Source organism: Rathayibacter sp. VKM Ac-2835 (assembly GCF_013266705.1).
Classification (GTDB): domain Bacteria; phylum Actinomycetota; class Actinomycetes; order Actinomycetales; family Microbacteriaceae; genus Rathayibacter.
In genome coordinates this window covers 1-113,230 of the sequence record NZ_JABSNQ010000001.1, presented here as the reverse complement: position 1 = coordinate 113,230, position 113,230 = coordinate 1, and the positions used below count along the sequence as shown (strand labels likewise).

Below are 113,230 nucleotides of genomic sequence, written 5' to 3'. Positions count from 1 at the left end.
CTCCGCTCGGAGTACCGAACCCCTGAGCGCACGGCCGCACTACTCAGGCGTGCAATAATTGTCAATAGGACCCGTTCGGGTCGAGGAGCACGGCGCCCACGTCGGGCGTGCGATCCCCTCGACTTGACATGGGTCCTCGTAATGCCCACCGACGGACGACGCCTCCCGGCCTCGCCCGCAGCCGGGACGCAACGGATGGAGAGGTGCCGCCATGGCCACCAGAGCTACCAAGACCGCAACGCTCGACGCCGTCGACGACGACGTGACGACGACCAAGAAGCCCGCCGCGCGCAAGCCGGCGGCCAAGACCACGCGCGCCCGCGCCACCACCAAGGCCGCGGCCCCCGCCGCGACCGAGGAGGAGCCCACCGAGCCCGAGGACGTCGACGGCGACGCCGACGCCGAGGAGGAGACCGTGGTCGTGGTCGAGGAGACCGAGACCGAGGTCAAGGACGACGCCGAGACGCCCGTCGTCGCGGCCGCCGCTCCGGCCGAGCCGCTGCCCAGCGGCGCGCTCGTCCTCTCCTTCGGCGGAGACGACGACGAGGTCCCCGTCTACTCGACGGCGATCACCGGCGCCACCGCCGACCCCGTGAAGGACTACCTCAAGCAGATCGGCAAGGTCGCGCTCCTGAACGCAGCCGAGGAGGTCGAGCTCGCGATGCGCATCGAGGCGGGCCTCTTCGCCGAGGACAAGCTCGCGAACTCGAGCGACCTCAGCCCCGAGCTCGTCCGCGAGCTGCGCTGGGTCGCGAAGGACGGGCAGCGGGCCAAGAGCCACCTGCTCGGCGCGAACCTCCGCCTCGTGGTCAGCCTCGCCAAGCGCTACACCGGCCGCGGCATGCAGTTCCTGGACCTGATCCAGGAGGGCAACCTCGGTCTGATCCGCGCGGTCGAGAAGTTCGACTACACCAAGGGCTTCAAGTTCTCGACGTACGCGACGTGGTGGATCCGCCAGGCGATCACCCGCGCGATGGCCGACCAGGCCCGCACCATCCGCATCCCGGTGCACATGGTCGAGGTCATCAACAAGCTCGCCCGCGTCCAGCGCCAGATGCTGCAGGACCTGGGCCGCGAGCCCACGCCCGAGGAGCTCTCCCGCGAGCTCGACATGACCCCCGAGAAGGTCATCGAGGTGCAGAAGTACGGACGCGAGCCGATCTCGCTGCACACCCCCCTGGGCGAGGACGGCGACAGCGAGTTCGGCGACCTCATCGAGGACACCGAGGCGGTCGTGCCGGCCGACGCGGTGGGCTTCACGATGCTGCAGAAGCAGCTCGAGTCGCTCCTCGACTCCCTGTCGGAGCGCGAGGCCGGCGTGATCCGCATGCGCTTCGGCCTGGGCGACGGCATGCCCAAGACGCTCGACCAGATCGGCGACACGTTCGGTGTCACGCGCGAGCGCATCCGCCAGATCGAGTCCAAGACGATGGCCAAGCTCCGCCACCCGTCCCGCTCGCAGTCGCTCCGCGACTACCTCGAGTAGACCGGTGATCCGCTACGCACCGGCGGTCCTCCTCGGGAGGGCCGCCCGGTTCGCAGCGCGCGTCCGCAAGCCCGGCGGAGGCTCCGCCGTGCCCGGACTCGTCGTGAACCGCCTCGCGCCGGGCTTCCTCCCGGCCGTGCTCGACGGCTTCACCGACGGCCTCGTCGTCGTCACCGGCTCGGCCGGGAAGTCGACGACGACCAAGATGCTGGTCGCCGTCCTGCGCGCCCACGGGCTGCGCGTCTTCACCAACCCCTCGACCGCGAACATCGCGCAGGGGCTCACCTCGGCGCTGCTCGAGCGCGCCGACCTCCGCGGGCGGATCGACGCGGACATCGCCGTCCTCGAGATGGACGAGGGCCACGGAGCTCGCCTGGCGCCCCGGATGAGCCCGCGCGTCGTACTGCTCACCAACGTCGTCGTCGACCAGATCGACCGCTTCTTCGACCCGGCCATGGTCGCGCGGATGCTGGCCACCATCGCGAGCCGCGCCACGGGCCCGGTGGTCCTCAACGCCGACGACCGCCACGTCGCCGACGTCGCCGTGTCCCTCCCGGTGGACCGGGTCCGCTGGTACGGCGTCTCCCCGTCCGTGCGCGAGGCCGCCGTCGGCGGACTCGGCTACGCGGCCGACGCCGAGGGCCCGGACGGGCGCGCCACCACCGTCGTCGAGACGACCAGCGGAGCCGCTGCGACGATCAGCAGCGACGGCGACGTCCTCGACGTCCGCCTCCCCGCGCGCGGCGTGCACTACGCGGTCGACGCCGCCTCGGCGGTCTCCGCCGCCCGCGCCGTGCTCGGCACCCGCTTCGACGCGCACACGACCGCCTCCGCGCTCTCCTCGATCGACCCTGTCTTCGGGCGCGGCGAGATCGTGACGGTCCGCGGCCAGGAGGTCGAGTTCGTCCTGGTGCAGAACCCGGCGAGCTACCGCCTGAACATCGCGGAGATCCCCGAGGGCACGGAGCAGATCATGCTCGCCATCGGCTCGGACGTCCGCGATCCGTCCTACTTCTGGCCGGTCGACACCGCCCGCCTCGGGCGGGTCCGCGTCGTCTCCGGCTTGAAGGCGCACGAGGCCGCGCTGCAGCTGCGCTACGACGGAGTCGCGATCGACGCCGTCGACGACGACCTCGGCCGGGCGCTCGACACCTTCCTCGCGCTGCCGGCTCCGAGCCACGGGCGGAAGACGATCGTCTTCTCCGCCGACTCGATGCGGCGCACCCGCGCCCACCTCCAGCTCGCCTCCAACCGCGAGGAGACCGCGTGACCACCCTGCTGATCGGCGTGCTCGCCCCCGACGTCCTGGACAGCAACGGCGACGCGGCCAACGCGCGCGTCCTCGCCGCGCGCGCCGGGTGGGCGGGCCTGGACGTCCGTGTGGTCCCGCTCATCGGGCAGGACGACTTCTCCGACCGCCCGGACGTGCTGGTGGCCGGCACGGGAGCGGACGAGGATCTGCCCGCCGTGCTCGAGCTCCTGCGCTCCGTGCGCGAGACGATCCACCGCTGGGTGGCGGAGGGTACCGAGGTCGTCGCGGTCGGAGCGGGGTGGGAGCTGCTCGCCGAGTCGTTCGCGACGCCGAGCGCCGTCGTCGAGGGCATCGGGGTCTTCCCGGGCCGCGCGGTGGCGACCGAGCGCACCACGGACGATCTGGTCGTCGAGTCGAGCGCAGGTGTCCTCGTCGGCTTCGAGAACCATGCGCGGCGCTTCGAGGGCATCGATCGCTCGCGCGTCCTCGGGCTCGTGCTGCACGGGTCGGGCGACGGCGGGGGAGCGGAGGGCTACTCGCACGGCTCTCTGCTCGGCACACACCTGCACGGTCCGGTACTGGCGAAGAACCCCGCCCTCGCGGACGCGATCCTGAGTCGGGTGGCCGGGCGGCACGGCCTGGTCTATTCGACGCGGGACGAGCGGATCCGACTGGCGGACGAGACAGCTCGAGCCGCCCGCGAAGTGATCGCGAAGCGGCTCGGAGTCGGCCGGTAGGGAGTCCCGCTCCCCACCGACGAGGTGGGCGGGCTGACTAGGGGCGCTGCTCCTCGAAGAGGCGCGCCGACTCGTCGTGCCAGCTCTGGGCGATGCTGGAGAGCTTCTCCTGGTACTTCTTGCCGTGGTGCGCGCAGAACAGAAGCTCTCCGCTGTTCACGACGACACGGATGTAGGCCTGGGCTCCGCAGCTGTCGCAGCGGTCTGCCGCGGAGAGCTGCTGCGATCCAGCGAGCTCGTCCACGCCGTTCTGGGTTGCTGTGGTCGACATGACGTGGCCTCCTGCGCTCGGGTCTTCGACTTCGGTGGACTCGGCCTCTCGGCTCCGTCCTTCCCTTGGTCCAACCATCAAAGCACGCGGATGTTTCCCGGCAGAGTCGATCCCGTGGCATTTCGCTCTGCGCGTAGGTCCTCGGGATCACTTCCCAGGCGGATCCGGGTGCGGCAGCGGTCCGGGGCGCCTCGGCGGGGGTGTCGGCCCTCGAAAGTAGACTGAACGGATGGCCTCCACCGACTACTCCGCACGGCACCTCTCCGTCCTCGAGGGCCTCGAGGCGGTGCGCAAGCGCCCCGGCATGTACATCGGCTCCACGGACTCCCGCGGCCTGATGCACTGCCTCTGGGAGGTCATCGACAACTCGGTCGACGAGGCCCTCGCCGGGCACGGCACCGAGATCAGCGTGGTGCTGCACAAGGACGACAGCGTGGAGGTCCGCGACCGCGCCCGCGGCATCCCGGTCGACATCGAGCCCAAGACGGGGCTCACCGGCGTCGAGGTCGTCTTCACCAAGCTGCACGCCGGCGGCAAGTTCGGCTCCGGCTCGTACGCCGCCTCCGGTGGACTGCACGGCGTGGGCGCGTCCGTGGTGAACGCGCTGTCCGAGCGGCTCGACGTCGAGGTCGACCGCGACGGCCGCACCTACCGGATGTCCTTCCACCGCGGCGAGCCCGGCCGCTTCGCGGACTCGGGCGAGCCGACCCCGGACGCCCCGTTCTCGCCGTTCGAGAACGGCTCCGAGCTGGAGATCGTCGGCAAGGTGAAGAAGGGCGTCACCGGGACGCGGGTCCGCTACTGGGCCGACCGGCAGATCTTCACGAAGGGCGCCGCCTTCCAGACCGACGACCTCGTCACCCGCGCCCGGCAGACCGCCTTCCTGGTGCCGGGGCTCACGATCGACATCGTCGACGACCGCGAGGAGGAGCGCCGCGCCGAGATGTTCCGCTACGACGGCGGCATCTCGGAGTTCGTCGAGTTCCTCGCTCCGGACGCGGCGGTCACCGACGTGCTGCGGCTCTCCGGCAGCGGCACCTTCACCGAGACCGTGCCGGTGCTCACCCCCGGCGGCGCGATGGTGCCGACCGAGGTCGAGCGGACCTGCGAGGTCGACATCGCGCTGCGCTGGGGCACCGGCTACGAGACCGTGCTGCGCAGCTTCGTCAACATCATCTCGACACCCAAGGGCGGCACGCACCAGACCGGCTTCGAGCAGGGCCTCCTGAAGCTCCTCCGCGCCCAGGTCGAGGCGAACGCCCGGAAGCTCAAGGCGGGCTCCGACAAGCTGGAGAAGGACGACGCTCTCGCGGGGCTCACCGCGGTGCTGACCGTGCGCCTGCCCGAGCCGCAGTTCGAGGGACAGACGAAGGAGATCCTCGGCACGCCGGCCGTCCGCGCGATCGTCGCGCAGACGATCACCTCGACCCTCGGCGCCGTGTTCGCCTCGACGAAGCGCGAGGACAAGGCGCAGATGTCGCAGCTGCTCGAGAAGCTCGTCGCCGAGATGAAGTCCCGGATCTCGGCCCGCGCGCACAAGGAGACGCAGCGGCGGAAGAACGCGCTCGAGTCCTCGTCCCTGCCGGCCAAGCTCGTCGACTGCCGCAGCAACGACGTCGAGAACAGCGAGCTGTTCATCGTCGAGGGCGACTCGGCGCTGGGCACCGCGAAGCTGGCCCGCAACAGCGAGTACCAGGCGCTGCTGCCGATCCGCGGCAAGATCCTCAACGTGCAGAAGGCGAGCATCGCCGACATGCTCTCGAACACCGAGTGCGCCTCGATGATCCAGGTGATCGGGGCGGGGTCGGGCCGCTCCTTCGAGCTGCCCGCCGCGCGCTACGGGAAGATCATCCTGATGAGCGACGCCGACGTCGACGGCGCGCACATCCGCACGCTGCTGCTCACCCTGTTCTTCCGCTACATGCGGCCGCTGGTCGAGGCCGGCCGGGTGTTCGCCGCAGTCCCGCCGCTGCACCGGGTCGTGGTGATGAACTCGGGCAGGAAGCCGAACGAGACGATCTACACCTACTCCGAGAAGGAGCTGCAGGGCGTCCTCGCCGGGCTGTCGAAGGCGAACCGGCGCTACCAGGACCCGATCCAGCGCTACAAGGGCCTCGGCGAGATGGACGCCGACCAGCTCGCGCTGACCACGATGGACCGCTCGCGGCGGACGCTGCGCCGGGTGAAGGTCTCGGACGCCGAGAACGCGGGCCGGGTCTTCGAGCTGCTGATGGGCAACGAGGTGGCGCCGCGCAAGGAGTTCATCGTCCGCGGCTCCGAGACGCTCTCGCGCGACCGCATCGACGTCTGAGGGTCGTCCCGCGCCGCGGTGGCGCGGGACGACGGCCTAGAACTGCTCGGGAGCCGCGCCGATGCTCGCGACCGGAGCGGCGAGGGCGACGCCGGAGCCGTCGCGCTTCATCCCGGAGTCGGGGAGCGCCGCGACGCTGCCGTCGGCCTCGAGCGCGTGCGCCGGGCCGGGGCCGACCCAGGCGACGCCGAGGGCGGTCTCGCCCTTGAGGAAGCGCTGCGCGCGGACGCCGCCGGTCGCGCGGCCCTTGGGCGGGAACTCCGAGAACGCCGACACCTTGGCGCTGCCGGTGTCGGTCCCGGTGAGGGCCCAGCTGTCGACGGCGACGGTCGCGACGACCGTCTCGTCGCGCTCGGACTCGGGCACGACCGCGAACGAGACGACCTCGTCGGTCTCGCTGATCTTGACGCCGGCCATGCCCGCCGCGGTCCGGCCCTGCGGTCGGACGGCCGACGCGGAGAAGCGCAGCAGCTGGGCCTCGCCGGTGACGAAGACGAGCTCGTCCTCGTCGGCCGACGGCGCGGCGCCGACGACCGCGTCCTTCGGCCGCAGCGCGATCAGCTCGATGTCCGGCCGGTTCGGCAGGTCGCCGGGGGCGACGCGCTTGACCGTGCCCTGCAGGGTGCCCAGGGCGATCGGGCGGGGGTCGTCGAGGGCGACCAGGGCGAGGACGCGCTCGTCCTTCGCGAGGTGGCTGAGGTAGTCGCTCATCCGGACACCCGCGCCGAGCTGCACGGAGGAGGACGGGACGGCGGGCACGTCGACGGGGGAGAAGCGCAGCAGGCGGCCGGCGGTCGTCACCGCGCCGATCTCGGCGCGCGTGGTGGTGTCGATGGTGCTGAGGACCGCGTCGTGCTTGCTGCGCCGGGTCGCGCGCTCGGGGTGCGGCGCCGCGTCCGGGTCGCGGTCGATGCGGACCATCCGACCGGTGGTGCTCAGCAGCACCCGGCAGGGCAGGTCGGCGATCTCGAGCACGGCGGCGGCCTTCCGGCCGGTCGTGGCGACGGAGGGGCGCGCCTCGGTGAGCAGGGTGCGCCGTGGCGTGCCGAGGCGCTGCGCGACCTCGTCGAGCTCGTCGGAGACCAGCGCCTCCAGGCGGCTGCGACTGGCCAGCAGCTCCTCGAGCTCGGCGATCTCGGCGAGCAGCGTGTCGCGCTCGGTCTCGAGCTCGATGCGGGAGAACCTCGTCAGGCGGCGCAGCTGCAGCTCGAGGATGTACTCGGCCTGGATCGTGCTGAGGTCGAAGACCTCGATCAGCCGGGCCCGGGCGGCCGCAGTGTCGTCGCTCGCGCGGATCAGCTGGATGACCTCGTCGATGTCGAGGATCGCGATCAGCAGGCCCTCGACCAGGTGCAGCCGCTCCTGGCGCTTCCGGAGGCGGTAGCGGGAGCGGCGGGTCACCACGGTCAGGCGGTGGCCGACGTAGACCTGCAGCAGCTCCTTGAGGCCGAGCGTGCGGGGCTGGCCGTCGACGAGCGCGACGTTGTTGATCGAGAAGGCGTCCTCGAGCGGCGTGTAGCGGTACAGCTGCTCGAGCACCGCCTCGGGGCTGAAGCCGGTCTTGATCCCGATCACGAGGCGCAGGCCGTTGTCGCGGTCGGTGAGATCGGTGACGTCGGCGATCCCGCTGAGCTTCTTGTTCTGGACGCCGTCCTTGATCTTGTCGATGACCTTCTCGGCGCCGACGAGATAGGGCAGCTCGGTGACGACGAGGCCGGACTTGCGAGCGGTGATGCTCTCGACCGACACGCGCGCGCGGGTCTTGAAGCTGCCGCGGCCGGTCGCGTAGGCGTCGCGGACGCCGGCGAGCCCGACGATCGTGCCGCCGCTCGGGAAGTCGGGGCCGGGGACGAAGGACATCAGGTCGTCCAGGGAGGCGTCGGGGTGCGCGATCAGGTGCCGCGCCGCTCCGATGACCTCGATCAGGTTGTGCGGGGCCATGTTGGTGGCCATGCCGACCGCGATGCCGCTCGCGCCGTTGACGAGGAGGTTCGGGAACGCCGCCGGGAGCACCTCGGGCTGGTCGTGCGAGTTGTCGTAGTTGGGGACGAAGTCGACGACGTCCTCGTCGAGGTGCTCCGTCATCGCCGTCGCGGCGGCGGCGAGGCGGGCCTCGGTGTAGCGGGCGGCGGCGGGGCCGTCGTCGAGCGAGCCGAAGTTGCCGTGGCCGTCGACGAGCGGGACCCGCAGCGTGAACGGCTGCGCGAGGCGCACGAGGGAGTCGTAGATGGAGGCGTCGCCGTGCGGGTGCAGCTTGCCCATCACCTCGCCGACGACGCGGGCCGACTTCACGTGGCCGCGGTCCGGGCGCAGGCCCATCTCGCTCATCATGTAGAGGATGCGGCGCTGCACGGGCTTCAGGCCGTCGCGGGCGTCGGGCAGGGCGCGGGAGTAGATGACCGAGTAGGCGTACTCGAGGAACGACCCCTCCATCTCGGCCGAGACGTCGACGTCCTCGATGCGCTCGGTCAGGGAGGATCCGGAGGGAGGGGGTGCAGCGTTCATGTCTCACTTCGGTAGCGGGCGCAGGCACGGCGGGGCACGCTCCGCGGAAGGGCGCAGCGTGCGAAACTGGGCGCGATGACCCCCATGCTACCGGCCGTCCCCGCCGGGCGGCGGAGCCTCGCCGACGTCCTCCCCGGCGCTCTCGACGCCCTCCTCGGCCGCCCGGGAACGTTCGGCTCGACGCGCGTCGAGCGGATCGTCGTCGTCCTGGTCGACGGCCTCGGAGCGGCCAACCTGCGCCAGCGCGCCGGGCACGCCCGCACGCTCGCACCCGCCCTCACGAAGGCCACGACCCTCGTCTCCGGCTTCCCGACGACGACCGCGGCGGCCCTCGCGAGCCTCACCACCGGCCGGCGGCCCGGGGAGCACGGGATGGTCGGCTACCGCGTGCTCGACCGCGAGCACGACCGCCTGGTGAACCAGCTGTCCGGCTGGGACGAGCGGATGGTCCCGGAGCAGTGGCAGCCGCACCCCACCGTCTTCGAGCGCGCCGTCGAGGCGGGCGTCGCGGCGAGCGTCATCGGCGCCGCCCGGTACGCGCACTCGGGGCTCACCCGGGCGATCCTGCGCGGCGCCGAGTACCGGGTCGCCGGGGGAGTCGCCGAGCGCTTCGCCGCGGCGCGCGGCCTGCTCGACCGGGGCGGCCGGCAGCTGGTCTACCTCTACGTCCCCGAGCTCGACATGACGGCGCACGCGCGCGGCTGGGAGTCGCCGGAGTGGACGTCGGCGCTGGAGTCGCTCGACGGCGAGGTCGCGGCTTTCGTCCGAGGGCTCTCCGGACGCGAGGGCGTGCTCGTCACCGCCGACCACGGCGTGCTCGACGTCCCCGCTTCGTCGCACGTCCTGGTGCGCGACCCCGCTCTGCTCGAGGGCGTGCGCCACCTGGCCGGCGAGCCGCGATGCCTGCAGCTGCACCTCGAGCCCGGCGTCGAGCCCGCGGCGGTCGCGGCGCGCTGGGCCGAGGCGGAGGGATCCCGGGCCTGGATCGCGACGCGCGACGAGGTCGCCGCGAGCGGCTGGTTCGGCGAGATCGGCGCCCCGGCGGCCGAGCGGATGGGCGACGTGTTCGTCGCCGCGCGCAAGGCGATCGCCTACTACTCGGCCGAGGACGCCTCCGGCCGGTCGATGATCGGCCAGCACGGGTCGCTCACGCCCGAGGAGACCCAGGTGCCGCTGCTCGGCTTCGGCGCGCTCTCCGGGATCTGACGCCGGGGAGCGCCGGCCGGAGGTCAGTCGTCGCTGCGGGCTCCGAAGACGATCTCGTCCCAGCTGGGGATGGCCGCGCGGCCGCGGCGGATCGAGGTCCGTCCGCCTGCCGCGGGGTGCTCGGCGGCCGGTGCCGCGGGGCGCTCGGGCTCGGGAGCCTTCGGGGCGACGACCGCGGGCGCCTCCGGCTGCGGCTCCTCGCGGACCCGCGCCGAGGAGGCGTGGTCGCGCTCGCCGCGGCGGCGGCGGAGTGCGTCGAGCAGGTCGGCCGTGTCGTTGAGGTTGCGCTCGCGCTGCTCGGTCGTGCTGGTCACCGGGCGGGGGAGCGTGGAGACCGGGCGCGGGGTGTCGGAGAGCGCCGGCTGGGGCTCGGTGTCGGACGGGCGTGAGGCGGCGGGTCGCGAGTGGGGGAGGCGCGAGGGCCCCTGGCGCTCGGAGCCGGAACGCTCGGAGCCGGAGCGGTCGGAGCCCTGGCGCTCCGCGCGCGACGGCTCCTCCGCGGGCTTCGCGAACGCGTCGGTGTCGAAGCGGGTGGCGAGCTCGTCGACGGCGGCGGGGATGACGGCGCGCAGGCGCGGGATCAGCGTCGGCCGGATCTCGCCCTGCTGCGAGAGCGTGGTCGCCTCGGCGGTGAGGGGGGAGAGGAGCGCCTTCTTGGGGTCGAAGCGCCAGCGGGCGTCGTGGTCGATCTCGTCGGAGCGGAAGAGCAGCTTGACGACCCAGCCCTCCTCCTCCTTCCAGCTCGACCACTGCTCGCCCTCGGCGCCGAGGGCGCCCAGGCGCTCGCGGATGACGTCGCCGAAGGGCGTGCCCTCCTCGAGCGGGTCGGGATCGGCGCTCGTGTAGACGCGGACGGCGAGGGCGGAGGCGACGATGTGCTCGCGCTCGGCCGTGACCGGGCCCTCGAAGCGGGCGACGTAGTCGAGGTCGGCACCCGTGAGCTCGGCGACCTCCTCGGCGGAGAGGCCGGCACGGATGTGCGCCTGGATCTCGCGGGGCGACACGCGCTTCTCCCGCGGCGGCAGCGAGTGCACGCGCGGGCGCAGCTGGCTCTGCAGCGTCTCGTCGATGCGGACGGAGAACCGCTCCCCGCCGTCCGAGACGAGGACGAGCGATCCGCTCTCGACGCCGATCACCTTCAGTTCCATCATCGTGCTGGACCTCCTTCTGGCCGCGGACGAGCCCGTGCCTGCCGCGAACCGGCTCAGGATCGCACGCGAACGGGCCGTTCCCCGGGAATACCGCGGGCGGGTCGAAAGTTGGTGCGGAAGAGGGCGCGGCAGCGGCTGTCAAGACGCGTTCGAAGCGGTTTGCGCATCGATACTTCTTGATGCACACTGTCCCCGCCGATTTGTTGAACGACTGAATTTAAGAAGTGGATGGGAATGGCTACGGACTACGACGCCCCCCGCAAGACCGATGACGACTCCGAGTCGATCGAGGCCCTGAAGGAGCGAGTCCCCGACAAGATGTCCGGTGTCGTCGACGTCGATGACGCCGACAACCCGGGCGGATTCGAACTGCCCGGTGCCGATCTGTCCGACCTCGATCTGGACGTCGTGGTCCTTCCGCCGCAGGCGGACGAGTTCACGTGCGTCAGCTGCTTCCTGGTGAAGCACCGCTCGCAGATCGACCACGAGGAGAAGCTCGGCCCGATCTGCCTGGAGTGCGCCGCCTAGGCCTCTTCCGGCTCCGAAAGACCAGCGCCCCGTCGCCGTGATCCCTCCTGGATCGCGGCGACGACGTCGTTGGGGCGCCTGCTCGACAGCAGCCAGTACGGCGTCGGGTCGGCGGGGTCCTCGATCGGGACCCGGACGACGTCGCGCACCCAGCCGCGGATGACGAGGAACGCCCTGGCGTCCAGTCGCGGTCCGCGCTGAGCGAACGCCCGCTCGCCGGTGTAGGCGACCGGATCGCCCACCAGCTCGAGCGGGATGTGCGCCCGGCCCGCCCACAGCTCGCCGTCGACGACCTCGAGGGTCGGCGACGTCGCCAGCAGCGTCGCCACGGTGCCGCCGTAGAGCACCAGCGCGACGACCACGCCTGCGAACAGGTCGATCGGCGCGAAGACCAGGATGCTGGCGGGGATCACGAGGGCGGTGGAGACGAAGAGCCAGGGCGCGGGCCACAGCCTCTCTCGGTAGGACGGCATGTCCCTATTGCATCAGACGATTGGTCTACCCTCGTCACGTGAACGAAACCGTCGACGTCCCGATCCGCGCGGACGAGGTCCCGTTCTACGCCCACCCCGGCGACGCCGGAGCCGATCTGCGCTCCACGGAGGAGCTCGTGCTCGCTCCCGGCGAGCGGGCCAGCGTCGGCACCGGGGTCTCGATCGCCCTGCCGGACGGCCACGTCGGCTTCGTCGTGCCGCGCAGCGGACTCGCCTTCAAGCACGGCCTCACCATCGTGAACGCCCCCGGCACCATCGACGCCGGCTACCGCGGCGAGATCCGCGTGGCGCTCCTGAACACCGACGCCCGCGAGCCGTATCGCATCGTCGCCGGCGACCGGATCGCGCAGCTCGTGATCCTGCCCGTCGTCCGGGCCCGCTTCACCGCCGTCGAGGAGCTCTCGGAGTCCGTCCGCGGCACCGGCGGCTTCGGCTCGACCGGCTACGCCACCGCAGCATCGGCACCGGACGCGTCCGGCGCAGCAGACGTCCGCACCAACGAGGAGAACGCATGAGCGACATCCAGCCCGCCGGCACCGACGACGCGGCCGTCGAGACCGCCGCGCAGGACTTCGAGAAGTCCGCGCCCGCGGACCGCGCGGAGGCCGGCCCGCTCGACGAGCGCGAGGCCAACCCGGTCCGCCCCTACATCGATCTCGGCGGGGTGAAGGTGCTGCCCCGCGAGGGCATGCACATCCGCCTCGAGGTCGAGGAGGCGACGAAGCGCGTCATCGCCGTGGGCCTCGACTTCGCCGGCTCGACTCTGCAGGTGCAGCCGTTCGCCGCGCCGCGCTCCTCGGGCCTGTGGCACGAGATACGCGGGCAGATCGCCGAGCAGATCGGCCGCCAAGGCGGCAGCACCGAGGAGCGCGAGGGCGTCTTCGGCCCCGAGATCGTGGCGCAGCTCCCGCTCGCCGGCGGCGGCGTGCGCGTCGCCCGCTTCGTCGGCGTCGACGGACCGCGCTGGTTCCTCCGCGGCGTCATCGCCGGTGCGGGCGCGACCGACGAGCAGGCCGCGGCCGCCGTCGAAGACCTCTTCCGCAGTGTCGTCGTGGTCCGCGGCTCCGGCCCGATGCCCCCGCGCGACCTGATCCCGCTCAAGATGCCGGACAGCGGCCAGACCCAGCAGAGCGCGAGCTGAGCGGGATGAGTCCCGAGGGCGACCCGCAGGCGGAGCGCGCCGATCAGCCCGAGCGCGCTGTCCAGCCGGAGGTCGGCGAGGCGATCGCGAAGGCCGCCCGCCGCTCCGGACTCGGCGTGGTCGCCGACGGCGAGCCCTTCGACGGCCGCGCGCTGCTCGGCTCGATGGGCGGCGTCCGCGGGATCCTCGAGGCCGTCGTGCCCGGCGTCGCCTTCGTCCTCCTCTTCACGATCACCGGCGAGCTCGTGCTCTCGCTCGTCGCCTCCGTCGGGATGGCCGTGCTGTTCACGGTCGCGCGGATCCTCGGGCGCACCCCCGTCATCCAGGCGGTGGGCGGTCTGCTCGGCGTCGTGGTCTCGGCCGCCCTCGCGCTGATCACCGGCCGCGCGGTCGACAACTTCGTGCCCGGCCTGATCACCAACCTCGCCTACGGGCTCGTCTTCCTCGTCTCGGTGCTCGCGCGCTGGCCCCTGATCGGCGTCGCGGCCGGCTACCTGATGGGCGACGGCACGGCCTGGCGGGACGACCGGCGCAAGCGCCGGCTCTTCTCCCTGCTCACCCTCGCCTGGGCTGCCCTCTTCTTCCTGCGGCTCGCGGTGCAGTACCCGCTCTTCCTCGCGGGAGACGCGACGGCGCTGGGCACCTGGAAGCTCGTGCTCGGCCTGCCGCTCTACGCACCGCTGCTGGTGCTCACCGTCCTGGCCGTGCGCGCCGAGTACCGGGGTGCGGCGGAGCGGGACGAGGCGGCTCCGCCCGCCGAACGCGCGTAGAGTTGTCTCGACGTCAAGATAAATAGTTAGGTCCTCCTTGGTGGCGGGGCGCTGTGCGCGGTCGCCAAGATGGACACGGATATGTGGGTGCGCCCGTCGGCGGAGCCCACGTCAGCGAAGGAGAGGGCGACGTGTCCGCGGTAGACAGCTTTGGATCGAAAGACAACCTGAAGGTCGGCTCGACCGACTACGAGGTGTTCCGCATCGACCGGGTCCCCGGTCACGAGAAGCTCCCGTTCAGCCTCAAGGTGCTGCTCGAGAACCTGCTCCGCACGGAGGACGGCGCCAACATCACGGCCGACCACATCCGCGCCCTGGGCGAGTGGGTGCCGGAGTCGGAGCCCGACACCGAGATCCAGTTCACGCCCGCGCGCGTCGTGATGCAGGACTTCACCGGTGTGCCCTGCATCGTCGACCTCGCCACCATGCGCGAGGCCGTCGCGGCCCTCGGCGGCGACGCGAACAAGATCAACCCGCTCGCGCCGGCCGAGATGGTGATCGACCACTCGGTCATCGCGGACCTCTTCGGCACCGCGGACGCCCTCGAGCGCAACGTCGAGCTCGAGTACGAGCGCAACGGCGAGCGCTACCAGTTCCTGCGCTGGGGCCAGACCGCGTTCGACGACTTCAAGGTCGTCCCGCCCGGAACCGGCATCGTCCACCAGGTCAACATCGAGTACCTGGCCCGCGTCACCATGACCCGCGAGGTCGGCGGCGTGCTCCGCGCGTACCCCGACACCTGCGTCGGCACCGACTCGCACACCACCATGGTGAACGGGCTCGGCGTGCTCGGCTGGGGCGTCGGCGGCATCGAGGCCGAGGCGGCCATGCTCGGCCAGCCCGTGTCGATGCTCATCCCCAAGGTCGTCGGCTTCAAGCTGTCCGGCGCCATCCCGGCCGGCGTGACCGCGACCGACGTCGTCCTCACGATCACCGAGATGCTGCGCAAGCACGGCGTCGTCGGCAAGTTCGTCGAGTTCTACGGCGCCGGCGTCGCCCAGGTGCCGCTCGCGAACCGCGCGACCATCGGCAACATGAGCCCCGAGTTCGGCTCGACCGCCGCGATGTTCCCCATCGACGACGTGACCCTCGACTACCTGCGCCTCACCGGCCGCAGCGACGAGCAGATCGCCCTGGTCGAGCAGTACTCCAAGCTGCAGAAGCTCTGGCACGACCCCGCGGTCGAGCCGGTCTTCAGCGAGTACCTCGAGCTGGACCTCAGCACGGTCGTCCCCTCGATCGCCGGGCCGAAGCGCCCGCAGGACCGCATCGAGCTCACCTCGGCGAAGACGCAGTTCGAGTCGGACCTCAACAACTACGCCGACGTGACGCACGACATCGTCGACCTCACGCTGACCGAGTCGTTCCCCGCGTCCGACCCGGGCGAGCTCCAGCCGCAGGACGAGTACAGCGAGCACTCGCACACGCACCGCTCGCACGCTCCGAGCACCGTCTCCAAGCCGACCACGGTCGAGCTCGGCGAGGGCCACGAAAGCTTCACGATCGACCACGGCGCCGTCGCGATCGCGGCGATCACCTCGTGCACCAACACGTCGAACCCCTCGGTGATGCTCGCGGCCGGCCTGCTGGCCCGCAACGCGGCCCAGAAGGGCCTCAAGGCCAAGCCGTGGGTCAAGACCACGCTGGCTCCGGGCTCGAAGGTCGTCACCGACTACTACGAGAAGGCGGGGCTGACCGAGTCGCTCGAGGCCCTCGGCTTCTTCACCGTCGGCTACGGCTGCACGACCTGCATCGGCAACTCCGGCCCGCTGCTCGAGGAGATCTCGACCGCGGTGCAGGAGAACGACCTCGCCGTCACGGCCGTCCTCTCGGGCAACCGCAACTTCGAGGGCCGGATCAACCCGGACGTGAAGATGAACTACCTGGCGAGCCCGCCGCTCGTCATCGCCTACGCCCTCGCCGGCTCGATGAACTTCGACTTCGAGGTCGATGCCCTGGGCACCGACACCGAGGGCAACGACGTCTTCCTCAAGGACATCTGGCCCGACGCGGCCGAGGTCCAGGCGACGATCGACTCCTCGATCGACAAGTCGATGTTCGACACGCAGTACGCCGGCGTGTTCGACGGCGACGAGCGCTGGCGCTCGCTGCAGACCCCCGAGGGCTCGATCTTCGAGTGGGACGAGGACTCCACCTACGTCCGGAAGCCCCCCTACTTCGACGGCATGACGATGGAGACGACCCCGGTCACCGACATCGCCGACGCCCGCGTGCTCGCGAAGCTGGGCGACTCGGTCACCACCGACCACATCAGCCCCGCCGGCTCGATCAAGGCCGACAGCCCGGCCGGGCAGTACCTCGCCGAGCACCGCGTGGACCGCAAGGACTACAACTCCTACGGCTCCCGCCGCGGCAACCACGAGGTGATGATCCGCGGCACGTTCGCGAACATCCGCCTGCGCAACCAGCTGCTCGACAACGTCGAGGGCGGGTACACCCGCGACTTCACGCAGGAGGGCGGCCCGCAGTCGTTCATCTACGACGCGTCGCAGAACTACCAGGCGCAGGGCACCCCGCTGGTGATCCTCGGCGGCAAGGAGTACGGCTCGGGCTCGTCGCGCGACTGGGCGGCCAAGGGCACCAGCCTGCTGGGCGTCAAGGCCGTCATCGTCGAGAGCTTCGAGCGGATCCACCGCTCGAACCTGATCGGCATGGGCGTCGTCCCGCTGCAGTTCCCGCAGGGTGAGACCTGGGCCTCGCTCGGGCTCGACGGCACCGAGTCGATCAGCATCTCGGGCATCGAGGCGCTGAACGAAGGCGTGACGCCCAAGACGGTGCACGTCGTCGCGACGCCGACCTCCGACTCGCCCGAGGGCAAGCAGCCGATCGAGTTCGACGCGGTCGTCCGCATCGACACCCCCGGTGAGGCGGACTACTACCGCAACGGCGGGATCCTGCAGTACGTGCTGCGCTCGCTGGTCTGATCCCGAGCACGTGTGCGCGCCTCCCCGCAAGCAGGGGAGGCGCGCACCTGTTCCACCGGACCCCGTGCGTAGACTCGGGAGACGTCCACACCCCCCCAGACATCCCCCGGAAGGCGGCGCGCATGGCTGTTCTCGAGACCATCGCCGGACCGCGCGACCTCGATCGCCTGACCCGGACGGAGCTCGAGACGCTCGCCGTCGAGATCCGCGACTTCCTGGTGCGCGAGGTGTCCAAGACCGGCGGCCACCTCGGCCCGAACCTCGGCGTCGTCGAGACGACCATCGCGATCCACCGCGTCTTCGACTCGCCGCACGACGCGATCATCTTCGACACCGGGCACCAGTCCTACGTCCACAAGCTGCTCACAGGCCGCCAGGACTTCTCCGGCCTGCGGCAGCGCGGCGGTCTCGCCGGCTACCCGCAGCGCTCCGAGTCGCCGCACGACATCGTCGAGAGCTCGCACGCGTCGAGCTCGCTGTCCTGGGCGGACGGCATCTCGCGCGCGTTCACGATGACCGGGCAGACGGACCGCCATGTGGTCGCGGTCGTCGGCGACGGCGCGCTCACCGGCGGGATGACCTGGGAGGCGCTGAACAACATCAGCGACGACAACTCCCGTGGGCTCGTCATCGTCGTCAACGACAACGGCCGCTCCTACGCCCCGACCATCGGCGGCATGGCGCGCTTCCTCAACGGCGTGCGCACCCGGCGCACCTACCGCACGCTGCACCGCGGCTCGCGCGCCGTCTCCGAGCGCCTGGGCGGCCCCGCGGCCGCGGTCTACCGCGGAGTGCGCGGCGGCCTGCACGGCTTCCTCAGCCGCTTCATCAACAACGAGGCGCTGTACTCCAACCTCGACATCAAGTACCTCGGCCCGATCGACGGACACGACCTCACCGCGATGGAGGAGGCGCTCCAGCAGGCCAAGGACTACGGCACGCCGGTGATCGTGCACGCGATCACCCAGAAGGGCAAGGGCTTCGAGCCCGCCGTCCAGGACCTCGCGGACCAGTTCCACGCGGTCGGCCAGATCGACCCGGAGACCGGCGAGCCGCTCAGCGCGAGCGGCGCCCGCTCCTGGACCTCGGTCTTCGCGGAGGAGATCGTCACCCTCGCCGACGAGGACCCGACGATCGTCGGCATCACCGCCGCGATGCTCCGTCCGGTGGGCCTCGACCGCCTGGCCGAGAAGTACCCGGACCGCGTCTTCGATGTCGGCATCGCGGAGCAGCACGCCGTGACCTCGGCCGCCGGTCTCGCCTTCGGCGGTCTGCACCCCGTCGTCGCGCTCTACGCGACCTTCGTCAACCGCGCCTTCGACCAGGTGCTGATGGATGTGGCGCTGCACCGCGCCGGCGTCACCTTCGTGCTCGACCGCGCCGGAGTCACGGGCCCCGACGGGCCGAGCCACCACGGCATGTGGGACCTGGCGATCCTCCAGGTCGTCCCGAACATCCGCCTCGCCGCGCCGCGCGACTCCGTGCGCCTGCGCGAGGAGCTGCGTGAAGCCGTCGGCGTGACCGACGCGCCGACCGTCGTGCGCTTCTCCAAGGGCAACGTAGGCGACGAGATCGACGCGCTCGAGCGCCTCGACGACGGCGTGGACGTGCTGCTGCGCTCGGAGCGCCGGGACGTGCTGATCGTCACCGTCGGACCGATGGCCGCGATGGGCCTCGACGTCGCCCGTCGCCTCGCCGCGCAGGGCATCGGCGCCACGGTCATCGACCCGCGCTGGGTCGTGCCGGTGCCGCGCAGCGTCATCGACCTCGCGGCCGAGCACCGCCTCGTGATCTCGATCGAGGACGGCGTCCGCGTCGGCGGCATCGGCACCCGGATCCGCCAGGACCTCCGCGAGGCCGGCGTCGACACGGCCGTCACCGAGCTGGGGCTGCCGGATCAGTTCCTCGACCACGCCAAGCGCGAGGAGATCCTCGAGGACGTCGGACTGACCCCGCAGCACATCGCCCGCGACGTCGTCGCCCAGGTGCTCGGCAGCAAGATCCCGGTCGCGCGCCCGCTGCCCGAAGAGGTCGCGGCGCACGACGACGCCCGCAAGGACTGAGCGCGCTCCACGTACGAGAGAGGGCGCCCACCGGATCGGTGGGCGCCCTCCTGCGTTCTCGCCGTTCCTGCGGCTACTGGACCCCGCGGACGGCCGGCTCGTGGAACGTGCCGCCGAAGGCGCGCTCGCTCGCGCCGACGCGGTCGAGGTAGGGCGTCAGGCCGCCCATCTGGAACGGGTAGCCGGCGCCGAGGATGAGGCAGAGGTCGATGTCCTCCGCAGCGTGGACCACGTCGTCGTCGAGCATCCGCTTCACCTCGTCGGCGAGGCCGGTCTCGACGCGCAGGCGCAGCTCCTCCGGCGTCATCGGATCGGAGCCGCCCTTGACGATCGCGACGGCGCGCTTGTCCACGCCCTTCACCCGGCCCTTGGCGTCGCGCTCGAACACGTGGCCCAGCTCGGCCAGGCGGTGCAGGTTGGCACTGTCGTAGAAGCGGTCCGGGAACGCCGCGTGATGCGTGTCGAGGACGTGCGCGCCGACCTTGAGGCCGACCAGCTCGAGCAGCTCGAACGGCGTCATCGGCAGTCCGAACGGCTCGAGCGACGCCTCGACGACCTCGAAGGGCGTTCCGGTGTCGACGGCGTGCATCGCCTCGCCGAGGACCTTCGCCAGGACGCGGTTGACCACGAAGCCCGGGGTGTCGCGGGTGATGACGGCGTTCTTCTTCAGCTTCGCCGCCGTCACCATGGCCGTCGAGAGCGTCTCGTCGTCGGTCTGCGGCGTGTTCACGACCTCGATCAGCGGCATCACGGCCACCGGGTTGAAGAAGTGGAAGCCGACCAGGCGCTCCGGGTGCTCGAGCCGCTCGCCGATCCGCTCGACCGAGAGCGACGAGGTGTTCGTCGCGAGGACGGCGGTCGGGGAGACGTAGCGCTCGATGTCGGCGAAGACCTCCTGCTTGACGGAGAGCTCCTCGAAGACGGCCTCGATCACCCAGTCGGCGTCCGCGAAGTCGGCGCGATCGGTCGTTCCGGTGACGAGACCGCGCAGGCGGTTGGCGTCGTCGGGGGAGAGGCGGCCCTTGGCGAGCAGGGTGTCGATCTCGCCGACGATGCTCGCGACGCCGCGGTCGACGCGCTCCTGGTCGAGGTCGGTGATGACCACCGGCACCTGGAGGCGGCGGACGAAGAGCAGCGCGAACTGGGTGGCCATCAGACCCGCGCCGATGACACCCACCTTCGTGACCGGCTTGGCGAGGCTCTTGTCCGGGGCGCCCGCGGGGCGCTTCGCCCGTTTCTGCACGAGATCGAAGGCGTAGATGCTCGCGCGGAACTGGTCGCCGGACACGAGATCGGCCAGGGCCTCGTCCTCGGCGGCGAAGCCCTCCTCGCGGGTGCTACTCCTGGCGGCCTTGAGCAGGTCGAGCGCGCGGTACGGCGAGGCGGCGACGGTGCCGATCTTCGACTCGAGCTGCTTGCGCGCGATGGCGATCGCGGCGTCCCACTTGACCAGCCGCTCGATCTTCCCGGGCACGTTCGGCCGCTTCACCTCGACGCTCCCGTCGAGGACGCCGTCGGCCCAGACCAGCGAGTTCTCGAGGAAGCTCGCGGAGGGGAAGATCGCGTCGGCGATGCCGAGGTCGAAGACGTCCTGGCCCTTGAGGGTCCGGTTGTTCTTCAGCGGGTTCTCGACGATCACCTTGAGGGCGTTCTCGATGCCGATCAGGTTCGGCAGCAGCCAGGCGCCGCCCCAGCCGGGGATGATGCCGAGGAAGACCTCGGGCAGCCCGAGCGCGGGGATCGAGGCGTCCACGGTGCGGTAGTCGGCGTTCAGGGCGATCTCGGTGCCGCCGCCGAGCGCGAGCCCGTTGATGAAGACGAACGAGGGGACGCCGAGCTCGGACAGCATGCCGAGCGTCGTGTGGCCCAGGCGCGCCAGCTGGCGGCCGATCTCGTGGCTCGGGATGCTGCCGACCTTGCTGAGGTCGGCGCCGGCGGCGAGGATGAACGGCTTGCCCGTCACTCCCACCGCCTGGATCTCGCCGGCCTTCGCGCGCGCCTGCTGGGCGAGCAGCACGTCGGCCAGCTCGAACAGTCCGGCGGGGCCGAAGGTGCTCGGCCGCGTGTGGTCGCGGTCGTTGTCGAGCGTGATCAGCGCCAGGACGCGGCCGCTGGGCAGCGGCACGTCGCGGACGTAGGAGTGGGTGACGACCTCGCCCTCGGCGAGATCGACCAGGTCCTCGAATCCTTCGAGCATGGGTCAGCGTCCCTTCCGTCGTGCGCGCTTGCCGTCGAAGTGCGGGTTCTCCCAGATGACCGAGCCGCCCTGGCCGAGACCGACGCACATCGCGGTCAGGCCGTAGCGGACCTCGGGGTGCGCCTCGAACTGCCGGGCCAGCTGGATCATCAGCCGGACGCCGGACGAGGCGAGCGGGTGGCCGATCGCGATCGCTCCGCCGTACTCGTTGACCCGCGGGTCGTCGTCGTCGATGCCGAAGTGGTCGAGGAAGGAGAGCACCTGCACGGCGAACGCCTCGTTGAGCTCGAAGAGGCCGATGTCCTCGATGCCGAGCCCGGCCTTCTTCAGCGCCTTCTCGGTCGAGGGGACCGGGCCGATGCCCATGATCTCGGGCTCGACGCCGGCGAAGGCGAAGCTGACCAGGCGCATCTTCTCGGGGAGGCCGAGCTCCTTCGCGGCGTCGGCGCTGGCGAGCAGCGAGATGGCGGCGCCGTCGTTGAGCCCGGAGGAGTTGCCCGCGGTGACGCGTCCGTGCGGGCGGAACGGGGTGCGCAGGGTGGCGAGGCCCTCGAGCGTGGTCTCGGGGCGCGGCGCCTCGTCGGCGGTGGCGAGGCCCCAGCCGGCGGCGCTGCGGGTGGCGACGGGGATGAGATCCGGCTGGACGTTCCCGTTGCGGTAGGCCTCGGCGAGCTTCTGCTGGCTGCGCAGGGCGTAGTGGTCGGAGCGGCTCTTGGTGAGCTGCGGGAAGCGGTCGTGGATCTTCTCCGCCGTCTTGCCCATGTTGAGGGCCTCCTCGCCGACCAGGCGCTCGGAGAGGAAGCGCGGGTTGGGATCGGCGTTGAAGCCCATCGGGTGGCGGCCCATGTGCTCGACACCGCCGGCGATCACGACGTCGTAGGCGCCGAAGGCGATGCCGCCGGCGGTCGTGGTGACCGAGGTCATCGCGCCCGCGCACATCCGGTCGATCGCGTAGCCGGGGACGGAGCGCGGCAGGCCCGCGAGGAGCGCGGCGGTGCGGCCGAGGGTCAGGCCCTGGTCGCCCTGCTGGGTGGTCGCGGCGATGGCGACCTCGTCCACGCGCTCCTTTGGCAGGGCGGTGTTGCGCTCGAGCAGACCGATCATGGCCTTGACGACGAGGTCGTCGGCCCGGGTCTGCCAGTACATGCCCTTCTCACCGGCCCGTCCGAACGGAGTACGGACTCCGTCGACGAACACGACTTCGGATCTCTCGGCCACAGTGCCTCCTGAAAACGGGACGCCCTCTCGGAAACCGGACGTCCTTCCGATCGTAGGAAGGCGGCGTCGGGCACCGGAATCCTTTGCTTCTTCCTACGAAGCGGGTTCCGTGCCCTCGACCGGTGCTTGCCCGGCTTCCACAAAGGCGGTGGCGAGCGAGCCGGCGGTCGCGTCGATCTGCCAGGAGCGGGCTCCCGCGCGCTCCAGCTCGGCGGCGACGGAGTCCTTGTCGATCGGTTCCGGCGGGTTCCAGGCGAGGCGGCGGACCAGCTCGGGCGTGAGCAGATTCTCCACCGGCAGCGAGAGCAGCTCGGCGATCTCGCCGACGACGGCGCGGGCCGCCTTCAGGCGGGCGTCGGCGGCCGGGTTGCGGTCGCCCCACGCCCGCGGCGGCGGAAGGGTGTCGGCCGCGGGGCGCACCGGGCCGGGCAGGTCCTCGGTGCTCTGGCCGCGCTCGATCGCGGCCCACCAGCGCTCGACCTCGCCGCGGCTGGCGCGACCGGTGAAGTCGCGGCGGCCGGAGAGCTGGCCGAGGCTCGTCGGGACGTTGCGCGACACGGCGATGATCGAGGAGTCGGGGATCAGCCGGCCGGGTGCGATGTCGCGCTCGCGGGCGAAGGCGTCGCGGGCCAGCCAGAGCTCGCGGGCGATGGCGAGGGCGCGCGGGCCGCGCAGAGCGTGCATGCCGGAGAGGCGGCGCCACGGCTCGGCCGGGACCGGCTTGGGCTGCCGGGCCAGGGTCGCCTCGAACTCCTCGCGGGCGATCCGGGTCTTGCGGGCCTCGACCAGCATCTCGGCCATCCGGTCGCGCAGGTCGGGCAGCAGCTCGACGTCCTTCGCGGCGTAGACGAGCCAGCTCTGCGGCAGGGGGCGGGTCGACCAGTCGGCGGCCGAGTGCTCCTTGGCGAGGTGGATGCCGAGCAGGTCCTCGACGACGGCGCCGAGGCCGACCTTGGGCAGGCCGAGCAGGCGGGCGGCGAGCTCGGTGTCGAAGATGCGCACGGGATCGAGGCCGACCTCGCGCAGGCAGGCCAGGTCCTGGCTGGCGGCGTGCAGGATCCACTCCTCCTCGCCGATCACGGCCTGGAGGGCGTCCATCCGGCCGATCGCGGGCGGGTCGAAGAGGAACGCGCCGGCTCCGCGCCGGTAGACCTGGATCAGGTACGCGCGCTGCGAGTAGGTGAAGCCGGAGGCGCGCTCGGCGTCGACGGCGACGGGACCCTCGCCGGCGGCGAGGGCGTCGACCGCGGCGAGGAACTCGTCGGGGGTGGAGAGGACACGGTAATCAGTCACGGTTGTTCCGTCGGAAGGCGAGCGAGGTCACACCGTCGCCCGATACGGGCGGGAGGCCCGCGAGCATGCACAACAGCTCGCCCCAGCCTTCCACGTGGGGAGCGAGCTGCGCATCCTCGGGGCTCCAGGAGGCCCGGATCTCGATCTGCGCGCCGTCGCCCTGGGCGGCGAGCTCGCCGAAACCGGTCGAGAGGACCTTGGTCGCGGTGCCCGAGGCGGCGGTGTAGAACGCCCCGCGGACCTCGAGCGCGTCCATCAGCCAGGACCAGGCGACCTCGGCGAGGAAGGGGTCGGTGCCGATCTCGATCTCGAGCGGGGCCTGGGCGAAGCAGACGACGCGGAACGGCCCGCCCCACTGCTCGGGCTCCTCGGGGTCGTAGAGCAGGATGAAGCGGCCCGTGCCCAGCTCCGAGTCGCGGCCGTGGGCCCGCGGCGAGACGTCGCCGGAGAGGGCGACGGCGTACGGCGCGAGGCCGGCCGGCGAGGCGATCTCGGAGACGGTGAGCTCGGAGCGGGTCGTCGCCCGGCGCAGGGACTCGACCGCAGCGCGGAACTCCTCCGGGAGCTGGGACGGCGCTGGGAATTCGGGCACGCTCGCAGACTAGAGTTCCCGCATGCTCGAAGCCCGCAGGCACGCCGCGGAGAGCGCGCACACCGGTGTCGTCCTCGCCGCGGTCCTCGCGGCCCCCGCCCTCGCGGCGCTGACGGCCCTCGGCGCCGCCGCACTGGGGACGGCCTTCCTCCGCGGGGTGGTCACTCCGCCCTCGCGTCGCGCGCAGGACGTCCGGGTGCTCGCCGTGCGGCCGGAGGTGCACGAGATCGAGCTGGCGGCCTCCGTGGACACCGCGGTCCGGGGCGGCTTCAGCCTCTGGTTCGACCAGGGGCGCGGGCACGCGCGGATCGGGCGGCTGCTCGCGACCGGGCGAGGACGGGTCGTCCGGGAGCTCGGGCAGGTCGACCGCGGAACGCTGCGTCCCGGCGCGCGGGGGCGGCTCAACGGCTGGCTGCTGCTCTCGCCGCGGGAGACCGGCCTGCCGTTCACGGCGGAGGAGGTGCCGACGCAGTTCGGCGCCGCTCCGGCCTGGTTCTTCCCGGCCGGGGGCGAGGGCGACGTCTGGGCGATCCACGTGCACGGCCGTGCGACGACGCGCGAGGAGACGCTGCGCGGGATGGCGGCGTTCCACAGCGCCGGGCTCACCTCGCTGGTCGTCTCCTACCGCAACGACGGCGATGCTCCGTCGAGCCCCGACCGTCGCTACGCGCTGGGGGAGACGGAGTGGCGCGACATCGATGCCGCGATCCGCTTCGCCGAGCGGCGCGGCGCCCGGCGGATCGTGCTCGTCGGCTGGTCGATGGGCGGGGCGATCGTGCTGCAGACCGCGCTCCGCTCGAGCCGCCGCGGCCTGATCGCGGGGCTCGTGCTCGACTCCCCGGTGATCGACTGGCGGGTGACCCTGCGGAAGCAGGCCCGGCTGAACCGGATCCCGGCGCCGATCGCCGCGCTCGCCCTCACGGCGATGCAGCGGCCGTGGTCGGCGGCCCTGACCGGGCAGAGCAGCCACGTCCCGCTGGCGGCGATGGACCTGGTCGAGCGCGCCGGCGAGCTGACCGTCCCGGTCCTGCTCCTGCACAGCGTCGACGACGACTTCGTGCCGAGCGGTCCGTCCGAGGCCCTCGCCGCGGCGCGACCGGACCTGGTCGAGCTCGTGCTCTTCCACGGGGCCGGGCACACCCGGCTCTGGAACGACGACCCCGCGCTCTGGGAGTCGTCGGTCGAGCGCTGGCTCGCCGAGCGGGCGCTCAGCCGGTCCGGGTCCAGCGCGCGTAGGTGAAGCCGGCGTCGTCGGCGGCGAGCGACGTCAGGGCGTAGGAGTCGTCGATGCGGGCGCCGGTCGACGCCACGGGGAGACCTGGGAGCACGACGCGGGGCGCGGTGGTCAGGCAGATCTCGTCGACGCGGCCGGAGGACAGGAGCTGGCCCGACAGGGAGGCGCCGCCCTCGCAGACGACCCGCTCGAGGCCGAGGGCGCCGAGGGCCGCGAGGATCGCGTCGACCCTCATCCGCTCGCCGGTCGCGGGCACGGGGACGACCTCGACGCCGCGCGGGAGACCGCCCGGCGCCTCGCGCCCCTCCGGCAGGAGCAGCAGCACACGGGCGCCTTCCTGCACCTCGAGACGGTGGCCGGCCAGGTCGCCGGAGGCCGAGACGACGGCGAGCGGCGCGCGCTTCGGCACGCGGTAGCCCTCCGCGCGGACGCTGGCGGCGCCGACGAGGACGACGTCGGCCTGGGCGCGGATCACGCCGAGGATCGTCCGGTCGACGCGGTTGGTCAGCGTCTCGCTCGTGCCGTCCGAGCCGATGCTCGAGCCGTTGACGCTCGCGATCATGTTCAGCCGCACACGGACGCCGGCGCCAGGGAGGTAGGCCGCCTCGATCGCCGCCCGCGCGCCGTCGTCACCGAGGCGGATCGCCGCACCGGCGGGGACGAGCGGCTGCAGGATCACGGTGCCGGGCTGAAGCGCGGGGCTCAGGCCGCGAGGTGGGCGCGGATCTGGCGCTTGGTGCGGCCGAGCAGCGCGCTCATCCCGCGCAGCCGCAGCGGTGAGACCGCCTCGGACAGGCCGATGGTCTGCGGGAAGTCGTCGGGCACGGCGAGCACCTGCTCGGGCGTCAGGCCGTCGAGGCCCTGGGCGAGGATCGAGGCGAAGCCGCGGGTGGTTGGCGCCTCGCGCGGCGCGGTCGCGTGCAGGTGGATCACGTCGCCGTCGAACTCGACGACGATGAAGACGGGCGACTGGCACTCCTCGACCCGCTCGAACAGGTCGGGGTGGTCGCGGTAGCGCTCGGGCAGCTCGGGGAGATCGTTCGAGAACTCGAGGAGGAGCTGGAGGCGCTCCGGCTTCTCGAGGGCGAGGAACTCGTCGCGGATGTCGCGGAGCGCGGGGGAGAGCAGTTCGGTGGTCATCGGATCGATTCTCTCATCCGCTCGGACGGCGGGTCGCAGGGGAGAGGGCCCCGGCACGGATGTGCACGGGGCCCTCGGAGGTCGGTCGGCGCCGCACGGTCAGCGGGGCGCGGGGGCCTCGCCGGGCTCGGCGCCCTGGACGATGGGGACGCGGACGGCGCTGCCCCACTCGGTCCAGGAGCCGTCGTAGTTCTTGACGCCCTCGAAGCCGAGCAGGTGGGTGAGCACGAACCAGGTGTGCGAGGAGCGCTCGCCGATCCGGCAGTAGGCGATCACGGTGTCGCCGTCGGCGAGGCCCGCGCCGTCGCGGTAGATGCCGTTCAGCTCGTCGAGCGGGCGGAAGGTCCCGTCCTCGGCCGCGGCCTTGCCCCACGGCACGTTCTGCGCGCTGGGGATGTGGCCGGCGCGCAGGGCGCCCTCCTCCGGGTAGGCCGGCGCGGTGGTGCGGGCGCCGGAGAACTCCTCGGGGGAGCGGACGTCGATCAGCGGGTTGCCGAAGTGGGCGAGCACGTCCTCCTTGAAGGCGCGGATGTCGCCGTCGCGGCGCTCGACCGCCGGGTACTCGACCGCGGCGGGGCTCGAGGCGTCGGTGGTGATCGGCCGGCCGTCGGCGATCCACTTGTCGCGGCCGCCGTCGAGCAGTCGGACGTCCTCGTGGCCGAAGAGGGTGAAGACCCAGAGGGCGTAGGCGGCCCACCAGTTGTTCTTGTCGCCGTAGATGACGACGGTGCTGTCGCGGGCGATGCCCTTCGCGCCGACGAGGGCCGCGAACGCGTCGCCCTCGATGTAGTCGCGCTGCACCGGGTCGTTGAGGTCGGTGTGCCAGTCGATCTTGACCGAGCCGGGAATGTGGCCGGTCTCGTAGAGCAGGACGTCCTCGTCGGACTCGACGACCACGAGGCCCGGGGTGCCGAGACGCTGCTCGAGCCACTCGCCGCTCACGAGTCGTTCGGGGTGCGCGTAGGTGGCGAACTTCGGCGACGGATCGAGTTCAACGGGCAAGAGGGACCTCCAGGGTGGTGCGCGGGGCGCAGGCGTGGTTCTCGGATGGGCGGCGGTGCGGGCGGGCTACGCTGGGAGCCGCCCTTCAGCGACAGTACGCGCCCTCGTGCGCGGGTGCACGGACGGCCCCGTAAGAGTTCGACACAGTGCTGCCGGTGTTCCCCGCAGTGCTCGTCCGACACAGTGCTTCGATGCAGGATGCGAGACCGCGTGACCCCCGACGACGTCCGTTCGACGAGCAGCCTGACGGCGCGCTCCCCGCAGATCAGCGGCCACGAGATCGCCTCCACCCTGGTGCCGCCGCGGCAGTTCGAGGGCGCCACCTTCGAGAGCTACCGGCCCGACCCGGAGTACCCCTCCCAGGCGGAGGCCGTCGAGGCGCTGCGCGCGTTCGCGGCCGGCGGCGGCTCCAAGGGCGGGGGAGGCGGGTTCCTCGGCTTCGGCCGGAAGAAGGGGCCGGTCGTGAAGCCGGGCGTCTACCTCGACGGCGGCTTCGGCGTCGGCAAGACCCACCTGCTCGCGGCGATCTGGCACGCGGTGCCCGGCCGCACCTACTTCGGCACGTTCATCGAGTACACCGCGCTGGTCGGCGCCCTCGGCTACGCGGCGACGGTCTCGCTGCTCAAGGGCTCGGCGCTGCTCTGCATCGACGAGTTCGAGCTGGACGACCCGGGGGACACGATGCTGATGACCCGGCTGCTGGGCGAGCTGGTCGCCTCCGGCACCCGGATCGCGGCGACCTCGAACACGCCGCCGAACGCGCTGGGCGAGGGGCGCTTCGCCGCCGCGGACTTCCTCCGGGAGATCCACGCGATGGCCGAGCACTTCCGGACGATGCGGATCGACGGCACCGACTACCGCCGCCGCGACATCGAGGGCCACGCGGTCACCCGGTCGGACGCCGAGATCGACGAGCTCGTCTCGACGGCTCCGAGCGGCGCGGTCGTGACCGACGACTCCTTCCGGGCCGCGGTGGACCACCTGGGCTCGGTGCACCCGTCGCGCTACATCAAGGTGATCGACGGGGTCGACGCGATCGTGCTCCGCGACGTCGCCACCCTCACCGACCAGACGGACGCGCTGCGTCTCGTCGCCTTCATCGACCGCGTGTACGACGCGCAGATCCCGGTGCTCGCCTCCGGCGTCGCGCTCGACGAGGTCTTCGGCGGCGACATGCTCAGCGGCGGCTACCGCAAGAAGTACCTCCGCTCGATGTCGCGCCTGATCGCGCTGACGTCGATGCGCGCGTTCGCCTGACGCCGCGTCCGCGCGCGGCGTCCTCCCTCCGCGGCATCTCCTCGGCCGGCACGCGGGAGATCGTCGGCGCGCCGTAACGCACTGTTCACACGGGGGCACCGCTCGTAACATCCGCGAAACCTCGTGCCGCACGGGCCGTAACGTCGCGCCGCCAGACTGTCGGCTACCCGAGGTGACCCGACACCCCCGCGTCTTCCGAGACGCCGTGTCTTCGGGGTCGTGCAGCGACTGCCGGCCCGCATCGGGCTCCGCACTGCCCCTCCACTCACGACTCCTGCACGACTCTGCTTACTCACGAGAGGTTCAACAATGGATCAAGGCAATACCGCGTTCCTGCTCCTGGCGGCGGCGCTGGTCCTGCTCATGACCCCCGGGCTCGCGTTCTTCTACGGCGGCCTGGTCCGAGCGAAGAGCGTCATCAGCATGATGATGCTGAGCTTCGGCGCGATGGGCCTGATCGGCGTGCTGTGGGTGCTCTACGGCTACGCGATCACCTTCTCCAACGCCGGTGTGGGCGATTTCGTCGGCATCGACGGCGTCCTCGGCATCGACCTCAGCCAGCTCGGCCTCGCCGGTGCGTACGCCGAGGCCCAGGGCGACATCGAGACGGCGTTCCCGACCCTCGCCTTCGCCGCCTTCCAGGCGACCTTCGCCATCATCACCGTCGCCCTGATCTCGGGTGCGATCGCCGACCGCGCCAAGTTCGGCGCATGGATGGTCTTCGCCGGAGTCTGGGCGACCATCGTCTACTTCCCGGTCGCCTCCTGGGTCTTCAACTTCACCCTCGGTGACGAGGGCGTGGTCGACGGCGGCTGGATCGCCTACAACGTCGGCGCCATCGACTTCGCCGGTGGCACCGCGGTGCACATCAACGCGGGAGCCGCGGCCCTCGCCCTGGCGCTCGTCCTGGGCAAGCGCGTGAACTTCACCAAGGGCGCGCACCAGCCGCACAACCCGCCCTTCGTCCTCCTCGGCGCCGGCCTCCTCTGGTTCGGCTGGTTCGGCTTCAACGCCGGCTCCGAGCTCGCGGCCGACGGCTTCGCGGCGATCGCCTTCCTCAACACCATCGCGGCCCCGGCCGCGGCGATCCTGGGCTGGCTCGTCGTCGAGAAGATCAAGGACGGCAAGCCCACCTCGATCGGCGCCGCGTCGGGTGCCGTCGCCGGTCTCGTCGCGATCACCCCGGCCTGCGCGAGCCTCTCGCCGTTCTGGGCGATCGTGCTCGGCATCATCACCGGTGCCGTCTGCGCCCTGGCGATCGACCTCAAGTACAAGCTCGGCTACGACGACTCGCTCGACGTGGTCGGCGTGCACCTCGTCGGCGGTCTGATCGGAACGCTCTACATCGGCTTCTTCGGCACCGATGTCGGCCTCTTCCTCACCGGCGACGCCAGCCAGCTCGGCAAGCAGGCCCTCGCGGCCTTCACCGTCCTGATCTACTCCTTCGTCCTCACCTACGCGATCGGCTGGGTCATCCAGAAGACGATCGGGTTCCGCGTGAAGAACGAGGACGAGGTCGCGGGCATCGACACCGCCATCCACGGCGAGGCGGGCTACGTCCTCGCGGACTAGTTCCGACCCCTCGTCGCGCCCGTCGCGACACCCCGGTGGAGCCGGCTCTCAGGAGCCGGCTCCTTCCGTTTTCCGGGCTAGGGTCGTCGCGTGCCCTCCTCACGCTCGGTCGTGTCCCTGCTCCTCCGACTGCTCGGCCGCGCCAGTGCTCCGCGCGCCGACGCCGGCGCTCCCGCGCAGCGGCCGTACCTGAGCACCACGGCGCCGACACCGGGAGCGAACGGCATCGGCAAGACCGCCGAGGTCGATCCGACCCGGCTGCGCGGCGTTCACCTCGGCTACGCGCCGACCCCGGACGGCGATCCCGACCCGGGCGAGGTCGTCTGGACCTGGGTGCCCTACGAGGAGGACGACGGCCGCGGCAAGGACCGGCCCGTGCTCGTCCTCGCGGTCGAGAAGGCCGGCACGGCGCTGGCGATCCGCCTGAGCTCCAAGGAGCACGACGGCTACCTCGCGGTCGGCGCGGGGCCGTGGGATCCGGAGGGGCGACCGAGCTTCGCGGACCCGGAGCGGGTCTTCCGCGTGCACCCCGCGGGGATGCGGCGCGAGGGCGCGGCGCTCGAGCGCGCGCGGTTCGACGCCGTCGCCCGGGTGGTCTCCGCGCGGTACGGCTGGCGCTGAGTCAGCGGTTCCCGCCGACGCGTCCCGCCTAGGCGGTCGGCGCGATCCGCAGGAGGTCCGGGTGCTTGGCCGTGCGACCGTCGCCGGAGGACGTGCCCGTGAGGCGCCGGCGCAGCCACGGCGCGACGTGGGTGCGGTAGTACTGCGCCGAGCCGCCGCTCGAGGTGGCGGGCCGTTCGGGTGCCTCCTCGGCGGCGGGCGGGACCGGGAGGCCCAGAGCGCCGAGCACGCGGGCGCTGACCCGGTGGTGGCCGCGCGGGCCGAGGTGCAGGCGGTCCTCCGCCCAGAGCGTCGGGTCGGCGAAGGCCGGATCGGTCCAGTTGTCGGCCACGATGATGTCCCCGCGCTCACGGGTGCGGTGCAGCACGGCCGAGGTGAGGGCGTCGCCGCGGCGCTTGATCAGCCGGCCGAGCGGGAGGCGCGCGGACGGGTCCGGGGCGGAGAGGGCGATCAGGGTCACGCCCTCCGCGTCGCAGCGGGCGAGGACCTCGAGGTAGCGGTCCGCGATGCGCTCGATGTCGGCGCGCGGACGCAGCATGTCGTTGCCGCCGCCGTTGAAGGACAGGTGGGTCGGGCGCAGGGCGAGGGCGGGCTCGAGCTGCTCGTCGACGATCGGGTCGATGAGGCGGCCGCGGATCGCGAGGTTGGCGTACTCGATCGGCTCGCCGAGCGCGTCGGCCCAGCCCTGCGCGGTGAGGTCGGCCCAGCCGCGGGCGGTACCGCCGGGGAGCTCGTCGCCCACGCCCTCCGTGAAGGAGTCGCCGATCGAGACGAAGCGGACGGCGGTCATCGGCGCGGCGATCGGCGCGGGGATCGGGTGCGGGGCATCGTCGCACTGTAGCCCGGGAAAGCGTGTACCGTCGGCGGCATGGACCAGGACTCGCCGACCTCCGTCGAACTGCCGGACGGGGTCGGGCGCCTCGTGCTGACCGATCCGGACACGCCGCCGCGGGACTCGCCGCGGCCGTATCTGCATCCGCTGCGGACGCCCGCGGGTCGCGTCGTCAGCGACGTGCGGCCCGCGGACCACGACTGGCACCTCGGGCTGTCGCTCGCCGTGTCGAACATCACGATCGGCGACGACGAGCTCGACACCAATCTCTGGGGCGGGCCGACCTGGCTGACCGGGACGGGCTACCGGCAGGTGGACAACAACGGCTCGCAGCGGCCGGAGGGCGCGGATCCGGGCGACCTCGCGCTGGGGTGGTTCGACGCGCGAGGGAGGCGGTTCCTCGACGAGCGGCGGCGACTGAGCGTCCGCCGGCTCGGGGACGTGACGGTGCTGCGGATCGGGAGCCGCTGGCGCGCGCTCGGGGAGCGGCTCGTCTTCGGCTCGCCGACCACGGCCGGGCGACCGGACGCGGGGTACGGCGGGCTGTTCCTGCGGCTGGATCCGTCGTTCGACGGGAGTGCCGTGAGCGGGCCGGACGGCGCCGTCGGGGAGCCGATGGGGGTCGCGTCGCGCTGGCTGGCGCTGGCGGACGGGAGTGCGACGGTCGCGCTGCGGGCGGACGAGGGCGATCCGGTGGATCCGTCGACGTGGTTCGTCCGGACGAGCGGGACGCCGATGCTGTGCGCGGCGCCGTTCTTCGGCGCGACGTGGACGCTGGAGGCCGGCGCCGAGGCGAGCTGGAGCTGGCAGCTGCTGCTCGCGGACCGGGTGCTGACGGTCGAGGAGATCGAGGCGAGCTGGGGGCGGGGCGCTTGAGGGCTGGTAGCGGGGGTCTCGATACGCCGCTTCGCGGCTGCTCGACCAGCATGAGGGGCCGCTGGGCGGCTGCTCGACCAGCATGAGCTGAGGGGACGGTGCCCCGGGAGGCGAGGAGAGGAACATGGAGCGGACCGGGAGGCTGGTGCTGCACGGCGCGCGGAAGGTGGACGCGGAGGGGACGGTCGCGGACTTCTGGCTGCTCGCGGTCGACGGCGTCGTCGCCGAGGTCGGCACCGGGCGCGGCTGGGGGCGGGTGGCCGAGGGAGCGCGGGTGCAGGACGCGGACGGGCTGACCGCGACTCCCGGGTTCGTCGATCTGCACGTGCACGGCGGGGGCGGGCGCAGCTTCGACGAGGGGTCGGACGGGATGCGGGCGGGGCTCGCACTGCACCGGGCGCTCGGGACGACGCGCTCGCTGGTGAGCCTGGTCTCGGCGCCGCTGGCCGCGCTGGAGGCGTCGCTGGACGCAGTCGCGTCGCTGGCGGCGGAGGATCCGCTCGTCCTCGGCGCGCACCTGGAGGGGCCGTTCCTCGCGCCGTCGCGCTGCGGGGCGCACGACCCGGAGGCGCTGATCGCGCCGACACCGGACGCGGTCGAGCGGCTGCTCGATGCCGCGCGCGGGGGACTCCGGCAGATCACGATCGCGCCCGAGCTGCCGGGAGCCCTCGCCGCGATCGAGCGGCTGAGCGAGGCGGGGGTCGTCGTCGCCGTCGGGCACACCGAGGCGGACGCGGCGACGACGCGCGCGGCCATCGAGCGCGGCGCACGGCTGGTCACCCACGCCTTCAACGCGATGCCGGGCATCGGGCACCGGGCGCCGGGACCGATCCCGGTGGCGCTGGCCGACGAGCGGGTGGTGCTGGAGCTGATCCTGGACGGCGAGCACGTGGACGCGGACGTTGCGCGGCTCGCGTTCGCGTCGGCGCCCGGACGGATCGCGCTCGTCACCGATGCGATGGCGGCGGCGGGAGCGGGCGACGGCGCGCACCGGATCGGCCGGCTGCGGGTGGACGTGCGGGGCGGGGTCGCGCGCCTCGAGGGCACCGCGACGCTCGCCGGCTCGACGCTCACGCTCGACGCCGCGCTCCGCCGTGCCGTCGAGGCGGTCGGCCTGGGGCTCGAGGCCGCGGTCGGCGCCGTCACCGCGACTCCCGCGCGCGTGCTGGGCGCCGGGGACCGGCTGGGGTCGCTGGCGGTCGGCCGGGCGGCCGACGTGGTGCTGCTGGACGACGCGCTGCAGGTGCGGGCCGTGTGGGCCGCGGGCGAGCCGGTCCCGACGGCCTAGACCCTCCGGAGCACGAGCCGCAGCGGCGTGCCGCTCCGCAGATCCACCGAGAGCGTCCGCGGGTCGACCCGGAGCACTCCGGCCGTCGCCTCCTCCGGCTCGACGTCGACCGGCAGCCGCACGAGCACGCGCTCGCCCAGCCGGGCCGCCGCGGCCTCGGCGGGACTGCGGAGCACGCAGTCCACGGTGTCGGGCGTCCAGGCGAGCGACTCCACCCGGAGCGCGCCGCGCAGGTGCAGACCGGCGATCCGCCCCGCCGCCCAGCGCGCGGGAAGGGCGGGCAGCAGGTGCAGCGTCGTCCCGTCCGAGTGCGCGAGCATCTGCGCCACGAGGGCGGGCAGCCCGCCTGCGGCGTCGACGTTGACGATCGCGTCGGCGTCGTGGGTCGGCATCATGTTCGGGCGCCAGTGCAGGCGGGCGAGCCAGTCGACGCACTGCAGCGCCGCGTCCGCGTCGCCGAGGGTCGCGGCGGCGACCCCGGCCTGCACGAGACCGAACGCCATCTCCATCCGGCCGGGCGGGGCGGTCGGCTCCTCGGCGCGCCAGCGCAGCCGGGCGCGGACCGCCTCGAGCGCCGCGGCGCCGACAGCGGGATCGGCGGCGGCGGGGTCGCCCTCGTACCACCACGGGTAGAGGTGCGAGGCGTGCCGGTGCTCCGGTCGGTCGGAGAGCACCGGATCCTGCCATTCGGCGAGCTGCCCGTCGGGGCCGGCGCGGTAGCCGGGCAGCCGCGAGGCGAACGACTCCCACTCGTCGGCGGTGGTGGAACCGCCGGGCGCGACCCGCCGCTCGATGCGCGCGGCGAGCAGCAGGGCGTCGCGGATCATCGCGACCTCCGAGGTGGCGTCGCGCGTGATCGGCGTCTCCTGGTCGCCGGGGTGGTTCTCGGGGGAGTAGCCGGGCGAGACGTGCGCCGTCCCGTCCTCGTCGAGCACCAGGGCGTGCCGGTAGCAGGCGACGACCTCGCGGGCGAAGGGGCGGGCCCACTCGCGGAGGAACTCCTCGTCGCCGGTGCTGGACCAGTGGTCCCAGGCGAGGCGGAGGATCCAGCCGCCGCCGCCGAGCCAGTACTGCAGCGGGTACTCGGCCGTGAAGTGGTTGGCGCGGCCGTGCCCGGAGATCCGGGTGGGCAGCAGGAAGCCGGGCGCGCCGAGGATCCGCTCGGCGTTGAGGCGGTAGTCGTCCTCGAACTCCGCGACGGCGGTGAAGAAGGAGCGCAGCAGCTCGGGGGTGCCGGTCGTGCCGAGCGAGGCGACGCCGCCGTTCTGCACATTGCCGTTGAGCGTGTAGTCGGAGGACCAGGCCGGCGCCCAGGAGCCCGCCCAGACGCCCTGCAGGCTGGCGGGCAGCTCGCCGGTCGCGGCGACGATCGCGTGCCGGCCGGCGGCGAAGGCGCGCTCGACGAGCTCGTCCGCGGCGGCGGGATCGGCGCGCACCTCCTCGATGCTGCGCGGGGTCGCGGCGGCGAGCGAGAACGAGCAGGCGCCGACGAGCCGCTCGTGCGAGGTGCTCGCGGCGGCGTAGCGGGCGAGCACCGGCGGGGCGACGGGGGCGGGCGCGGTCGAGGTGACCGAGACGCGCAGCTCCAGCGCGAGCTCGTGCGCGCCGGAGACGCGCCAGGCGGGCCAGGGCGCATCGCGCTCCCGCTCGACGGACTCCTGGCCCCGCAGCAGGCGCGCGACGACGAGGGCGGAGCGGAAGCCGGTGGGGCGCGGGTGGCGCGGCACGGTCTCGAGAGCGAGGGTCTCGCCGCCGTCGACGGCGCGGACCAGGGCGTGCTCGCGGTGGTCGCGCGGGGCGTCGGGGCCGAGGTCGGGCGTGGTCGGCTCGTCGGCGGGGGCGAGCTGGAGGAGGCCGGAGAAGGGCGAGTCGGCGCGCACCGTGACGAGGAGCCGGTCGGCGCCGCGGTCCGCTCGGACGCTGACGGAGAGGCCGGTCGGGAGCGTCAGAGCCGCGGTGCCTGTCGTGTAGTCGACGGAGCGCCCGCGGGCGCCGCCCGAGGACCCGGTGGTCAGCTCGAGTCGCAGCACCCCCGCGGGCACCAGCGGGTCGGCGTCGAGCAGCGAGCCGTCGTGCCCCTCCTCGGCCCAGGCGCAGGTGTGCCACTCCTCGATCCGGGCCGCATCGGCGGCGTTCACCGGGGCCTGCGCGAGCAGCGCCCGGATCGCGGGCAGCAGCGGCGCGAGCAGCGGCGGCCCGACCAGCGGGTCGACCGGCAGCCGCAGCCGCTCGTGCGAGAGCGAGACGACCGCGCCGCCGTCGCCGTCGAGGCCCTCATAGAGCGCCGCGCCGGTCGTCCCGGTGCCGACCATCAGCCCGGTCTCCCAGCCGGTGGCGGCGGTGCTGCCGTGGAAGCCTCCGGAGCCGTCGACGGTACTCATCGGGGTGCTCATCGGCGAGCTCATCGGGGCGCGATCGCGAGCCGCAGGCGGCGCGGCTGGGTCGTGGAGCCGCCGAGGAGGATCCGGGTGCCGGCCACGCGGTCGGCGCCGCCGACGTACGTGAACATCTCGCCGTCGTCGAAGACCGGCGGGACGCCGTCGCCCGGCTCGGTCTCGATCGAGAGCACGGCGGAGTCGGTGGCGACGGTCGCGGTGGCTCCGTCGAGCCACCAGCCGTCCTCGAGCGCCGCCGCGCCCTCCACGAGCGCGTCGCCGTCGACGACGAGCTCCAGCGCGTAGCGCGTCTCGAGCCCGGTGAAGGAGACCCGCACGTCGAGCCCCGTCTCGTCGACCTCGACCGCCACCTCCGTCCGCAGCTCCACCTCGAAGCGCTCGCGGCGGGTGAAGTCCATCACCGAGAAGAAGCGGCCCTCGCTGTCCGGGACGGCGGTGACGGCGGGCGCGTCGGCGCCGAGCGTGTCGTAGTAGCCCGAGACGCGCCGCTCGACGAGCACCCCGCCGCGCTCGGTCTGCTCCAGCGTCTGCGGGCGCGCGCCGCCGAGCGAGAAGAACGCGGGCGAGACGCGCAGCGAGCGCAGGACCAGCCCGTGCGCGCGGGCGCGGACCAGGGTGGCGGAGTTGGCGAGACCGGAGCCGATCCGGCCGGTGCTCGCGAAGTCGCTGCCGGCCGAGACGGACGCCGAGAGAGCGCCCTCCCGGCGGCGGAGCAGCCGGCTGACCGGGTAGGAGCGCGTCACCGAGCCGGGCATCGGCGCGGGCGCGGGCAGCAGTCCGCCGATCTCCGGGCGGCGCAGCAGCTCGGCGAGGTGCCGCTCCGGCTCGCGCAGTGCGCGGCCGAGGATCTGGCCGACGATCCGGGCCGCGTCCGCGTCGCCGTCCTCGATCGCGAGCAGGCGGTAGGGCGAGAGCAGGTTCTCCACGTCGTACGGGATGGTCTGGTCCTGTCGGCGGGAGTGCACGCACTCGATCTCGCCGTCGTCCTCGACCAGGCCGGCGATCGCGCGGAGGTTCCGCCGCACCGGCTCGAGCAGTGCCGGCCGGTCGAGGTCGTGCGCCAGCGTCAGCAGGCTCGGGTTCGTGACCTCGGTGGCGTAGACGGCGCTGCGCTCGCTGTACTGCCCGTCGGCGTCGATGTCGACGCCCTCGGCCAGCCAGGCGTCGGCGCGGTCGAGCAGCGCCGCGGCGAGTGCACCGGAGGCGCCTCCCGCCGAGCGCCCGCCGTGCACGTGCACGGCGAGGGCGGCCAGCGCGCTGGCGAGCTCCCAGCGGTGGTTCGGCGTGTGCACGCCGCCGGCCAGCATCGCGGGCGAGGCGGCGACGGCGATGGCGGCGAGACCGTCCCGGACCGCGTCGAAGCCGGCCGGTCGGTAGCGGTCGAGCAGCTCGAGGCAGCCGCAGAGGTCGTTGATCGTGAACGCCGTGTCGGGCGGCGAGGCGAGATTGCCGCTGCTCGAGAACAGGCCGCTGCCGAGCTGCTGGGCTTCGAGGTGCTGCAGGTACGCCGCGGCGGCGACGCGCGACTCCGGGCCGTCGTCGCCCTCCGCGACGGCGAGAGCGACCAGGGAGGTGATGGCGCGCATGGTCGGGCGCGGGCCGAGCCCGGTGAGCGGCCGCCGGGAGCGCGCGACGAACTCGTCGCCGCGCACGCGGGCGTCCGCGACCAGCCGGGCGGCGTAGGGGGCGTCGTCGACGGTGATCACGGGGTCTCCTCGGGGGAAGGGGCGGACGCGGGGGAGAGGCGGAGGCTCACGACCTCGAAGGGCCGCAGCTCGAGCGCGATCCTGCCGGCGGTGACGTCGAGCAGCGCCGTTCCCTCGGCGTCGCGGTCGAGCAGATCGACCTCGCGGACGGCGGCCAGCGGGTGCGCGACGACGAGCGCCGTGCGCACTCGCCCGCCGAGCGCCTCGTGCAGCCGCACGATCACGTCGCCGCTGCGGTCGGACGCGAGGGTGACGGTGTCGACGACCACGGCCGGGTCCTCGACGGCGACGAGCGCCTCCGGGATCGACCCGCCGAGGACGACGCGCGGCGCGGTGCTCGCGGCGAAGCCCGCGCGGACGGCATCGGCGATGCCGGGCGCGACCGTGAGCGTGCTGAGGAACTCGTGCTCGCCCTGGTCCGCCTCCGGATCGGGGAAGGTCGGCGCGCGCAGCAGCGACTGGCGGACGACGGTGCTCACGCGGCCGTCGTCGATCGTGCGCTGCACGTCGTAGCCGTAGACCGCGTCGGAGGCCACGGCGACGCCGAAGCCCGGCTCGCCGACGTGCAGCCAGCGGTGCGCGCAGATCTCGTACTTCGCCGCCTCCCAGCTGGTGTTGGTGTGCACGGGGCGGCGGACGTGGCCGAACTGCGTCTCGGCGGAGGAGTGCTCGGCGTGCACGTCGAGCGGGAAGGCGAGCTTCAGCAGCTTCCGCCGCTCGTGCCAGTCGACGACCGTGCGGATCCGGACCGCGGGCTCGCGCGGATCGAGGGCGATCGTCTGGGTCGCCGTGCTGCCGGTGCGACCGAAGCCCCGGCGGACGACGACGCTCGCGCCGTCCTCGCCGAGCTCGACCGTGCCGTCGACGAGGTCGACGACGGTGCCGCGGTAGGCGGCGTCGAGGTCCCAGGCGTCCCACTGGTTGGGCTCGTCGCGGTGCAGCTGCAGCAGGTTGCCGACCCGGCCCGCGGGCAGCAGCTCGCGGCCGGAGGCGCGGTCGACGATGCTCGAGAGCTGCCCGGTGGCCGTGACCACGACGACGAGGCGCGGCGACTCGAGGACGAAGCCCCCGCCGTCCCCGCGGACGGAGAGCCCGTCGACGGCCGCCGCGACTGCCCCGCCCCGCGCCGGCACCCCGCCGACGACGACCGGTGCCGCGTTCACCGCGATCCGCCGCTCGCCCGGCCCGACGACGAGCGCGAGCCGCTCGGCGATCATCCGCTCGAGCGCCTCCGTCACCTCGGCGTGCGTGCGCTCGGCCTCGCGGTGCACCCAGGCGATCGCGGTGCCGGGGAGGATGTCGTGGAACTGCAGCAGCAGCACCTGCCGCCAGAGCGCGTCGAGCTCGTCGAACGGGAACGGGACGCCGTGGCGCAGGACCGCGACGCTCGCCCAGTACTCGGCCTCGGCCAGCAGCCGCTCGTTGCGCCGATTGCCCTGCTTGGTGCGGGCCTGCGAGGTGAGGATGCCGCGGTGGAACTCGAGATACATCTCGCCGGACCACACCGGCGGGTCGGCGTACTCGGCCTCCGCGGCCTCGAAGAAGTCGCGGGCGGAGGAGAACTCGAGTCGCGGCGAGCCCTCGAGATCGGACTGCAGCCGCGCGAGCGCCATCATCTCGCGGGTGGGCCCGCCGCCGCCGTCGCCGTAGCCGAACGGCATCAGCGAGCGCGTCGCCCGCCCGTGCTCCTGGAAGTTCCGGACGATGCGCGCCAGCTCGGTCGGCCGGAGGTCGCCGCTGTAGGTGTTCGACGGCGGGAAGTGCGTGAAGATCCGCGAGCCGTCGAGCCCCTCCCAGACGAAGGAGTGGTGCGGCATCGCGTTGGTCTCGTTCCAGCACATCTTCTGGGTGAAGAACCAGCGCAGCCCCGCCTTCCGCAGCAGCTGCGGCAGCGCGGCCGGGTAGCCGAACGAGTCGGGGAGCCAGCCGACCTCGCTGATCGCGCCGAACTCCTCCTGGAAGAAGCGCGCACCCTGCTGCAGCTGGCGCACCAGCGACTCGCCGGAGGGCATCGTCACGTCGGACTCGACCCACATGTTGCCGACCGGCACGAAGCGGCCCTCGCGGACCCGCTCGAGAATGCGGGCGAAGATCCCGGGGTGGTGCTCCTTCATCCAGGCGAACTGCTGGGCGGAGGAGCAGGTGAAGACGGCGTCCGGGTCGCGGTCCATCAGGTCGAGCACGTTGGAGAAGGTGCGGGCGCACTTGCGGACGGTCTCGCGGGTCGGCCAGAGCCAGGCGGAGTCGATGTGCGCGTGGCCGGTCGCCGAGATGCGGTGCGCGGAGTGCGCGGCCGGCGCGGCGAGCAGGGGAGCGATCAGCGCGCGCGCCTCGGCGACGGTGCCGGCGAGGTCGTCCGGGTCGAGGGCGTTCAGGGCCCGGGTCAGCCCGGCGAGGATCTCGTGCCGGCGCGGTTCCGTCGGCGACAGCTCGTCGTGCAGTCCGCGGAGGACGCTCAGCTCGAGGCCGAGGCGCTCGGCGACGGTGTCGACCAGCACGAGGGAGAAGCGGCCGAGCCGGTAGAGCGGATCGGCCGGCGCGGTGGCGCGGTCGCCGAAGGGGGTGGGGGCGAAGGCGCCCGGGCCGGCGAAGTCGTTCCCGCCGGTGAGGTCCGGGTTCGACGCACCCTCGACCCAGATCAGGAACGACTCCCCGGGGGCGGCGTCGAGCGGAACGTGGTGGTTGCGCGGTTCCAAGCCCTTGAGCACCCGGCCGTCCGCGGCGCGGGCGAGGCCCTCGCACTGGAAGCCGGGCTTGGCGCGGTCGAAGCCCAGGTCGAGCGAGAGCTCGATCCGGAACCGATCGCCCCCGTCGCCCCGGCCCGTGTCGCCCCAGGCCGCGGGCACCGTCCCGGTCACCCGGAACCAGGTGGTGTCCCAGGCGGCGCCCCACGGCGCTCCCGGCTCGATCGTCTCGTAGTGGTTCCGCGGGTCGCTCGCGCTCTCGAAGCCGACCGGCTCGCCGAGCGCCGTCCACGCGGCGACGGCGAGCGGGATCCGCTCGGCCGTCGCCGCGAGGGGCAGGCGCTCGGCGAGGAAGCGGTCGACGCGGGCGGCGGCCTTCAGGTCGTCGTGGTGCATGACTAGTCGCGCAGCCCCGCATTGACGTCGGACCCGGTGATGTACTTCTGGAACACCAGGTAGATCGCCACCAGCGGCAGCATCGAGAGCACCGAGGCGGAGAGCAGGATCGCCCAGTCGATGTTCTGCGCGCCGATCAGCTGGCGCAGCGCGATCTGCAGAGTGAAGTTCTTCGGGTCGCTGAGGATGATCAGCGGGAAGATGTAGTCGTTCCAGCGCCACTGGAACGAGATGATCGACAGCGTCAGGATGATCGGCTTCGACAGCGGCAGCATGATCCGGAAGAAGATCGAGAGCTCGCGCGCCCCGTCGATCCGAGCGGCGTCGAGCAGCTCGTCCGGCACCGTGATGAAGAACTGCCGGAACATGAAGACGCCGGTGGGCGTGAGGATCGACGGCATGATGATGCCCATCAGCGTGTTGTACATGCCCAGGTCGCGGACCACGGTGAAGACCGGGTTGAGGATGACCTCGCCGGGCAGCATCGTCGTCGCCAGGATGCAGAGCGCGAGCACGCTCAGCCACGGCGACTTGTACTTGGCCAGCGCGTAGCCGGTCGTCGCGCTGAAGAAGACGGTGAGCAGCGTGGTCAGCGACGCGACCACGAAGGTGTTCGAGAAGTAGCGGATGAAGTCGACCCGCTCCAGCGCGCGCTGGTAGCCGTCGAGGGTCCACTCGCGCGGCAGCAGCGAGAGCGGGTAGGTGAAGAGGTCGCCGCCGCCCTTGAACGAGCTGAGCAGGAACCAGAGCAGCGGGAAGAGCGTGAGGATCGCGATCGCCCAGAGCATGGCGGTCGGGCCGATCGAGCGGCGGAACTCGCCGGTCTTCTTCCGGGTCATCGGCGCGGGCGCGGCGGGCGTGCGCCGGGAGCGCGTCGTGCGGGCGGGGGCGGGGGTCGTGGTCACCATGCCTGGCTCCTCTTGCTGATGGCGAGCTGGACGGCGGCGATGATCAGCAGGATCACCAGCAGCACCATCGAGGCGGCGCTGGCGTAGCCGACGTTCGACTGCGCGAATCCGGTCTGGAAGATGTACTGGACGATGAGCTGGTTCTCGGTGCCCGGGCCGCCGTTGTTGAGGGCCTGGATCATCGCGAACTCCTTCATGTGCCCGAGCGTCGAGAGCAGGACCACGAGCAGCGTGGTCGGCGCGATGCCGGGGAGGGTGATCGAGACGAAGCGCTGCCAGGGGTTCGCGCCGTCGAGCTCGGCCGCCTCGTAGTGCGAGGTCGGCACGTTGTTCAGCGCCGCGATGAACAGCAGCATGTTGAACGCCGCGCCGCCCCAGGCGGAGGCGAGGATGACGACGAAGAGCGAGAGGTCGGCGTTCGAGGACCACGGCACGGCGCCGCCGCCGAGCGAGGTGATGGCGAAGTTGACGAAGCCGAAGCTCTCGCCGAACATCCAGCGCCAGATGACGCCCGCGACGATGGGGGAGACCAGCCAGGGCAGGAAGAAGATGATGCGGGCGCCGATCTTGCCCTTGGCCCGCGCGTTGTTCAGCGCGACGGCCATCAGCAGCGAGAGGCCGCAGGCGAACGGGACCGAGAACAGCGCGTAGACGAGCGTGCGGCCGACCGCGGCGTAGAAGACCGGGTCCTGCGCGAGCGCCGTGTAGTTGTCGAGGCCGACGAACTCGATGTCGCCGAAGCCCCGGTACGAGGTGAAGGAGTACATCACGCCGAGCGCGCCGGGCCAGACGAAGAAGAGGGCGAAGAGGATCGCGACGCCGACCGTCAGCAGGACGGTGCTGACGACGTAGCGGGGGCGGCGCACGGGGCGCTTGCGCGAGCCCTTCGATCCGCGACCCGCGCCGGGGACCGTGAGGACCGCCTCCGGTGGCGAGGACGGCGTGACGAGCGGCTGGACGGTCATGGTGCTCTCCTGATCGGGTGGTCCTGCGAGGGGGAGGGCGGTGCGGGGAGGACCCCGCACCGCCCGGTGGGGGACCTACTCGCCGAGGGCGGCCTGGGTCGTCGACAGGATGTTGTCGATGGTCTCGTCGACGCTCTGCTGGTCGTTGAGGTACTTGATCGTCTCGTCCTTGAGCGGCTCCGACTGGAGGAACTTGCCCTCGTAGCCGCCGATCAGCTGGTCGACGGTCTGCAGCGAGGAGACCGCGGGCGAGGCGGCGATCTCGGCGTTGTAGAGCGCGAACGCGTCCTGGTTGGCCGGGTAGTTCATCTCGAGGCCGGTGACGGCGGGCAGGCAGCCGGCGATCTCGCAGTACGCGGAGTACTGCTCGGGCTGGTAGAGCCAGTCGATGAACTTCTGGGCCTCCTCCTCCTGGCCGGTGCCGTCGAAGGCGACGATCCACGAGGCGGCGCCGTAGTTGGTCGCCTTGACGGGCTGCTGCGGGGTCGGCACCGAGGCCCACTCGAACTCGGTGATGTTGGACTGGAAGTCCGCGATCTGCCAGACGCCGGAGTAGTAGGAGACGACCTGGCCGCTCTTGAAGGTCGCGCTGGCGTCCTCGCCCGCGGTCCAGACCGACTTGGGCATGAAGCCGTCGTCGTTGAGCTTCTTGAAGTACTCGAGCGCCGTCTTGGTCTCGTCGTTGGCGGTGAAGGTGCCGTTGTCGTCGACGATGCCCTCGCTGCCGAACTCGTAGAGGAAGGAGCGCAGGCGGTGCGCGGAGTTGTCCATCACCATGCCGTACTGCGCGCCGGTGGCCGCCTGGACCTCCTCGGACTTGGCGACGAACTCGTCCCAGGTCCAGCTCTGCGTCGCGTCGGTGGGGTAGGAGACGCCCGCCTCGTCGAAGAGCGACTTGTTGATGAACATGCCGACGGAGGTGAGGCTGGTGGGCAGCGCCTTGACCTTGCCGTCCTCGGGGTCGGGCACGGCGAGCAGCGGCAGGATGTCCTGGTCGGTCGCGATCTGCGACAGGTCCAGGATCTGGTCCTTCCACAGCGGGTCGACGTTGGCCGCCGCGGCGAGGGCCGGCAGGTCGTTCGCCTGCGCGCTGTTGCGCAGTCGCGTCGTCAGGTCGTCGCCCGGGACGTCGACGATCTCGACCTCGACACCGGTCTGCTCCTGGTAGAGATCGGCCATCTTCTGGTAGCCGCCGCCCTGGGTTCCGTCGCCGGAGAGGACGAACTGGAGCGGGTCGGAGGCGCCGGCTCCGGAGGAGCCGTTCGCGCACCCGGCGAGAGAAGCGATCAGCACTCCCGTGCCGAGGAGCGCCAGGGTGGCGCGTGCTGTCTTCTTCAACGGAACACCTTTCATGTGTCTGTCAGTCGACGAGGCGCGGGCGCTTCGTCGTCGAGGCGGTAGTGCTTTCTTATCAATACGACCCATATAGGTCAACAAGAATCTTGACGGGGCCGGAAGTCGTGATCGGGCCGTAACTCGCGGAAACAGCGCCGTAACGCGGAGGTGTGCGAGGGGCGTTGTATCGCGCCGGCTGCCTTGTCCTGCTGGCCGAGAGATGCTTTCATGCCACTGTGACGCAAAATCCTCCGCACGCCGCAGCCCGTCTCGTCGGTGTCGACGTGGGCGGGACCAAGACCCACGTCCGCCTCCTCGACACGGACGGAGCGGAGGCGGATCTGGTCCTGCCCTCGAGCGCCTGGCGCTCGGGCGAGCTCTTCGCCGACCCCGAGAACCTGCCGCGGCTGGCCGAGGTGCTGCTGCGCCTCCGCCCGCTCGCCGAGGACGCCGTGGTGGTCCTCGGTGTGCACGGCTGCGACACCCCCGGGCAGATGCGCGAGGCGACGACGACGCTCTCCCTCCGCCTCGGCCGGCCCGTCACGGTCGTCAACGACGCCGAGCTGCTGGGCTTCGCGGAGCAGGAGGGGCACTGCATCCAGATGATCGTCGGCACCGGCGCCGTGATCTGCGGGACGACGGCGGAGGGCGTCCGGATCACCGTCGACGGCCACGGCTGGCCGCTCGGCGATCGCGGCAGCGCGCACGACCTCGTCTCGACGGCGCTGCGGGAGACCCTCGTCGCGTGCGATCGCGGGGAGATCGACGACCCGCTGATCGGCGCCGTCCTCGCCGCGTTCGGCGCGAGCGACGCCGCGACCCTAGCCGCGGAGGCGACGCGCCTCGCCGGCGGGGCGTCCTGGGGCGCCTACGCTCCGCTCGTCTTCGAGAGGGCGGCCGGCGGCTCGGCCCTCGCCGCGCGGATCGTCGAGGACGCCGCGCAGGCGCTCGCGGCCGGTGTCGCCTCGCTCGTGCGCCGCGGCGCGATGGGCTCGCTCGTGGTGGCGGGCGGCGGCGTGATCGTCAACCAGCCCTCCTACGAGCAGCGGATCCGCGAGCGGCTGGCCGAGGAGGCCCCGCAGCTGGAGTTCGTCGTCGTGCGGCGCCCGCCGGTGGTCGGCGCGCTGGCGCACGCCCGCGCGCTCGCCGCGGCCGACCGCACCCTCTCGGAGGTGGCCTCGTGAGCCTCACCGGCACCTCCGGCGCCACCGCCTTCGCGCCCGGCACCACGGTCCGCGTCTTCGACTCCTTCGCCGAGGCCTCGCGCGCCGCCGCCGACCTCGTCGCCGAGCGCGTCCTCCGCGACCCGGCCGCGGTGCTCGGCGTCGCCACCGGCTCGACGCCCTCGCTGCTCTACCGCGAGCTCGCCGGCCGCGTCGCCGCGGGCCGGATCGACTTCTCCGGAGTGAGCGCCTTCGCGCTCGACGAGTACGTCGGCATCGCCCCGGGCCACCCCGAGAGCTACCGCGCCGTCCTCGATCGCGAGGTCCGGCTCCCGCTGCGGATGGGCTCCGTGCACGTCCCCGACGGCACTCGCGCGGACGGCGAGCAGGCGGGGCGCGACTACGACGCCGCGATCCGGGCGGCCGGCGGTGTCGCGCTGCAGATCCTCGGCATCGGCGGCAACGGGCACATCGGCTTCAACGAGCCCGGCACCCCGCACGACGTCGGCACGCACGTCGTCCGGCTCGAGCGGAGCACCCGGGAGGCGAACGCCCGCTTCTTCGACGGACGCCTCGAGCAGGTGCCGGAGTCGGCGATCACGCAGGGGATCGCGACGATCCTCGCCGCGCGCTCGCTGGTGCTGCTCGCCTCGGGCGCGGCCAAGGCGGACGCCGTCGCGCGTGCGCTGCTCGGCCCGGTCGACGTCGACTGCCCGGCCTCGGCGCTGCAGGGGCACCCGGACGTCACGGTGCTGCTCGACCGCGAGGCGGCCGCGCTGCTGGGACGCGACCTGGGCTGAACCGGGCCCTCAGCTGAGGTAGGTCGCCGTGCGCGAGCGGGCGATGATCAGCTGCGCGACGCCGACGAGCGCCGCGTCGGCGCCCAGCTCGGCGGTCGCGACCCGCGGCGGGATGGTGATCCGGCCGACGAGGCGGCGCGTCACCTCCTGGATCGCGTAGTCGGGCTGGCGTGAGAGGTGGCCGGCCAGCACGATCAGCTCGGGGTCGAGCACGGTGCAGAGCGCGATGCAGGACAGGCCGATGTAGTCGAAGACCTCGGCCGCCGGCGCCCGGGCGGCCTCCTCGCCGGCCGCCGCCGCGTCGAGCAGGGCGCCGAGCGCGTTCGCCGCGTCGGCCGCGTGCTCGCGGGCGTAGCTGCGGCTGATCCCCGCGATCCGCGACTCCAGGTCGCCCTGGGTCGTGTACGGGCGCTCCAGGTGCGAGCGCTCGGTGACCAGGTAGCCGATCTCGCCCGCGGCCGAGCGCGAGCCGCGCAGCAGCGCGCCGTCGTGAACGATGCCGGCGCCGACTCCGACGCCGAGGACGTAGGTGGCGAGGCTCTGCGCGCCGCGGCCGGCGCCGCGCGACCACTCGCCGAAGCCGATGGCGTTGGCGTCGTTCTCGACCAGCACGGGCACGCCGACGCGGGCCTTGAGGATGCTGCCGAGCATCACGTCGCTCCAGCCGAGCTCGATCGTGTTCGTGACCCGGCCCTCCGGACCGTGCACGATGCCGGGGATGGTGACCCCGATGCCCGCGCAGGGCTTGCGGATCCGCTGGGAGGCGGCCATCAGCCGGTCCACGATCTCGATGGTGCCCGCGAGGCGGCGGTCCGCGTCGGAGCCGTCGCCGGCGAGGTCGAAGGCGAGGACCTCGTCGCGCACGGTCTTGCCGTCGAAGTCGACGAGGCGGCCGTGCGCCTGCGCCTCGGACACCTCGATCGCGGCGACCACGCGGGCGTCGCCGGCGTAGCGGTAGAGCGAGGACGGCCGGCCGCCGGAGGAGCGCTCGCGGCCGTCGAGCACGATGACGCCCTCGCCGAGCAGGGCCGAGCAGAGCCGCTCGACCGTGGCGGGGCTGAGGCCGGTGTGCCGGGCGATGGCGCTGCGGGAGGAGGGGCCGTGCAGGCGGAGGGCGTCGACGATCGCCGTCCGGTTGATCTCGGTGACGACGCGGGTCGTCGCGGTGCGCGGAACCTTCATCCGACCCTCCCTCGCGGAGTTTCCCAGCATAGTGATGCGGATCGGTGTGCTCGTGCGCGAAGCGGTCAGCGCCGGCGCCACCACCGGCGGCGGGGCCGCGCGGGCTCTTGCGGCTCGGGCGCCGCGAACCGGGCGTTCCGGCGCTCGGTCCAGGCGGAGACCTCCGCGTCGATGTCGCGCAGCGGCGTGACCACCGGCGGGCCGCCGAGCAGCTGGCGGCGCGCCTCGACGACGCGCTTGTTGAAGTCGGCGAGCACGGCCCGCACCTCGGACTCGCGCATCAGCCGGTCCAGCTGCTCGTCCAGCCGCCGGTCCTCGGCGCGGAGCAGGAACGCGGCCGGGCCGATACCGGTGAGGTTCTCGCGCTCGATCTTGCGGCGGATCCACCAGTCAGGGTCGTGGTGCTCGCCGAGGCCCTCCAGCGGCTTCCCGGCGCCGGGGAGGCCGTCGAACTCGCCGCGGCGGATCGCCTGCTGGATCGACGTCTCGATGAACGCGGCGCGGTCCTCCGCGTTCTCGGGCAATGCGCCGGTGCTCTCGTCGCCGGTCTCCGGACGGCCGCCGGCCGCGCGCTCCGCGGCGTAGCGGGCGGCGCGATCCCTGGCTTCGGACATGTCGACCTCCTCTCCTACCAGGCTAGAAGACCGATCCCGCGGAGGGGTGCGCGGCGGTCAGGTGTAGGACCGCACCGACACGTTCTGGCCGAGGGCCGTCCAGTCGAGACCGGGGGAGTCCTCCGGCTCGACGCCGTCGGGATGCACCTGCACCACGACCGAGGTGCGCTGCGACACCTCCAGGTCGCCCGATCCGCTGCAGCCGCTGAAGGGACCGTCGTCGCCGTCGATGATCACGCAGTGGTCGTCTCCGCGAGTCGACGAACCGAGGTAGACATCGACGCCCTCGGCCGTGCCGACGAAGCGCACCGAGTCGGGGTCGATCTGCTCGCTCACGTCGCCGAGATCCGGCAGGACGTCCCGCTCGTCCCGAGTCCGATCGAAGTCCGAGTAGGGCGTCGGCCCAGCGCACCCCGCGAGAAGCGGCAGGGCGAGCAGCGCGATCGCGGTAATCGTGGCTCCTCTGCGGGAGTGGTTCCGTGGCATCGCGTCCCCCTCGTGCTCCGGTCCGCTCACCTTAGGTGCGCCGCACCGTGAAGAACCAGCCGGACAGCTCCTCGTCGCCCTCGCTCCGCCGCGCGAAGCCCATCGCGTAGGCGTGCCCATCGGCGTCGCGCTCCGAGTGCGGCTGCCAGTCGATCTCCGGGACCGGCCTGCGCGTGTCCGCAGTGGAGCGCAGCGGCTCGAGGACCGCGGAGCCGGGCCGGACCGTCCACACGCCGTCGTCGCGCCGGGTCATGCGGGTCCGGATCGCCGCGACGGACTCGACGACGCCCTCGATCCACACCGTGCCGGTCGCCCCGGTGGCATCGCCGTAGCGGTCGAGCATCCACGGAGTCTCGTCGAGGTCGCCGCCGAAGTAGCCGCCGCGGTGGGGGACGGCGAGCCGCCGGATCCGGTCTCCGACGGCGACGACCTCGCCGTCCTCGTCCAGTTCGGAGGTCGTGCAGAGCGCCTGGAGCAGCGCGTCGTCCGCGTCCAGGCTCACGGCAGGCGGGAAGAAGTCCATTCGGCCACCGGACCATATCGGGGCTGCAGCGCGCAAGGGCGGTCGACTCAGCCCTCGACGAGGGGGTCGCAGTCGCCGGTGCCGAGCAGGTCGGCCGGGTCGTCGCAGGCGTGGCCGGTCCAGCTCTCGCCCTCGCCGGGGCTGAGCGGCTCCTCGAGGCCGCTGTGCCGGTCGAAGGCGCGCGTCGTGTAGACGAGCAGCCGGGTCGCGGTGCCGCCGACGAAGGCGAAGGAGACGATGGGGTCGCCCTCGGAGGTCGGCGTGCTCCAGGCCAGTTCGGCAGCCTCCCCGCGGGCGGACGCGTCCACGAGGCAGGCGCCGGCCTCGGCGGGGAGCTCCTCGCCCTGCTCGAGGACGTACTCGCCGCAGGTGCCGGTCGCGTCGCCGATGCTCACGATGCCGCCCGCGTCGGGGAGTGCTCGCGCCGCGGCGATCGGATCGCCCTCGGGGGCCCGCGACTCGGGGGCGGGCGCGGACGCGCATCCGCTCAGCAGGAGCGCGACGCCGAGGGCCGTGGCGAGGAGCGGAGGCCGCGGGCTCACGGGCCGCCGAGCCAGTGGTCGATGCGGTGGTGGTCGGGGGTGAAGCCGTGCTCGACGCCCCAGAGGACGGCCTGGGTGCGGCTGGAGGCGCCGATCTTGCCGTAGACGCTGCGGATGTAGGACTTCACCGTGTTGGGGCTGAGGTAGGTGAGGGCGGCGACGTCGGCGTTGCTCTTGCCCTGGGTGATCAGGGCCAGGATCTCGGACTCGCGGTCGGTGATGCCCTCGTGGCGGCCGGGCCAGTCGAGGCCGGGGGCGGTGCCCGCGCGGCGGGGCGGCTCACTGACGACGAGGTCGCCGTTCCGCACGGCCTCGAGGGCGGCGACGAGCTCGCGGGCGGGGAGGGTCTTGGAGAGGTAGCCGCGCACGCCCTGCTCCAGCGCGTCGTGGACGAGGTCCGGGTGGAAGTTCCAGGTGTAGACGACGACGTGCTCGGCTCGCGGGTTGCGGACGAGGTCGGCGAGCTCCTGCAGGTCCGACTCCGGCTGGGCGAACGAGTCGTAGAGGACGATGTCGATGCGGTCGGAGAGCGCGGCGTTCGCGTCGATCTCGGCGACGACGACGCGGTCGCGGTAGTGGTCGAACATGTGCGCGAGGCCCTTGAGCACCACGTCGTAGTCGTCGACGAGGGCGACGGTCAGGGGCGTGGGCGGGGACGTGGGCATGGACGGACCGTACCGCGTCGCCGGGCACCGTGACCACACCCCCAGGGGTGTACCGGCCACCCCTCCGCCCCTGCTTGGGTAGGCCATCGGCTCAGCGACCGCAGAGCCCCACCGCACGGCCCGCCGTGCTCGACCGGAAGGTGACACCCGTGCTCGGACTCATCATCAGCCTCATCGTCGTCGGCCTCATCGCCGGGGCTCTCGCCCGCCTCATCGTGCCGGGACGGCAGAACATCAGCATCCTGATGACCATCGTGCTGGGGATCGTCGGATCCTTCGTCGGCGGCTTCCTCGGCTTCCTGATCTTCCAGCACGACCCGATGGAGGGCTTCCTCCAGCCGGCCGGCATCATCGGCTCCATCATCGGCGCGATCATCGTGCTGTTCCTCTACACCCGCTTCGGCGGACGCGCCCGCAGCCGCGCCTGATCGGATGCGGAACGACACGACGCCGGCCCGGGTTCCCCCGGGCCGGCGTCGTCGTGCGCGCTGAGCGCGAACCGTGCCGCTACTCGAGCAGCTTGCCCGCGGTCGCGACCTCGCGGATCAGCGCCTGGATCTCCTCCGGGACCGCGGGGATCTCCTCGCGGGTGATGCCGGTGGACGGCGACCAGACCAGGTTCACCTGCAGCGCCGGGTCGATCTCCGGGTAGTCGCTGCGGTTGTGGCAGCCGCGGCTCTCGCGGCGCTCCAGCGCGGCCTCGAGGGTCGCCCGCGCGGCCATCGCGGCGGACTTCAGGTCGAAGGCGTGCGCCAGGTCCTGGAAGCCGGCGATGTCCGGGTGGATGCCGATGTCGGCGATGCGCGCCTCGATCGCGTCCAGCTCGGCGAGACCGGCGAGCAGGCCCGTCTCGTCGCGCACGACGCCGGCGTGCTCGGTCATGGTGTTGCGGATCGCGCGCTGCAGGGCCCGCACGTTCTCCTCGCCGTCGGCGGCGAGCAGGTCCGCGATCTCGTCGCGGGCGACCTGCACCGACGCTGCGGAGCGGGTCTGCGCGGTCAGCGACGCGGAGTACTCCGCCGCCGCCCGGCCGACGATCCGGCCGAAGACGAGCAGCTCGATCAGCGAGTTGCCGCCCAGGCGGTTCGCGCCGTGCAGACCGCTGGAGGCTTCGCCGATGGCGTAGAGGCCGGGGACGTCGGTGCTGTGGTCGTCCGAGCGGACCCAGACGCCGCCCATCGAGTAGTGCGCCGTCGGCGCGATCTCGATCGGGTCCTTCGTGATGTCGAGCATCTGCAGCTCGAGCATCGTCTGGTAGACGCGGGGGAGCCGGGTCATGATCGTCTCGCGCGGGAGGTGCGAGACATCGAGCCAGACACCGCCGTTCGGCGTGCCGCGGCCCTCCTTGATCTCGGTGTAGCAGGCGAGTGCGACGCGGTCGCGGGTCGAGAGCTCGAGGCGCTCCGGGTCGTACTTGTGCATGAAGCGCTCGCCGAGGCCGTTGCGGAGGATGCCGCCCTCGCCGCGCGCCGCCTCGGAGATCAGCGTGCCGGCCGCGTTCTCGGGCTCGATGATGCCCGACGGGTGGAACTGCACCAGCTCGGGGTCGCGCAGGCGGCCGCCGGCCTCGACGGCCAGGCGGAACGAGTCACCCGTGTTCTCGTCGCGGCGCGAGGAGGTGCGGCGCCAGATCCGGTTGTGCCCGCCGGCGGCCAGGATCACCGCGTCGGCGTGGATGAGGTAGCGGGTGCCGTCGACGAGGTCGAAGCCGTACGCGCCGAAGACGGCGCCGTCCTCGTTGACGAGGATCCGGGTGACGTAGACGGTGTCCAGGATCGGGATCTCGAGCTGCGCCGCCCGGTTGACCAGCGTGCGCTGGATCTCGAGGCCGGTGTAGTCGCCGGCGAAGGCGGTGCGGCGGTAGGTGTGCGCGCCGAAGAAGCGCTGCGAGATGCGGCCGTCGTCCTCGCGGGCGAACGGCATGCCGTAGCGCTCGAGGTCCTGGATGCCGCGGGCGGCGTTGGACGTGACGATCTCGACGGTGCGCGGGTTGGCGAGCAGGTAGGACTCGGTGATGGTGTCGGCCGCGTGCTGCTGCCAGCTGTCGTCGGGGTCCATCGTCGCGAGGGCCGCGTTGATGCCGCCGGCGGCGAGCGAGGTGTGGGCGTCCGACTTCGAGCGCTTGCCCAGCGCGAGGACGTCGACGCCGGCCTCGGCCAGCTCGATCGCGGCGCGGAGGCCCGAGCCGCCGGTGCCGATGACGAGGACGGAGGTGGAGATCCGGCGCTCCGCCGTGGCAGTGGGTGCTGAAGTGGTCATGACTCCACGCTAGGCACGGCGCTTCTATTACTCCAATGCATAAAGCTGGGGCTCGGCATGCGCTTACGCTATGGGCATGAACTTCGAGCAGCTGTCCGGCTTCGTCGAGGTCGCGCGCCTCGGCAGCTTCACCCGCGCCGCGGAGGAGCTGCATCTCGCGCAGCCCTCGCTGAGCCGCCAGATCTCCGCGCTGGAGCAGGATCTCGGCTCCGAGCTGTTCCACCGCGCGCGCTCCGGCAGCACCCTCACCTCGGCCGGCGAGCTGCTGCTGCCGCTCGCGCGCCGCATGCTCGCCGACGCCGAGTCGGTGCGCCGCGAGCTGGCCGAGCTCGCCGGTCTCGAGCGCGGCCGGGTGCGCTTCGGCGCGACGCCCACCCTCTGCATCAGCCTCGTCGCGGAGGTGCTGCACGCCTTCCACGCAGCGCACCCGGCCATCGAGCTGCACCTGGCCGAGGACGGCTCGCGCAGCCTCTTCGACCGGCTCGCGCGCGGCGAGCTCGACCTCGCGCTGGTCACGACCTCGACGGCGGCGGCCGTGGGCGCCTTCTCCGTGACGCCGCTGCTCGTCGAGGAGCTGGTGGTGGTCTCCTCCGCGGCCGAGCCCGCGCTGAGGGACGGCGACGCGATCGATCTGCCGGCCGTCGCCCGCCTCCCGCAGATCGTCTTCAACTCCAGCTACGACCTGCGCCGCACGACCGACGCCGCGTTCTCCGCCGCAGGGCTCGTGCCCGACGTCGTGCTGGAGGGCGCCGAGATGGACGCGGTGCTGCGCTTCGCCGAGCGCGGTCTGGGGGTCGCGATCGTCCCGGCGATGGTGCTGCAGGGCCGCCCCGGACTGCGCTCGATCCGGCTGGAGGAGCCGACTCTCAGCAGGACGATCAGCCTCGCCCGCCCGGCCGACCTCGCGCCGACGGCGGCGGTGCGGGTCATGCGGCGCACGATCGCGGCGACGGCACGGGCGTTCGCCGCCCGGGCGGGCGGGACGATGCGGCTGGCGGAGGGTCAGTCGGAGACGACCGGCTCCTCCGCCGCGATCTCGTTCAGGTAGTTGTAGATCGTGAACCGGGTCACCGCGAGCGACTCGGAGATCATGTCGACCGCGTCGCGGAGCATGAAGAAGCCGCGGTGCTTCAGCTCGAGCACGACACCGACCTTGTGCTTCTTCTTCATCGCGGAGACCGGCACCCCGGCGGCCGCGATCGCCTGGCTGACCAGCAGCGCGGCCAGCTCGTCCACGTCCTTCACGAAGGTCTCGCCGCGGTCGGGCACCGCGGCGGGCGCTCCTGATCCGGCCACCATCTGCGTCACGAGCGACTGGATGGACAGCCAGGCCGAGATGTCGGTGTGCACGCACAGCGCGGCGACCGGGTGGCCGGCGATGTCGCGGATGATCAGCGTCGAGGAGCGCATGCGGTTGCCGTTGGGCAGCGTCGACTCGTAGTTGAGGTTGTAGTCGTCGAAGCCGCGGGCGGCCTGCTCGAGCAGCACGTCGGTCGGCGGATCGCCGATACGGCGGCCGGTGACGTCGCCGTGGATGGCGACGATCGAGTTCGGCACCAGGCTGAGATCGTGCAGCACCACCTCGGTCGAGGTCGGCAGCGCCCGCGCGAGCGGCTCGACGAGCGAGGTGAAGAGCGCGACCAGGCGCTCGCCGTCGACCGTCCTCGGCACGGAGAATCCTGCCCCCGGTGCCGGAGGCTCCGTGCCCGCGGCCCGCTCGACCGCGGTCATGGTGCTGCTGCTCTCATAGCGGTGTCCTTCGTCGACGTCGTCGTCCTCGCCGGGCGGCCGGAGGCGGGTGCCCGGGCGGAGATCAGAGTAACCGTGCCGCCTAGGAGAGCTCGGCGCGGACGACCACCGCGATGTCGCTGTCGCCGTCGCCCTCGCGCTGCACCCGGGTCAGCGTCTCCAGCATCGCGGTCACCGCGGGCAGCGGGTCCGGCGACGAGTGCAGCATCAGCCGTGAGTCCTTGGCGAGCAGGTCCGCCGAGAACTGGGTGTCGGCGAATCCGTCGGCGAGGATCATCGGCCCCTTCATCCCGGCCATGAAGCCGAGACCGGTCTTGTCCAGCATGGCGAGCACCTCCTCGGCGTCGACCCCGTTCGCACGCCCGAGCCGGAACGACTCGACGAGCCCCTGCAGGCTGACGGCGATGGCGAGGTTGGCGATCAGCTTGCCGACCGCCGCCTTGGCCGCCGAGCCGGTCACGCGGATCCGCTCGGGATCGCTCCAGAGCCGCACCAGCGGCAGGACGTGCTCGACGTCCGCCTCCGCGCCGCCGACCAGCACGCCGAGGGTGCCCGCGCGGGCGGGGGCGAGGGTGCCGACGACCGGGCTGTGCACGTAGCGGGTGCCGCGGGCGTCCGCCCAGGCCTGGAACTCGTCGGCGTCGGCCGGGGCGACGGTCGTGACGTCGAGCCACGCCGCCTCGGCGGGGATCGGCAGATCCGCGGCGGTCACGACCTCGCGCACGGTGTCAGGACCGAAGAGCACGGTCATCACGACGTCGGCGCCCTCGACGGCGGATCGGGGGTCGTCGGCCCGCGCGGCGCCGGCGGCGACGATGCGGTCGGCGCCGGCGGGGGTGCGGTTCCAGACGGTGAGCTCGTGGCCGTCGGCCAGCAGGTGGACGGCGAGCTCGTGGCCCATGCGGCCGGTTCCGAGCAGGGAGATCTTCATGACGGGGTCCTCAGGATCGAGATGGAACGGACGTTTCGGCGGCTCACTGCTGGCCGGGCAGGCGGGGCACCGGGGCCGCGAAGCGCGCGGCCGGATCGAGCAGCCGGGCCGGCCGGAAGGTGCGGAGCGCCTCCTGCTCCTCGCCGTCGATCTCCCGCGCCACCCAGTCTCCCAGCGCGAGCGAGAGCGTCACTCCGCTGTGGGTGGCGACGACGTAGAGCGGCGAATCGGGTGCGAGGCGGCCGACCGCGGGCCAGCCGTCCGCCGGCATCGCCCGCTGGCCGACCACGAAGGACTCGATCTCGGCGCCGCCGGCGTGCCGGAACAGCGCGCGGAAGCGGTCGCGCAGGGTCGTCGCCACCTCGGAGTCGAGCCCGTAGCGGCGGGCGGAGTCGGCGTCGGCGTCGAGCACGGTCGACTGCAGCAGGAAGCGGCCACCGCCGGCCGGCCGGACGTTGAGGCCGGTGTGGCTGAGCAGCGGGGCGAAGTCGACGGGGACGGGGGTGGTGACGGCCAGGTAGCCGACCCCCGCGCCACCCACCTCCGCGGTCGAGACCATCGGCACGGGGCTGCCGAGCATCCCGGTGAGCTGCTCGGTCCAGCGGCCGACGCAGCTGACGACGGTGTCGACCTCGAGGCTCGCGCCGTCGGTCGTCCGCACGATCGCGCCCTCGCCCTGCGGCTCGATGGCGGCGACCGGCGTCCGCTCGCGCACCTCGACACCGGCGCGCCCGCAGCGGCGGAACAGCTCGACCAGCAGCAGGGCCGGATGCACGTACCCCTCGCTCGGGAAGAAGGCGACCCGCTGGTCGTCGGGCATCCGCAGTACGGGCGCGCGGCGGCGGGCCTCGGCGGAGTCGAGCCACTCGACCGGGTAGCCGTAGCTCTCCAGGCGCGCCACGCGCGTCTCGAGGTCGCGGGCGTGCGCCGCGTCGACGGGCCACTCCAGGTGCCCGGAGCCGACGAACCAGTCGGAGCCGCCGCCCTGCTCGTGCATCAGCGCGAGACCGCGCAGATTGAGGTCGTAGTACTCGCGCGGCGACTTGCCGTTCGAGTTGATCCAGGCGTAGGACGTGCTCGACGTCCCCGAGCCGACGGTGCCCGCCTCGAGCACGACGACCTCGTGCCCGCGGCGGCCGAGCTCGGCGGCGACCGACAGGCCGACCACTCCGGCTCCGATGACGGCGATCCTGCTGCGGGTGCGGCTCATGCGCGTGCTCCTTCGTCGATCTCGTTCTCCTCCAGCAGGACGCCGCGCAGGAAGGCCCGGGTGCGGGGCTGCTGCGGGCGGACCAGGACCTGCTCGGGCGGGCCCTGCTCGACGACGACGCCGCCGTCCATGAAGACGACGTGGTCGGCGACCTCGCGGGCGAAGGCGATCTCGTGGGTGACCACGATCATCGTCATGCCGCTGTCGGCCAGGTCGCGCATCACCTCGAGCACCTCCCCGACGAGCTCGGGGTCGAGCGCCGAGGTGGGCTCGTCGAAGAGCATCACCTTCGGCTGCATGGCCAGGGCCCGGGCGATGGCCACCCGCTGCTTCTGGCCACCCGAGAGCTGGTTCGGGTAGGCCGTCGCCTTCTCGCGCAGACCCACCCGCTCCAGCAGCGCGTGCGCCTCGCTCCGGGCCTGGGCGGGAGCGACACGCTGGATGCCGACGCGGCCCTCCATGATGTTCTGCTCCACGGTCAGGTGCGGGAAGAGGTTGAAGCCCTGGAAGACCATGCCGATCTCCTGGCGCTGCCGCGTGACCAGGCGCTCCTTCATCTCGTAGAAGCGGCCGTCGCGCTCGATGTAGCCGATCAGCCGGTCGTCGACGAAGACGCGCCCGCTGTCGATGCGCTCGATGTGGTTGATGCAGCGCAGCAGCGTGGACTTGCCCGAGCCCGACGGGCCGAGCAGGCAGGTGACCTTCTCGCGCTCCATCGTCAGATCGATGCCCTTGAGCACCTCGAGCGAGCCGAACGACTTGTGCACGCCCTCGAGGCGCACCATCGGAAGGGTCTCGGTGATCACGGCTGTCCTCCTGTGGTCGTGGGTCCTGCGGCGGCGGGGGTGGAGGCTCCGGAACTCCGCCGCTGCAGGCGCACCGCGGCCTTCCAGAAGCCGGTCCGGCCGGCGCTCGTGGGCCCGTGCCCCTGGCCGAAGTGCCGCTCGAGCAGGTGCTGACCGGCGGTGAGCACCGTGGTGACGAGCAGGTACCAGATCGAGGCGACGATCAGCAGCGGCACGGTCAGGTAGTTGACGGCGTAGATCAGCTGCGCGGAGTAGAGCAGCTCGGGGAAGGCGACGACGCTCACGATCGAGGTGGTCTTCAGCATCGAGATGACGTTGTTCCCCGTCGGCGGCAGGATCACCCGCATCGCCTGCGGCAGGATGATCCGGCGCAGGATCCGCGCCCGGGTCATCCCCATCGCCTGGCCGGCCTCGCGCTGGCCCTGGTCGATGGAGGCGAGTCCGCCGCGCACGATCTCGGCCATGTAGGCGCCCTCGTTCAGGCTGAGTCCGAGCACCGCCGCGAGCCACGGCGTCATCAGCTCGCGCATCTCGGCTTCGACGAGCGGGCCGTCGGCGAACGGCAGCCCGATCGACACGGTCGGGTAGAGCGCTGCGATGTAGCCCCAGAAGAGCAGCTGCACGAAGAGCGGAGTCCCGCGGAAGAACCAGATGTAGAGCCAGGCGATCTTCGAGAAGACCGGATTGGTCGACTCCCGCATGATCGCGACGAGCACGCCCAGCGCGATGCCGACGATCATCGAGATCGCGGTGAGCTCGAGGGTGTGCCAGAGCCCGGTCAGGATGCGGGACGAGAAGAGGTACTGCCCGACGACGTCCCAGTGGTAGTTCTCGTTCGTGACCACCGTCGAGGCGAAGCCGGCCAGCAGCAGCAGGAGGATCCCCGCGACGATCCGGCGGCCCCAGTGGCGCACGGGCACCACGGTCATCGCGGGCGGCGCGGTCCGCTCCTGGGTGCGGGGGAGCAGGTCCGTCATCAGCTGTTCGCTCCGTTGACGACCGACTCCTCGATGGCGATGTCCTCGAGGCCGTACTTCGCGATCAGCTCGTCGTAGGTGCCGTTCGCCATCAGCTCCGTCATCGCGGCGTGCACGGCCTCGGTGAAGGCGCCGCCCTTGGGCAGCGCGACGCCGCCGGGGTTCGGGTTCTTCGTCGCGGGGCCGGCGATCTCGAAGGCGTCGTTCGCCTGCTGCGCGAGCACGAGCGGCGGCACGTCCGCGAGGACGGCGTCGACCTGGCCGGCGGTGAGGGCGAGCAGGGCCTCCGGGGTGCCGGCGAAGACCGCCTCGGTCGGAGCCTCCTCGCCCTCCGCGGCGCAGGTCTCGGCCTGCGGCGGGAGCATCGTCGACTGCTGGAGCGAGCCGCGGTTCACCGCGACGGTGGCACCGCAGAGCGCGGTCGCGGTGAGGTCCATCGGGTTCCCCGCCTCCACGAGCGCGACGGTGCCGTTGTGGTAGTAGGTGACGAAGTCGACGACCTCCTCGCGCTCCTTGGTGTCGCCGATCGAGTTCATCGCCATGTCGTTCGTGCCGGACTGCAGCGAGGGGATGAGACCGTCGAAGGAGGTGATCGAGAACTCGACCTCGAGGCCCATCAGCGCGGCCATCTCCCGGGCGAGATCGGCGTCGAGCCCGACGAGGGTCTCGCCGTCCTCCTCGGAGATCGAGCCGAACGGCGGGTAGGCGCCGTCCAGGCCCATGCGGATGACGCCGGCCTCGGCGATGTCGTCGGGGACGAGCGCCTGCACGTCCGGGTCCACCTCCGACGCGACGCCGGCGGAGGAGCCGGAGCCGGCGGAGGACGCGTCGTCACCCGCGCTGCACGCCGTCAGCGTCAGCAGGAGGGCGGCCGTTCCGGCGGCGGCGGACAGGCGGAGCAGGGAGCGAGAGGACATGATGACCTTCCAGGGCGCACGGGGGGAGGAATTACTGCTTCTGTTGAGAGTGCAGCAATTCTTACCCGAGCCGTTGAAGTGAAGCGCGCACGAAGCGGTTCCAGGGCCGCTCTTTTACACAGCAGTAACAAAAAGAGCCTCCACGAAACATGAAGGCCGGTCCGGAGGCTCGGGAGGCGACGCCCCGTTCGTCCCTACACTCGGACGATGCGACACGGCATCGTCATCCTCCCGCAGGAGCCCTGGTCCACCGCCCGCCGCAAGTGGCAGTCCGCGGAGGGGCTCGGCTTCGATCACGCCTGGACCTACGACCACCTCTCCTGGCGCTCGCTCGCCGACCAGGTCTGGCACGCGACGATTCCGACGCTGACGGCCGCCGCTGTCGTCACCGAGACGCTGCGGCTGGGCACCTTCGTCGCCTCGCCGAACTTCCGCCACCCGGTGCCGTTCGCGAAGGAGATCGCGACGGTCGACGAGATCTCGGGCGGCCGCTTCGTCCTCGGGGTCGGCTCGGGCGGGACGGGCTTCGACGCGACGGTGCTGGGGCAGGAGCTGCACTCGCCGCGGGAGCGGCACGAGCGCTACGTCGAGTTCGTCTCGGCGCTCGACGTGCTGCTCCGGCACGAGGCTCCGGGCTCGGGCGGCATCGATCTCGACGGCGCGTGGTTCACCGCGCGCGGCGCCCGGATGGTGGGGGAGCCGGCGCAGTCGCCGCGCGTGCCGTTCGTGCTCGCTGCGAACGGGCCGAAGGGCCTCGCGCTCGTGGCCGAGCGGGCGCAGGGCTGGGTGACGACGGGTCCGGAGGGCCGCAGCACCGAGGAGTGGTGGGCGGCGGTCGCCGAGCTCTCGCAGCGCCTCGACGACGCGCTCGAGGCCGCCGGGCGCGACCCGCGCTCGATCGAGCGGCACCTCTCGCTCGACTCCGGGCCGGACTACTCCCTCGAGAGCGTCGACCGCTACGCCGACTCGTCGGGCCGCGCCGAGGCGCTGGGCTTCACCGACGTGATCGCGCACTGGCCGCGTGCCGAAGGGCTGTACGCGGGGGACGAGGACGTGCTCTACGAGGTCGCCGCGCGGTTCTGACCCGCCCGCTGGAGGCGCAGTCCACGGGTCGCGAGCGCGACGCAGGCGAGGATCGCGAGCGCGGTCGCCGCGAGCAGCAGCGGCATCGGCAGGGCGACGGCCAGCGCCGCCAGGATCGCCGGCACGAGGAAGCCGGCGTAGGTGACGGAGTAGTAGACGGCGGTGACGCTCGCCAGCTCGCGGGTCTCGACGAGGGCCTGCGACGCGGTGAGGCCGGAGACCATCGCGAGACCGTAGCCGCAGCCGAAGACCGGCGCGGCGACGAGGACGGGCCAGAGCTCCTGCCCGACTGCGGCGGGGATCAGCAGCAGGGCGCCGAGGGCGGTGAGCGCACCGCCGACGAGGGCGCCGCGACCGCGCAGCAGCACCAGCAGCGGACCGGAGAAGAGCTGGGTGACCCAGCCGCAGCCGAGCGTGATCACGGTGACGAGGGTCGCGAAGCCGACGGTGAGGCCCGGCAGCCGGCCGGCGACCAGGCTCGGCCCGACCGCGAAGGACAGGGCGGGCGCCGCGAAGACCCAGGGTGCGAGCGGCAGGACGACGGCGGCGAAGCGGGCGCGGGCGGGGCGCGGGATGCTGAGCTCGCCGGTCAGGCGGCCGGCGGACGGATCGTAGGCCCGCGTCTCCGGCGCGCGGAGGAGGACCGCGACGGCCGCGACGCAGGCCGCCGACTGCACGACGTAGGGCAGCACGGTCGGCCAGGGGCCGAACTGCGCGAGCGCCCCGCCGACGCCCGCGCCGCCGCCGAAGCCGATGGTGAGCATCGCGGAGGCGCGGCGGGCGCCGGCCGAGGACGCTCCGGTCGCGATCGAGAGCTCCTTGATCCAGGCCGTGCCGACGACCATCCCCGCCGCGACGCTGAGCCCGCTGACGAAGCGGCCGACACCGAGTCCGAGCACCGAGGCGGGGGAGCAGGCGAGCACGACGCTGCCGAGGATCCCCAGCACGAGGCCGGCGAGCAGCACCGGCCGGCGGCCGAAGCGGTCGGACCAGCCGCCGGCCAGGGCGAAGCCGGGCACGATGCCGAGGACGTAGGCGGCGAGCAGGATCGTGACCTGCGTCTGCGTGTAGCCCTCGAGCTGGCGGTAGAGCTGCATGAGCGGCAGGAACTGGTTGCCGCCCCAGCCGAGGACGACGAGCGACGGCGCGACGAGCAGCCAGGAGCGGGCGGAGGGCCCGGGGGAGGGGAGCGGCACGGTTCATAGTGGCGCACCGCGGGGGCTCGCGGTCAGAGCAGCACGACGAGCTTCCGCGCCGACACCCCCGCGTGCAGCCGGTCGAGCGCGCCCTGCACGGCGCCGAGCCCCGTGCCGACGACCTCGGGCTCGGGCGCGCAGCGGTGCCGGCCGTCGGCGAGGGCGCTCGGCAGGTGGTCGCGCCAGAGCATCGGCCCGACCTCGTTGCTCATCAGGGTGGCGCCCCAGACGTAGCGGGCACGGATGCCGCGGCGGCGCGCGGAGAGCTGGAGCGCGAGGTTCCCCCGGACCAGGCGCGACATCGTCCGCGCGAAGGACAGGGAGAGCCCCGCGCGGCGCGGCAGCGAGCCGAAGGAGACGGAGGGGCTGGCCAGGGCGACGCGGCGGGCGCCGGTGGCGGCCGCGACGGCGACGCAGGGCTCGGCGGAGCCGGTGCCGACCGCGAGGATCCCCGCCACCTCCGCGCCGCCGACCGCGGCGACGACGTCGGCGACCGCGCTCGGGCTGCGGTAGTCGAGCACGGCGTCGGCGCCGAGCTCGCGCAGGCGGGCGTGGTTGGCGGGCGAGGCGGTGGCGACGACGCGGTGCCCGGAGGCGACGGCGAGCTGGATCGCGTTGCTGCCGACGCTGGTGGCGCCGCCCCAGACGACGACCGTCCGCCCGGTGGCCACGGGAGCGGCCGACGGGTGGGGCAGCGCCAGGTGGTCCCTCTGGAAGAGCGCGGTCGCGGCGGTGGAGACCGCGAGCGGCAGTACCACGGCCTGCTCGTAGGCCAGCTGCGCCGGGATCGGCGCGGCGAGGTCCGCGCGGACGACCGTGTACTCCTGGAAGCCGCCCTCGGCGTCGTGCCGGCGCCCGCGCTCCATCCCGACCGCATAGGCGACGACGCGGTCGCCGACGGCGAAGCGGTCGACCCCCGGACCGACGGCGGCGACCTCGCCGGCGACGTCCTCGCCGAGGACCGAGGGGTAGGGGAGCCAGCGGTACATCAGGTCGCCGGTCCACTGCTTGACCTCGTCGAGCGGATTCACGGCGACGGCGCGGTTGCGCACGAGCAGCTCGCCCGGCCCGGGCTCGTGCAGCGCGGCGGGACCGACGACGAGGTCGGCACGGGGCGAGGGGAGGCGCGCGGCGGTGTTCGGGGCGGCGGCGTTCGAGGGCACGTGATCTCCAGAGCTCGATGACAGGACGTGTCGTCACCGTACACCCGATGACACGTCGTGTCATCGGCTAGCCTGATCCCATGTCACGCTGGCCCCCCGACGCCGCACTGCGCCTGGAGCGCGCCGCCATGGAGCTGTTCGCCGAGCACGGCTACTCCGCGACGACGGTGCCCTCGATCGCCGAGCGCGCCGGGCTCACGACCCGCACCTTCTTCCGGCACTTCGCCGACAAGCGCGACGTGCTGTTCCTGCGCGAGCGCGAGTTCCCGGAGGTGGTGGCGCGGCTGCTCGCCGGCGCGCCCGCGGGACTCGATCCGCTCGGGCTGCTGATGCACGGGCTCGAGACGGTCGCGGCGGGCGATCTGGAGGGCTGGCGTGGCGAGATCGCGGCGCGCCGGGCCGTCGTGCTGTCCGAGCCGGCGCTGCGCGAGCGCGAGCTGCTGAAGTCGGCGCTGCTCACCGACGCGATGCGCGACGCGCTGGTGCGCGCGGGCGTCCCGGCTGCCGAGGCAGCGCTCGCCGCGCGCACGGCGGCGGCGCTGTTCGACACCGCGCTGGAGCAGTGGCTCCTCGCGTCGGCCGGGACCGCGCTGGTCGTGGTGCTCCGCGCGCAGCGCGCGCGGCTCCGGCGCCTCGCTGGCTAACCTGGACGGATGGCCAGAACCGTCTCCACCACCACCGCCGTCGACCGCGACGGCATGCTCGACTTCGTGCGACCGCGGCACCGGATGCTCGTCGCCACCACCCGCGCGGACGGCCGGCCGCAGATGTCGCCGGTGTCCGGCGGCGTCGACGCCGAGGGCCGCCTGGTGGTCTCGACCTACCCCGGCCGGGCGAAGACGCGCAATGCCGAGCGCCGCTCCGCGACGTCGGTCCTCGTGCTCTCCGACGACTGGAACGACGCGTGGATCCAGGTCGACGGCGAAGCCGAGGTGCTGCACATGCCGGAGGCGGAGGACGCGCTCGTCGACTACTACCGCAGCATCTCGGGCGAGCACCCGGACTGGGACGAGTACCGCGCGGCGATGCGGCTGCAGGACAAGTCGCTGCTGCGCATCACGCCGACGCGCTGGAGCCCGATCGCGACCGGCGGCTTCCCGGCCGACGTCGCGGCGCGGCTCGACGCCCCTCGCCCCGACGACCGGGCGTGACCGGCCCTCGCCTCACCCGGGCCGGCCGGGCCTGGCGCGACGCGGTCGCCGGCCCGCGGCTGCTCCTCGCGCTGAAGACCGCCGTGGCGGTGGGCATCGCCTGGGCCGTCGCGCCGCACGTGCCGGGAGTCGCGGAGCAGTACCCGTACTACGCGCCGCTCGGCGCCCTGGTCAGCATGTACCCGACGCTGATGGGCTCGGCGAAGACCGGGCTGCAGACGCTGCTCGGCCTCGCGGCGGGGATCGGGCTGGCCGTGCTCGTGGTGGTGACGGTCGGGCCGACCTGGTGGACCATCCCGCTGATCGTCGGCATCGGCGTCGTGCTCTCGGGCACCGGCTGGTTCGGCGCGGGTCGCGAGTACGTGCCGATGGCGGCGCTCTTCGTCCTGATCATCGGAGGAGCGCGCGCGGAGGACTACTCGCTCGGCTATCTCGTGCAGATGGCGGTCGGGGTCGTCGTCGGGCTGCTGGTCAACGTCGTCGTCGTCCCGGGGCTCACCTCCGAGGCTGCAACGGCGCGGGTCGACGAGTTCGAGCGCCAGCTCTCGAGTCACCTGCACGACATGGGCACCGCCCTCGAGGAGGCCTGGCCGCCCGAGCACGAGGCCTGGTCGACCAATGGCGAGCAGCTGGCGGCGACCGCGGCCGAGGTGCGCCGAGCGCTGGTCGACGGCGACGAGAGCCGGAAGGGCAATCCGCGCGCGCTGCTGCACCGGCACAGCTCGCGGACCGATCACCTCAGGCTGGCGACCCTCGACGGGACGCTCTTCCACGTCCGCGACATGACGGCCGCGCTGGCGGACACCATCTGGGACCGCCCGGGCGCGCTGCCGTTCGACGCGGAGCTGGCCGCGCCGCTGAGCGCCGCCTGCCACGCGGTCGGCGGCGCGGTCGTGACGGGCGACTCCCCGGAGGACCGCTCCCTCGAGCCTGCGGAGAGCGCCGTCGAGGAGCTCGTGCGCGCGGTCGATGCGCGTGCCGCGGCGACCGGGACGAGCATGGGCCCGGGCGTCCTGGTCGCGATCCATCTCCGCCGCATCCTCGTGGAGCTGCGCAGGGACGACCCCGTGCGAGCTCGAGGATCGCGTGCGGAAGGATGAGGGGATGACTCCGGAGCTCCTCGACAGGTTCGCGCACTGGTTCGACGAGGGGGCGCCGGTCGCGCCGTCGCTGAGCTGGGCGCTGTTCGACCGCGACGGGCTGATCGCTCAGCACGGTCGTGGGGAGCACCGCCTCGACGGCGCGGTGCCCGCACCCGGCACCGTGCACCGCATCGCCTCGATGTCGAAGAGCTTCGAGGCGGCGGCGGTGCTGATCCTCCGCGACCGCGGACTGCTCGACCTCGACGACCGGGTGAGCGCGCACGTGCCGGAGTTCGCGGACCCGATCGACGCCGCAGGCCGGGAACTGCCGGTGACGATTCGGATGCTGCTCAGCAACTGCTCGGGGCTGCCCGAGGACAACGGCTGGGCCGACCACGTGATGGCGATGCCGCGCGCCGAGTTCCTCGAGCTGATCGCGCGCGGGCTGACCTTCACGGAGCGGCCCGGCGAGGTCTACCAGTACTCGAACATCGGCTTCTGGCTGCTCGGGGTGATCGTCGAGAACGTCTCCGGCGAGGACTTCGTCGCCTTCGCGACCCGGACCGTCCTGGAGCCGCTCGGTCTCGCGAGCACGCGCTACGACGTGGGCGCCTACCCCGCGGGCGCCGATCTCGCGCGGGGCTTCAGCAGCTTCGACGAGGGCGCGACCTGGACCGCCCGCCCGTCCACCGGCACCGGCGTGGGCGCCTGCGCGGCGAGCATGTACAGCACGGTCGGCGACATCGCGCGCTGGAGCGGGTGGCTGTCGGCGGCGTTCACGGGCGACGACGCCGCGGAGAACGGCGACGAGGCGGTGCTCAGCCGCGCCTCGCGCCGCGAGATGCAGCGCGGCTGGACGCCGGTGCCCGCCCTCAGTCCCCGCGTCGGCGAGAGCACCCTCGACGGCTCCGCCTACGGCCTCGGCCTCGTGATCGAGCAGGACGTCCGCTTCGGCGCGATCGCACACCACTCCGGCGGGCTGCCCGGCTGGTCCTCCAACATGCGCTGGCACCTGGAGTCGGGTCTGGGAGTCGTGGTCTTCGCGACCACCAACGGCGCGAAGCTCGCCGCCGCGGCCACGGGCCTGCTCCGCGCAGCGCTCGAGGACGCGGACCCGCCGGCCCGGACCATCGCGCTGCACCCGTCGACGCTGGCGGCAGCGGAGGCGATCGAGGCCGCGATCGCCGGTCCCGGCGACCTTCTGCGGGCGGAGGAGCTCTCCGGCGGCGTCCTGTTCAGCCCCAACCTCCTCAGCGACGTGCCGGCCGAGGTGCGCGCCCGCCGCCTCGCCGCCGTGCTGGCGGAGGTCGGCGGACTCAGGGAGCGGCCGACCGTGCTCCCCCTGCGCGAGCGGCTGGTCTGGAGCGCCTCCGCGGCCCAGGTCGCCTTCTCCCTGCCCGGCCGGGACGGCGAACTCGAGGTCCGACTCGAGATGACGCCGACGATCCCCGCGCTGCTGCAGCGCCTCGATATCGTGAAGCGGGAGGCGCTCGAGTCGCCCCCGGTGGTCCGCTCGTACCGCCCGACCCTGGACTGAGCGCACATCGGAACAGGGCAGGCTGGTCGGATGACTGCGCGCACTCCCGACGACCACCGCCTCGACCGGGTCCGCGTCCGCGGCGCCCGCGAGAACAACCTCCGCGACGTGGACGTCGACATCCCGCGCGACGCCCTGGTCGCCTTCACCGGCGTCTCCGGCTCGGGCAAGAGCTCGCTCGCGTTCGGCACGCTCTACGCGGAGGCGCAGCGCCGCTACTTCGAGTCGGTGGCGCCGTACGCGCGGCGGCTGATCGACCAGGTCGGGGTGCCGGACGTCGACGCGATCGACGGACTCCCGCCGGCCGTCGCGCTGCCGCAGCGCCGCTCCGGCGGCTCGGCCCGCTCGACGCTCGGCAGCGCCACGACTCTCTCGTCCGTGGTGCGGATGGTGTTCTCCCGGGTCGGCAGCTACCCCGAGGGCGCGCCGATGCTCCTCGCGGAGGACTTCTCCGCGAACACCGTCCAGGGGGCCTGCCCCGCCTGCCACGGGATCGGCCGCGTCTACGACGTGCCCGAGGAGCTGATGGTGCCGGACGGCTCGCTCTCGATCCGCGACGGCGCGCTCGCGGCCTGGCCGACCGCCTGGCACGGCAAGCAGCTGCGCGACAGCCTGATCTCGCTCGGCTACGACATCGACGTGCCATGGGCGACGCTGCCGGCGGAGGAGCGCGAGTGGATCCTGTACACGCAGGAGTCGCCGCAGGTGCCGGTCTGGACGGATCGCGGGCCGGCCGAGGTGCGGGCGGCCGTGGCGGCAGGGGCCGAGCCGCGGTACATGAGCACGTTCCTCGGGGTGAAGCGCTACGTGATGGACACCTTCGCCGGCTCCAAGAGCGCCCGGATGCGCGAGCGCGCGGCGACCTTCCTGGTCAGCGTCGCCTGCCCGGACTGCCACGGCAAGCGGGTCAAGCCGGAGGCCCTGGCGGTGAGCTTCGAGGGGCTGGACATCACCGAGCTGTCGGCGCTGCCGCTGGAGGAGCTCGCGGCACTGCTGACCAGCGTGCTCGAGCCGGACTGGGTGCCGGTGGGCGGAGCGCCCCTTGCTCCGGAGACGCGGCTCGCCGCCCAGCGCCTGGTCTCGGATCTGCTCAGCCGGATGGCGCCGATCGTCGACCTCGGCCTCGGCTACCTGTCGCTGGACCGCTCGACGCCGACGCTGTCCTCGGGCGAGCTGCAGCGGATGCGCCTCGCGACGCAGGTGCTCTCGCGCCTGTTCGGCGTGGTCTTCGTCCTGGACGAGCCGTCGACCGGGCTGCACCCGGCCGACACCGAGGCGCTGCTCGGCATCCTGCGCGCGCTGAAGGACAGCGGCAACACGGTCTTCTTCGTCGAGCACTCGCTCGACGTGATCCGCGAGGCCGACTGGATCGTCGACATCGGCCCGGCGGCCGGCTCGGGCGGCGGCACCGTCGTCTACTCGGGCGAGCTCGACGGGCTGCGCGAGGTGGACCACTCGATCACCCGGCGCTACCTCTTCCCCGAGACCGCGGAGCCGACGCCGCCGCTGCCCGAGCGGCGGACGCCCGACGCGCGGGTCCGGCTGGTCGACGTGGCGCGGAACAACCTGCGCGGGCTCGACGTCGCGTTCCCGCTCGGGGCGCTGACCGCGGTGACGGGAGTCTCCGGATCGGGCAAGTCGACGCTGGTCAATCAGGCGCTGCCGGAGCTGCTGCGTGCGAGCCTGCAGGCCGATCTGGCGGGGGAGAGCCCCGAGCCGGACGAGTCGTCCTCCGACGACCCGCTGCTCGACGCCGACTCCGGCGTCACGACCGGCAGCGCGACCGGACCTGCGGAGCGGCTGCGCCGGGTGGTGCAGGTCGGCCAGACGCCGATCGGTCGCACCTCGCGCTCCAACGTCGCCACCTATACCGGCCTGTTCGACCGCGTCCGCGCGCTCTTCGCGGCGACTCCCGAGGCGAAGTGCCGTCGCTACGGGGCCGGCCGCTTCTCCTTCAACATGCCCAGCGGCCGCTGCCCGGTCTGCAAGGGCGAGGGGACGATGGAGGTCGAGCTGCTCTTCCTGCCGACGGTGCAGGCGCCGTGCACGGCGTGCGGCGGCACGCGCTACAACGCCGAGACGCTCGAGGTGACCTGGGGCGGACGGTCGATCGCCGAGGTGCTCGCGCTGAGCGTGGCGGAGGCCCGCGAGGTCTTCGCCGAGGAGACGGAGATCGGCCGGCACCTCGACGCGCTGCTCGACGTGGGTCTCGGCTACGTGGCGCTGGGGCAGCCGGCACCGGAGCTCTCCGGCGGTGAGGCGCAGCGGGTGAAGCTGGCCTCGGAGCTGCGGCGGGCGCAGCGCGGCGACACGCTCTACCTGCTCGACGAGCCGACGTCGGGTCTGCACCCGGCCGACGCGGACCGGCTGCTCGGCCACCTGCAGCACCTCGTCGACGCGGGCAACACGGTGATCGTCGTCGAGCACGACATGCGGATCGTCGCCGACGCGGACTGGGTGATCGACCTCGGCCCGGGGGCGGGCGACGCGGGCGGCTCGATCGTCGCCACGGGCACGCCCGAGCAGGTCGCGCGGGCGGAGGGCAGCCGGACGGCGCCGTACCTGCGGGCCGCGCTGGAGCGGCGCTCGTAGGGCTTGCCCGGCGCTGAGGGGAGTACCCGGCGACCGGCGGAGGGGCTAGCGTGTGCCGCATGCCCGCCCCCGCTCGCCGTGTCGTCCCGGCGCTCCTCGCCACCGCCCTCGTCGCCGGGGCTCTCGCGCTCCCGGCTCCCGCTCTCGCCGACACGGCCGTGAAGGCCGGGACGAGCGGCGGCACCAGCTCCGGCGACCCGTACTTCCCCGGCCTCGGCAGCTCGGGCTTCGACGCCCTGAGCTACAGCCTCTTCCTCACCTACGACCCCGCTCCGCGGGCGCTCACCGGCCGGGCCGTCGTGACCCTCGCGCCGACGCAGGAGCTGAGCTCGTTCTCCTTCGATCTGCGCGGGCTGACGGTCTCGAAGGTCTCGGTGAACACGCGCGGCGCCGCCTTCAGCCAGGTCGGCGACGAGCTGACGATCACGCCGTCCCGCTCGTTGAAGAAGGGCGCGCCGACCCTGGTCGACATCCGCTACGCCGGCACGACCGGCAACCCGGTCGACGGCACCGGCGCCCCCTACGGCTGGTGGTCGACGGACGACGGCGCCCTGGTCGCGAGCGAGCCCGACGGAGCGTCGACCTGGTACCCGGTCAACGACTCGCCGGCCGACAAGGCCCGCTACTCCTTCACCCTCACCGTGCCGGAGGGGCGCACCGCCGTCGCGAACGGCGTCCCGGTGGGCTCGCCCGTCACCCGCAACGGCTGGACCACCTCCAGCTGGGTCGAGACGAGCCCGATGGCCAGCTACCTGGCGATGGTGAACATCGGCGACTACGACCTCGTGCGCTCGCGCGCGGGCGGAGTGGTCAGCATCGACGCCGTCGACCGCGACATCACCGGCGACGCGCGCGCGAGCACCGACGCCGCGCTCGCGCGCCAGGGCGACATCATCGACTACTTCACGCGGGTCTTCGGCCCGTACCCGTTCCGCTCGGGCGGAGCCGTGGTCGACGACGACGAGATCGGCTACGCCCTCGAGACGCAGGGACGGTCGTTCTACTCGGGCGGCGCCGACACCTCGACCGTCGCGCACGAGATCTCGCACCAGTGGTTCGGCGACAGCGTCACACCGCGGGTGTGGGCGGACATCTGGCTGAACGAGGGCTTCGCCACCTACGCCGAGTGGCTGTGGGCGGAGCACGACGGCGGCCCGACCGTCGCGGAGTCGGCTGCCGAGGTCGCGGCGATCCCCGCCGACGATCCCTTCTGGGCGACGGAGGTCGCCGATCCGGGAGCGCTCGGCCTCTTCGACAGCCCGATCTACGCGCGCGGCGGACTCACGCTGGTCGAGCTGCGCTCCACGATCGGCGAGGCGGCCTTCGGCACGCTGCTGCAGCGCTGGGCGGCCGAGAACCGCTACGGGAACGTGACCACGGCCGACCTGCAGGACCTCGCCGAGTCCGTCTCGGGCCAGGACCTGACCGCCTTCTTCGACACCTGGCTCCGCACGCCGTCGAAGCCCGCGGGCCTGTAACGGGCGGGCGCCGCCTCGCGGAGCGGTGGATCTCGATACGCCCTCTGCGAGGGCTCCTCGATCAGCAGGATGGAGCGCGGCGGCACGCCTGCAGGAGGAAGCGCGCCGGCGCGCGTGCATGCTGGTCGAGTAGCGCGCAGCGCGTATCGAGACCCGCGTCCGTCAGAACGGCGGCGGTGCGTCCTCGAAGCGGGGGCCCGGCGGGGCGCCGGCGAGGGCCGGTCGGCGGACGGTGACGACGCGGCCCGTCGGGGTGGTCCAGACGATGCTGCCGTCCGGGCGGCGGACGTAGGTCCAGCGGTCGCCGTGGCGGACGTGGTGGTGGCCGGTGCAGAGGGAGACGAGGTTCGCGAGGGACGTCTCTCCGCCGTTGCGCCACTCGAGAGTGTGGTCGGCCTCCGCCCGGGAGGCGGTGCGGGTGCAGCCGGCGTGGTGCCGGCGATGTCGCCGTCACGCAGCAGATCGGTGAAGACGTCCGCTTTCAGCTGCGCCAGCGTGCGCTCGTCGCCACCGTCCCGGAGAATGCGGGCGATGCGGTCGACGCGATCAGCGATGCCCATCGCGTCCGGCGCCGGCAGCAGCGCACACAAGGTCGCCATCCCGTCGACCTCGGGGGCGACCCAGACGGCACGGTCCTGGCGAGCGCGGACGTGCCGCCGGGTGAGCGGCTCCTCGTGCAGCTCCTCGCGCAAGCGGGCGACGATCCTCCTCAGCTGCGTCGGCGTCACCTCCGGGGCGACCTCCGCCGCGCGCTCGTCGAACACGGCGCGGGAGGTCGTGGGCAGGGTCGCGGCGGTCGCGCCGATGATCTCGCCCGACTCCCACAGCAGGCGGCCCTCGGCCAGCAGAGCACGCGTGCGCGGCAGATCCTCGACCAGCAGGAGCGCGTGATCCAGCACCTTCGACGCCTCCCGCTCGGACACTCGCAGCCTGACCGCGAACTCCGCCCGGATCGACCGCTCGGCGAGGTCGCTCGCCTCGCTCCTCGACAGGCGGCTGCCGCGCGCGAACTCCTGCGGGACCGTCAGTGCCGTGCGGTAGGCGAGGTGCATCGCCTCGGCACGTGCGAGGAGGAACTTCGCCGACGTGTGGCCGAGGTCGGCGGCGACGTCCAGCACCGCCCCGACGGCGGCGACCGCCCCGGGCCGACCCTCCGTCGCTTCTGCTCCGCTGTACTCATCCATACGCGTATTGAATCAGGGACCACCGACACTGCACCGAGCGCGGGACCGGACCATCGGACAGCCCCGAGGAATCCGGTCTGTGGAGGAGCGATAGTCGCGCCCGACCCGGCGACGCACGATCGGTGCGCTCTGTCAGGACGACCCGGCGCCACCGCCGGTTCGCCCGCGCAGGGTGACGATCGGCGCCACCTCCGTCCAGCCGAGGCTCGTGTAGAGCGCGCGCCCGCCGACGCTCGCCATCAGGAGTCCCGTGGTCGCGCCGTTCTCCGCCGCCCAGGCGCTCAGGCCGGTCATCACCAGGCCGCCGAGGCCGCGGCGGCGGAACCGCGGAGTGGTCTCGATCCGATCGAAGACGACGTCGCCGCCGCTCAGCGCCGCCTGCCCGCGCGCCGCGATCTCGCCCTCCACCTCGATGCGGGCGTGCGCGACACGACCGTTCTCTTCGATCCGCACCTGCGGCGGCCTCGCGGACGTCCGGAGCCGGGTGGTCATCATCCGCTCGTCGCTGGTCACGGCGTCGAGGCCGGCCACCGCGTCGCGACCGCGCTCGTCGAGGTCGCCGACGATCGTCAGCCAGACGTCGGGCGTGGTGACGGCGGCGGCCAGTCGGTGCAGCTCGGGCAGCGACGGCTCGGCGATCACGTACTCGCGGGAGCGGGTCTCCGCCGCGACCTCGACGAGCCGGCCGTCGCCGTCGCGCCGCGCGAGCATCCCGCGCGACGTGCACCACCCCGCCACCCAGCGGTCCACCAGCTCCGGCGTCACGGTCATCACGGCACCGTACCCGGACACGCGGCCCGATCGCTCCTGCCGATCACGGCACCAGGTGCTGGGTGATCGATCCGCTCGCGCCCTCCAGCCGGACGTCCGCGAGCGCGCCGTTCACCAGCGGCAGCTGCGGCGGCTGATGTCCCGTGTCGAAGTCCAGGACCACGGGGACACCCGGATCACCGAGCGCCCTTCGCACCGCCTCGTCCTGGCTGAGCTCGGGAACGGCACCGCCGCCGGTCCGGCCGATGAGGACGCCGTTCGCGTCCTCGAACCAGCCCGCGAGGCGCAGCGAGGTGAGCATCCGGAGGACGGAGACGGCGTCGGACTCGGCCGCCTCCACATGGACGATCGTCCCCTCCGGTGCGTGCCGGCGCGCGAATCCGGGGACGTCGCCGTACGGCGTGCCCGCCAGCAGCGAGACCGTCTCGAGGCAGCCGCCGATCAGACGGCCGCGCATCGCGACGTCCGCACTCCCGTCGAGGGAGCGCCAGCGGGTGGGTGTCTCGTAGGCGCGACCGCGGTCGAGCGGCTCGTCCGCCCACGCTCCCCAGAGCCGGCCCCGGCGGCGCGGCGCGGCGCGCTGGGTGAAGGAGCTCCCGGGTGCGAGGGCCGCGACGTCCGTCCACCGCTCGAACTCGAGGGGGAGCTCCCACGGCTCGTCCATCAGGTTCGCGCCGTTCAGCGTCGCCAGCCCGGTGATCGTCGTCAGCGGTAGGAGCAAGGTGGAGACGTCCGACCAGCCGACGAACCACGCACGAGCGTCGGCCAGAGCCTGCCAGTCGATCGCGTCGTGCAGCTCGATCGCCAGCTCGCCGCCCCACGGCGGCAGGACCGCGTCGCCCGTCCGGAAGGCGTCGTGCAGATCGGCGACCCTCTCCGCGGCGGACGCCGGGACGAGTCCGGGCGTGAGGGCGTGCGGACGGACCCGGACGTCGAAGCCGCGGGCCGAGAGGCTTCCGACAGCCGCTTCGAGCCGCTCGTGCAGGTGCTCCGGCACGCCCATCGACGGCGCTGGGACCTCGACGATCGCTCCCGGGCGCAGCGGAGCGGGGTAGGTGATGCTCGCCATCAGGCGACGGTAGCAACCCCGTCCGGCGAGGACCGGACGAGGAGAGCACTCGGCGCAGGACGACCCCGGCAGAAAGCGCGGGCGGAGCCTCCTCGGGGCGGACGCCGTCCCGTGGGTGGATCTCGATACGCCCTCTGTGAGGGCTACTCGATCAGCATGATGCGCGAGAGCGACACCTGTGTCTCTGCATGCTGGTCGAGCAACCCCGCAGGGGCCTGTCAAGAGCCCAGCTGCCCCGAGGACGGCGGTCTGATCCGCGCCCGGGTCACTTCTCCGGGGTGACGACGAGGCCGACGCCGCCGCCGCGGCGGACGGGCTCGGCGGCCGCGGTCATCAGGCCGGAGGGGTCGACCTCGATGGCGGCCACTGCGCCGATCTGCGCGGCCGAGGTGAAGGTGTCGCCCGAGGGCGTCAGCTGCTGCCCGAAGGGCGCGAGATCGTCGGCGTACGCCTCGATGAACCCGGGCTCGGCGGAGGTCGACGCGGTGTTGCGCTGGGAGGCCCGCGGCGCGGCCACCGCCTCCGGCAGGGTCATGCCGAGGTCGATGCGGTTGACCAGCGTCTGCAGCACCGTCGTGATGATCGTCGCTCCGCCCGGCGAGCCGACGACGAACTTCACCGCGCCGTCCTCGAGCACGATCGTCGGCGACATCGAGGAGCGGGGGCGCTTGCCCGGCTCGATGGAGTTCGGGTCGCCCTCGACGGGGGTCGCCGAGAAGTCGGTCAGCTCGTTGTTGAGCAGGAAGCCGCGGCCGGGGACGGTCATCGCCGAGCCGCCCGTCTGCTCGATCGTCAGCGTGTAGGACGCCGCGTTACCCCACTTGTCGACAACGGAGAGGTGGGTGGTCGAGACGTTCTCGGTGTCGGGCTGCTCCGCGGTGAGGGCGGTCGCGCAGCCGACGCCGTCGAGCGCTCCCGGGGCGACCGGCCGGGTGGAGGCCGTCGCCGGGTCGATGGTGCAGTCGCGGGAGTCCGCGAACTCCTGGCTGAGCAGCGTCTCGGTCGGCACGTCGACGTAGGCCGGGTCGCCGACGTAGGCGCCGCGGTCGGCGAAGGCGCGGGCCGAGGCCTCGAGGTAGAGGTGCAGGGCGCTGCCGGTGTCCTCGGCGGAGAGGTCGTGGTTCTCGAGGATGTTCAGCGCCTCGCCGATCGCGATCCCGCCCGAGGAGGAGGGCGCCATGCCGTAGACGTCGAGCCCGCGGTAGGAGACGTGGGTGGGCGCCTGCTCGGCCACCGAGTAGCCGGCGAGGTCGTCCTCGGTCATCGAGCCGGCCGGGGCGGGGAGGGTCGAGCCCTCGGCGAGACGCGGGTTCTGGACCGTGTCGGCGATCTCGGCCGCGAGCGGTCCGTCGTAGAACGCGCTCGGCCCGCGGGCGGCGATCCGTGCGAGGGTCTTCGCGAGATCCGGATTGCGGAAGGTGCTGCCGACCGCCGGGGCGTCGCCGCCGGGGAGGAACAGCTCAGCGGTATCGGGGAACTGCTGGAAGCGCTCGAGGTTGTCGAGCGTCTGGCTGCGGAAGGTCTCGTCGACCGGGAAGCCGTGGGCCGCGAGCACGATCGACGGGGCCAGCACGACGGGGAGCGGGAGGGTGCCGAAGCGGTCGACCGCGGCGTCCCAGGTCGCGACGGTGCCGGGGACGCCGACCGCGACTCCGGACGAGACGAGCTGGGGGGTGAACGGGTACGGCGCGCCCGTCGCCGGGTCGAGGAAGGCGTCCGGAGTGATGCCGGCCGGCGCTGTCTCGCGGCCGTCGATGGTGCTCACGTCGCCGGTCTCCGCGTCGAAGTAGACGAAGTAGCCGCCGCCGCCGATGCCGGCGCTGTAGGGCTCGGTCACGCCGAGGGCGGACGCCGTGGCGACCGCGGCGTCGGCCGCGTTGCCGCCGCGCTTCAGCACCTCGAGACCCACTCGGCTGGCGAGCGCGTCGACGGAGGAGACCGCACCGCCGTAGCCGACCGACGTCGACGGCGAGACGACCGGACCGCCGAGGGCGTCGCGGAGCTCCTGCGCGGACGGAAGACCGCCGCTCGGGACGCCGGGGAACGGCCAGTCGAGCGCGACGGCGGGTGCGGCACCCGCCACTCCGAGGGAGGCGACGGCGACCAGCGCGAGCGCCGCCCGTCGGAGACTGCGAATCGTGGCCATGAGGTTCCTCCATCGGAACTCGGTGCGGGCGGAGCAGGTGCCTCCAACCTAGGGCGGTGGCGGGTCGCGGGGCCAGGGCTCCGCGCCTCCCAGACGGGGAGGCGGGCCCCGGGAACGGCGGAAGGGCCGCCCCGGCGGGGACGGCCCTTCTGCGATCAGTGCCCGAGGATCATCGCTTCACGGTGAAGGCGAGGGTGATCGCCTTGCCCGACTGCGCCCCGGTGACCGTCACGCTGTAGTCCCCGGGGGTGGTGGGGGCCTTCGCCGTGGCGGTCAGCGCGCCGTCGGCGAGGTCGCGGGTCGCGGTGCGCTCCGTGAAGAGCGGCGCGGAGCCGACGAGCTGCGTGTCGCCGTCGAAGCCCTCGGCGGTCAGGGTGATGCGGGCTCCGGGGGCGAAGGTGCTGCCCGAGAGCTCGGCGGTGGCGCCGAAGCTCAGGTTCCGGATGTCGCGGTCCAGGCCGAGCGCGTTCGTGATGGTGAAGAACGTGTCGGTCTGGTCGGTGAGGCCGGCGACGTTGGCCGCGCCGGGTCCGTAGGCCGCGATGCGCAGCTGGCTGCCGGTGTGCTGCTGCGAGCCGCCCTCGGCGGCCGTGCCGTAGGACACCTTCATCGTGCTGCCGTCGACCGTCTTCAGCGCGGTGCTGAGCGAGGTCGGCGGGGTGGAGTCGACGATCTGGCTGGAGTGCGCGTGGTCGGCGGTGACGATGACGAGGGTGTTCCCGTCCGCCTCGGCGAACGCGAGCGCGGCCTGGACGGCCTCGTCGAGGTCGACGGTCTCGCCGATCTGGCCGCAGGCGTTCGCGGCGTGGTCCTGCTTGTCGATGCTCGCGCCCTCGACCTGGAGGAAGAAGCCCTCGTCGCCGGTGTCGAGCAGGTCGATCGCCTTCTCGGTCATCGCGCGCAGGGTGGGCTGCTCGGCGGGACGCGAGGGGTTCGCCACGCAGGTCTGCGGCGCGGCGTCGGCGCCGCCGACGGTCGCGGGGGTCGGCGCGTAGCGCACCGGCAGGTTGCCGGAGTTGAACAGGCCGAGCACCGGCGCGTCCTGGTCGGCGACGGTGAGCGCGTCGAGCTGGTCCGCGGTGGCGGCCGTCGTCGCATCGCCGAGCACCTGGTAGCCGCGCTCGTCGGCCTGCTGGAACAGGGTCTGCCCGGCCCAGTCGCCCGCCTTCGCGGTCTGCGCCAAGCTCGCCGAGCCGCCGCCGAGGGTGAGGTCGGCGCGGGTGTCGAGGATCTGCTCGCTGATCGAGCCGAGTCCGCCGTTCTCGAGCGCATCGTCGCCGCAGCTGGCGCTGTCGGGTCCGTAGCAGCTGCGCGCGTCGACGTGCGCGGCCTGCACGGCCGGGGTGGCGTCCTGGATCTCGGCGGTGGTGACGTTGCCGGTCTTCAGGCCGTTCGCCTTCGCGATCTCGAGGAGGGTGTCCTTGCGCTCCTGGTCGATGTCGACCGAGATCGCGTTGTCGTAGGTCTTGGTGCCGGTGGCCCAGGCGCTGCCGGTCGCGGCGGAGTCGGGGACGTAGTCCGGGGCGCCCTTGACCGCGCCGGTGGCGGGGTCGTCGGCGCGGTAGAGCGAGTAGGTCGTGTACTGGCCGGTGATCGGAAGGGCGTCGATGCCGGGGAAGCGGCCGGCGGCGCCGTAGGCGTAGTTGCGGGCGACCGTGATCTCGGAGTCGCCCATGCCGTCGCCGATCAGGAGGATGACGTTCTTCGCGTCCTGCTCCTTCACCGCCGCGCGCAGCGAGTCGGAGAGGTCGGCGTCGACGGGGGAGATGCGGGCGGCGCCGCCGGTGGCGGAGAGGTCGGCCGCACCGATGGCGGTGGCCGCGCCGGGGGCGGCCAGGGCGGCGCCGCCGACCAGGGCGACGGCCGCGAGGGCCAGTGCGGTGCGTCCGCGGTGCGCGGAGCGGGGCAGTCGTGTCACGTCGTGGACTCCTTGGGGTGAGGGCCCCTGAGAAGGGGCTCACCCAGCACACTCCTGATCCCCGCTCCCGTGGGTGAACGGAGATGCATAGCCGGGTGAACTTTCCGCGCGCCGGACCCCGTGGCGAGCGCGTGCAGTGACCCCGCGCGGGGGACAACTCGGGCGGAACCGGCACCGGCCTGACCGGCGGGCGCTAGCGTGACGCCCGGTGTCCGCCGCACCGCCGATCCCGCCGAGAGGACCTCCCCCCATGACCACGCCCCGCCCCGTCTCGCGCCGCACCGCGACGACCGCCGCCCTGTGGAGCGCCCCCGTCCTCCTCGCCGCCTCCGCCGCTCCGCTCGCCGCCGCCTCCGGGGAGGTCCGCGCCGCACTCGCCGTCTCCGGCGGCCTCACGAACGGTGGCGGCGACCTCTACGCCGGCCAGTTCACCCCGGTGGTCTCGGCCTCGCAGGGCAGCGAGCCCGTGCGCGACATCCTCGCGCGGGTGACGTTCGACACGGGCGACAGCGACGTCGTGCTGACCGACTTCGTCCTCGAGGACGGTCCCTGGGTCGTCCGCGAGGCGCTCGGGTCCCGCACGCCGGGCGTCGTCGTCCTCGCCTGGTCGGACACGACCGGCCTCCGCGACGGCGAGTCGCCGGTCCCGCCGCAGTTCAGCGTCCACTCCTCGGGGTACATCGTCAGCTGCCTCGTGGCGCTGTCGAGCACCTCGGCCGCTCCGTCCAGCGACTACCTGATCATCGCGGTCGTCTGACCGCCGGCCCTCAGAGCGCCCGCGGCCGGTACGTCTCGATCAGCGCGTCGAAGAGCCGGTCCATCCGCTCGTCGACGGTCCGCCGCGCCGGGTCCGCGTCGTACCACTCGACGATCTCGCGCGCGCCGTCGCTGAAGCGGGTCGAGGGCGAGAACGCCGGCACCAGGCTCCGGATCTTCGCGTTGTCGAAGACCATCGAGTGCGCCTTGTCGCCGACGATGCCCGCGCCGAGCTCCGGGTCGGCGGCGGCGATCGCGTCGGAGGCGATGTGCACGATCCGCGCCTCGGTGCCGGCGGCGGCCGCGAGGTCGTGGTGGATGCGGTCCCAGGTGGGCGCCTCGTCGCCGGTGATGTGGAACGCCTCGCCGGTCGCCGCCGGCGCGCCGAGCAGCCCGACCAGGCCGACGGCGACGTCGCGGCTGTGGGTGATCGTCCACAGCGAGGTGCCGTCGCCGGGCACGACCACCTCGAGTCCGCGCCGCATCCGGTCGATCACCGTCCAGCCGCCGTCGACCGGGAGCGCGGTGCGGTCGTAGGTGTGCGAGGGCCGGACGATCGTCACCGGGAAGCCGGTGCGCCGGTACTCGCCGACCAGCAGGTCCTCGCAGGCGATCTTGTCCCGCGAGTAGCTCCAGTACGGGTTCCGCAGCGGCGTCGACTCCGTCACCGGGAGTCGCGCCGGCGGCTTCTGGTAGGCCGACGCGGAGCTGATGAAGACGTACTGGCCGGTGCGCCCGGCGAACAGGTCGATGTCCTGCTGCACGTGCTCGGGGGTGAAGGCGGCGAACTCGATCACCGCATCGAAGTGCTCGTCCCCGAGCGCCTCGCGCACCGAGCCCGGATCGCGGACATCGGCGGTGAGCGTCCGGACGCCGTCGGGCAGCGGGCGGATCGAGGTCCGACCCCGGTTCAGCACGGTCACCTCGTGCCCGACCGCGAGCGCGCGGCGCACGCCCTCCGAGCTGATGATGCCCGTTCCTCCGATGAACAGCACGCTGAGGGGCACGGCGGACCCGACCTTCCGTTGAGGGGCGCGCGCGCCGCTCCGGGAGCGGAGGGACGTCGTCGGGCACCGGCTCCATCCCCTCACACCGCTGCGGTTCCGTCGAGGGGCTAGCGTGAGGGGTGACGGTTCTGCGGGGGACCGACTCGGGGGAGTCATGAACGGACGGTTCGACGGACAGCGCGACGAGCAGCGCGACGGACGGCGCGCATCGACGGCGTGGCGGCGGTTCTGGGAGCGCGGCGGGTTCCGGCGGGCCCTCCTGCTCGCTGCCGTCTACTACGGCCTCTACGAGCTGATCGGCTACCTGCTCGGCTTCGTGGTCGGCGACACCGGCAGCGCGCTCCGCGGCGAGGAGGGCTCCGCGACCGACGTCTTCTTCTCGATCGGCCTGCCGATCCTCCTCGCGAGCGTGCTGCTGGTGCTCTTCGCGCTCTCGCTGGGGTGGCTGCGCGAGCTCTTCGCGACGCGGACGATCCGCGGCCGCGGCTGGATGTGGATCGGCATCGGCGTGATCCTCGCGATCAACGTCTCGGCGCTGCTCGACATCGACTACGCCGATGCCGGGGGAGCACTCGTCGCCTCCTGGCTGCTGACCGGGCTGTTCGTCGGCTTCGCCGAGGAGACGCTCACCCGCGGATTCGTCGTGAACCTGATGCGCAAGCGCGGCCACGGCGAGATCCGGGTCGCCCTGGCCTCGGCCGGGATCTTCGCCGCGCTGCACATCGGCAACGTGTTCACGAGCGACCAGGGCGTCGCCGTCACCGCGCTCCAGGTCGTCTACACCTTCGGCTTCGGCATCGTGATGTACCTGGCGCTCCGGGTGACCGGCAGCCTGCTCGGGCCGATCCTGCTGCACGCCTCCACCGATCCGACGCTGCTCCTGCACGCCGAGCACCCGGCGGGGACGATCGCCGGGCTCCTGCCCGCGTTCAGCACCTACCTCGTCATCGCGACGGGACTGATCCTGCTGCTCGTGCTCGTCGTGAGCGAGCGGCGCCGGCGGCGCAGCGCCCTCGAGCAGGGAGCGACGGCATGAGCGCCGAGCGCCGCCCGGTCCCGCGCGTCATCGCCGTGGGCGTCGCGGCCGCCGTGCTCTACGTGCTCATCGCCGCCGGCGTCGGCACGCTGCTCGATCCGCTCGCGGGCGGCGACGAGACCCTCGACTTCGTCATCGGCACCTGGCTCCCCGTCGGGGTCCTCATCGCCCTCGGTGTGCTGTTCCTGCGGCGCGCCGGCTGGCTCCACGAGGCGTGGACCGCCCCGTCGCCGTTCACCGAGCGGCGGCGCTGGTGGCTGCTGGCGATCCCCGTCGTCCTCGTCGTGCAGACCGTGCTGCTCCTGCTCGCCGTGCCCTGGGCGGAGCGGGAGCTGCCGATGGTGCTGGTCTTCCTGGTCGGCTGCCTCCTGATCGGCGCCGGCGAGGAGCTGTACTTCCGCGGCCTCTTCCGCGTCGCGGTCCTCGGCCACCACGGCGAGCTCGCCGCGCTGCTGATCACCTCGATCGCCTTCGGCCTCGCGCACACCGCGGGCTACCTGCTGAACGGCGTCCCGCTGCCGGCGACCGCGCTGGCCGTCGCCTTCCTCGCGATGGACGGCGCGATCTTCTACGGCGCGCTGCGGGCGACCGGAACGCTCTGGGTGCCGATCGTGCTGCACGGCCTGGGCGACTTCGCCCGCTTCCTGCAGCAGGGCGGCGACGACCAGTCCGCCACTCCCGGCCTCGGCGGCGACACCACCACCGCGCTCGTCGAGTACGTCCTCATCGGCCTCTCGATCGCGCTGGTGGTCAGCGTCGCCCGCAGCGACCGGCGCGAGCGGCGTGCCCGGAAGGCGCGGGCCGCGACGACGTGACGTCCTGCCGCGGTGCCCGTCCCGACGGGTGCTGCCAACCCCTCCCAGCGGCCGCGCTCGCGTTCTAGCGTGGAGGGATGACTCAGCAGCTCACCCTCAACAACGGCGTCACCCTTCCCGCTCTCGGGCTCGGCGTCTTCCAGAGCGCGCCCGAGGAGACGACGGCCGCCGTGCTGTCCGCCCTCGAGGCCGGCTACCGCCACATCGACACCGCCGCCGCCTACGGCAACGAGCGCGAGGTCGGCGAGGGGATCCGCCGCTCGGGCCTGGACCGCTCGGAGGTGTTCGTCGAGACGAAGATCTGGGTCACCGACTACGGCTACGACGAGACGCTGCACGCGTTCGAGAAGGCGACCGGCAAGCTCGGCGTCGAGCAGCTCGACCTGCTGATCCTGCACCAGCCCGTCCCCTCCCGCTTCGACAGCACGATCGCCGCGTACCGGGCGCTCGAGAAGCTCCTCGCCGACGGCGGGGTGCGCGCGATCGGCGTCAGCAACTTCACGCCGGCGCACCTCGCGCGGCTCCTCGCCGAGGTCGACGTGATCCCCGCCGTCAACCAGGTCGAGCTTCACCCCTACTTCAGCCAGCCGGATGTGCGCCGCGAGGACGCGGAGCGCGGGATCCTCACCCAGGCCTGGTCGCCGATCGGCGGGATCACCTTCTACCCCGGCTGGGGCGACGAGCGCCGCAGCGTGATGGACGACGCGACGATCGGCGCGATCGCGACCGAGCACGGCAAGAGCCCGGCGCAGGTGATGCTCCGCTGGCACCTGCAGCAGGGCCGCTCCGCGATCCCCAAGTCGACGAACCGCGAGCGGATCGCCGCGAACATCGACGTCTTCGACTTCGAGCTGAGCGACGACGAGCTGACCCGGATCGACGGGCTCGACACCGGCGTCCGCAGCGGCCCCGACCCCGACGTGGAGCGGCCGGCGCTGTTCGAGCGCACGATCCCCGAGGCGTGAGGGACGACGGTACGGGTGCCGGCCCTCTCGGCGGGGGAGCAGGAGCGGTCGGATACCGTGACGACGCACCCCGAGCACAGCCACCCCGACGCACAGGAGGAGACACCATGACCGACCCGATCGGCATCCCCGAGGCCACCGCCCTCGAGAGCACCCGGCGCACCATCGCGATCCTCGGCGCGGGGGGCGACCTCACCGAGCGGCTGCTCCTGCCGGGCCTGGGCCGCGTCGCCGAGCTCGCCCGCGACTCCGAGCTGACCCTGATCGGCGCCGCGCGCACCCCGCAGACCGACGACGAGTGGCAGGGCCTCGTCCGCCGCAGCCTCGAGTCCGCCGGCATCGCCGCGCACACCGTCGACGACCTCGCCTCGCGCGCCCGCTTCGTCGCCACCGACGCCTCCGACCCGGGCCAGCTGAAGGCCCTGCTCGACGCCTGCCCGTCCACGCCCGTGCTCTACGTCGCGCTGCCGCCGGCGATGGGGCACAGGGTCGCCGACTCGCTCTCGAAGCTCGAGCTCCCGGAGGACCTGGTCGTCGCGATCGAGAAGCCGTTCGGCGAGGACCTCGACGACGCGATCGCGCTGAACGCCGCCTTCGCTCCGGTGATCTCCGAGGACCGCCTCTGGCGCATCGACCACTTCCTCGGCAACGCCACCGTGATGGGCATGCTGGGCCTGCGCTTCGGCAACCGCCTGCTGGAGGCGAGCTGGAGCGCCGAGCAGATCGAGAAGATCGAGATCGTCTACGACGAGACCCTCGGGATCGAGGGCCGCGCCGCCTTCTACGACGGCACCGGCGCCCTGCGCGACATGCTGCAGAGCCACCTGCTGATGGTGCTCGCGCTGACGACGATGGAGCGCCCGGAGGAGGTCTCGCCCGAGCATGTGCACGAGCGGATGGCCGAGGCGCTCGGCGCCGTCCGCCTCTGGCGCGACGACCCCGCCACCGCCCGGCGCGCCCGCTACACCGAGGGCCGGGTGGACGGCCGCTTCTTCCCCTCCTACGTCGACGAGCCCGACGTCGACCCCGAGGCCGGCACCGAGACTCTCGCGCAGCTGCTGCTCCAGGTGGACACCCCCCGCTGGGCCGGCGTGCCGTTCGTGCTGCGCTCCGGCAAGGCCGTCGGCGACCCGCGCCACGAGGTCGCCGTGCACTTCCGCGCCGCGACGCCGCCGCGGGGCCTGCGCTCCGGCGACGACGCGTCCGGCACGGTCCTGCGGATGTCGCTCAAGGGCGGCGACGTGAGCCTCGACCTGCTCGTCAACAGCGCCGACGACCTGACCGACGTCGAGCGCACCACCCTGGAGGCGCAGCCCGGCGCGGCCACGCTCGACCCCTACGCGCAGGTGCTCGCGGGGATCCTCCAGGGCGACACCCTGCTGTCGGTCCCGGGCGCCGTCGCCGAGCAGTGCTGGCGCATCGTCACCCCGGTGCTCTCGCACTGGGCCGAGGGCGGCACCCCCCTCGACGAGTACGAGGCCGGGAGCGCGGGCCCCGAGGGCTGGTAGCGCGCGCTGCAGGACGGTCGAGCAGCCCAGGCGCGCATCGAGACCCGCGCCCGCAGCTCTCAGACGTCGACGAGGACCGTGCGGGTCGGAAGGCCGAGGAACGCGGGGGCCTCACCCGTCGTCTCGGGGGAGACAGGGCCTCGCGTCACGGTCGCTGTGACACGGAAGCGGCCGGGGGGAAGCGGCGTCAGTGCGCAGAACATCCGTCCCGGTCCGAGGGGCGCCACCTGCATCAGGCGTCCTTCCCGGTCCGTGTACATGCCGCGGCTCGGCGAGCTCCCGGCCGGGATCACGAGGTGGGCGCAGCGCGGCCGGTCGACGACGAGCCACTCCGACCAGTGCCCGACGTCGTGCTCGGCGGTGACGTCCATCCGGGCGTCGCTGAGGAGCTCGACGGGTGCTCCGGGCGGTCCGCTGTGCGCTGCCCGGAGCTCGAGGACGAAGTTCCCCGACGACAGGGAGTCCAGGAAGAGGCCGACGTACGGCCCGACCTCGAGTGGTCGCGGGGCGGATGCGGCGGCTGCGGGCGCGCCGACCGCCGTGGCGATGACGGGCGCCGACCACGCCATCGCCATCGCGGCCCGGCGGGTGACTCCGGGTACGTCGGGACGACTGTCGGACACGAGAGACCTCCCTGTGGTCGGGCGGCTCCTCGCGACGCATCGAGCCGCTGATGCCGGACGATCCCGCCATCCTCGGCCTCCGGTTCTGATCCGCCGAATCCGTGGCGCGATGCAGCAGACCTGGCACGAGGTCGTCCGGTCAGGCCACGAGGCTGAGGGTCTGCGTCCCGAAGCCGAGCGCCGTCTGCGCCTTCGGATCGGCGCCCGGGTGGACTCGACCTCGCGTCACGGTGGCCGTCACAGCGAACCGTCCCTTGGGTTGCGAGGTGAAGCTGGAGTACCCGCTCCCCACGATCCTCGCCACCTGGAGGGTCACCCCGTCCTTGCCGGTGTACGACCCGGCCGAGGGGTAGGACCCGGCCGCGAGCAGGAGATGCCCGGCCCTCGGGCCGTCGACGACGATCCCCGCGGCCCAGGTCTCGACGTCGTGCTCCGACGCGATGTCCACCCTCGCCTCGTCGGCGAGCACGACGGGGGACCCGGCCGGTCCGCTCCTGGCGACCCTCAGGTCGATCCGGAACTCGCCCGCACGGCGGGGGATGAGGAAGAGCCCGACGTACGGTCCCTGATCCACCGGCACCGGTGCGGAGGCGGCCGCGCCCGGCGCCGCCACGGCGGCCGAGACCACGGGGGTGGTCCACGCGACCGCCGCCACGGCGGTCCGGCGCGTCACCCCCCGCTCGGCGCCGTCCCCCTGATCGAAGCGTGCATGGTCCCGTCGAGCGTCCGACATCGTCTCTCCCTGATCGCGTCGGTGCTCGTGACAGGCGGGAGACGTGCACCGATCCTCCGCTGGAAGTCCGAAGTCTCCGGTCCGGGGGCCGACGCCACCGAATCGGTGGCACGATGCCGTCGATCTGGCAGCGACAGGTCGGCGTCAGCTGGGCGTCAGGGCGTCGCGGAGGCGGACGCGGGAGCCCATGCGCAGCAGGGAGTTGGTGTAGATCCGGCTGGCGACGGCCATCACGGCGGCGGTGGCGACGACGAGGAGGCCGAGGGAGAGCAGCGGCTCCCACCACTCGGCCTCGCCGAAGAACAGCCGCACCGGCATCGCGACCGGAGCGCTGAAGGGCACGTAGGACAGGATCGTCATCACCAGCGGGTTGTCGCCGAAGAGCACGACGCCGAAGTACGGCACCATCACGAGCATCATCGCGGGGGTCATCACCGAGCCGGTGTCCTCCTGCCGGGAGACGAGCGCCGCGCCGGCCGCGAAGACGCTCGCGACCAGGACGAAGCCGAAGACGAAGAAGACGACGAACCAGATCAGCGGGGCCGACAGCAGGTCGAGCAGCTCGGTCTGGCCGGTGATCGCGAGCCCGAGGGCGGACGCGGCGGCGATCGCGGCGGCCGTGCCGACGCCGATCACCGAGTTGCCGAGGATCTTGCCGGCCAGCAGCGCCCGGGCGGGCACCGCGGCGAGCAGGATCTCGACGATGCGGGACTGCTTCTCCTGCACGGTGTTCTGCATGATCGTCGCGCCCGAGCCGAGCACGGCGAGCATGAACACCAGGCCGAACGCCAGGCCGATCAGCGTGCGCAGACCCGACGGCGTCTCGGAGGGCTCGAGGAGCTCGACGGCGGGGCTCGCCGAGAGGGCCGCGACCAGTCCCTCCGGTGCCTCGTCGAGGGCGAGGACCGCGAAGCCGAGCGCGTCGTCGCTGGGGACGAGCGCCGCGTCGACGTCGCCGGAGCGCACCAGCTCCTCCGCCTCCGCCGCCGTGGCGACCTCGGTGACGTCGAGGGTGTCGGCGGGGACCACCGAGGAGCCCGCGGAGCCGACGACCGCGACCGGAGTCGCGTCGGCGGTGCGGCTGCCGAGCACGTTCGAGAGCACGATCCCGCCGATCACCAGCACGAGCGTGATGACCGTCGAGATGAGGAACGCCTTCGACCGCACCTGGGAGAGGATCTCGCGCTCCGCGACCAGGAGCGTCGCGCCCCAGGTGCTCAGCCGGCCGTCCTGCGCGCCGGTGCCGGTGCTCCTCGTGCTGCTCGTCGTCATCGGACCGCCTCCGTCTCCTTCTCGGCGCCCGCGGGCGCGCTCACCACGATGTCCCGGAAGATCTCTCCGAGGGTCGGCCGCACGGGCCGGAACGACGACACGGTGCCGCGCTCGACGGCGGCGCGGAGCACGGCGTCGGCGGCTCGCGGGTCGGCGTGGAAGAGCACCGACGTGCCGGCCAGCTCCTCCACTTCGACGCCGGGGACGCCGCGGACCCAGCCCGCGTCGCCGTCGATCTCGAGCGACCACCGGTCGCCGGAGTACTGCTCGCGCAGCGCCTCGCGCTCGCCCGCGGCCTTCACCTGGCCGCCGGCGATGATCACCAGGTCGTCGCAGAGCCGCTCGACCACGTCGAGCTGGTGCGAGGAGAACAGCACCGGGATGCCGCGTGCGGCGTGCTCGGCGATCACCGTGACCACCTCGTCGACCGCGAGCGGGTCGAGTCCGGAGAACGGCTCGTCCATGATCAGCACGTCCGGGTCGTGCACGAGGGCCGCGGCCACCTGCACGCGCTGCTGATTGCCCAGCGAGAGCGCCTCGAGCTTGTCGCGTCGGCGCTCGATCAGGCCGAGGCGCTCGAGCAGGTCGTCGGCACGCTGGACGGCGGTGGCCTTGTCGATGCCGTGCAGCCGGGCCAGGTAGGCGAGCTGCTCGCCGATCTCCATCTTCGGATAGAGGCCGCGCTCCTCCGGCATGTAGCCGAAGCCGTGCAGCGCCGCCTGGCCGACCGGCGTGCCGTCGAGGAGGACCTCGCCGGAGTCCGGGCGCAGGACGCCGAGGATCATCCGCATCGTCGTGGTCTTCCCGGCGCCGTTCCCGCCGACGAAGCCGGTGAGCCGGCCCCGCCCGACATCGAAGCTGACGTCGTCGACGGCGCGATGGGCGCCGAAGCTGCGACTGATGTTCTGCACGCTGAGCATGCGACCTCCTCGGATCCGACTGACCCCTCCACGCTAGGGAGGGCGCGTCTCCGGCACCTCCGGCGCGGGACTGAACGGCGGCCTCCACCTCGGGGCGGAGGAGGCGCGCGCGGCCGCAGGCGGGGTCAGAGGGAGAAGCGGATCGTCCGCGACGCCAGGCCGATCGCGCCGTAGCCGCGGCCGTCGGTGCCGGTGTAGACCGGACCGCGGGTCACGGTGGCCGTGACGGTGACCAGTCCCTTCGGGAGAGGGCTGAACGTCGAGGACAGCCCGGAGGCGGCCGACCCCAGCTGCAGGGTCGCGGTGTCCTCCAGCGCGATGCTCCCCACGTTCCGGTAGGAGCCGGGAGGGATCACGAGGCGGCCGGCCCGGGGACCGTCGGCGACGATCCCTCCCGACCAGACGTCGACGTCGTGGTCGGTCGTGATGTCGATCCGCGCCTCGAGGGGAAGGACGACGGGGGCGCCGGCGGGCCCGGTCCGCGCCACGCGGACCTCGACGACGAACTCGTCGATCGCCTCGGCACTCCGGGTGAGCACCACGCCGACGAAGGGCCCCTCCGCGGACGGCGGGGCGGACGCTGCGGCCCCGGGGGCCGAGACGGCCGCCGCGATCACGGGGATCGTCCATGCACCCGCCAGGGCGGTCCGTCGCGGGAGCCCCGGTGCCGGCGAGTCCGCTCCCTGTCCGTGCGTGCCCTGGGTCATCGTCTCTCCTCCTGCGCCGGTGCGCGTCCCCGGTGGGACCCCGATCCTCCGGCGTGCGGCTCGTCGCCGGGAGTCTCCCGCCTCCCCTCCGACGCTCCGCAATCGGTGGCGCGGTGAGCGGTCTCTGGCGGGATCGCTCAGGACGCGGGAGCCTCCGGGGCCCGCCGCGGGTCGACCAGGCCGGAGCGGTAGGCGAAGGCGACGGCCTGCACGCGGTCGCGGAGGGACAGCTTGGCGAGCACGTTCGAGACGTGGGTCTTCACCGTCGCCCGCCCGACGGCGAGGAGCTCGGCGATCTCGTCGTTGGAGAGCCCCTGGGCGAGCAGGCGGAGCACCTCGAGCTCGCGGGCGGTCAGCGTGTCGGGGGCCGCCGAGGGCGGCGGCGCCGGGAACGGCGCGGACGACCGGTCGCGCTCGCGGGCGACGGCGCGCTCGATCACCGCCCGGGTCAGCTCGGGCGCGAGCAGGGCGTCGCCCGCCGCGATCGCGCGGACTCCGGCGACGAGGCGCTCCGGCGGCGAGTTCTTCAGCAGGAAGCCGCTCGCGCCCGCCTCGAGCGCCGCGACGAGGTAGTCCTCGCGCTCGAACGTGGTCAGCACGAGCACCTGCACGGTCGCGTCCGGCTCGGCGAGGATCCGCCGGGTCGCCTCGAGCCCGCCGATCCCGGGCATCTCGACGTCCATGCAGACGACGTCCGGGCGGGTGCGCGCGACGACCTCGACGGCCTCCTCGCCGCTGGAGGCCTCGCCGACCACCTCGATGCCGGCCTGCAGCGAGAGGATCGTGCGGATGCCCTGGCGCATCAGCGCGTGGTCGTCGACGAGGACGACGCGCACGCCCGGACCGCCGCTCACGCCCGCACCGCGAGCGGCACGGCGACGCGCACGACCCAGCCGGAGCCGGCCCGCGGCCCCGTCTCGAGGACGCCGTCGAGGGTCGCCGCGCGCTCGCGCATCCCGAGCAGGCCGAGGCCGCCGCCCTGCCGGCGCGGGCCGGGGCGCCCGAGTCCGTCGTCGGCGACCTCGAGCTCGACGGAGTCGCCCTCGTAGCGCAGGTGCACGCGCGCGCGGGTGCCGGGTCCGGCGTGCTTGAGGACGTTGGTGAGCGACTCCTGGGCGATCCGGTAGAGGTTCAGCCCGACCAGCGCGGGGAGGTCGACGGGCTCGCCGACCACCTCGAGCGAGACGCGCAGCCCCGAGGCCTCCGCGTCCGCGATCAGCGCCGGCAGCGCGCCCAGGTCGAGCGAGGCGGTGACCGGGTCGAGCACGGACTCCTCGTCGCGCAGCGTGCCGAGCAGCTGGTAGAGCTCGCCGACCGCCGCGCGGGACGTGCCCTCGAGCGCCTGGAGCTGCTCGTGCGCCTTCGCCGGATCGGCGTCGACGAGCATCCGCGCCGCTCCGGCCTGCACGCCCATCAGCGAGACGTGATGGGCGACCGCGTCGTGCAGCTCGCGCGCGATCCGCAGCCGCTCGATCGTGATGGCCTGGCGGGCGACGGTGGACTGCTCCTCCTCGAGCTGGCGGGTGCGCAGGTCGGTCAGGGCGCGCTGGCGGGCGGAGGCCCAGGCGTGGTCTCCGAACCACCAGGCGCCGGCGAAGTAGAGGACGTTGATCAGGATCTGCTGGAGCATGTACGCCGCGACCGGGGTGAGCGCGCCGATCCCGGCACCGTCGAAGTCGAGGTCCTGCGTGCTCGCGCGGAAGAACGTGACCAGCAGCCAGACCGCCATCACGGCGACGAGCACGCCGCGTGCCCAGCCCGCCCGCGTCCGGTTCGGCTCCCACGCGCCGACGCTGTAGAGGGCCATGAACAGGGCGATGTTGCTGATCGTGAGCTCGGGCACCCTCAGCTCGCCGACCAGCAGGAACGCGGCCCCGATGACCGCGAGGACGGGCACGGGCGCCACCCGGCGGAACGCGAGCGGCAGGATGACGACGGCCAGCACAGCGGCGCTGAGCGCGGGCGACGCGGGATCGGTGAACAGCCCGATCGCACGGCCCAGCACCAGCGAGAGCACGGCGGCGCCGAAGAGGACGGCGGCGGTGGCGGCGTCGGCGCGGCGCTGGTCGGGCGTGGCGGGCGACCGCCGCCAGGCGCGGGAGTCCGGAGCGGCAGTCATCCCGCCAATGTAGCCGGGACGCTCAGGACTGCGGGTGCGGGTGCGTCCGCTCGAGCGCGGCGCCCTCCAGGTCGACGTCCGGGAGGAGGCGGTCGAGCCAGCGGGGGAGCCACCAGGCGGAGCGGCCGAGCAGGTGCATCAGCGCCGGCATCAGCAGCATCCGGACGACGAACGCGTCCAGCAGGACTCCAAACGCGAGGCCGAAGCCCATCGAGCGGATGATGGTCGACTCCGAGAAGATGAAGCCGCCGAAGACCGCGACCATGATCAGGGCAGCGGCGATCACGACCGCCTTCCCGGCCTGGAAGCCCTGCGCGACGGCGAGCCGCGCGCTCGCCCCGTGCACGTAGGCCTCGCGCATCCCCGAGGCGAGGAAGAGCTGGTAGTCCATCGCCAGCCCGAAGAGGATCCCGACCAGGATCACCGGCAGGAAGCTCAGGATCGGCCCGGTCGAGTGCAGCCCGATCAGGTCGGCGCCCCAGCCGAACTGGAAGACCGCGACGATCAGCCCGTAGGTCGCGAACAGCGACAGGATGAAGCCGCCCGTCGCGATCAGCGGCACGAGGAGCGAGCGGAACACCAGGATCATGATCAGCAGCGAGAGCCCGACGACGACCGCCAGGTAGGTCGGCAGGACATCGTTCAGCCCCTCGGAGATGTCGATGTTGGTCGCCGCCTGGCCGGCGACGCCGAGGACGATGTCGTCGGCCACCGGCGGCAGGGCGCGGAGGTCCTGCACGAGGGCCTCGGTCGAGGCGCTGTTCGGGCCGTCGGTCGGCAGCACCTGGAAGGCGAGCAGGGTGCCGTCGTCGGAGGCGGCGACGGGCGCCACGGCGACGACATCGTCCTGCTCGGCGATCGTGCGGGCGACGTCGACCTGGGTGGCGAGGAGCGCGTCGTCGGCGACCCCGCCGGGGACCGTCGCGGTCACGAGCAGCGGGCCGTTCGCTCCGGCGCCGAACTCGTCACCGACGATCTCGAAGGTGCGGGCGCTCGTGGAGCCCTCGGGCTCGCTCGCACCGTCGGGCAGACCGAGGCGCATCGAGAGCGCGGGGATCGCGATGACGAGGAGCACGGCGACGGTGCCGACGACGGTGAGGACCGCGCGCAGGGTCGACATCGGCGCGACCGTCTTCGCCGCCGCGTGGTGCACGACGGCCGAGCGGGCCTTGCGACGCAGGAGCCGGGTGCCGAGCAGGCCGAGGATCGCCGGGGCGAGCGTGACCGCGATCAGCACGGCGACCGCGACGCAGACCGCGCCGACCGTGCCCATCAGGCCGAGGAACGGGATGCCGGTGACGTTGAGGGCGAGCAGCGCGACCACGACGGTCGAGCCGGCGAAGACGACGGCGGTGCCGGAGGTGCCGTTGGCGAGGCCGATCGACTCCCGCACCTCGACGCCCGAGAGCAGCTGCTTGCGGTGCCGGTTGACGATGAAGAGGGAGTAGTCGATCCCGACCGCGAGACCGAGCATCACGCCGAGCACCGGGGTCACCGAGGCCATGTCGATGACGCCGGAGAAGGAGAGCGAGGCGGTGACGCCCACGCCGACGCCGACGAGCGCGGTGACGATCGGGAGCGCGGCCGCGACGAGCGAGCCGAGCATCACGATCAGGACGACGCCGGCGAAGACGAGGCCGACCGCCTCGCCGACGCCGAAGATCTGCGGGACGCCCTGCGCGAGATCGGTCGCGAAGCTGACGTCGGCGCCGGCGACCGGGGCGGACTCGAAGTGGTCGATGACGCCCTGCTTGACCTCCTCCGGCAGCTCCAGGCGCGGCTCGGTGAAGGAGACGTTGACGATGGCGGTCGAGCCGTCCGCCGAGACGACGCCGATGCCGTCGGCGAGCGCGAGCAGCTCCTCGCCCTGGTCGAGCGGTGCGGCGCCGGCCTCGAGCTCGGTGCGCGAGGCGTCGAGCGCGGACTGCTGCGCGGTGAGCTCGGCCTGCTGCGCGTCGAGCTGCGCCTGCTGGGCGTCGAGGGCGGCGAGCTGCTGCTCCGGAGCACCGGCGGCGACCGCCTGCTCGCGGACCGCGGTCAGCTGCTGCTGGCCTGCGGTGAGCTGGGCCTGTCCCGCGTCGAGCTGCGCCTGCCCGGCGTCGAGCTGCTCCTGACCGGCCTGGAGCTGCGCCCGGCCGTCGGCGAGCTGCTGCGCGCCGTCGAGCTGCGACTGGCGCGCAGCGAAGGGATCGACGACCGCGGCGACGCCCTCGAGATCGGCGGCCGAGGCGGCCAGCGCCGAGATCGCCGACTCCTGCTCGGCGGAGAGCGCCGAGCCGTCGGCGCTCCGGTAGACGACGGTGCCGGTGCCGCCGGCGGTGTCGGGCAGCTTCTCGGCCAGCTGGTCGGTGACGGCGCCGGACGCGGTGCCGGGGATGTCGAAGCTGTTGGTCAGCGAGCCGCCGACCGCGAGGAAGGCGCCGACGCCGACGCCGAGGATCACGACCCAGGCGACGATCACCGCCCACGCGCGACGAGCGGCGAAGGTGCCCAGACGGAAGAGCAGGGAGGCCAAGGAGGAGTCCGATCGAGAGGGGGGCCCGGAGTCGGGCGGCGGCGGTCGCTAGATCATACGCGACGTCTCGTCTAGCGTCGCTGTACGCTCGACGCATGACGGAGCATCGGAGCGGACCGGTCCGCAGCGCCGCGGCCCGGGAGTCGGTCCTCGAGGCGACCGCGCGGCTGTTCGTGCAGCAGGGCTGGGATCACCTCACGATGGAGGGCATCGCGAAGGACGCCGGGGTCTCCAAGCAGACCGTCTACCGCTGGTGGCCCTCGCGCGGTGCGCTGATCGCGGACTGCATGATCGAGGGCCGGCTGGTCGCGATCGAGGTCGAGCCGCCCGACACCGGCGATCTGCGCCGCGACCTCGGGGTCTGGCTCGCGCCGATCCTGGAGCTCGCCGGCACGGAGACGGGCGCGTCGCTGATCCGCTCGCTGATCGCCGCCGGAGCGGAGGACGCCGCCGTGGGGGAGCGCCTGGGCCGTGCCTTCGGCGTCGACCAGACGCTCTCGGACCGGTTCGCGAAGGCCGTCGAGGCCGGGCAGCTCCCGGCCGACACCCCCGTCGACGAGCTGGGCCTCTCGATCCTCGGGACGATCGTCCTGCCCGTCGTCGGGCGCCGGCCCCTGGTCGCCGCGTCCGTCCTCGGGCACGTCGACTTCCTGCTCCGGCCGCGCGGCTGAGGCGGCGGCCGGAGCAGGGGGGCCTCACCGGATCAGGGCCGGATCAGAGCCGGATCAGGCCCAGGCCCAGGAGGCGAGGACCGACTCGGCGACGGCCTCGCGCTGGTCGTCGTCCACGGTGGGGCTGAACGAGAAGGTGACGACATAGGTCTGGCCCTCGTCGGTGACGTAGTACTGCTCGACGGCGTAGGTCGCCCCCGACGCGGTCAGGTTCGCGCTGAGGTGCGCGGACTCGGCACCGGCGACGACGACGCGGTCGTTCGCCTCGACGTCGGTGGCGCCCGCGCTCTCGAGCTCGGTGACCCCGGCGTCCTCGACCTGCTCGGCGGAGACCTCGCCGGCCGGGCTGAGCACGACGTTGACGTTGTCGGCGAAGCCGTCGGTGTCGGTGAGGTCGGCGGCGAGGGTGTCGGCGCCCATCGTCGCGGGGTCGGCGTCGGGGGCGCCCCAGCCCTCGGGAACGGAGTAGGAGTAGCCGTCGCCGGTGATCGTGTCGCCGGTCGCGGCGGCCGTCTCGATCTCCTCGGCGTCGCTGCCGGAGTCGGTGGCGGCGGGGGAGGAGCAGCCGGCGAGGAGGACGAGGAGGGCGGCGGCGGTGGCCGTGCTGGCGGTGGCGCCGAGGCGCGCGGGAGCGCCGGAGCGCGTGATTCGTGACATCCCGCCACGCTAGCGACGGCGCTCGGGCCGCCGCATCCCCCGTGCCGGGGAGGACGGCGGTCCGACTACGCTGGGGGCCCTATGGCCTCCGACAGCGAACCCTCCGTCACCCTCACCGATCCCCTCGAGGAGCGGCTGCGCGCCCAGGTCGCCCGCGAGGGCGAGCGCGCCGTCGCCCTGCGCTCGGCCGCGCTGCTGACCGGCGGCTACGAGGGCGAGGCGTTCCTGCTCACCGTCGGGGGCGAGCACGCGGCGGGCGTCCTGCAGGGAGCTCCGTCGCTGTACTGGCCCGAGCTCTGGGGCGCCCGCGCCCTGCTCTACGTCTGGGACGACACCGCGGCCGACGCGGTCCTCGCGGGACTGGCCAACCCGGCCTGGCGCGTGCGCGAGATGTGCGCGCGGGTCTGCGCCGAGCGCGTCCTCGGCGGGCAGAAGAAGCTGGCGCGGCTCACCACGGACGAGCACGCGCGGGTCCGCGCGGCCGGCGCCCGGGCGCTGGTCGCCGCGGCCATCGCCGGGATCGGCTCCGGGCGCGACGCGAAGGGCGAGTTCGCGGCGAGTGTCGAGCAGACCCTGACCTCGATGGTCCGCGACCCCGACAAGGACGTGCGCCGCGACGTGCGGGCCTCCCTGGATCTGCTCCGCGACGCCCGCCGCTGAGAAGGCCTGCGTCGGCGGCGCTCAGCCGCCGACGGTCGAGCCGAAGCCGGACTTGCCCGTGCCGCCGAAGCCGCCGGCGAGGGTCGCCTTCGAGCCGACCGTGGATCCGGCGGGCGCCTTCTGCACCACGTCGGGCTGCGTCGGTCCTCGAGCCGCGAAGCCGCCCGTCGTGACCGGCGCCCAGCTCGTCGCCCGGGTCGAGTTCCAGCGCGACGACGCGAAGATCAGCGGGCCGATCCAGTAGCCGCCGGCGTAGTGACCGCGGTACTCGTCCGTCGCCTCGCAGAGCTGCTCCGGATCGTCGCCGACCTCCTCGCCCTGGGCCTGGAGCTGCGCGATCTGCTCGCGGACGTCGGCGAGGCAGTCCTCGCGGCTCGAGTACACCGGGCGCTCGGCGTTCTCCGGGATGACGTAGTCCTGGCCGTCGGCCCCGGTGGTGACGACGCCGTCGGTGGAGGGGTTCGCGGAGTTCAGCGCGGCCGCCAGACCGAGGACGCCGACGGCGACGACGCCGCCGATGACGAGGCCGCGCCGCTTCGAGGCGATGCCGCTGATGCCGACGTCGCCCGAGCGGCGCCGCGCGGTGCGGGTGGTGCCGGTGGCGTCGCCGGCGGAGTCGGACGGGGCGTCCTGAGGCCGGTCGTCGGGGGCGGTCATCGGATCTCCTCGTCCTGCGGGCGGTTCTCGCGCGCGTCCTGGGGCCGGCCGTCCTGGGGCCGGCTGTGCTCGGCGTGGCCGAAGGCGGGCTCGTCGATGAAGTGCGGCACGAACTCCGCGAGGTCGCCGGTGATCGGCCCGCCGGTCTCGCGGACGTCGATGCCGGCCGGCGTCTCGCCGACGATCCAGCTGCCGATCACGACCGTCCGCCCGTCGATGCGGGCCAGGTCGGCGAGGGACTGGTGGATGAAGCCCTCCTCGCCGTACGCGCCGCCGTTCTCCGCGACGACCGAGCCGTCCGCGTCGAGGATCGTGACGTTCGCGCCCTCCCGGCCGAGCCGGGGCTTGCGCACCTGCGCGGTGCCGACCAGCGGCTCGACGGAGGCGGGGAGGAGGTTCGGGTGGCCCGGGAACAGCTCCCAGAGCATCACGAGCAGCTGCTTGTTGCTGAGCAGCAGCTTCCAGGCCGGCTCGACCCAGCGGGTGCGCTCGCGCCGGTCGAGCAGGAGCCCGCCGAACTGCTCGCCGAGCATCCACTCCCACGGGTAGAGCTTGAAGATCCGCCGGATCGGCTCGCCGTCGGCGTCGAGGAAGCCGGCGCCGTCGAGCTCGTAGCGGATGTCCTCCACGAAGATCAGCTTCGGGTCGAAGCCCGCCTGCGCCGCGGTCTCGGCCATGTAGGCGACGGTGTCCGCGTCCTCGACGATCAGCTCGCCGTCGCCGGAGTCGTGCAGCGAGGCGAGGTGCAGCCGCGCGCCCTCGTCCAGGCGCCAGCGGTCGACCCGGAGGTGCCGCCACTGCTCGACGAGCTGCTCGTGCAGGCTGTTGAACTGGTCGGCCTCGGGCCCGCGCGTCTGCTCGAGCCACTGCCACTGCGCGGCGGCCGTCTCGACGAGCGAGGTCGGGGTGTCGGCGTTGAACTCCAGCAGCGACACCGTGCGGTCGCCGTCGTAGGCGAGGTCGAAGCGTCCGTAGACCGTCGGGTCGTCCTCCTCCCACGAGGTGCGCACGAGGTCGTGGAAGCGCTCCGGGATGCCGAACTCGGCGAAGCGCCCGGTGCGGACGACGTGCTCGCAGGCGTCCATGCAGCGGTCGAAGAGCTCCTGCGTCGCCGTCTCGAGCAGCTCGATCTCGGCGGGCGTGAAGCTGTAGGCCGCGGACTCGTTCCAGTAGGGCCGGCCGCCCTCGGACGGGAGGTCGTAGAAGCTGAAGCCGACCTCGTCGCACCGGGCACGCCAGTCTGGACGAGGGGTCAGGCTGTGTCTGCGCATGTGCGCTCCAGTCTACGACCGGCCTCCGCCACTCCCTCGGGTCAGAGGTAGTCCACTCCGTAGAGGTCGTCGTAGTCGGGCGCCCCGTCCGCGTGCGGCGCCGTGGGGAGCGGAGCCTCGTCGTGCAGCTCGAGCACGACGGAGCTCGTCGCGGTCAGCAGCACCTCGACCTGCCCGCCGAGCACCGTGCGGAGAGAGAGGAACGCGGGCGCGGCGCGCATCGCCTCGAGGACGGCCTGCTTCGTCCGCTCCATCGTCGCGTCCGCGGCGAGGAGGTACGTCCGCTCGGACACCGTCACCTGCAGCATGCTTCCCCCGTCGTCGTATTCGGCACGTAGGCCCGAGTCCTCAGCGTACGGAGCCGAACCGATCGGGAAGACCGCGTTGACCCGCCGACGGCCGTCGGGTAGGACGCGGACGCGGGGGCGCTGCGGGACGTCGGCCGCGGGTGTCATGCGCTGTCCTGTCATGCGCTGTCCCGAGTCATGCGCTGTCCCGCCACTCCGGCCAGGGCGTGACGACCGTCATCGGGTCAGCGGCGCCCGCACCACCGGGGGTGAGCAGCTCCGACAGCCGGAAGGCGGCCGCGCGGGCGATCAGCGCGCGGTCGATGGTGAGCGAGGTGAGGCTGGGGAGCATGGCCGCGCCCAGGCTCAGGCCGTCGATGCCGGCGATGCGGACGTCGCGCGGCACCCTCAGCCCGAGCCGGCTCGCGCGCTGCAGGGCGCCGAGCGCCATCATGTCGTTGAACGCGATGACGGCGTCGACGTCGGGGTGCGCGGCGATCAGCTCGCCGAAGGCGTCGGCCCCACCGGCGATCGTCTCGTCGCCGGCCGTGACCAGCACGGCCTCGCCGGGCTCGAGGCACTCCTCGAACCGGTGCCGACGGATGCTCGGCGCGTAGTAGCCCGGGTCGGCGTGGTCGATCATGCCGATGCGCCGCGCCCCGCGCTCGCGCAGTCCGTCCACGAGCGCGCGCATCCCGGGCGCGAAGTCCACGGCGATCGCGTGCACGCCGGGCAGCTCGGCGTCGCGCTCGATCAGCAGGACCGGCACTCCCCGCGCCGCCCGGCGGATCGACTCCAGGCTCTCGCGGGCGAGGTAGCCGACGATGACGTCCACCTGGGTGGCGAGGTCCGCCACGATCTGCTGCTCGGACTCGTTCGTCTCGGCGACGACGACGACCTGCCAGCCGCGAGCGGAGAACTCCTCCAGCAGCTCGGCGGCGAGGTCGGTGTAGTACGGGTTCCGCAGCGAGGTGATCACGAGACCGACCGCGATGCTCTTCTGCCGCGCCATGTTCGCGGCGAAGCGGCTCGGGACGTAGCCGAGGGTCTCGCTCACGGCGAGCACGCGCTCGCGGGTCGCTGCGCTGATCTCGGACATCCCGTTCATCGCGCGGGTGACGGTCTGCCGCGAGACGCCGGCCTCGCGGGCGACGTCCCGGATGGTGGCACGGCGGCCGAGCCCGTCGGGGCGCGGGAGGGCGGGCGGCGGCACGTCGGAGCGCTCCACGGTCGTCTCCTTCGGGATCATCCGGTGATGGCAACACGCAGATGGTGCCAACGGTCTCGGCTTTCGCGACATGCGCCTTGACATGCCGACGGCCGCCAGCTTAGCGTGTGGGCACTCACGGCCGTGACCGTTCACGTGAACGGTCACGGCCATCGTAGACACCCGCCCGCCGAACATCCGCCCGCCCTTCGATGGAGAAGAACGCCATGCCCCTGAAGACGACGCCACTGATCACGAGATCGCTCGCCGCAGCGACCGTCCTCGCTTCGACGGCCGGGCTCACCGCCTGCACCGACGGCGGCTCGACGGCCGACGACGGCTCCGTCGACGTCCTGATCGCGCAGAGCACGGCGCAGGTGCCGGTCGGCGAGACCGCCTGGGCGGCCGCGCTGGCGGCGGAGACCGGCTGCACCGTGAACTGGAACACGATCGACGACACCGCGTGGAACCAGCAGAAGAACCCGTCGCTCGCGGCGGGGGACGTGCCCGACATCGCCCTCCGCGCCGTCGGCGCGAACGACGCGGTGCAGTATCCCGGTCTCTTCGAGGACATCGCGCTGCACCTGGACGACCTGCCGAACGTGCAGCGCTTCTTCGAGGAGAAGCCCGACGCGCGCAGGCTGGTCGAGAACGAGAAGGGCGAGATCCACTCGCTCTCCTCCTCGCGCGGCAGCGGCTACGCCGGGTCCGGGCAGCACATGATGATCAACCGGGCCTGGCTCGACGCGCTCGGTCTCGAGATCCCGCGGACGTGGGACGAGCTGACGACGGTGCTCGAGGCGTTCAGGACGCGCGACCCGAACGGCAACGGGCAGGCCGACGAGATCCCCTTCAACATCCGGCGCCTCGACACCGGCGGATTCGGCTGGTACAGCCCGTTCCTGCTGCTCAACTCGACCGGTGTCGTGACCTCGTTCAACAAGGGCCCGTCCTCGCAGGGGATCCGCGTCTCCGATGGCGAGGTGTCCAGCTTCCTCGTCTCGGAGGAGTACCGGCGGGTCGTCGGCTACCTGCACGAGCTGCTCGCGGCCGGGCTCGTCCCCGCCGACGCGCTCACCAAGGACGACTCGGCCTACTACGCCGATCAGAAGGGCGACGGGCGGAACGCCCGCACCGGGCTGATCTTCGGCTGGTCGCTGGCCGACTTCGGCGATCTCCGCGACCAGTACGTCGCGATGCCGGCGCCGGCCGACTCCGCGAGCCGGCCGGCCCAGGACGTGGTCTGGGACGGCTCCGACAACGAGTACGAGGGCGGGAAGCTCGCCGTCTCGGCCGCCGCGGCGGGCGACGAGTGCGTGTGGAAGGTCGTCGACGCCCTCTACAGCGAGAAGTACTCGATCCAGCAGTTCACCGGGTCGATCCCCGAGTACGTGACCGACGACGGCGACAGCACCTACACGGTCACCGAGGCGTACCGCGCGGCGGTCGCCGACGGCCGCGACCCCGCGCTCGCCGATCGACTGGCCGGCTGGATCCCCGACTCGGTGACGCTGAACGGCGACTGGAACCGGGACGACCTCCGCGAGGTCGACGACGTCTACGCCGAGCAGTACTCCCACTACGACCACGTGCGCGACGTGATGCCCGACTACGTGCGCCTCTCCGCGGAGGACGCGACGATCGTCGCCAACAACGACACCGCCGTCCTCAACTACGCCATGCAGAAGACCTCGCAGTGGATCGCGGAGGGCGGCGTCGACGAGGAGTGGGACGAGTACGTCTCCCAGTTGACGTCGATCGGGCTCGACCAGAACGTCGAGCTCTGGCAGAAGGCCTACGACCTCGCCACTGCCGCCTCATGACGCGGACGGCTCCCGCCCCGGTCGCCGCCCCGGTCGCCGCCCTCCGCAGCGTCCGCCACCAGTGGCAGCTCTGGCTGATGGTCCTGCCGGCACTGCTGTTCACCGTCGTCTTCGCCTACGTGCCGCTCTACGGACTGCAGCTCGCGTTCCGGACGTACGTGCCGGCCCTGGGACTGAGCGGCGGCGAGTGGGTCGGCCTCGACTACTTCGTCCAGTTCTTCGAGTCGCCGCTCTTCTCGACGATCGTGCTGAACACGGTGCAGATCAGCCTCTGGACGCTCGCCATGGGCTTCATCGCCCCGATCGTGCTGGCGCTGCTGATCAACCAGATCGGCGCCGGGCGGCTGAAGAGCTTCGTGCAGACGATCACCTACATGCCGCACTTCATCTCGGTGGTGGTGATCGTCGCGATGATCAGCATCTTCCTGCGGCCGGAGAACGGGATCCTCGGCCGGTTCCTCCCGGGACAGAACCTGCTCGCCGAGCCGGACGCGTTCTCGACGATCTACTGGATCAGCGAGGTCTGGCAGCACTGCGGCTGGAACGCGATCATCTACCTCGCCGCGCTCTCGACCGTCGACACCTCGCTCTACGAGGCGGCGCGGATCGACGGCGCCGGGCGGCTGCGGCTGATCCGCTACGTCGACATCCCCACGATCCTGCCGACCGCGGCGATCCTGCTCATCCTCAACATGGGCTCGGTGCTGAGCGTCGGCTTCGAGAAGGTCTACCTGATGCAGAACGCGCTCAATCTGTCGTCGTCGGAGGTCATCGCGACCTACACCTACAAGATCGGCATCCTGAGCAACCAGTTCTCCTACTCGACCGCCATCGGCCTCTTCAACACGGTGATCAACTTCGCCCTGCTGATCCTGGCCAACCACCTCGCCAAGCGCGCAACGGGCTCCAGTGTCTTCTGACGAGCGCGGGCCCTCCGAGCGCGGGCCTTCCGAGCAGCGCTGGGACCCGTGGACACCGAGGGAGAGAAGACCCATGACCTCTGCACCCGACACGCTCAGCATCGTGACGGCCGCGCCCGGGACCGGTGGCCGGGCGCCGCTCCCGCCCCGCCGTCGACGCCGATCGGTGCCGAAGCGCCCGCTGGACCGGCTGATCGACGTCGTCGCCGGCCTGCTGATCGCGGTCGTCGTGCTCGCGGTGCTGTACCCGCTGTGGTTCATCGTCGTCGCGTCGTTCTCCGATCCGGCGGCGGTCTCCTCCGGCCGGCTCACGCTGATCCCCGAGGGCTTCCGGCTCTCGGGCTACGAGCGCCTGCTCCAGGACGAGCGCATCTGGAACGGCTACCGCAACTCCATCGTCTACGCCGTCGTCGGGACGGCGCTCAACCTGCTCGTCACGATCCCGGCCGCGTTCGCCCTCTCGCGCCCCGAGTTCCGGCCGCGGCGGGTGCTGCTGCTGGCGTTCGCGGTCACGCTGTTCTTCTCGGGCGGGCTGATCCCGAACTACCTGCTCTACCGGGACCTCGGGCTGCTGAACTCGATGTGGGTGTTCGTCCTCCCCGGCGCGCTCAGCGTCTTCAACCTGATCATCGCGCGGTCGTTCTTCGAGACCTCGATCCCCGAGGAGCTGCACGACGCCGCCCGCATCGACGGCGTGACCTACCTCGGCTTCTTCCTGCGGATCGTCCTCCCGCTGTCGGCGGCGATCGTCGCCGTGATCGGGCTGTACTACTTCGTCGGGCACTGGAACGACTACTTCACCGGGCTCGTCTTCGTCCGGGACGCCTCGCTCCTGCCGCTGCAGAACATCCTGCAGAGCATCCTCCTGGCGAACCAGTCGGTCGCCGGCCAGGGCGGCAGCGGCGGCCAGTCCGCGCAGCAGTTGCAGGAGACGGCCGATCAGATCAAGTACGGCGTGATCATCGTGTCGACCCTGCCGCTGCTCGTGCTCTACCCGTTCCTGCAGAGGTACTTCACCAAGGGCGTGCTGGTCGGGGCGGTGAAGGGCTGATGGCGTCGCTCGCCGAGCGCTACGAGGCGGCCTGCCGGATGGTGCTGCTCGTCCTGGTGGTCTCGGCGGCGATGCTCGTCTTCACCCTGCGCGGCGCGGTGGTCGCGGGGTTCTTCCCGTCCGTCGCCGCCGCGCACGCCGTGTACCGCGCCCGGCTGCTCGACGCCGACGGACCGTGGTCGCTCCGGCGCACCGTCTCGACGTTCGCGCGCTCCTGGAGCGACGAGTTCCCGCGGGCCAACCTCCCCGGCGCCGTCCTGCTCGGTGTCGGCGCGCTGCTCTGGGCCGACCACCGGATCCTGGGCGGCCTCGAGGTCGACGCCGTCGGCGTCGCGGCCACCGGGGTGCTGCTCGTCGTGACCGTCCTCTTCGCGCTGTTCGCGGTCGAGTTCTGGATCGTGCGGGCGCACTTCGCGGAGCGGACGCGCTGGCAGCTGCGGACGACGGCGCTGCTGCTGCTCGCGCGGCCGCTCTGCACCCTGATGCTGGCCGCGGTGCTGCTCCTGCTGCTGGCGCTCGCGACGAGCGCTCCAGTGCTCGGGCTCCTCGCCGCGGCGGCGGTCCTCCCGTTCGCCGCGACGGCCGTCGTCCAGGCCTTCGGCCGGCTGCCGGGCTTCCGTCCGTCGTCGCCGGCACGTCCGCCGACCGCATGAGGAAGGGCGGGTCTCGATCCGCCGTCAGAAGCGCGGCGGCAGCGCCGCGAGGAGCGCGTCGGGCTGCACCGGGAGGTCGCGGACGCGGACGCCCGTGGCGTGGAAGACGGCGTTCGCGACGGCCGCCGCGGTGCCGACGTTCCCGATCTCGCCGATGCCCTTGCCGCCCATCGGCGCGAGGTGCGGATCCTCCTCGTCCAGCCACTCCGCCCGCAGGTCGAGCACGTCGGCGTTCGCCGCCACGTGGTAGGTCGCGAAGTCGTGGTTGGCGTAGTCGCCGAGCAGCGGATCGAGGGCGCCGTGCTCGTGCAGCGCCATCGACAGTCCCATGGTCATGCCGCCGAGGAACTGCGACCGGGCCGTGCGCGGATTGAGGATGCGGCCGGCCGCGAAGACGCCGAGCATCCGCGGCACCTGGATCTCGCCGGAGTCGAGGTCGACCCGCGCCTCGACGAAGTGCGCGCCGTAGGCGTAGCGGGCGTACTCGCCCATCCCGGCGACGTCCTCCGTGGTGTCGACGACGACCTCGAGCCCCTCCGGCGGCAGCGGCTGCCCGTCGCCCAGCAGGGCGAGCAGGCGGTGGCAGGCCTTGGTGACGGCCCAGCCCCAGGAGCCGGTGCCCGAGGAGCCGCCCGCGACCGGTCCCTGCGGCAGCGCGCTGTCGGCGATGACGATCTCGATCCGGTCGACCGGCACGTCGAGCGCGTCGGCGGCGATCTGGGTGAGCACCGTGCGGGCGCCCTGGCCGATGTCGGTCGCGTTGACCGCGATCACGAAGTGGCCGCCCGGGAGGGCGGTGGCGCGCGCCCCGCTCGGCGAGGTGAGCACGGGGTAGGTGGCGCCGGCGACCCCGGTGCCGACCAGCCAGCGTCCTCGGCGGTCGACGCCGGCGCGTGGATCGCGCTCGTGCCAGCCGAACAGGTCCGCTCCCCGGCGGAAGCACTCGAGGTAGTGCCGGCTCGAGAACGGCGAGCCCGAGTCGGGGTCGACGTCGGGCTCGTTGCGCACCCGCAGCTCGATCGGGTCGATCCCGGCGGCGACCGCGAGCTCGTCCATCGCCGACTCGAGGGCGTACATCCCGGGGCACTCGCCGGGCGCGCGCATCCATCGGGGAGTCGGCACGTCGAGCGCCGCGACGCGGTGGGTGACCAGGCGGTTCGGCGCCGCGTAGAGGTGGCGAGTCGCCTCGCCGGTCTGCTCGGCGAACTCCTGGATCGTGGAGGTGTGCGAGAAGGCCTCGTGCGCGATCGCGGTGAGCCGCCCCTCCGTGTCGGCCGCGAGCCGCACGTGCGAGATCGTCGGTGTGCGGTAGCCGGCCAGCGCGAACATCATCTGCCGGGTGTAGGCGATCTTGATCGGCCGTCCCGTGATGATCGCCGCCATCGTGGCGAGGACGACGTTCGGCCGCGGCGAGCCCTTCGAGCCGAAGCCGCCGCCGACGTGCTCGCTGCGCACCCGGATCGCGGCGGGATCGAGCGAGAACAGCGTCGCCAGGGTCGACTGGACCGAGCTCGTGCCCTGCGAGGAGTCGAGCACGTCGAGGCGCCCGTCCGCCCAGGTGACCACCGAGGCGTGCGGCTCCATCGGCGAGTTGAACAGCGCCGGGGTGGAGTAGCGCGCGTCGATCGAGACGGCCGCCGCCGCGATCGCGGCCTCGACGTCGCCGTCCGAGCTGTCGGTCGGGAAGCCGGCGTTGACCTGCTCCGGGGCGTAGAGCTTCGGCTGGTCCTCGGTGAGCACGACGTCGGTCCCGGAGTCGACGTACTCGACGCGGAGGGCGGCAGCGGCCTCGCGGGCGTTCTCGAGCGTGTCGGCGAGGACGAGCGCGATCACCTGGCCGCGGTAGGCCACCGCGTGCGACTGCAGCACCTGCAGCTCGCCGTCGCCCGCGTCCTGGAGCGGCAGCGCGGAGTCGGGCGTGATCACGGAGTGCACGCCGGGCAGCGCGAGCACGGCGTCGACGTCGATCCGCTTCACCATGCCCGTGGCGACGGCCGACTGCACCGGCCAGGCGTGCAGCAGTCCTTCTGGCGAGTGCTCGAACGCGTAGCGCGCGGCTCCGGTGACCTTGTCCCGGCCCTCGAGGCGGGCGAGAGGAGCTCCGAGCGCGGTCATGCCGCCGCCTCCTCGTCGACTCCGGCGAGCTCGGCCAGGACGCCGACGATCAGCCGCGTGAGCAGCGGGACCTTGAAGGCGTTCTGCTCGGTCGGCGTCGCCGCGGCGAGCTCCGCCTCCGCCGCCCGGGTGAAGGCTGCGACGGTCGCGGGGCCGCCGCGCAGCAGGTCCTCGGCGATCCCGGCGCGCCAGGGCGCGTGCGCGACCGCGCCCAGGGCGAGGCGGACGTCGGTGACCGTGCCGTCGGTGACGTCGAGGGCCGCGGCGACCGAGCCGAGGGCGAAGGCGTAGGAGCGGCGGTCGCGGGACTTGCGGTAGGTCGAGGTCGCCGCGAACGGGAGCGGCGGCAGCTCGACGGCGGTGATGAGGGCGCCGGCCGGCAGGTTCGTGTCGCGCTCGGGGTGCTCGCCGGGGAGGCGGAAGAACTCGGTGATCGGCAGGGCGGCCGGCCCGTCGACGGTCTCGAAGCGGATCACGGCGTCGAGCGCGGTGAGCGCGACCGCCATGTCGCCGGGGTGCGTCGCGATGCAGACGTGCGCCGAGTCCGCGTCGGTGGCGATGCCGAGGATCGCCAGTTCGCGGGAGACGCCCTCGAGCGCGGAGCAGCCGGAGCCCGGCTCGCGCTTGTTGCACGGCTTCGAGACGTCGGTGAAGGAGGTGCAGCGGGTGCGCTGGAGCAGGTTGCCGCCGGTCGACGCCTGGTTGCGCAGCTGGCCGGAGGCGCCGGCGAGCAGGGCGCGGCTGAGGGCCGGGTAGCGGCGGCGGACGAGCGGGTGCGCGGCGAGGTCGCTGTTCGCGACTCCCGCGCCGATCAGGAGTCCGCCGTCGGGCGTCTCCTCGACACCGCCGAAGTCGACCCGGCTGACGTCGACGAGCGCGGCCGGGCGCTCGACGCCGAGCTTCATCAGGTCGACGAGGTTGGTGCCGCCGGCGAGCGGCTTCGCCTCGGGCGAGGCGGCGAGCAGGCGGACGGCGTCGGCGACGTCGCCGGCCCGCTGGTACTCGAAGGTCCTCATCGCGCGGTCTCCGTCTCGCTCGGGTGCGTGCAGGTGCCGACGTGCGCCTGGGCGTCGTGGACGGCGGGCACGATGTTCGCGTAGGCGCCGCAGCGGCAGAGGTTGCCGCTCATCCGCTCGCGCACCTCCTCGTCGTCGAGCACGACGTCGTCGGCGTCGAGCTCGGCGGTGACGTGGCTGGGCATGCCCTCGCGCGCCTCGGCGAGCATGCCGACCACCGAGCAGATCTGCCCCGGGGTGCAGTAGCCGCACTGGTAGGCGTCGCGCTCGAGGAAGGCGGTCTGCACAGGGTGCAGCGCGTCGCCGTCGGCCAGGCCCTCGATCGTGGTGACCTCGCGGCCGTCGACCGAGACGGCGAGGACGAGGCAGCTGTTGGTCCGGCGCCCGTCGAGCAGCACGGTGCAGGCGCCGCACTGGCCGTGGTCGCAGCCCTTCTTGGAGCCGATGAGATCGAGCCGCTCCCGGAGCAGATCGAGGAGGGCGGTGCGGTTGTCGACCTCGACCGCCCTCGGCTCGCCGTTGACGGTGACGTCGATCGCCGTCGACGGCACCGGCCTGGTCTCGCTGCGCTGCGCCATGCGTGAAAGCTACCCGCGGTCGGCTCTCCGCGAGGGGGCCCTTCTCGGACGCGGTGCGGAGGACTACCCTGCGCGCGGGGCGGGATGCGCCGGGTAGAGCGCGACCGCCTCCGGAACGACCGCGAAGTCGACCTCGTCGCCGAGGCCCGCGCCGAGGGCCGCGAGCTGGGCGGGGGAGAGGTCGGCCGCGATGCCGGCGGCGCGGACCCGGACCAGGTCGCCGCGCCGCTCCAGATCGCGGATGCGGGCACGGACGCGGTTCGCGCCGGGTGCTCCCGCGGAGACCGGCGCCACGGTGACCGAGGCCGGGCGGAAGGCGGCCGCCGCCCGTGCACCGGCGGCGACGGAGCCCGTCCCCCTGAGCTCGACGCCGTCGTCCGTGCGCAGCCCGGTGCCGGTCGCGGTGCCGACGAGCAGGTTGAGCGCGGCCAGCTCGGCCGTGAACGGGCTCTGCGGCCGCTCCAGCACCTCGTGGGTCGGGCCGTCCTCGATGACCCGTCCGCCGTGCAGCACCACGACGCGGTCGGCGAGCGTGTAGGCGTCGAGCACGTCGTGGGTGATCAGGATCGTGGTCCGCCCCGGCAGCACGCGGCGCAGCATCCGCCGCAGCAGCGGCGCGACCGAGACGTCGAGCGCCGCCATCGGCTCGTCGAGCAGCAGCAGCTCCGGGCTCGGCGCGAGGGCGCGGGCGAGCGCCACCCGCTGCGCCTGCCCGCCCGAGAGCTGCGCCGGCCGGCGGTCGGCCAGCTCCGCCGCGTCGACCGCGTCGAGCCAGGTGCGCGCGGTCTCCATCGAGGCCGAGCGGCCGGCGCCGGTGCTGCGCGGGCCGAAGGCGACGTTGTCGAGCACGCTGAGGTGCGGGAAGAGCAGCGGGTCCTGGGCGAGCAGGGCGATCCGGCGGCGGTGCGGCGGCAGGTGCAGGCGGCGGGCGGAGTCGAACAGGGTCGCTCCGGCCAGGGTCGCCCGGCCCTCGTCGGCGCGGAGCAGCCCGGCGAGCAGCTCGACGAGCGTGGACTTCCCCGCGCCGTTCGGCCCGAGGACCGCCGTGGTCGTCCCCGCCTCGACCCGCAGCGCGACGTCGACGCCGCGGGCGTGCAGCCGCGCGTCGATCTCGAGCGTCACGGGCGCGCCTCCGCCCGGGCGGCGCGCGGCCCGCGGTGCGCGAGTCCGATCACGAGGACCGCGACGACGACCAGCACCAGCGAGAGGGCGACCGCGGCGTCCGGGTCGGTCTCGCGCTGCAGGTAGATCTCGAGCGGGAGCGTGCGCGTCACGCCCTGCAGGCTGCCGGCGAAGGTGAGCGTCGCGCCGAACTCGCCGAGGGCGCGGGCGAAGGAGAGGATCGCGCCGGAGAGCAGCCCGGGCAGGATGAGCGGCAGCGTGACCCGGCGCAGCACGGTCGAGGGTCGCGCGCCGAGGGTCGCGGCGACGCTCTCGTAGCGGTCGCCGGCCGAGCGGAGCGCTCCCTCCAGGCTGAGCACCAGGAACGGCAGCGCCACGAAGGTCTGCGCGAGGACCACCGCGGTGGTCGAGAACGCGATCCGGATCCCGAGCGCCTCGAGGGTGCCGCCGAGCAGGCCCAGCCGGCCGAAGGTGTAGAGCAGGGCGATGCCGCCGACGACCGGCGGCAGCACGAGCGGCAGCAGCACGAGCGCGCGCACGAGCCCCTGGCCGGGGAAGGAGGTCCGGGCGAGCGTCAGCGCCATCGGCACGCCGATGACGACGCAGAGCAGGGTCGCTGCCGCGGCGGTGCGCAGGCTCAGCAGGAGCGCCGCGATCGAGGAGTCGGAGGTGACCAGCGGCACGAAGCCGGCCCAGTCGACGCGGGTCAGGACGCCGACCAGCGGCAGCAGGACGAAGGCGCCGCCGACGACCGCGACGGCGACGACCCAGCGGGGGACTCCGGCGGACCGGGTCGCGGCGGACCGGGTCACGGCGGAGCGGGTCACGGCTGACCGGGTCACGGGCGAGCGCGTCACGCCTTGCCGTTCGGCGTCTCCACCACGACCATCGTCGCCTTGACGATCGCCACCGCGGGCGTGCCGGGCTCGAGGCCGAGCTCGCGGACGGCCTCGGCGGACATCAGCGAGACGACGCGGTGGGGTCCGCACTGCAGCTCGACCTGGGCCATCACGGTGTCGGAGACGACCTCGGTGACGATGCCGACGAAGCGGTTGCGCGCCGAGCGGCCCACCTCGCTGGGGTCGACGGGGAGGATCGCGTTCTGCCGTGCGAGGCGGGCGAGGTCCAGCCCCGCGACGACGCTGCGGCCGGACGCGTCCTTGCTGCTCGCCAGCGTGCCGTTCTCGATCCAGCGGCGGACGGTGTCGTCGCTGACGCCGAGGTAGGCGGCGGCGTTCCTGATGCGGATCTGCGGCATGGTCAGGGTGCTCCTGGTTCGGGTGCTCCGGATCCGGGTGCTCCGAATCCGGCGGCGGCGAAGACGGCGCGGCCCTCGGCGCCGGCGACGGAGGCGGTGAAGGCGGCGGCGAGGTCCGGGTTCGCCGAGCCGGCGACCGGGGCGATCGGGTAGGTGTTCACGGCCTGCGCCGACTCGGGGAACGCGATCCCGGTCACCGCGTCGCCGGCGGCCGCGACGTCGGTGACGTAGACCAGACCGGCGTCGGCCTCACCCGAGGTGACCTTGCCGAGGACGTCGGTGACGGACGACTCCTCGCTGACCGGCCGGAGGTCGACGCCCGTCGCGGTCTCGACGGCGGTGGCCGCCGCACCGCAGGGGACCTGGGGCGCGCAGACCACCGTCGTCACGCCGTCGCGGGCGAGGTCGGCGAAGCCGGTGACGCCCGCGGGGTTGCCCGGGGGAACCGCGATCTCGAGGGTGTTGGTCGCGAAGTCGACGGGATCGCCGGCGATGAGGTCGGCGTCGGCGAGCTTCGCCATGTTCTTCTCGTCGGCCGAGGCGAAGACGTCGGCGGGGGCGCCGTTGCTGATCTGGGTCACGAGGTCCGACGATCCGGCGAAGGTCAGCTCGATCGCGGTGCCCGGGTGCTCGGCCTCGAAGGCCGCCGCGATCTCGGTGAACGTGCCCTTGAGCGACGCGGCCGCGAAGACGGTGATCGAGCCGGACAGCGCGCCGGGGGAGCCTGTGGCCGCGGGCGCCGCGGCGGATGCGGAGCAGCCCGCGAGCGCGAGGACCGCGGCGCCGGCGGCGAGGACCGCGGTGGCGGTGCGGGGGAGTGGCATGGGCAGACCTTCCGGCGTGCGCGAAGCAGGGCCATCTCCGCATCCGCGTCTACAGCCCCACCATAGTGCCGCAGTCCGGGAACCAGCAGGACGGGTCGAGTCAGCGGGTGGCGGCGAGCACCTCCGCGTACCGCTCGCCGGGGTCGAGGGCGAGGCCCGGCTTGACCGCGCGGGCGGTGTCGTCGGCGAGGACCTCGGTGGCGCCGCTCTCGAGACCGTCGAGGGCGGCCGTCACGATCGCCTCGGGGCTCGACTTCGGAGCGTCCGACCAGGAGGCCATGTCGGTGTCGACGAGGCCCATGTGCAGCCCGAGCACCTGGGTGCCCTGCGCGGCGAGGGCCAGGCGCAGGCCGTCGGTGACGCTCCAGGCCGCCGCTTTGGACATCGAGTACGACTCCGAGCCCGGGAACGAGACGAAGGCGGACACGGAGAGCACGTTCAGCACGGCGCCGCCGCCGGCGCGGCCGAGGCTCCCGGCGAAGGCGCGCGCGAGCATCAGCGGCGCGAAGGCGTTGGTCTCGACGGTGCGGCGGATCTCGTCGAGGTCGCCGTCGATGAAGTCGACCGTGGGGGCGATGCCGGCGTTGTTGACGACGATCGAGACGTCGCCGAGGGTCGCCGCGAGCTCGGCGATGCGCGCCTGGTCGGTCACGTCGAGGGCGATCGGCACGACACCCGGCGCGGCCTCGATCGTCGAGACGTCGCGCGCCGCGGCGTAGACGGTGCGGGCGCCGCGGGCCGTCAGCTGCCGGACGAACTCGGCGCCGATCCCGCGGTTGGCGCCGGTCACGAGCACGACGGAGTCCTGGATCTGCATGGTGGTGCCTTTCTGTAATGGTCGATAGAGAACTGGTGCGACGCACGCTAGCACGTTCCGTAGCGACTGTTATAGAATCGGCGAATGGCAGGACGACCCCGGGGCTTCGACCGCGACGAGGCGCTCGACACGGCGATGCGCCGCTTCTGGAGCGACGGCTACGACGAGACGACCGTCGCCGTGCTCACCCGCGAGATCGGCATCTCGGCGCCGAGCCTCTACGCGGCGTTCGGCGACAAGGACGAGCTGTTCCGTGCGGCGGCGACCTGCTACTCCGACACCGCGGAGGCGACGCTCGCCCGGCTGCTCGACGCGCCGACGGCGTGGGAGGCGGTGGCCGCGGTCGTCCGCTCGAGCGCCGCGGGCTACTCCGACCCGGGCACGCCGTCCGGCTGCTTCGTCCTCAGCGAGCCGCGGCTGGCGGAGCGGCGGCGCGGCATGGAGGACGGCATCGCCGCGCGCATCGAGCGGGGGATCGCCGAGGGCGATGTGCCGGCCGGCACCGATGCCGCCCGCACGGCCGCCTTCGTCGTCGCGGTGCTCGGCGGGATGTCGACGCGGGCCCGCGACGGCGGGAGCCCCGAGCGCGTCGCCGAGATCGGCGAGCTCGCGCTGGCCGCGCTGCCGCGCCCGTGAGCGCCGCCGTTCAGCAGCGCCTCGCTCAGGAGCACCTCGCTCAGGAGCACCTCGCCGCGACCGCCGACCTCGCCCGGCGGCACCTCGAGCACCCGGAGCGCGCCGCCGCGCTGGACCTCCGACTGCACCGGGTCACGGCGCCGACCTCGCTGGTCTACACGCGCTTCCCGCCGACGCTGAGCCTCGTGCTCTCCGGCCGCAAGCGCTCGATCGTCGGCGACTCCGACGAGCAGTGGGGAGCCGGCCGGTTCCTGATCACGCCGGTCGACCTTCCGGTGATCGCCGCCGTCGTCGAGACCGGCGAGCAGGGCGACTTCGTCTCGGCGAACTGGCACCTGGACCCGGTGCTCGTCGCCGAGGTCGCGGGGCTGGTCGCGCACCGTCCGGCCGAGGCGGTGCCCGAGCGGATCGGCACGATCACCGCGGAGCTCGCCGACGCGCTGCACCGGCTGTTCCGGCTCCTCGACGCGCCGGAGGAGATCCCGGTGCTCGGGCCGGCGGTGTCGCGCGAGCTGGTGCTGCGCCTGCTGCAGAGCGATCAGGCGCCGCGCCTGCTGGCGGCGTCGTCCGCCGTCCGCTCGTCGCCGGTGACCCGCGCCGTCGACGCGATGACCGCCTCGCTGGCGCACGGCTGGACGCTCGATGCCCTGGCCGCGGAGGCGCGCACGAGCGTGCCGACGCTGACCCGGCGGTTCCGCGAGCTGACCGGGATGTCGCCGCTCGGCTACCTGCGCCGGCTGCGGCTGGGCGAGGCGCGTCGCCTGCTGCTCGTGCGCGGCGAGACGGCCGCGGGCGCGGCGGCGGCCGTCGGCTACGCGAGTGCGTCGCACTTCGGCCGCGACTACCGCCGTGCCTACGAGACCACCCCGGCCGCCGACGCCGCGCTGCACCCGGGGCGGCTGGTGCAGATCGACTGAGCCGCGGCTCTGCGGGGCCCGGGGATCAGCGCCGCGCGCCGACGATCCCGCCGTCGACCAGCAGTGTCGTGCCGTGCACGTAGGACGCCTCGTCGGTGGCGAGCCAGCGCACGGCCTGCGCGATCTCGTCCGGGCGGCCGGGGCGCCCGGCGGGGGTCGGCGCCGTCATCGCGTCGAGGATCGCCGAGGCGTGCTCGTTGCCGGGGGTGAGCGTCGCGCCGGGGGCGACCGCGACGACGCGCACGCCGTCGGCGCCGTACTCGGCCGCCCACGCGCGGGTCAGATGATCGAGTGCCGCCTTGGTCGCCGGGTAGAGCGCGGTGCCGAGGGTGCCGACCCGCGCCATCCACGAGGTGATGTTGATGATCACGCCGGCGCCGCGCTCCGCCATCGTCGGCGCGATCGCTCCGACGAGCTGGTGCGGGACCCGGATGTTGGTGACGAGCAGCGCGTCGACGTCCGCGTCGCTCAGCTCGGCGGTGGGGCCGACGGGGAAGACGCCGGCGTTGTTGACGAGGACGTCGATCCGGCCGCCGAGCAGGCGCAGCGCCTCGGCGGCGACGGCGCGGGTGGCGTCGGGAGTGCCGCCGAGGTCGGCGACGAGTACGGAGGCGGTGCCGCCGGCCGCGGTGATGGCCCGCGCGACGGCCTCGGTGCGCGCGCGGTCGCGGCCGTGCACGAGCACGTGCGCACCGGACGAGGCGAGCCGGTGTGCGATGGCCTCGCCGAGTCCGCTCGAGGAGCCGGTGACGAGGGCGGTGCGGCCGGCGAGGCGGTCGTCGGAGGGGAGATCGGAAGGGAGGGGGACTGTGGTGTCGGTCATGGATCCAGCCTCGCGGCGCGGGTCGCGGTCGGGTGTCCCGATCGGATCGAGGCCTGTCCTGATCCGATCACGGTGCTGCTGCGAGCTACGCGACCAGCAGGGAGGGGGACACCTCCGTGAGGTTCGGCGCTCCCTGCTGATCGAGCAGCCCGCGGAGCGGGCGCCTCGAGATCCGCCCTCCGTCAGAACTGCGCGGGAACAGTGTCGAAGCGCGGTCCCGGTGGAGGGTCCGGCGGGCGCCCGGGGAGCGGGGGTGGTCGAGTGCTGATCCGGCGGCCGGTGGGAGTCGTCCACTCGAGCACGCCGTGGTCGTCGACCGGTTTGTAGCTCCACTGGTCGCCGTGCCGGACGTGGTGGTGCGAGGTGCAGAGCGAGACGAGGTTCTCGAGGGAGGTCTCGCCGCCGTTGCGCCACTCGAGGGCGTGGTCGGCTTCGCTGGTCGCGGCGGGGCGGGTGCAGCCGGGGAAGCGGCAGGTCTGATCGCGCAGCTGCAGGTGGAGGCGCATCTGGGGTGGTGGGACACGCCAGGTGCGGCCGACGGAGACGACGGCGCCGGTGTCGGGGTCGGTGAGCACCCGGGTGAAGGACGCGGCGGTGCGGATCAGCTCGCGAGCGATGTCCGCGGGGACGGGTCCGTAGCCGTCGAGTTCCGCGGCAGCATCGTCGAGGCCGACGGCGGTGGGCGCTGCGAGGGTGAGCCGCACCTCGGCCCGGATGCCGGGGAC

General features: G+C 73.0%; 102 protein-coding genes and 2 pseudogenes. 41 read left to right on the top strand and 63 right to left on the bottom strand.

The genetic code is table 11. The features are described from left to right. Positions 1–211: 211 nt before the first annotated feature. From HRK28_RS00515 to HRK28_RS00505, 3 genes are read left to right on the top strand one after another with little or no spacing between them, the layout of a single operon-like run. The gene (locus HRK28_RS00515; RefSeq protein WP_160089145.1) at positions 212–1,486 is read left to right on the top strand and encodes an RNA polymerase sigma factor; all 1,275 of its coding nucleotides are present in this window, start codon (positions 212–214) and stop codon (positions 1,484–1,486) included. A 4-nt stretch (positions 1,487–1,490) separates the two neighbouring features. Then, positions 1,491–2,756, top strand: coding sequence for a Mur ligase family protein (locus tag HRK28_RS20670; protein WP_217274369.1), 1,266 nt, complete (start codon positions 1,491–1,493; stop codon positions 2,754–2,756). Next, positions 2,753–3,475, top strand: coding sequence for a hypothetical protein (locus tag HRK28_RS00505; RefSeq protein ID WP_160089149.1), 723 nt, complete (start codon positions 2,753–2,755; stop codon positions 3,473–3,475). Before HRK28_RS20670 ends, HRK28_RS00505 begins: the two co-directional genes overlap by 4 nt. Before the next feature lie 37 nt (positions 3,476–3,512). Here the strand turns inward: HRK28_RS00505 and HRK28_RS00500 are convergent, their stop codons facing one another. Then, complete coding sequence (locus HRK28_RS00500; RefSeq protein ID WP_123445851.1) at positions 3,513–3,746, bottom strand: hypothetical protein; 234 nt, start codon at positions 3,744–3,746, stop codon at positions 3,513–3,515. A 229-nt stretch (positions 3,747–3,975) separates the two neighbouring features. Between HRK28_RS00500 and HRK28_RS00495 the strand changes: the two genes are divergently transcribed. Then, complete coding sequence (locus HRK28_RS00495) at positions 3,976–6,057, top strand: type IIA DNA topoisomerase subunit B (RefSeq protein ID WP_160089151.1); 2,082 nt, start codon at positions 3,976–3,978, stop codon at positions 6,055–6,057. Positions 6,058–6,093: 36 nt separating this feature from the next. Here HRK28_RS00495 and HRK28_RS00490 read toward each other — a convergent pair whose 3' ends face one another. Beyond that, on the bottom strand, positions 6,094–8,562 hold the full coding sequence (locus tag HRK28_RS00490; RefSeq protein WP_160089153.1) for a DNA topoisomerase (ATP-hydrolyzing) subunit A: 2,469 nt from the start codon (positions 8,560–8,562) through the stop codon (positions 6,094–6,096). A 75-nt stretch (positions 8,563–8,637) separates the two neighbouring features. On the opposite strand from HRK28_RS00490, the gene HRK28_RS00485 reads away from it, so the two are divergent. Next, entirely contained in the window at positions 8,638–9,768 is a 1,131-nt protein-coding gene (locus HRK28_RS00485) for an alkaline phosphatase family protein (protein ID WP_173250051.1), read from the top strand. A gap of 23 nt (positions 9,769–9,791) precedes the next feature. Here HRK28_RS00485 and sepH read toward each other — a convergent pair whose 3' ends face one another. After that, positions 9,792–10,919, bottom strand: a complete 1,128-nt coding sequence (gene sepH / locus HRK28_RS00480; RefSeq protein ID WP_160089155.1) for a septation protein SepH — start codon at positions 10,917–10,919, stop codon at positions 9,792–9,794. Positions 10,920–11,153: 234 nt separating this feature from the next. On the opposite strand from sepH, the gene HRK28_RS00475 reads away from it, so the two are divergent. Continuing rightward, a complete protein-coding gene (locus HRK28_RS00475) occupies positions 11,154–11,447 on the top strand; it encodes a DUF4193 domain-containing protein (RefSeq protein WP_055792269.1) in 294 nt (97 codons plus the stop codon). Here the strand turns inward: HRK28_RS00475 and HRK28_RS00470 are convergent. Next, positions 11,444–11,920, bottom strand: a complete 477-nt coding sequence (locus HRK28_RS00470; protein WP_160089157.1) for a DUF3093 domain-containing protein — start codon at positions 11,918–11,920, stop codon at positions 11,444–11,446. The two genes, HRK28_RS00475 and HRK28_RS00470, sit on opposite strands and share 4 nt — an antisense overlap. Before the next feature lie 38 nt (positions 11,921–11,958). On the opposite strand from HRK28_RS00470, the gene dut reads away from it, so the two are divergent. The 5 genes from dut to dxs all read left to right on the top strand — a co-directional run bounded on the left by dut (position 11,959) and on the right by dxs (position 18,860). Then, positions 11,959–12,456 carry a dUTP diphosphatase gene (gene dut / locus HRK28_RS00465; RefSeq protein WP_173250049.1) on the top strand — a complete coding sequence of 166 codons (498 nt, stop codon included), beginning with the start codon at positions 11,959–11,961 and terminating at the stop codon, positions 12,454–12,456. Beyond that, on the top strand, positions 12,453–13,082 hold the full coding sequence (locus HRK28_RS00460) for a DUF3710 domain-containing protein (RefSeq protein ID WP_160089161.1): 630 nt from the start codon (positions 12,453–12,455) through the stop codon (positions 13,080–13,082). Before dut ends, HRK28_RS00460 begins: the two co-directional genes overlap by 4 nt. A gap of 5 nt (positions 13,083–13,087) precedes the next feature. Beyond that, positions 13,088–13,852: a DUF3159 domain-containing protein gene (locus HRK28_RS00455; RefSeq protein WP_160089163.1), complete on the top strand. Its 765-nt coding sequence runs from the start codon at positions 13,088–13,090 to the stop codon at positions 13,850–13,852. Positions 13,853–13,983: 131 nt separating this feature from the next. Next, positions 13,984–16,797 (top strand): aconitate hydratase AcnA, encoded by a 2,814-nt coding sequence (acnA, locus tag HRK28_RS00450; protein WP_160089165.1) that lies wholly within the window; start codon positions 13,984–13,986, stop codon positions 16,795–16,797. A gap of 122 nt (positions 16,798–16,919) precedes the next feature. Continuing rightward, positions 16,920–18,860, top strand: coding sequence for a 1-deoxy-D-xylulose-5-phosphate synthase (gene dxs / locus HRK28_RS00445; protein ID WP_160089167.1), 1,941 nt, complete (start codon positions 16,920–16,922; stop codon positions 18,858–18,860). Positions 18,861–18,933: 73 nt separating this feature from the next. Here dxs and HRK28_RS00440 read toward each other — a convergent pair whose 3' ends face one another. From HRK28_RS00440 to HRK28_RS00425, 4 genes are all read right to left on the bottom strand, one after another. Further along, on the bottom strand, positions 18,934–21,057 hold the full coding sequence (locus HRK28_RS00440; protein WP_173250047.1) for a 3-hydroxyacyl-CoA dehydrogenase NAD-binding domain-containing protein: 2,124 nt from the start codon (positions 21,055–21,057) through the stop codon (positions 18,934–18,936). Between the two features lie 3 nt (positions 21,058–21,060). Continuing rightward, the gene (locus HRK28_RS00435; protein WP_173250044.1) at positions 21,061–22,275 is read right to left on the bottom strand and encodes a thiolase family protein; all 1,215 of its coding nucleotides are present in this window, start codon (positions 22,273–22,275) and stop codon (positions 21,061–21,063) included. Positions 22,276–22,368: 93 nt separating this feature from the next. Further along, positions 22,369–23,568: a ribonuclease D gene (locus HRK28_RS00430; RefSeq protein WP_173250042.1), complete on the bottom strand. Its 1,200-nt coding sequence runs from the start codon at positions 23,566–23,568 to the stop codon at positions 22,369–22,371. After that, positions 23,561–24,160, bottom strand: a complete 600-nt coding sequence (locus tag HRK28_RS00425) for a DUF3000 domain-containing protein (RefSeq protein ID WP_173250040.1) — start codon at positions 24,158–24,160, stop codon at positions 23,561–23,563. The genes HRK28_RS00430 and HRK28_RS00425 overlap by 8 nt, the downstream gene beginning before the upstream one ends. 22 nt (positions 24,161–24,182) lie before the next feature. Between HRK28_RS00425 and HRK28_RS00420 the strand changes: the two genes are divergently transcribed. Continuing rightward, positions 24,183–25,400 carry a S9 family peptidase gene (locus tag HRK28_RS00420; RefSeq protein WP_173250038.1) on the top strand — a complete coding sequence of 406 codons (1,218 nt, stop codon included), beginning with the start codon at positions 24,183–24,185 and terminating at the stop codon, positions 25,398–25,400. Here the strand turns inward: HRK28_RS00420 and HRK28_RS00415 are convergent. The 3 genes from HRK28_RS00415 to HRK28_RS00405 all read right to left on the bottom strand — a co-directional run bounded on the left by HRK28_RS00415 (position 25,369) and on the right by HRK28_RS00405 (position 27,536). Continuing rightward, on the bottom strand, positions 25,369–26,073 hold the full coding sequence (locus tag HRK28_RS00415) for a dihydrofolate reductase family protein (protein ID WP_367948309.1): 705 nt from the start codon (positions 26,071–26,073) through the stop codon (positions 25,369–25,371). The two genes, HRK28_RS00420 and HRK28_RS00415, sit on opposite strands and share 32 nt — an antisense overlap. A gap of 23 nt (positions 26,074–26,096) precedes the next feature. After that, positions 26,097–26,534 carry a SufE family protein gene (locus HRK28_RS00410; protein ID WP_160089179.1) on the bottom strand — a complete coding sequence of 146 codons (438 nt, stop codon included), beginning with the start codon at positions 26,532–26,534 and terminating at the stop codon, positions 26,097–26,099. 99 nt (positions 26,535–26,633) lie between these two features. Continuing rightward, positions 26,634–27,536 (bottom strand): sulfurtransferase, encoded by a 903-nt coding sequence (locus HRK28_RS00405; protein ID WP_173250036.1) that lies wholly within the window; start codon positions 27,534–27,536, stop codon positions 26,634–26,636. Positions 27,537–27,746: 210 nt separating this feature from the next. Between HRK28_RS00405 and zapE the strand changes: the two genes are divergently transcribed. The 3 genes from zapE to HRK28_RS00390 all read left to right on the top strand — a co-directional run bounded on the left by zapE (position 27,747) and on the right by HRK28_RS00390 (position 30,986). Further along, the gene (gene zapE, locus HRK28_RS00400; protein WP_367948308.1) at positions 27,747–28,793 is read left to right on the top strand and encodes a cell division protein ZapE; all 1,047 of its coding nucleotides are present in this window, start codon (positions 27,747–27,749) and stop codon (positions 28,791–28,793) included. 309 nt (positions 28,794–29,102) lie between these two features. After that, positions 29,103–30,365, top strand: coding sequence for an ammonium transporter (locus HRK28_RS00395; protein ID WP_160089185.1), 1,263 nt, complete (start codon positions 29,103–29,105; stop codon positions 30,363–30,365). A gap of 90 nt (positions 30,366–30,455) precedes the next feature. Next, positions 30,456–30,986, top strand: a complete 531-nt coding sequence (locus tag HRK28_RS00390; protein WP_244231595.1) for a type II toxin-antitoxin system PemK/MazF family toxin — start codon at positions 30,456–30,458, stop codon at positions 30,984–30,986. Positions 30,987–31,014: 28 nt separating this feature from the next. On the opposite strand, the gene HRK28_RS00385 is transcribed toward HRK28_RS00390, so the two are convergent. Then, on the bottom strand, positions 31,015–31,776 hold the full coding sequence (locus HRK28_RS00385) for an SGNH/GDSL hydrolase family protein (protein ID WP_173250032.1): 762 nt from the start codon (positions 31,774–31,776) through the stop codon (positions 31,015–31,017). A 78-nt stretch (positions 31,777–31,854) separates the two neighbouring features. On the opposite strand from HRK28_RS00385, the gene HRK28_RS00380 reads away from it, so the two are divergent. Together HRK28_RS00380 and HRK28_RS00375 are read left to right on the top strand one after the other, a co-directional pair. Beyond that, positions 31,855–32,694, top strand: coding sequence for a DUF6807 family protein (locus tag HRK28_RS00380; protein ID WP_173250030.1), 840 nt, complete (start codon positions 31,855–31,857; stop codon positions 32,692–32,694). A gap of 124 nt (positions 32,695–32,818) precedes the next feature. Beyond that, a complete protein-coding gene (locus HRK28_RS00375; protein ID WP_173250028.1) occupies positions 32,819–33,982 on the top strand; it encodes an N-acetylglucosamine-6-phosphate deacetylase in 1,164 nt (387 codons plus the stop codon). Here the strand turns inward: HRK28_RS00375 and HRK28_RS00370 are convergent. The 6 genes from HRK28_RS00370 to HRK28_RS00345 form a co-directional block, all read right to left on the bottom strand. Then, positions 33,979–36,363: a glycoside hydrolase family 95-like protein gene (locus HRK28_RS00370; protein ID WP_173250026.1), complete on the bottom strand. Its 2,385-nt coding sequence runs from the start codon at positions 36,361–36,363 to the stop codon at positions 33,979–33,981. The genes HRK28_RS00375 and HRK28_RS00370 overlap by 4 nt on opposite strands. Positions 36,364–36,383: 20 nt before the next feature. Next, positions 36,384–38,084, bottom strand: coding sequence for a hypothetical protein (locus HRK28_RS00365; RefSeq protein WP_173250024.1), 1,701 nt, complete (start codon positions 38,082–38,084; stop codon positions 36,384–36,386). Further along, complete coding sequence (locus HRK28_RS00360) at positions 38,081–41,164, bottom strand: glycoside hydrolase family 38 C-terminal domain-containing protein (protein WP_173250022.1); 3,084 nt, start codon at positions 41,162–41,164, stop codon at positions 38,081–38,083. Before HRK28_RS00360 ends, HRK28_RS00365 begins: the two co-directional genes overlap by 4 nt. A 2-nt stretch (positions 41,165–41,166) precedes the next feature. Continuing rightward, on the bottom strand, positions 41,167–42,072 hold the full coding sequence (locus tag HRK28_RS00355; protein WP_254304487.1) for a carbohydrate ABC transporter permease: 906 nt from the start codon (positions 42,070–42,072) through the stop codon (positions 41,167–41,169). Next, a complete protein-coding gene (locus HRK28_RS00350; protein WP_173250020.1) occupies positions 42,066–43,037 on the bottom strand; it encodes a carbohydrate ABC transporter permease in 972 nt (323 codons plus the stop codon). Before HRK28_RS00350 ends, HRK28_RS00355 begins: the two co-directional genes overlap by 7 nt. A 75-nt stretch (positions 43,038–43,112) precedes the next feature. Then, positions 43,113–44,375: an ABC transporter substrate-binding protein gene (locus tag HRK28_RS00345; RefSeq protein ID WP_244231597.1), complete on the bottom strand. Its 1,263-nt coding sequence runs from the start codon at positions 44,373–44,375 to the stop codon at positions 43,113–43,115. A 233-nt stretch (positions 44,376–44,608) separates the two neighbouring features. On the opposite strand from HRK28_RS00345, the gene HRK28_RS00340 reads away from it, so the two are divergent. Together HRK28_RS00340 and HRK28_RS00335 are read left to right on the top strand one after the other, a co-directional pair. Further along, the gene (locus tag HRK28_RS00340) at positions 44,609–45,556 is read left to right on the top strand and encodes a BadF/BadG/BcrA/BcrD ATPase family protein (protein WP_173250018.1); all 948 of its coding nucleotides are present in this window, start codon (positions 44,609–44,611) and stop codon (positions 45,554–45,556) included. Beyond that, entirely contained in the window at positions 45,553–46,335 is a 783-nt protein-coding gene (locus HRK28_RS00335) for a glucosamine-6-phosphate deaminase (RefSeq protein WP_173250016.1), read from the top strand. The genes HRK28_RS00340 and HRK28_RS00335 overlap by 4 nt, the downstream gene beginning before the upstream one ends. A 9-nt stretch (positions 46,336–46,344) precedes the next feature. Here the strand turns inward: HRK28_RS00335 and HRK28_RS00330 are convergent, their stop codons facing one another. The 6 genes from HRK28_RS00330 to HRK28_RS00305 form a co-directional block, all read right to left on the bottom strand. After that, positions 46,345–47,517, bottom strand: a complete 1,173-nt coding sequence (locus HRK28_RS00330) for an ROK family transcriptional regulator (protein WP_173250014.1) — start codon at positions 47,515–47,517, stop codon at positions 46,345–46,347. A 65-nt stretch (positions 47,518–47,582) separates the two neighbouring features. Next, positions 47,583–48,131, bottom strand: coding sequence for a DUF1992 domain-containing protein (locus HRK28_RS00325; protein ID WP_160089207.1), 549 nt, complete (start codon positions 48,129–48,131; stop codon positions 47,583–47,585). A 57-nt stretch (positions 48,132–48,188) separates the two neighbouring features. Then, the gene (locus tag HRK28_RS00320; protein ID WP_173250012.1) at positions 48,189–48,467 is read right to left on the bottom strand and encodes a hypothetical protein; all 279 of its coding nucleotides are present in this window, start codon (positions 48,465–48,467) and stop codon (positions 48,189–48,191) included. A gap of 181 nt (positions 48,468–48,648) precedes the next feature. Further along, positions 48,649–49,140, bottom strand: coding sequence for a hypothetical protein (locus tag HRK28_RS00315; protein ID WP_173250010.1), 492 nt, complete (start codon positions 49,138–49,140; stop codon positions 48,649–48,651). Between the two features lie 47 nt (positions 49,141–49,187). Then, positions 49,188–49,682 carry a hypothetical protein gene (locus HRK28_RS00310; RefSeq protein ID WP_173250008.1) on the bottom strand — a complete coding sequence of 165 codons (495 nt, stop codon included), beginning with the start codon at positions 49,680–49,682 and terminating at the stop codon, positions 49,188–49,190. After that, entirely contained in the window at positions 49,679–50,347 is a 669-nt protein-coding gene (locus HRK28_RS00305; protein ID WP_173250006.1) for a response regulator transcription factor, read from the bottom strand. Before HRK28_RS00305 ends, HRK28_RS00310 begins: the two co-directional genes overlap by 4 nt. Positions 50,348–50,496: 149 nt before the next feature. Here HRK28_RS00305 and HRK28_RS00300 point away from each other — a divergent pair, with 149 nt between their 5' ends. Further along, positions 50,497–50,775 (top strand): GlsB/YeaQ/YmgE family stress response membrane protein, encoded by a 279-nt coding sequence (locus HRK28_RS00300; RefSeq protein ID WP_123445883.1) that lies wholly within the window; start codon positions 50,497–50,499, stop codon positions 50,773–50,775. 79 nt (positions 50,776–50,854) lie between these two features. Here the strand turns inward: HRK28_RS00300 and HRK28_RS00295 are convergent, their stop codons facing one another. Next, the gene (locus HRK28_RS00295; protein WP_173250004.1) at positions 50,855–52,606 is read right to left on the bottom strand and encodes an L-aspartate oxidase; all 1,752 of its coding nucleotides are present in this window, start codon (positions 52,604–52,606) and stop codon (positions 50,855–50,857) included. A 76-nt stretch (positions 52,607–52,682) separates the two neighbouring features. On the opposite strand from HRK28_RS00295, the gene HRK28_RS00290 reads away from it, so the two are divergent. Next, positions 52,683–53,654: a LysR family transcriptional regulator gene (locus HRK28_RS00290; protein ID WP_173250002.1), complete on the top strand. Its 972-nt coding sequence runs from the start codon at positions 52,683–52,685 to the stop codon at positions 53,652–53,654. Here HRK28_RS00290 and HRK28_RS00285 read toward each other — a convergent pair. From HRK28_RS00285 to HRK28_RS00260, 6 genes are all read right to left on the bottom strand, one after another. Beyond that, complete coding sequence (locus tag HRK28_RS00285; RefSeq protein ID WP_208543655.1) at positions 53,609–54,277, bottom strand: transcriptional regulator; 669 nt, start codon at positions 54,275–54,277, stop codon at positions 53,609–53,611. The two genes, HRK28_RS00290 and HRK28_RS00285, sit on opposite strands and share 46 nt — an antisense overlap. Before the next feature lie 160 nt (positions 54,278–54,437). Beyond that, complete coding sequence (locus HRK28_RS00280; RefSeq protein ID WP_173250000.1) at positions 54,438–55,286, bottom strand: NAD(P)-dependent oxidoreductase; 849 nt, start codon at positions 55,284–55,286, stop codon at positions 54,438–54,440. 43 nt (positions 55,287–55,329) lie between these two features. After that, positions 55,330–56,496 carry an FAD-binding oxidoreductase gene (locus HRK28_RS00275; RefSeq protein ID WP_173249998.1) on the bottom strand — a complete coding sequence of 389 codons (1,167 nt, stop codon included), beginning with the start codon at positions 56,494–56,496 and terminating at the stop codon, positions 55,330–55,332. Further along, complete coding sequence (locus tag HRK28_RS00270; protein ID WP_173250942.1) at positions 56,493–57,281, bottom strand: amino acid ABC transporter ATP-binding protein; 789 nt, start codon at positions 57,279–57,281, stop codon at positions 56,493–56,495. Before HRK28_RS00270 ends, HRK28_RS00275 begins: the two co-directional genes overlap by 4 nt. 17 nt (positions 57,282–57,298) lie before the next feature. Continuing rightward, positions 57,299–58,279, bottom strand: coding sequence for an amino acid ABC transporter permease (locus HRK28_RS00265; RefSeq protein WP_173249997.1), 981 nt, complete (start codon positions 58,277–58,279; stop codon positions 57,299–57,301). Then, positions 58,279–59,196, bottom strand: a complete 918-nt coding sequence (locus tag HRK28_RS00260) for an ABC transporter substrate-binding protein (protein ID WP_173249995.1) — start codon at positions 59,194–59,196, stop codon at positions 58,279–58,281. The genes HRK28_RS00265 and HRK28_RS00260 overlap by 1 nt, the downstream gene beginning before the upstream one ends. Positions 59,197–59,403: 207 nt before the next feature. Here HRK28_RS00260 and HRK28_RS00255 point away from each other — a divergent pair, with 207 nt between their 5' ends. Then, positions 59,404–60,279 (top strand): LLM class flavin-dependent oxidoreductase, encoded by an 876-nt coding sequence (locus tag HRK28_RS00255; RefSeq protein WP_160089229.1) that lies wholly within the window; start codon positions 59,404–59,406, stop codon positions 60,277–60,279. Here HRK28_RS00255 and HRK28_RS00250 read toward each other — a convergent pair. Both HRK28_RS00250 and HRK28_RS00245 read right to left on the bottom strand, forming a co-directional pair. Next, positions 60,255–61,475 carry an MFS transporter gene (locus HRK28_RS00250; protein ID WP_173249993.1) on the bottom strand — a complete coding sequence of 407 codons (1,221 nt, stop codon included), beginning with the start codon at positions 61,473–61,475 and terminating at the stop codon, positions 60,255–60,257. The two genes, HRK28_RS00255 and HRK28_RS00250, sit on opposite strands and share 25 nt — an antisense overlap. 32 nt (positions 61,476–61,507) lie before the next feature. After that, entirely contained in the window at positions 61,508–62,638 is a 1,131-nt protein-coding gene (locus HRK28_RS00245) for a zinc-binding alcohol dehydrogenase family protein (protein ID WP_173249991.1), read from the bottom strand. 80 nt (positions 62,639–62,718) lie between these two features. On the opposite strand from HRK28_RS00245, the gene HRK28_RS00240 reads away from it, so the two are divergent. Genes HRK28_RS00240 through HRK28_RS00215 form a run of 6 tightly spaced genes read left to right on the top strand, consistent with a single transcriptional unit; the run spans position 62,719 to position 70,478 of the window. Beyond that, positions 62,719–63,282, top strand: a complete 564-nt coding sequence (locus tag HRK28_RS00240) for a TetR/AcrR family transcriptional regulator (protein WP_173249989.1) — start codon at positions 62,719–62,721, stop codon at positions 63,280–63,282. A 9-nt stretch (positions 63,283–63,291) separates the two neighbouring features. Continuing rightward, the gene (locus HRK28_RS00235; RefSeq protein WP_173249987.1) at positions 63,292–63,789 is read left to right on the top strand and encodes a PPOX class F420-dependent oxidoreductase; all 498 of its coding nucleotides are present in this window, start codon (positions 63,292–63,294) and stop codon (positions 63,787–63,789) included. Next, entirely contained in the window at positions 63,786–64,889 is a 1,104-nt protein-coding gene (locus HRK28_RS00230) for an aromatic acid exporter family protein (RefSeq protein ID WP_173249986.1), read from the top strand. The genes HRK28_RS00235 and HRK28_RS00230 overlap by 4 nt, the downstream gene beginning before the upstream one ends. Before the next feature lie 4 nt (positions 64,890–64,893). After that, positions 64,894–66,408, top strand: a complete 1,515-nt coding sequence (locus tag HRK28_RS00225; RefSeq protein ID WP_173249984.1) for a serine hydrolase — start codon at positions 64,894–64,896, stop codon at positions 66,406–66,408. A gap of 30 nt (positions 66,409–66,438) precedes the next feature. Further along, positions 66,439–69,000 carry an excinuclease ABC subunit UvrA gene (locus tag HRK28_RS00220; protein ID WP_173249982.1) on the top strand — a complete coding sequence of 854 codons (2,562 nt, stop codon included), beginning with the start codon at positions 66,439–66,441 and terminating at the stop codon, positions 68,998–69,000. Between the two features lie 59 nt (positions 69,001–69,059). After that, positions 69,060–70,478: a M1 family metallopeptidase gene (locus HRK28_RS00215; RefSeq protein ID WP_173249980.1), complete on the top strand. Its 1,419-nt coding sequence runs from the start codon at positions 69,060–69,062 to the stop codon at positions 70,476–70,478. 162 nt (positions 70,479–70,640) lie between these two features. On the opposite strand, the pseudogene HRK28_RS20665 reads toward HRK28_RS00215, so the two are convergent. From HRK28_RS20665 to phoA, 6 genes and pseudogenes are all read right to left on the bottom strand, one after another. Continuing rightward, a pseudogene (locus HRK28_RS20665) lies at positions 70,641–70,856 on the bottom strand (HNH endonuclease); the annotation flags it as partial. A gap of 80 nt (positions 70,857–70,936) precedes the next feature. Continuing rightward, positions 70,937–71,530, bottom strand: a pseudogene (locus tag HRK28_RS20660) (DUF222 domain-containing protein); the annotation flags it as partial. A 264-nt stretch (positions 71,531–71,794) separates the two neighbouring features. After that, positions 71,795–72,433 (bottom strand): GNAT family N-acetyltransferase, encoded by a 639-nt coding sequence (locus HRK28_RS00205; RefSeq protein ID WP_173249976.1) that lies wholly within the window; start codon positions 72,431–72,433, stop codon positions 71,795–71,797. Positions 72,434–72,476: 43 nt separating this feature from the next. Further along, a complete protein-coding gene (locus tag HRK28_RS00200; RefSeq protein WP_173249974.1) occupies positions 72,477–73,502 on the bottom strand; it encodes a S66 peptidase family protein in 1,026 nt (341 codons plus the stop codon). A 265-nt stretch (positions 73,503–73,767) separates the two neighbouring features. Beyond that, positions 73,768–75,648 carry a gamma-glutamyltransferase gene (gene ggt, locus HRK28_RS00195; RefSeq protein ID WP_173249972.1) on the bottom strand — a complete coding sequence of 627 codons (1,881 nt, stop codon included), beginning with the start codon at positions 75,646–75,648 and terminating at the stop codon, positions 73,768–73,770. A gap of 169 nt (positions 75,649–75,817) precedes the next feature. Further along, positions 75,818–77,566: an alkaline phosphatase gene (gene phoA, locus HRK28_RS00190; protein ID WP_367948306.1), complete on the bottom strand. Its 1,749-nt coding sequence runs from the start codon at positions 77,564–77,566 to the stop codon at positions 75,818–75,820. Between the two features lie 250 nt (positions 77,567–77,816). Between phoA and HRK28_RS00185 the strand changes: the two genes are divergently transcribed. Next, the gene (locus HRK28_RS00185; protein ID WP_173249970.1) at positions 77,817–78,323 is read left to right on the top strand and encodes a hypothetical protein; all 507 of its coding nucleotides are present in this window, start codon (positions 77,817–77,819) and stop codon (positions 78,321–78,323) included. A gap of 10 nt (positions 78,324–78,333) precedes the next feature. Here HRK28_RS00185 and HRK28_RS00180 read toward each other — a convergent pair whose 3' ends face one another. Further along, on the bottom strand, positions 78,334–79,329 hold the full coding sequence (locus HRK28_RS00180; protein ID WP_367948305.1) for an SDR family oxidoreductase: 996 nt from the start codon (positions 79,327–79,329) through the stop codon (positions 78,334–78,336). 154 nt (positions 79,330–79,483) lie between these two features. Here HRK28_RS00180 and HRK28_RS00175 point away from each other — a divergent pair, with 154 nt between their 5' ends. The 4 genes from HRK28_RS00175 to HRK28_RS00160 all read left to right on the top strand — a co-directional run bounded on the left by HRK28_RS00175 (position 79,484) and on the right by HRK28_RS00160 (position 83,653). Beyond that, on the top strand, positions 79,484–80,365 hold the full coding sequence (locus HRK28_RS00175; RefSeq protein WP_173249965.1) for a CPBP family intramembrane glutamic endopeptidase: 882 nt from the start codon (positions 79,484–79,486) through the stop codon (positions 80,363–80,365). Then, positions 80,362–81,180 carry a CPBP family intramembrane glutamic endopeptidase gene (locus HRK28_RS00170; RefSeq protein ID WP_173249962.1) on the top strand — a complete coding sequence of 273 codons (819 nt, stop codon included), beginning with the start codon at positions 80,362–80,364 and terminating at the stop codon, positions 81,178–81,180. The genes HRK28_RS00175 and HRK28_RS00170 overlap by 4 nt, the downstream gene beginning before the upstream one ends. A gap of 77 nt (positions 81,181–81,257) precedes the next feature. Further along, positions 81,258–82,145, top strand: a complete 888-nt coding sequence (locus tag HRK28_RS00165) for an aldo/keto reductase (protein WP_173249960.1) — start codon at positions 81,258–81,260, stop codon at positions 82,143–82,145. A gap of 107 nt (positions 82,146–82,252) precedes the next feature. Next, positions 82,253–83,653 carry a glucose-6-phosphate dehydrogenase gene (locus HRK28_RS00160; protein ID WP_173249958.1) on the top strand — a complete coding sequence of 467 codons (1,401 nt, stop codon included), beginning with the start codon at positions 82,253–82,255 and terminating at the stop codon, positions 83,651–83,653. Between the two features lie 59 nt (positions 83,654–83,712). On the opposite strand, the gene HRK28_RS00155 is transcribed toward HRK28_RS00160, so the two are convergent. From HRK28_RS00155 to HRK28_RS00120, 8 genes are all read right to left on the bottom strand, one after another. Beyond that, complete coding sequence (locus tag HRK28_RS00155; protein WP_160089265.1) at positions 83,713–84,276, bottom strand: hypothetical protein; 564 nt, start codon at positions 84,274–84,276, stop codon at positions 83,713–83,715. A gap of 139 nt (positions 84,277–84,415) precedes the next feature. After that, a complete protein-coding gene (locus tag HRK28_RS00150) occupies positions 84,416–84,949 on the bottom strand; it encodes a hypothetical protein (RefSeq protein WP_173249957.1) in 534 nt (177 codons plus the stop codon). Between the two features lie 204 nt (positions 84,950–85,153). Continuing rightward, positions 85,154–86,281, bottom strand: a complete 1,128-nt coding sequence (locus HRK28_RS00145) for an ABC transporter permease (protein ID WP_160089269.1) — start codon at positions 86,279–86,281, stop codon at positions 85,154–85,156. After that, positions 86,278–87,201, bottom strand: coding sequence for an ABC transporter ATP-binding protein (locus HRK28_RS00140; protein WP_160089271.1), 924 nt, complete (start codon positions 87,199–87,201; stop codon positions 86,278–86,280). The genes HRK28_RS00145 and HRK28_RS00140 overlap by 4 nt, the downstream gene beginning before the upstream one ends. A 125-nt stretch (positions 87,202–87,326) precedes the next feature. After that, on the bottom strand, positions 87,327–87,908 hold the full coding sequence (locus HRK28_RS00135; RefSeq protein ID WP_173249955.1) for a hypothetical protein: 582 nt from the start codon (positions 87,906–87,908) through the stop codon (positions 87,327–87,329). A gap of 137 nt (positions 87,909–88,045) precedes the next feature. After that, positions 88,046–88,762 carry a response regulator transcription factor gene (locus tag HRK28_RS00130; protein ID WP_279630793.1) on the bottom strand — a complete coding sequence of 239 codons (717 nt, stop codon included), beginning with the start codon at positions 88,760–88,762 and terminating at the stop codon, positions 88,046–88,048. Further along, positions 88,759–90,027, bottom strand: coding sequence for a sensor histidine kinase (locus tag HRK28_RS00125; RefSeq protein WP_160089275.1), 1,269 nt, complete (start codon positions 90,025–90,027; stop codon positions 88,759–88,761). Before HRK28_RS00125 ends, HRK28_RS00130 begins: the two co-directional genes overlap by 4 nt. Positions 90,028–90,049: 22 nt before the next feature. Then, complete coding sequence (locus tag HRK28_RS00120) at positions 90,050–92,542, bottom strand: MMPL family transporter (RefSeq protein ID WP_160089277.1); 2,493 nt, start codon at positions 92,540–92,542, stop codon at positions 90,050–90,052. Positions 92,543–92,637: 95 nt separating this feature from the next. On the opposite strand from HRK28_RS00120, the gene HRK28_RS00115 reads away from it, so the two are divergent. After that, complete coding sequence (locus HRK28_RS00115) at positions 92,638–93,213, top strand: TetR/AcrR family transcriptional regulator (RefSeq protein ID WP_160089279.1); 576 nt, start codon at positions 92,638–92,640, stop codon at positions 93,211–93,213. A gap of 54 nt (positions 93,214–93,267) precedes the next feature. Here HRK28_RS00115 and HRK28_RS00110 read toward each other — a convergent pair whose 3' ends face one another. Further along, positions 93,268–93,870 (bottom strand): hypothetical protein, encoded by a 603-nt coding sequence (locus HRK28_RS00110; protein ID WP_173249953.1) that lies wholly within the window; start codon positions 93,868–93,870, stop codon positions 93,268–93,270. A gap of 81 nt (positions 93,871–93,951) precedes the next feature. Between HRK28_RS00110 and HRK28_RS00105 the strand changes: the two genes are divergently transcribed. Beyond that, positions 93,952–94,530, top strand: coding sequence for a HEAT repeat domain-containing protein (locus HRK28_RS00105; RefSeq protein ID WP_160089283.1), 579 nt, complete (start codon positions 93,952–93,954; stop codon positions 94,528–94,530). A 21-nt stretch (positions 94,531–94,551) separates the two neighbouring features. On the opposite strand, the gene HRK28_RS00100 is transcribed toward HRK28_RS00105, so the two are convergent. The 4 genes from HRK28_RS00100 to HRK28_RS00085 all read right to left on the bottom strand — a co-directional run bounded on the left by HRK28_RS00100 (position 94,552) and on the right by HRK28_RS00085 (position 97,973). Then, positions 94,552–95,187 carry a hypothetical protein gene (locus tag HRK28_RS00100; protein WP_173249951.1) on the bottom strand — a complete coding sequence of 212 codons (636 nt, stop codon included), beginning with the start codon at positions 95,185–95,187 and terminating at the stop codon, positions 94,552–94,554. Continuing rightward, on the bottom strand, positions 95,184–96,458 hold the full coding sequence (locus HRK28_RS00095; protein WP_173249949.1) for a glutathionylspermidine synthase family protein: 1,275 nt from the start codon (positions 96,456–96,458) through the stop codon (positions 95,184–95,186). Before HRK28_RS00095 ends, HRK28_RS00100 begins: the two co-directional genes overlap by 4 nt. Before the next feature lie 41 nt (positions 96,459–96,499). Then, on the bottom strand, positions 96,500–96,757 hold the full coding sequence (locus tag HRK28_RS00090) for a hypothetical protein (protein ID WP_173249948.1): 258 nt from the start codon (positions 96,755–96,757) through the stop codon (positions 96,500–96,502). A gap of 184 nt (positions 96,758–96,941) precedes the next feature. Continuing rightward, entirely contained in the window at positions 96,942–97,973 is a 1,032-nt protein-coding gene (locus HRK28_RS00085) for a LacI family DNA-binding transcriptional regulator (protein WP_173249946.1), read from the bottom strand. Between the two features lie 206 nt (positions 97,974–98,179). Here HRK28_RS00085 and HRK28_RS00080 point away from each other — a divergent pair, with 206 nt between their 5' ends. From HRK28_RS00080 to HRK28_RS00065, 4 genes are all read left to right on the top strand, one after another. Further along, the gene (locus HRK28_RS00080) at positions 98,180–99,775 is read left to right on the top strand and encodes an extracellular solute-binding protein (RefSeq protein WP_173249944.1); all 1,596 of its coding nucleotides are present in this window, start codon (positions 98,180–98,182) and stop codon (positions 99,773–99,775) included. Next, entirely contained in the window at positions 99,772–100,695 is a 924-nt protein-coding gene (locus tag HRK28_RS00075) for a sugar ABC transporter permease (RefSeq protein WP_160089295.1), read from the top strand. Before HRK28_RS00080 ends, HRK28_RS00075 begins: the two co-directional genes overlap by 4 nt. Positions 100,696–100,768: 73 nt before the next feature. Then, the gene (locus HRK28_RS00070; RefSeq protein WP_160089297.1) at positions 100,769–101,746 is read left to right on the top strand and encodes a carbohydrate ABC transporter permease; all 978 of its coding nucleotides are present in this window, start codon (positions 100,769–100,771) and stop codon (positions 101,744–101,746) included. Continuing rightward, on the top strand, positions 101,746–102,399 hold the full coding sequence (locus tag HRK28_RS00065; protein ID WP_160089299.1) for a YesL family protein: 654 nt from the start codon (positions 101,746–101,748) through the stop codon (positions 102,397–102,399). Before HRK28_RS00070 ends, HRK28_RS00065 begins: the two co-directional genes overlap by 1 nt. 24 nt (positions 102,400–102,423) lie before the next feature. On the opposite strand, the gene HRK28_RS00060 is transcribed toward HRK28_RS00065, so the two are convergent. From HRK28_RS00060 to HRK28_RS00025, 8 genes are all read right to left on the bottom strand, one after another. Further along, on the bottom strand, positions 102,424–104,514 hold the full coding sequence (locus HRK28_RS00060) for a xanthine dehydrogenase family protein molybdopterin-binding subunit (protein WP_173249942.1): 2,091 nt from the start codon (positions 104,512–104,514) through the stop codon (positions 102,424–102,426). Next, complete coding sequence (locus tag HRK28_RS00055) at positions 104,511–105,530, bottom strand: xanthine dehydrogenase family protein subunit M (RefSeq protein WP_173249940.1); 1,020 nt, start codon at positions 105,528–105,530, stop codon at positions 104,511–104,513. Before HRK28_RS00055 ends, HRK28_RS00060 begins: the two co-directional genes overlap by 4 nt. Continuing rightward, positions 105,527–106,108, bottom strand: a complete 582-nt coding sequence (locus HRK28_RS00050; protein ID WP_173249938.1) for a 2Fe-2S iron-sulfur cluster-binding protein — start codon at positions 106,106–106,108, stop codon at positions 105,527–105,529. Before HRK28_RS00050 ends, HRK28_RS00055 begins: the two co-directional genes overlap by 4 nt. A 63-nt stretch (positions 106,109–106,171) precedes the next feature. Continuing rightward, complete coding sequence (locus tag HRK28_RS00045) at positions 106,172–107,230, bottom strand: ABC transporter ATP-binding protein (RefSeq protein WP_173249936.1); 1,059 nt, start codon at positions 107,228–107,230, stop codon at positions 106,172–106,174. After that, positions 107,227–108,072 (bottom strand): ABC transporter permease, encoded by an 846-nt coding sequence (locus HRK28_RS00040; RefSeq protein WP_367948302.1) that lies wholly within the window; start codon positions 108,070–108,072, stop codon positions 107,227–107,229. The genes HRK28_RS00045 and HRK28_RS00040 overlap by 4 nt, the downstream gene beginning before the upstream one ends. An 11-nt stretch (positions 108,073–108,083) precedes the next feature. After that, the gene (locus HRK28_RS00035) at positions 108,084–108,488 is read right to left on the bottom strand and encodes a molybdopterin-binding protein (protein WP_173249934.1); all 405 of its coding nucleotides are present in this window, start codon (positions 108,486–108,488) and stop codon (positions 108,084–108,086) included. 2 nt (positions 108,489–108,490) lie between these two features. Beyond that, entirely contained in the window at positions 108,491–109,312 is an 822-nt protein-coding gene (gene modA / locus HRK28_RS00030) for a molybdate ABC transporter substrate-binding protein (RefSeq protein WP_160089311.1), read from the bottom strand. A 100-nt stretch (positions 109,313–109,412) separates the two neighbouring features. Further along, positions 109,413–110,129: an SDR family oxidoreductase gene (locus HRK28_RS00025; protein ID WP_173249932.1), complete on the bottom strand. Its 717-nt coding sequence runs from the start codon at positions 110,127–110,129 to the stop codon at positions 109,413–109,415. Positions 110,130–110,213: 84 nt separating this feature from the next. Between HRK28_RS00025 and HRK28_RS00020 the strand changes: the two genes are divergently transcribed. Both HRK28_RS00020 and HRK28_RS00015 read left to right on the top strand, forming a co-directional pair. Then, positions 110,214–110,765: a TetR/AcrR family transcriptional regulator gene (locus HRK28_RS00020; protein WP_160089315.1), complete on the top strand. Its 552-nt coding sequence runs from the start codon at positions 110,214–110,216 to the stop codon at positions 110,763–110,765. Next, positions 110,762–111,682: an AraC family transcriptional regulator gene (locus tag HRK28_RS00015; protein WP_160089317.1), complete on the top strand. Its 921-nt coding sequence runs from the start codon at positions 110,762–110,764 to the stop codon at positions 111,680–111,682. Before HRK28_RS00020 ends, HRK28_RS00015 begins: the two co-directional genes overlap by 4 nt. Positions 111,683–111,707: 25 nt before the next feature. On the opposite strand, the gene HRK28_RS00010 is transcribed toward HRK28_RS00015, so the two are convergent. Beyond that, positions 111,708–112,505: an SDR family NAD(P)-dependent oxidoreductase gene (locus HRK28_RS00010; protein WP_173249930.1), complete on the bottom strand. Its 798-nt coding sequence runs from the start codon at positions 112,503–112,505 to the stop codon at positions 111,708–111,710. Between the two features lie 182 nt (positions 112,506–112,687). Then, the coding region (locus HRK28_RS00005; protein ID WP_173249928.1) for an HNH endonuclease signature motif containing protein at positions 112,688–113,230 on the bottom strand (543 nt) is incomplete at its 5' end.

Bases quoted from the DNA above. Each gene is read 5' to 3' on its own strand.
- HRK28_RS00515 (WP_160089145.1), top strand. From the start codon at position 212: ATGGCCACCAGAGCTACCAAGACCGCAACGCTCGACGCCGTCGACGAC.
- HRK28_RS00500 (WP_123445851.1), bottom strand. From the start codon at position 3,746: ATGTCGACCACAGCAACCCAGAACGGCGTGGACGAGCTCGCTGGATCG.
- HRK28_RS00495 (WP_160089151.1), top strand. From the start codon at position 3,976: ATGGCCTCCACCGACTACTCCGCACGGCACCTCTCCGTCCTCGAGGGC.
- HRK28_RS00490 (WP_160089153.1), bottom strand. From the start codon at position 8,562: ATGAACGCTGCACCCCCTCCCTCCGGATCCTCCCTGACCGAGCGCATC.
- HRK28_RS00485 (WP_173250051.1), top strand. From the start codon at position 8,638: ATGACCCCCATGCTACCGGCCGTCCCCGCCGGGCGGCGGAGCCTCGCC.
- sepH (WP_160089155.1), bottom strand. From the start codon at position 10,919: ATGATGGAACTGAAGGTGATCGGCGTCGAGAGCGGATCGCTCGTCCTC.
- HRK28_RS00475 (WP_055792269.1), top strand. From the start codon at position 11,154: ATGGCTACGGACTACGACGCCCCCCGCAAGACCGATGACGACTCCGAG.
- HRK28_RS00470 (WP_160089157.1), bottom strand. From the start codon at position 11,920: ATGCCGTCCTACCGAGAGAGGCTGTGGCCCGCGCCCTGGCTCTTCGTC.
- HRK28_RS00460 (WP_160089161.1), top strand. From the start codon at position 12,453: ATGAGCGACATCCAGCCCGCCGGCACCGACGACGCGGCCGTCGAGACC.
- HRK28_RS00455 (WP_160089163.1), top strand. From the start codon at position 13,088: ATGAGTCCCGAGGGCGACCCGCAGGCGGAGCGCGCCGATCAGCCCGAG.
- dxs (WP_160089167.1), top strand. From the start codon at position 16,920: ATGGCTGTTCTCGAGACCATCGCCGGACCGCGCGACCTCGATCGCCTG.
- HRK28_RS00440 (WP_173250047.1), bottom strand. From the start codon at position 21,057: ATGCTCGAAGGATTCGAGGACCTGGTCGATCTCGCCGAGGGCGAGGTC.
- HRK28_RS00420 (WP_173250038.1), top strand. From the start codon at position 24,183: ATGCTCGAAGCCCGCAGGCACGCCGCGGAGAGCGCGCACACCGGTGTC.
- HRK28_RS00410 (WP_160089179.1), bottom strand. From the start codon at position 26,534: ATGACCACCGAACTGCTCTCCCCCGCGCTCCGCGACATCCGCGACGAG.
- HRK28_RS00395 (WP_160089185.1), top strand. From the start codon at position 29,103: ATGGATCAAGGCAATACCGCGTTCCTGCTCCTGGCGGCGGCGCTGGTC.
- HRK28_RS00385 (WP_173250032.1), bottom strand. From the start codon at position 31,776: ATGACCGCCGTCCGCTTCGTCTCGATCGGCGACTCCTTCACGGAGGGC.
- HRK28_RS00380 (WP_173250030.1), top strand. From the start codon at position 31,855: ATGGACCAGGACTCGCCGACCTCCGTCGAACTGCCGGACGGGGTCGGG.
- HRK28_RS00375 (WP_173250028.1), top strand. From the start codon at position 32,819: ATGGAGCGGACCGGGAGGCTGGTGCTGCACGGCGCGCGGAAGGTGGAC.
- HRK28_RS00370 (WP_173250026.1), bottom strand. From the start codon at position 36,363: ATGAGTACCGTCGACGGCTCCGGAGGCTTCCACGGCAGCACCGCCGCC.
- HRK28_RS00360 (WP_173250022.1), bottom strand. From the start codon at position 41,164: ATGCACCACGACGACCTGAAGGCCGCCGCCCGCGTCGACCGCTTCCTC.
- HRK28_RS00355 (WP_254304487.1), bottom strand. From the start codon at position 42,072: ATGGTGACCACGACCCCCGCCCCCGCCCGCACGACGCGCTCCCGGCGC.
- HRK28_RS00350 (WP_173250020.1), bottom strand. From the start codon at position 43,037: ATGACCGTCCAGCCGCTCGTCACGCCGTCCTCGCCACCGGAGGCGGTC.
- HRK28_RS00330 (WP_173250014.1), bottom strand. From the start codon at position 47,517: ATGAAGGTTCCGCGCACCGCGACGACCCGCGTCGTCACCGAGATCAAC.
- HRK28_RS00325 (WP_160089207.1), bottom strand. From the start codon at position 48,131: ATGTCCGAAGCCAGGGATCGCGCCGCCCGCTACGCCGCGGAGCGCGCG.
- HRK28_RS00315 (WP_173250010.1), bottom strand. From the start codon at position 49,140: ATGGACTTCTTCCCGCCTGCCGTGAGCCTGGACGCGGACGACGCGCTG.
- HRK28_RS00305 (WP_173250006.1), bottom strand. From the start codon at position 50,347: ATGCCCACGTCCCCGCCCACGCCCCTGACCGTCGCCCTCGTCGACGAC.
- HRK28_RS00295 (WP_173250004.1), bottom strand. From the start codon at position 52,606: ATGACCACTTCAGCACCCACTGCCACGGCGGAGCGCCGGATCTCCACC.
- HRK28_RS00290 (WP_173250002.1), top strand. From the start codon at position 52,683: ATGAACTTCGAGCAGCTGTCCGGCTTCGTCGAGGTCGCGCGCCTCGGC.
- HRK28_RS00280 (WP_173250000.1), bottom strand. From the start codon at position 55,286: ATGAAGATCTCCCTGCTCGGAACCGGCCGCATGGGCCACGAGCTCGCC.
- HRK28_RS00275 (WP_173249998.1), bottom strand. From the start codon at position 56,496: ATGAGCCGCACCCGCAGCAGGATCGCCGTCATCGGAGCCGGAGTGGTC.
- HRK28_RS00270 (WP_173250942.1), bottom strand. From the start codon at position 57,281: ATGGTGCGCCTCGAGGGCGTGCACAAGTCGTTCGGCTCGCTCGAGGTG.
- HRK28_RS00265 (WP_173249997.1), bottom strand. From the start codon at position 58,279: ATGACGGACCTGCTCCCCCGCACCCAGGAGCGGACCGCGCCGCCCGCG.
- HRK28_RS00260 (WP_173249995.1), bottom strand. From the start codon at position 59,196: ATGTCCTCTCGCTCCCTGCTCCGCCTGTCCGCCGCCGCCGGAACGGCC.
- HRK28_RS00255 (WP_160089229.1), top strand. From the start codon at position 59,404: ATGCGACACGGCATCGTCATCCTCCCGCAGGAGCCCTGGTCCACCGCC.
- HRK28_RS00240 (WP_173249989.1), top strand. From the start codon at position 62,719: ATGTCACGCTGGCCCCCCGACGCCGCACTGCGCCTGGAGCGCGCCGCC.
- HRK28_RS00235 (WP_173249987.1), top strand. From the start codon at position 63,292: ATGGCCAGAACCGTCTCCACCACCACCGCCGTCGACCGCGACGGCATG.
- HRK28_RS00225 (WP_173249984.1), top strand. From the start codon at position 64,894: ATGACTCCGGAGCTCCTCGACAGGTTCGCGCACTGGTTCGACGAGGGG.
- HRK28_RS00220 (WP_173249982.1), top strand. From the start codon at position 66,439: ATGACTGCGCGCACTCCCGACGACCACCGCCTCGACCGGGTCCGCGTC.
- HRK28_RS00215 (WP_173249980.1), top strand. From the start codon at position 69,060: ATGCCCGCCCCCGCTCGCCGTGTCGTCCCGGCGCTCCTCGCCACCGCC.
- HRK28_RS00205 (WP_173249976.1), bottom strand. From the start codon at position 72,433: ATGACCGTGACGCCGGAGCTGGTGGACCGCTGGGTGGCGGGGTGGTGC.
- HRK28_RS00200 (WP_173249974.1), bottom strand. From the start codon at position 73,502: ATGGCGAGCATCACCTACCCCGCTCCGCTGCGCCCGGGAGCGATCGTC.
- ggt (WP_173249972.1), bottom strand. From the start codon at position 75,648: ATGGCCACGATTCGCAGTCTCCGACGGGCGGCGCTCGCGCTGGTCGCC.
- HRK28_RS00185 (WP_173249970.1), top strand. From the start codon at position 77,817: ATGACCACGCCCCGCCCCGTCTCGCGCCGCACCGCGACGACCGCCGCC.
- HRK28_RS00175 (WP_173249965.1), top strand. From the start codon at position 79,484: ATGAACGGACGGTTCGACGGACAGCGCGACGAGCAGCGCGACGGACGG.
- HRK28_RS00170 (WP_173249962.1), top strand. From the start codon at position 80,362: ATGAGCGCCGAGCGCCGCCCGGTCCCGCGCGTCATCGCCGTGGGCGTC.
- HRK28_RS00165 (WP_173249960.1), top strand. From the start codon at position 81,258: ATGACTCAGCAGCTCACCCTCAACAACGGCGTCACCCTTCCCGCTCTC.
- HRK28_RS00160 (WP_173249958.1), top strand. From the start codon at position 82,253: ATGACCGACCCGATCGGCATCCCCGAGGCCACCGCCCTCGAGAGCACC.
- HRK28_RS00145 (WP_160089269.1), bottom strand. From the start codon at position 86,281: ATGACGACGAGCAGCACGAGGAGCACCGGCACCGGCGCGCAGGACGGC.
- HRK28_RS00140 (WP_160089271.1), bottom strand. From the start codon at position 87,201: ATGCTCAGCGTGCAGAACATCAGTCGCAGCTTCGGCGCCCATCGCGCC.
- HRK28_RS00135 (WP_173249955.1), bottom strand. From the start codon at position 87,908: ATGACCCAGGGCACGCACGGACAGGGAGCGGACTCGCCGGCACCGGGG.
- HRK28_RS00125 (WP_160089275.1), bottom strand. From the start codon at position 90,027: ATGACTGCCGCTCCGGACTCCCGCGCCTGGCGGCGGTCGCCCGCCACG.
- HRK28_RS00115 (WP_160089279.1), top strand. From the start codon at position 92,638: ATGACGGAGCATCGGAGCGGACCGGTCCGCAGCGCCGCGGCCCGGGAG.
- HRK28_RS00110 (WP_173249953.1), bottom strand. From the start codon at position 93,870: ATGTCACGAATCACGCGCTCCGGCGCTCCCGCGCGCCTCGGCGCCACC.
- HRK28_RS00105 (WP_160089283.1), top strand. From the start codon at position 93,952: ATGGCCTCCGACAGCGAACCCTCCGTCACCCTCACCGATCCCCTCGAG.
- HRK28_RS00100 (WP_173249951.1), bottom strand. From the start codon at position 95,187: ATGACCGCCCCCGACGACCGGCCTCAGGACGCCCCGTCCGACTCCGCC.
- HRK28_RS00095 (WP_173249949.1), bottom strand. From the start codon at position 96,458: ATGCGCAGACACAGCCTGACCCCTCGTCCAGACTGGCGTGCCCGGTGC.
- HRK28_RS00080 (WP_173249944.1), top strand. From the start codon at position 98,180: ATGCCCCTGAAGACGACGCCACTGATCACGAGATCGCTCGCCGCAGCG.
- HRK28_RS00075 (WP_160089295.1), top strand. From the start codon at position 99,772: ATGACGCGGACGGCTCCCGCCCCGGTCGCCGCCCCGGTCGCCGCCCTC.
- HRK28_RS00070 (WP_160089297.1), top strand. From the start codon at position 100,769: ATGACCTCTGCACCCGACACGCTCAGCATCGTGACGGCCGCGCCCGGG.
- HRK28_RS00065 (WP_160089299.1), top strand. From the start codon at position 101,746: ATGGCGTCGCTCGCCGAGCGCTACGAGGCGGCCTGCCGGATGGTGCTG.
- HRK28_RS00060 (WP_173249942.1), bottom strand. From the start codon at position 104,514: ATGACCGCGCTCGGAGCTCCTCTCGCCCGCCTCGAGGGCCGGGACAAG.
- HRK28_RS00055 (WP_173249940.1), bottom strand. From the start codon at position 105,530: ATGAGGACCTTCGAGTACCAGCGGGCCGGCGACGTCGCCGACGCCGTC.
- HRK28_RS00050 (WP_173249938.1), bottom strand. From the start codon at position 106,108: ATGGCGCAGCGCAGCGAGACCAGGCCGGTGCCGTCGACGGCGATCGAC.
- HRK28_RS00035 (WP_173249934.1), bottom strand. From the start codon at position 108,488: ATGCCGCAGATCCGCATCAGGAACGCCGCCGCCTACCTCGGCGTCAGC.
- modA (WP_160089311.1), bottom strand. From the start codon at position 109,312: ATGCCACTCCCCCGCACCGCCACCGCGGTCCTCGCCGCCGGCGCCGCG.
- HRK28_RS00025 (WP_173249932.1), bottom strand. From the start codon at position 110,129: ATGCAGATCCAGGACTCCGTCGTGCTCGTGACCGGCGCCAACCGCGGG.
- HRK28_RS00020 (WP_160089315.1), top strand. From the start codon at position 110,214: ATGGCAGGACGACCCCGGGGCTTCGACCGCGACGAGGCGCTCGACACG.
- HRK28_RS00010 (WP_173249930.1), bottom strand. From the start codon at position 112,505: ATGACCGACACCACAGTCCCCCTCCCTTCCGATCTCCCCTCCGACGAC.